Origin of the sequence: Cellulomonas sp. Leaf334 (genome assembly GCF_001424195.1) — a bacterium.
In the GTDB taxonomy this organism is placed as follows: Bacteria; Actinomycetota; Actinomycetes; order Actinomycetales; family Cellulomonadaceae; genus Cellulomonas.
Genome location: NZ_LMOO01000007.1, coordinates 53,606 through 166,147, shown reverse-complemented (window position 1 = coordinate 166,147; position 112,542 = coordinate 53,606). Strand labels below are relative to the sequence as shown.

Sequence of the window (112,542 nt, the reverse complement as noted above, 5' to 3'; positions counted from 1 at the left end):
GGACGTGAGCCGGACCATCACCAACGCGCTGACCCGCGGGTCGCGGACGATCCAGGTCGACGACGTCGAGATCCAGGAGACCGAGGCGCGCACCCAGGCGTGCGTGGCGCTGCTCGTCGACACGTCGTTCTCGATGGCGATGGAGGGGCGCTGGGTGCCCATGAAGCGCACCGCGCTGGCGCTGCACACACTCGTCACGACCCGGTTCCGCGGGGACGACCTGCAGCTCATCGGGTTCGGGCGCGCCGCGCAGGTCATGCAGATCGAGCAGCTCGTCGGGCTCGACGAGAAGTGGGAGAAGGGCACCAACCTGCACCACGCGCTCCTGCTCGCGAACCGCCACTTCCGCAAGCACCCGAACGCCCAGCCCGTGCTCCTGATCGTCACGGACGGCGAGCCGACCTCCCACCTGGAGGCCGACGGCGAGGTGTTCTTCGACTACCCGCCGCACCCGATCACGATCGCGCTCGCGGTGCGTGAGCTCGACGGCTCGACGCGGCTGGGCGCCCGCACGACGTTCTTCCGCCTGGGCGACGACCCCGGTCTCGCGCGCTTCGTCGACGCCATGGCCAAGCGGGCGGGCGGCACCGTCGTCACGCCCGAGACCGACGACCTCGGCGCAGCGGTCATCGGGTCGTACCTGAACGCGCGCCGCAACGACGCGTTCGGTGGGTGGGGTCGCGACGAGGAGTGGTGACGGACCGATATCGTTATCGAACCTTCTGGAGGAGATGATGATGTCGCCTGACCAGCTCACGTTCGACAACCCCGTCGAGCGCCACTCCCACATCAAGCCGCACGCCTCGTGGCAGCCGCTGCCCGGCCTGGACGCGGAGCTCGACCCGAAGGCCGACCACGGCGAGACGACCTACCGCGGCACCGGCCGACTGCCCGGACGCAAGGCGCTCATCACCGGGGGAGACTCGGGGATCGGGGCGGCGGTGGCGATCGCGTTCGCGCGCGAGGGTGCGGACGTGGCGCTGAGCTATCTGCCGGAGGAGCAGGTGGACGCGGAGGCCATCGCGGAGCTGGTGCGCGCGGAGGGTCGGACGGCGGTGCTGCTGCCGGGGGACATCCGGGACCGCGAGTTCTGCCGGGCCCTGGTCGCCGACGCGGTGGAAGGCCTCGGTGGGCTCGACATCCTGGTCAACAACGCGGCGCACCAGGTGTACCACCAGACGTTCGACGAGCTGGACGAGGCCGACCTGGACCGCACCATCCAGACGAACCTGTACGCGATGTTCTGGATCACGCGCGACGCCCTGCCGCACCTAGGCCCGGGGTCGACGATCATCAACAGCACGTCGGTGCAGGGCTACAACCCGTCGCCGATGATCATCAACTACGCGTCGACCAAGTTCGGGATCATCGGGTTCACCAAGGCGCTCGCCGCCGACCTCGCGCCGCGCGGCATCCGCGTGAATGCGGTCGCGCCGGGGCCGGTGTGGACGCCGCTGCAGGTCTCCGACGGGCAGCCCACGGAGAAGCTGAACGGGTTCGGGGAGTCGTCCTGGCTGGGCCGGACGAGCCAGCCGGTCGAGCAGGCGCCGGCCTACGTGTTCCTCGCGTCGCCGGAGTCCAGCTTCGTCGTGGGCGAGGTCATCAACGTCAACGGTGGCGCGAACGTGCCCTGACGCTCAGAAGAACGGCCACGGGAACGCGGGCATGTCGCCGGACGGTCCCGGGAAGACGCCGTCGTGGATCAGCCGCTCGCACCGGGTGGCCAGCGCCGCGACCTCCTCGTCGTCGAGAAGCTCGGAGAGGCGCTGACCGAGGTCGCCGTCGATCCCGGAGAGCACCCGTTCCACGCCCGCGATCTCGGCCACGTCGAGCGGCTCGCCCCGCCAGCCCCACAGGACCGTCCGCAGCTTGTGCTCGACGTGGAAGCTGACACCGTGGTCGACGCCGTAGCGGTGACCCTCGGCCGTGGGGAGGATGTGGCCGCCCTTGCGGTCGGCGTTGTTCACGACGACGTCGAAGACGGCCATGCGCCGCAGCACGGGGGAGTCCTCGTGGATCAGGGTCACCGGCTGGTCGTCCTCGTCGACCCCGCGGAAGACGGCGCGCCAGCCCTCCCGTGGGACGTCCGGGACGACGTCGACCGCATCCTGCGAGGCGTCGGGCTGCTGCCAGACCTGCACCATGCCGGGACCGAGCGGACCGTCGCGCAGGAGCGTGCGCGGGACGACGTCCCACCCGAACGCCTCCGAGACGAGATAGGCAGCCGCCTCCCGGTTGGCCAGCGTGCCGTCCGGGAAGTCCCACAGGGGCCGCTCCCCGGCGACGGGCTTGTAGACGACGCTGACCTCGTCGATCGTCGCGAGAAAGGTCGCGTTCGAGGCGACCGTGATGCGTCCGACGAGCTCGAGCTCACCGCCGACGAGATCGGGTGTCACGGAGCGGGCGTGCGGCACACGTGGCCCTCGTCGTCGACGGGCTCGCCGCAGATCGGGCACAGCGGCCGGCCCGACCGGACGACCTGCTGAGTGCGCTCGACAAACGCCCGCGCAGTGCCGACAGGCATCCGGACCTGGAGCATCTCGGCGGGCTCGTCGTCGCCCTCGGTCAAGGCGAACGCCTCGACGACGACCTGCGCGGTCGACGGGTCCCAGGCGAGGCGCAGCAGTCCCGTGCGGAACTGCTCCTCGACGGGCTGGTCCAGGGGGTCGTTGTCGACGAGCTCGGCGGGTGTGGCGGCGGGGACGCTGAACCGGTTGGTCTCGTCGGCCATCAACGCGTCCAGGATCTCGGCGATCTTCTCGGCGAGCACGGCGGACTGCTGCTTCTCCAGCCCAACGCTGGCGCTCCGGGCACCGTCGCGCACCTGCAGGTAGAAGGACCGTGAGCCCGGGCTTCCGACGGTTCCGACGACGACGCGGTCGGGCCAGTCGAACTGGTGCACAAGAGCCGGCATGTCCTTCACTTTACGAGGGGGCCAGCGCCGCCGCCGACCGCGGCGTCACCGACCGGACCGGCCGCGCGCAGCCACGACAGGTCGCCGGAGTCGGTGTTCGTGGCCACCACCTCGGGGCGGGTGCTGCCGTACCGGACGATCGAGACCGAGCCCGGGTTCACGGTGATGCGCTGGAAGAGGTCGAGGTGCATGCCGAGGGCGTCGGCGAGCACGGACTTGATGATGTCCCCGTGCGTGACCGCCACCCAGACCGCACCGGCGCCGTGCTTCGCTTCCAGCGCTGCGTCGTGCCGACGGATCGCGGCCACGGAGCGCTCCTGCATCGTCGCCATCGACTCGCCCCCCGGAAAGGTGACCTCGGACGGCCGGGCCTGGACGACGGACCACAGCGGCTCCTTGGCGAGATCGCGGAGGGATCGTCCCTGCCAGTCGCCGTAGTCGGCCTCGACGATGCCCGGTTCGAGCTGCGTCCGCAGGGAGTCGTGTCGCTCCGCGACGACCCGCGCCGTCTGACGGCATCGCGCCAGCGGGCTCGAGATCACCGCGACGAGCGGCACGATCGCGAGCCGCTCCGCCGTCCGCACGGCTTGGGCCCGACCGACCTCGTCGAGGTCGACGCCGGCCGCCCGCCCGCTCAGGACCCCCGCGACGTTCGCCGTGCTCCGACCGTGCCGGACGAGGAGGACTGTGGCCATCTCTGGAGCCTAGGCAGCACCAGCGGGACGCGGTGCACCGAACCGGACTCTTGACGCGGATCGGACACCGGGTCATAGGGTGGGGGTACCCGCATTTGGTAGGAGTACTTACTAATCCACGGTCAGACCTCCACAGTGTCGAGGAGAGCCCCATGCGCCGTTCCCGTCGGTTGTCCGTGCTCGTCGCCCTGACCGTCGCGGGGAGCCTCGCGCTCGTCGCCGCCCCGCCTGCGCAGGCGTCGTCGGTACCCAAGCCCGACGGGCCCAAGAAGGTGGTGACGGCGTACTTCGCCGACTGGAACGTCTACGGCCGGGGCTACTTCGTGAAGGACGTCCCGGTGACGAAGCTGAACGTCATCCAGTACGCGTTCGGCGTCCCGGGGTACGACGAGGCCACCGGTGCGGCGAGCTGCGACGTCCTCGACCCGTGGGCCGACTACCAGCAGGTCTACTGGACGGGCGACAACACGGTCGACGGCGTCGCGGACGATCCGAGCAACCCCGACCAGCACCTGTTCGGCAGCTTCAACCAGCTCCGCAAGCTCAAGGCGGCCAACCCGCACCTGAAGGTGCAGATCTCCCTCGGCGGCTGGACGAAGTCGACGTGGTTCTCGACGCTCGCGTCCACGCCGGAGCTGCGGAAGTCGTTCGTCGCGTCGTGCATCGACACGTTCATCAAGGGCAACCTGCCCGCCGGCGGGTGGCCCGAGGGTGCGGGTGGCGAGGGTGCGGCGGCAGGGGTGTTCGACGGCATCGACCTCGACTGGGAGTACCCGACGCAGGTGGCCGGCGGGAACGTGAACCCCGGCCCCGCCGACCGGCGCAACGCGACGCTGCTGGCCGCCGAGTTCCGCAAGCAGCTCGACGCGTACGGCGCCGTCACGGGCGACTACTACCTGCTCACGGCGGCGCTCCCGGCGGCCACGAGCTCGACGAAGTACTTCGAGCTGAAGGAGATCACGAAGTACTTCGACTGGAACAACGTCATGACGTACGACTTCAACGTGCCGAGCGGGCCGAAGGCGTCGCACAACACGCTGTTCACGCCCGACCCGCGGGACCCGAACGCGCGGAACCTGAGCTGGAACACGACCGGCACGGTCGCGTACTACCTGCTCAACGGTGTGCCCGCGAACAAGATCGTCGTCGGCGTGCCGTTCTACGGGCAGCAGTACCTGCGCACCAGCGGGCTCTACTCGGCGTTCGACAACACCGGCACGGACGCGAACGTGCTGACCGTCGACGTGGCGCCCCAGCCGACGTACCACGCGCTGGTCGACGAAGGCGGGTACGTGGACGCCGCCGGTGTGACGGGAGGCAACGGGTACACCGTCCGCTGGAACCCGCTGGCCGGGGAGCCGTACCTGTTCAACCCGGCGGCCTCGCACCCGAACCTGACGACCGGGCCTGCCACCGTCCCGACGCTGATCGCCTTCTCCAGCCCTCGGTCCATCGGCGAGCGCGTGAAGCTCATCAAGGCGCTGCGCCTGCGCGGCGCGATGGCGTGGGAGATCAGCCAGGACTCCGACAGCCACGCACTGATCAGTGCGCTGGCGCCGGTGATGGAGTAGCCGGCTCCGAGGCTGTCCGGGCGTGGTGAACCTGGCTACCGTCAGAGCGTGACGAATCTCCTGGAGAAGCTGGCCGACTCGGTGTCGTCGTGGGGTGCGGCGCTGGCGTACGGCGAGAAGGTGACGCTGGGCGGCCAGGAGCTCGTACCCGTGGCGCTGGTCGGGTTCGGTTTCGGCGCGGGCGAGGGCTCCGGTGAGACACCCGAGGGCGGCGAGACCCCGGCGGGCAAGGGCGAGGGGAGCGGCGGTGGTGGGGGCGGCTACTCGGTGCCGATCGGCGCCTACGTCGGCGGTCCGGACGGGTTGACGTTCCGTCCGAACCTCATCGCCGTGCTCGTGGTCGCCGCACCGTTGGTGTCCGCCACCGGGGTGGCGGTCGCGCAGGTCGTCCGGGCGTTCCGAGCGCGCTGAACGGTGCAGGCGTCCGAGGTCCTGGACCTGCTGCGCGATCACGCGTCGGCCGAGGCGCGGGCGCTGCTGGGTCCGCGGTACGGGATCCACGTCGACGAGGCGCTCGGGGTGTCGATGGCGGACATGAAGCGGGTCGCTCGTGTGCTCGGACACGACCACGCCCTCGCCGCGGACCTGTGGGTGGCCGGCGTCTACGAGGCACGGGTCGTGGCCGGGCTCGTCGACGACCCGATGATGGTGACGGTCGAGCAGATGGACTCCTGGTGCGCGGACTTCGACAGCTGGGCGATCTGCGACACCGTGTGCTTCACGCTCTTCGACCGAGCACCGGGTGCGTGGACCCGGCTCGAGCCGTGGGCCGCCCACGAGGCACTGTTCGTCCGTCGCGCGTCGTTCGCCCTGCTGTGGAGCCTCGCGCTGCACGACCACGCCGCCTCCGACGACGACTTCCGCGCAGCCCTCGACCTCGTCGAGAAGCACGCGGGGGACGAGCGTCCCCTGGTGGGCAAGTCGATCTCGATGGCGCTGCGCGCGGTCGGCAGGCGCAACGCGGACCTGCGGGCGGCCGTGGTGGCGACGGCCGAGCGGCTCGGCGAGTCCGACAGCCTCCCGGCCCGACGGGTGGGCCGGACTGCTCTGCGGGAGCTCGGGTAGGCGTCGGTCAGTGCTGCCCGCGCAGCTTCATCCCGGCGGACCGCCCGTCGGGGTCGACGATCGCGCGGTAGGCCGGGGTCGCGAGCAGGCGCTGCCAGACGGGGATCCGCACGACCGGGTGGGTGCGTAGCCGGCCGGGCGGGCGCGGGCCCGGTCGACCACCGTCGTGCCAGGCGTCGAGTGCGGCGGCGCTCGACCGGATGGCCTCGATCGCGTCGTCGGGGTCGATCAGTCCGGCGTCGTCGTCGCGGTCGAGGTGCTCGCGCCACAGCTCGAGCCGGAGCTCGCGCGCGAAGGCTCGTGCGCCGTCGCCGAGACCTGCGGGATCGCGGGGCTCGCGTCCGTCGAGGCGCTGGTCGAGGATCGCCGCGGTGAGCTCGGAGTCGTGCGTCCAGGACCGCCGGTTGAAGTTGTCGCTGCCCACGGTGGCCCACACGTCGTCGATCACGCAGACCTTGGCGTGCACGTAGACGGGGTGGCCGTCGCGGTTCTCGACGTCAAGGACCAGGACGCGGTCGCCGCCCGCGGCGCGGACGATCTGCAGGGCCTGCGCATGGCCGAGGCGCACGGGCGGCAGGCCCAGCCGGTCGTCCTGGTCCGGGTACCGGGGGACGACCGCGATGAGGTGCAGGCCGGGTTCGCGGCGCAGTGCGGCGGCGAAGACCTGCGCGACGTCGGCCGACCACAGGTACTGGTCCTCGATGTACACGAGCCGGCGGGCGCGCCGCAGCGCCTTCGCGTACCCGCGAGCGGCGCTGCGTTCACCCGTCGGTGCGAACGGGTACGCGGGTCTGCGCTGGGGGTAGGTGCGCAGGAGCTGGACCGAGCAGGTGCCTGCCGGGGGAGGGTCCGGCGCCGGCGGGGGAAGTGTGCTGGGTTGGCGGTCCTCGCGGCGCAGCACGTCGGGCACGGTGTGCCACGGCAGCCGCGACAGGGCGGCGGGATCCTCCCACCGCTCCCGGAACACGTCCTCGACGTCGCGTACGGCCGGGCCGCGGATCTCGACGTGGACGTCGTGCCACGGCGGGCGGGGACCGTACGGACGCGCGAACGGGAGGGCCTGCGGGTCGCCGCGGTGGTCGGCGTCGTCGCGCCGACCGTGCGCCAGGTCGATCCCGCCGAGCAGCGCGACGTCGTCCGCCGGCCGGTCCGGGTGTCGGACGACCACGAACTTCTGGTGGTGGCTGCCGACCACCCGCACGCGCTGGTCGAGCAGCACCTCGCCGCCGACGTCGTTGACCCGCTCGGCCAGGGTGCGGTTCTCCCTGTTCGAGAACCGCAACCGGTCCAGGTGCGACCGCCACATGAGTCCCTTGACCAGGGCGCCGCGGAGCGCGGCGGACGACAACGCCTCCCGGACCGTCGCGCCCCCGTCGGTCAGCTGCTCGTCGGGGTCTCCGCGCCAGTCGCTGAACAGCACCAGGTCGCCCTCGCCCACCTGCGCGAGCGCCTCGGCGAGCACGGCGAAGTACGTGGAGCCGTGCACGAGCGGGCGCACCGCATTGCCCTCGGTCCACGGCCGGATCCGCGTCGCGTCGTTGCCGCGTTGCTCCGCCGTGAGGAACCAGCCGAGCTCGGGCCGCCCACCGGCGATCGCCGGCAGGCGGACCCCCGACCCGGGCGTGCGGCGCACGGGTCCAAACTCGCACAGGGGCTACTTGATCGCCCCCTGGGTCACCCCGGACATCACCCAGCGCTGGGTGAACAGGTACACGATGATCGCGGGCGTCATCGCCATGAGGTACGACGCGAACGCGACGTTGTAGTTGCTGCTGAACTGGGTCTGGAAGATGTTCTGCAGCACCGGGAGGGTCTGCAGCGTGGAGTCGGCGGTGATGAGCGACGGCATCATGAAGTCGTTCCACGACGCGAGGAACGCGAAGATCGCGACGGTCGCGCTCATCGGGGCCATCATCGGGAAGACGATGCGCCGGAAGACGACCCACGTCGTCGCGCCGTCGAGGCGGGCGCTCTCCTCGAGCTCCTCGGGGAGCCCTCGGATGAACGCCGTGAACAGCAGGACGCTGAACGACAGCTGGAACATCACGTGCAGCAGCGCGACGCCGACGGGGTTGGCGAGGCCGACCATCCCGGTGAGCTTGACCTGGGACAGGGCGAGCACGGGGAACGGCAGGAACATCGCGGCGAGCAGGTAGAAGAAGGACCAGCGGAAGAACGTGTGGTCCCAGTTGCGCGCGATCGCGTAGGCCGCGAAGGCCGCGAGGACGACCGTGCCGATGACGGTCACCGCGGTGACGAACACCGAGATCGCGAAGGCGCGGGGGAAGTCGGTGAGCTCCCACGCCTGGACGAACCCGTCGACGCTGACCGGGGACGGCAGGGAGAACACCTGTCCGTCGACGGACTGCTCGGTGGTCTTGAAGGCCATCGTGACCGTCGCGTAGAGCGGCACGATGACGGCGAGCGTGCACAGGACGAGGACGATGGTGGTGCCCCAGCTGGGACGGTCCTCGCCTCCTGCGCCGAGGAAGCGCCGGCGCTGACGGACGGGGACCTGGGCGGGGGTCGTGGTGACCAGGGTCTGGGCAGTCATCAGAACGCGCTCCTTCCGCGGTTGAGGCGAAGCTGGATCACGGCGAGGACCACGGCGATGAGGAAGAAGATCGTCGCGTTGGCCATCTGGTAGGCGTAGTCGCCGCCGGTGAAGCCGGAGAAGATCGTCATGGCGACGCTGCGGGTCGCCGTGCCGGGACCGCCGTTGGTCAGGCCGACGATGATGTCGTAGGCGTTGAGGAAGTTCTTGAAGCCGATGACCAGGTTGATCACGACGTACCCGGCGACGAGCGGCAGGGTGATGGAGACCAGGCGTCGCATCGACGAGGCGCCGTCCATCGACGCCGCCTCGTAGACCTCGGCCGGGATCGACAGGATCCCCGCGATGTAGATGAGCAGCGCGCTGGGGATCGCCTGCCAGGCGGTGACGATGACGATCGTCACCCAGGCCAGGTCGGGGTTGGCCAGCAGGCTCTGCTCGAGCGCCGTGATGCCCACCGCCTGACCGAGCTGCGGCAGTGAGTTGGAGAACAGGAAGTTGAAGACGTACGCGATGACGATGCCCGAGATGACCATGGGCAGCACGAACGCCGCCCGCAGCGCGATCTTTCCTCGGATCTTGGCGGTCAGGCCGACGGCGAGGAGGAACGCGAGGAGGTTCACCAGCAGCACCGTGACGAGCGCGAACCCGATCGTGAACAGGTACGAGCTGCGGATCGCCGGGTCCGAGAACAGCGCCACGTAGTTGGTCAGGCCGATGAACTCGAACTCACCGAAGCCGACCGAGTCGGTGAAGCTGAACGTGATGCCCATGATCGCCGGGAGGGTGATGCAGAGCGTGAAGAGGACGAGCGTGGGCAGCAGGAACAGGTAGAACGTCCGGTTGACCCGGGGGCGACCGGCCTTGACCGGCCTGGGTGTCGCGACGTCGCGACTCCTCGGGCGGGTGGCAGCTGCTGTGGCCATGAGATGTCTCCGTTCGAAGGTCGAGGTCGTCAGGAACGGAAGGCCAGGCGCCGCCAGTCGGCGTCGAGGGTCCGTAGGACCGGCTCCGGGTCCGCGCCGGTGGCGAGGGACTGCGTGTAGTTCTGCAGCGGGATCGACTGCGGGACCAGCTGGGACGCGCCGAGGTAGAAGGCGGCGCGGTCGTAGTACTCCTTCAGCTCCACCAGCGTGTCGTTGGTGACCGGGGCCGCGTCCTTCGTCACGCCGAAGCCCAGCGCCTGCGCGTTGTAGGCGTCGATGATCTCGGGCTGCATGAGGAAGGCCAGGAACTCGCGCGCCGCCTCCTTCTTCGTGGAGCCCTCAGGGATCCACAGCGCGAGGTCGATGTTGACCCGCACCTTGCGGTCCGCTGGGTCGTCCGTCATCGGCAGGGGGAACGCGCCGACGTCGAGGTCCGGGTTCGACTTCGCGATCTCCCCGATCGCCCACGGGCCCTGCAGGTACATGGCCGCCTCGCCGTTCGCGAACGCGACGTTCCCGTCCCCGTAGCCGCGGCTCTCGGCGTTGTCCTGCGAGTACGGGACGAGCTCCTGCATCTGCTGCACCGGCGCGAGGAACTGCTTCTCGAAGGACATCGGCGAGTCGGGACCGACGTCGTCGCCCTGCTTCTTGAGCTGGGTGAAGAACTCCGTGGTGTCGACCGTGCCACCGACCGAGTAGTCGAAGTGGCCCTGCGCGATCGTCCATGGGTCCTTGAACGTGCTGTAGAACGGCGTGACCCCTGCGGCTGCGAGCGTCTCGCACACGGCGAGGAGCTCGTCCCAGGTGGTCGGGACCGTCAGGTCGTGCTCCGCGAAGATCTGCCGGTTGTAGAGCACCGCCGCTGCCATGAGCGAGTACGGGATCACGCTGGTGCGGTCCGGGTAGGTGGCCGTGACGTCGATCAGCGGCTTGAGCTCGTCGAGGATCCGGTCGGCCTCGGGCATGTCGCCGAGGTCGCTGAGCGCTCCCCGCTCGACGTAGCGGGAGACCTCGAAGTTGTAGTTGAGGCAGCCGATGTCGGGCGGGGACTCCCGGACGAACGTCCCGGCCAGGTTGGAGGCGGCGTCGTGACGGACCCGCACGCGGGACTGGGTCTGGTGGAACTGGTCGATGAGCTCGTCGAAGTACCCGATCACCTCCGGCTTCGACTGGTAGAAGACGATCTCCGTCGGGCCCGAGCCCCCGGGACTGCGGGCGCACGACGCGAGAGCGAGGCTCGCGCCCGCGACCCCGATGCCGCGGAGGAAGTCGCGTCGGCCCAGCTGTGCCGACATGAGGGGGGACATCGAGGGGGAACTGGACGTCATGCCTTCGCCTCCGTTGGTCGAAGTCACCGGCGGGTGCCGGTCAGTCGTCGTGCGGGTGGTCCTGCAGCAGCCAGACGGTCGCCTCCGCCGGCACCTCTCGCCCCTCGACGGGAGCGCTGGACACGATCACGGAGCCGGCCGGCATCGGCGCCGGCGAGCTCCCGAAGTTCGTGACGGACGTCCAGCCGCCGGGCCGCCGGAAGGCGACGACCGTCGGGTGTGGCGACGCGAGCCACTCCAGAGACTCCTCGGTCTGCAGGCGGCGCCTCTCGGCGAGAGCCCGTCGGTAGAAGCTCAGGGTCGACTCGTCGTCGGTCTCCTGGTGCTCGACGGCGAAGCGACCGAAGTCGGCTGGGACCGGGAGGTGCGCGAGCTGGTCGCCGAAGCCGAGCGTCGGTCCGTGCGACGTCCACGGCAGGGGGACCCGGCAGCCGTCGCGACCCTTCTGCTCGCCGCCGGACCGGAGGAACGTCGGGTCCTGGAGGACGTCCGCGGGCAGGTCGGCCACCTCGGGCAGGCCCAGCTCCTCGCCCTGGTAGAGGTACGCGGAGCCGGGGAGGGCCAGGGCGAGCAGGGTCGCCGCGCGTGCCCGGCGCAGACCGCGGGCCTCGTCCGGCCGCGGGTCCGCCCCGTCGCCGGTCAGCCACGCGGCCAGGTCGGTCCCGTCCGGCAGCGCGTACCGCGTGGCGTGCCGCACCACGTCGTGGTTGGAGAGCACCCACGTCGACGACGCCCCGGACTCCCGGGCGAGCGCGAGGTTCTTGTCGATGATCCCCGTGAACGCCGCCGCGTCCCACCCGGCCTCGAGGAGGTCGAAGTTGAACGCCTGGCCGAGCCCGTCGGGGGAGGCGTAGCGGGAGCGCCGGTGAGCGGGCACCCACGCCTCCGCGACCGCGGTGCGCGGCGGGTCGTACCGGTTGAACAGCCGGCGCCACTCGCGGTAGATGTCGTGCACCTCGTCGCGGTCCTCGAGCGGGTGGGCCCCACCCCAGATGTCGGCCTCGAGGTCCGCCTGGCTCGCGAGAGGCTCGGTGAGGTCCTTGGCGAGCGCGTGCGCGACGTCGATGCGGAACCCGTCGACACCCCGGTCGGCCCAGAACTTCAGGGTCGTGAGGAACTCCTGGCGCACCTCGTCGTCGGCCCAGTTGAGGTCGGGCTGCTCCGGGGCGAACAGGTGCAGGTACCACTCGCCGTCGCCGACGGGCTCCCACGCCGGGCCGCCGAACGTGGAGGTCCAGTCGCTCGGCGGGAGCTCGCCGTGCTCGCCGCGGCCCGGCCGGAAGATGTAGCGCTCGCGGGCCCGGGAGCCTGGCGGGGAGTCGAGAGCCTCCCGGAACCACACGTGCCGGTTGGACGTGTGGTTCGGGACGATGTCGACGATGAGCCGGATGCCCGCACCGTGGAGAGCGGCGCGGAGCTCGTCGAACTGCTCCAGCGTGCCGATGCGCGGGTCGACGTCGCGGTAGTCGTCGACGTCGTAGCCGCCGTCGGCCAGCGCCGACGGGTAGAACGGGCTCAGCCACACCGCGTCGACGCCCAGCCCGCGCAGGTAGGGCACCTTGCCGGTGATCCCGGGCAGGTCGCCGATGCCGTCGCCGTTCGAGTCGGCGAAGCTGCGCGGGTAGACCTGGTAGACGACCGCCTGCCGCCACCAGGCCGGGTCCTGCGCGGACGTCTTCTCGAGCTCCGACAGAGCGGTCACGCGTTCCTCCGGACGAGTTGATGTAGGGCTTAAATTTAAGTGCTGGCACTAGAGTGACGCTGTCGACGGAGGAGGTCAAGAGGTGGTCCCGGTTCCCGTGTCGTCGCGTCACCTTCGCGACGCCAGTGCGCGGCTCGTCCTCGACCACCTGTGGGACGCCGGCGACGTCAACGGCTCAGCACTGATCGAGGCCACCGGGCTCTCACGCGCGACCGTGCACGGCGTCTGCGACGAGCTCATCGAGCAGGGCTGGGCCACCGAGCTCGAGAGCCTGCGAGCCCCCGACCACCGCAACGGACGCCCGGCCCGCCGCTACGCCTTCGACGCGCGCGCGGGAGTCGTCGTGGGTGTCGACGCAGGTCAGCACCGGATCAGCGCGACCGTCGCGGACCTGCGCGGGGTCACCCTCTCCCGCACGGACCTGCCCGTCTCGCCGAAGGACGGCACCACCTCTCGTCGGCTCGCGCTGATCGAGGAGGGAATCCTCACCGCCCTCGCGGACGCGGACCCCCGGAGCGTGCTGGCCGTGGCCGTCGGTGTGCCCGCCCCCGTGGACCGGGACGGCCGCACCTCGTTCCAGGACAACCCGTTCTGGGAGCTGATGAACCCCGACATCGGCGGGCACCTGCACGACCGCCACGGCTGGACGACCCTGACCGACAACGACGCGAACCTCGCCGCCATGGCCGAGCACTGGCGCGGACACGGCCGCGGAGCGCGCTGCCACGTCACCCTGCTCGCCGGTGAGCGGTTCGGCGCCGGCGTCATCGACGACGGCCGCCTGCTGCGAGGCGCGCACGGCGGCGTGGGCGAGATGCGCTATCTGGACGTCGTCGAAGGTGTGGGCTCAGCCGACGGCATCGCGGCACTCGTGCGTGACGACGCCCTCGCCCAGCTGCGCCGCCTCGACGGGCGCACCGGCTCGTCGCTGCAGGAGCTCGACCCCGCGACGCTGGACGCCGCGAGCGTCTTCGCCGCCGCCCTGGACGAGGACCCGCTCGCCGTCAGTGTCGTCGAGCACGTGGCCGCGCTGCTCACGCGTGTCGTCGCGACGTTCGCGAGCATCTACGACCCCGAGCGCGTCATCATCGCGGGCGCCGTCGCCGAGTCCTGCGAGCCGCTGCTCGAGCTCGTCCGGCACGAGCTCGACCGGTACGTCGACCCCCCGGGCATCGAGGTCCTCGCCTCCCGGTTGGGTCGAGAGATCGTGACTGTCGGGGCCGTGAAGCGCTCCCTCGACCACGTGCGTGAGCACGCGCTGGAGATCGCGCCCGCCGAGCTGCGCTGACCGGTCGCACCCGCCGTCCGCCGGTTTCGCCACAGGTGTATCGACACCTGTCCCCGGGGGTCCTGACGTCATCGGGGTGGACGTGCCGTTCACCAGGGGTCGTGGGGAGCTCGACGATGTTCAAGGCACAGGCGGACAACTACTTCGGCGCTGCGGCGAGCCCGCCGAAGGTCCCACCTGATCCGGTCCCCGTGCCGGACCGGGGTGGGACGCCGCCGACCTTCAGGGGACTCGCGTCGTGGCAGGCCGAGCCCGAGGTGCGCCGGCGCGAGCTGCTCCTCCAGATCGAGGAGCTCAAGGGCGGCATCCCGGCGGAGGTCGTCGCCATGCTCCGCAGGGACCTCGAGGACGTCAGCGGGATGCTGCTCGGACGCGACGACCCGGAGCGCCACTGGACCGCACAGGGACTGCGCGACTGGCTCACGGGCGCCAGGATCGGTGCCGTCTGGCAGACCCTGCACGGCGTGGAACGCGCGCTGGTCATGTTCCGGTCGGGCAAGGACCTCAAGGGCAGCCTCGACGGGATCGTCGCCGACGCGAAGAAGTACCTGCCGACGCACGACCAGTCGGTCACCCAGGTGGCCCTGTGGACACGGGTGGCGCCGAAGGACCTCGACGAGTTCCGCAGCGGGGTGCGGGACCTTCTCGAGCGGACGCACCACGCGTCCGACGAGTTCCACGAGACCGCACGACGCCTGCGCAACGGGATGCTCGGGATCACTCTCCTCACGGTGGCCTCCGTCCTGGCGCTGCTCGCCGTGCAGTGGCGGGTGCCGAGCGTCTGGCTGATCCCGGCGCCGACGGGGTTCACAGGGTCGCCGTGGATGCTGCTCGCGTTCGTGATGGTCGCAGGGTCGCTCGGGGCGTTCATCACGGCGGTGCCGACGACGATCCGGGCCCGGTCGGGCGGGCTCCCGTACCGGCTGCCCATCCAGCAAGGGCTCCTGAAGCTGGCGATCGGTCCGCTGCTCGCGGTCGTCGGGGTGATGTTCGTCGCCGGGGGTCTCGTGGCCGCGACGAAGGCGGAGGGTGTGCCGCAGCTGCTCGCGCTCGCGGTCCTCTTCGGCTCCGCGCAGCAGGCGCTCACGGCCTTCGCCGACAAGAGTGCGGGAGACCTGCTGGCGTCGAAGAACACGGAGTAGTCGCGGTAGCACGTCGATCGGGCGCGCGGTGCCACGGAACGGTCGCGGTACGCGCCGAGACTTCTTGCCGGGGCAGTGCAATGGAATTCCCAACAATTCTCATGGACACGCGGCCCGCCCAGCGGTTTGATATTGGGCATCGTCGAGGGTGGATGCGTCCGCAGTAATGAGGGGCCGACGAGAGTGCATTGTGCTGGGGACGTGCATGTATCGAGTGAGGCGTACAGCACTCCTTCCGTGTGTCACCGTCGAGAGCGGTGGCAGTCGGCGTGACGGCGAGCGTTTCTACTGCAGGGGCGCCATGGACCCGACTGCCACCACCCGACGTCAGCGGTACCGCCAGTTCGGGGGTGGTGAGGGATGGCGCACGACCCGCGCTACCACGCGCTGCTCATCGGAAGTTGGGCGTACGCGGACGACTCGGGTCTGCCGACGCCGCTGAACGGGCCGGAGGCCAACCTCGACGGGCTGATCAAGGCGCTCACCGACGACGACAAGGGATTCTTCGAACCTGACCACGTCGTCGACTGTCGTAACAGCTCCAAATATGAGATCCAAGAAGCGCTGGACGCGCTGAGCCAAAAAGTGACGCGCGACGACTACGTGCTCGTGTACTTCACGGGACACGGGCAACGGCAGCAGTCGAAGCTCTATCTCACGACCGCGGACACCCGGCTCGACAAGCTCGTCACCACCGCCCTGTCGCACTACGAGCTCGACGACAGGATCGTGGAGCTTCCGGCTCGGCACAAGGTGCTCGTTCTCGACTGCTGCTACGCCGCGCCCGCGGGCACCATGGGTAGTGCGCCCGGGACCCTGACGGCCGATCAGGCCAAGGTGATCAACGCCCTGATGACTGGGACCCAGACGGGTGTGGCAAAGCTCTATTCCAGCGGGTTCGACCAGACGGCACCCGCTGCGCCCGACGCCGCCTCGATGAGCCCTTTCACCCAGGCGTTGGTGCATGCTCTGGTCGAGACGGCGGCGTTGCCCGGGGACGACCACGTCACCATCGACGACGTCTATCGAGCGATGAAGAAGGTGGGCTACAAGGGCAGCGAGGACTGGCAGAGGAGCGGCGCAGGGCACGACACCGTTGCCATAGCCCCTCGGCCTACTGCCCCGTTGCAGGAGGTCTCGATCCGGTTCCCGTCGCTCGAGGGGCTGTGCGAGGCGGGCGACGACCCTGAACCCTTGGCGATCGACGTCTCCCGTACGGCGTCGGATCCCGTCCTCCAGAACGTCTCCCAGCTCATCGAACTCGCCGACCGACTGGCCGCCGCTCACGATGAGGACGCCAGCGGCCTGCTCGCGGGGGCTCGGACGTTCGTCGGAGAGCGGCTAGGTCAGAAGATCGGCGACGGGCTTGCGGAGATCGGCGAACCGCCGAGCAACTTCGTCCTCCGGATCCGGCTCGGCGTGGAGCCGGACCTCGACGAGGCCAAGCTCGACCGGGTGGGGGACTACCCGTGGGAGTACCTCCAAGCAGCCAAGGACCATCCGGTGTTCGAGAAGACCATCGCGCTGAACCACCGTGTCGTCGTCGAACGGACAGTTCCGAGCCCGTCGAAGTTCTGGGGGCCGGCCGAGACGATGGACAAGGTGTTGCTCGTCGGCGACTCTCGGGGCTACGACACCGAGTACGCCGACGCCGTCCGAAAAGACCTCGACCGCGTGGGACTGACGGCGGTCAACGGGGTGTGGCACGACATCACAGGGGCACGGCAGTTCCAGGTCGGCTTTCCGTCCGTCGTCGTCCTGAGCCCGCTGCTGCGCTCGACCGTCGTCGAGGGCAAACTCACGCCGGAACTGGAGATCGCTATGGGCGCACTCCCGGGATGGTTCGGGGTCGAGAGGCTCCTCCAGATCCTTCCCCGAGGTGTGGGGCCGGGTCCGGCTCCGGTTCGGGTGATCGTGCTCGAGACGTTCTCGAGGGTCGGTGCCAAGAACCGCGGTGGGATGGTGACCGCGCGGCTGACGACGCAGCTCGCGCGTCGCCTCGCGGAGCGGGGCGTCGGCGACGTCGTCTTCCTGAGTCATCCGCCGCAGTTCCCCGGCTACCCGCGGATCGCACAGGACAGGCGAGACGACTCCGTCCAGACGTTCGTCGGCTACCTGCTGCGGGCGTTGAAGGACGGTCACCCCATCCACCGCGCGATGGAAGGGGCCGTCAGCAGCACGAGCGAGCTGTTCGGCGAGCCTGAGAGGTCGCTAGGAGTGCCCGGCGCGTACGTCATGAGGTATGCCCAGCGCCCGAGCCAGGACGAGCGAGCCCGGTCCCACGGTGACCAAGGGAGAGGTGAGACTTCGGGGAGGGACCATGGCTCGGGAGGTTCCCGAGGCCACCGCACCACACGCGACCACTTTGCCCCGGCGCGGACCAAGCATGACGACGGGAGCCCGTCGTGAGCGTGCAGCTGCGCCCCGTCCGCGAGCTCAGCTACGAGCTGGCGCTGGCGCTGACGGCCGAGCGACCCGACGAAGCTCTCGAGCACTTCCGGATGGCCCTGGACTGGCACGACAGCTCCGAGCCGACCGACGTCGAGGTCTGGTCCGCGATCGGGGACATCCTGCTGCGCGGCGACGACCCGTCTGGCGCGTTTGAGAGCTATGTCGCGGCGACAGCGTCGCAGGTCGGGTCGTCGGCGCCAGCTCAGAAGGCGATGGAGCTGCTCGGACACTATCCGGAGCTCGCAACCCGACACTGGGAGGGCGAGCACCGGATCGCCGTCGCGGTCGAGGTTGTCCCCGAGGTGAGCGCTGCCACGTGCCACCTGCTTGCCCAGGTTCGACGTGGGCGGGGTGATCTGGTCGGCGCCGCCGCGGCCCTCGTGCGGGCATGGGACAGCGATGACGACGCGCGACCGGACGGCATCGCCGCCGAGCTCGTCGAGCTGTGGCTCAACCTGGGGCAGGTCACCGACGCGGCGCGAGTCCTCGAGGTCGCGGACGGGCAGGTGACACCTGCCCTCGTGGCGGAGGTCCGGCTCGCGGAGCGACGGTTCGAAGACGCGGAGACGATCGCTGGACGGCTCGGACCTGAGGGTGGCTACATCTCGGTGCTCGCCGCCATCGGGAGGGGGAAGTCGCCCGAGCCTGACCCAGAGCCTGGCAATCCGGAGGCGGCCTTCGCGGCTGTCGTCGCGCGACTCGTCCGCAAGGAGTACGACCAGGCGTTGGAGGTCCTCGACAGCGCTCGCTGGGGTAGCAGGACCGACCGGGCCGGTGTCGCAGCCCTCCGCGCCCAGATCGTCCTCGAAGGCGCTGGGCACGCAACCAAAGAAGGTGTACCGGCGTTCCAGGCTATCGACGACGCACGAGCTCTGCTGGCGAGCATGGACGGTCAGGGCTTGCTCCGCCATCGGTGGTTGCGTCGGCAAGAGCTTGTACGTGCCGGCGATGAGTGCTTTCAGTACGCCAGGGCGGAGGCGTCCGCAGCGCTCGGCGACGATGTCCAGACTGCTCTGGCACTGGTCGAGGCCTGTACGCGGAGCTCGACGTCCTACACCCAGGACGCCGCCCTGGACGAGCTGCGCGCGACGCTTCTGCTCAGGCTCGCGAGTGATCCGGAGACCGTCGCGGCGGCGTACGAGAGAGCTGCCACCGCCGCCAGCGTCGTGGAGGACGTCGGACGCGCGAAGCGGCACGCGTACGAGGCGATGCGACGAGCCCCCACGGTCGGGCGAGCGGTGATCATGGCAGACCAGACCTGGCGGTACTCCTTCGATGAGGGCGCCCCCCTGGCAGAGCGGACCGCCGCGGTCTCGGCCGCGATCACCCTCTTCACGGGCGCCTTTCCGGGTGGTGATCTGCCGGTGGACGCCGACCCTGATCCTGCGTACTACGGTGGGCTGCTCCACTACCGGCGTGCCGCTCTTGCCCTGGCGGCTGATCCCAGGGCTGCGACCGCCGCGGACTCTTGCCTGGCGGTCCCTCGAGTCCTGGCGGCCGCCCTCGCGAGACCGTCCTCGGCGTGGGAGGCGAGCTGGGCGTCGAGCGTGCTCTCCGCGGTCAACCTCACCGTCGGCTCATGGCTGGCCGCGAGCAAGGCGTTCGAGCTCGCGCAGCAGAAGGATGAAGGCCTTGCCATCGCCGCCGAGGCGGCAATGAGTGCCGCGGCAGACTTCGCGGGGGACAGCGCGTCGTTCGAGCGCGTCGCCGCCGCTTACCTCGACACCGAAGCCGGCAAGGCCAGCCAGTCCTGGGTCACGAGCGTGCGGTACCACCTGGCCCTCCTGGAGGGCCGGATCGAGGACCTCGACGCCTTCGACGGTCTGGAGATGCTGCCCACCGCAGAGAACCCGTTCCTTCAGTACGACGAGGCCGTCGCGGGTGTCCTGAGCGGGCGTGTGGATATCGCGAGCACATGGGCGCTCGTCGAGACGCTCGGCGACTCCGCCACGGAGCGGTCACTGAAAGTGGAGATCCTCCGTCTCACGGAGCGTGTCGATGACGCAGACGCTCTGCTCGACGATGCCGACCGCCTCGACCAGGTGGACGACCTGTCGATCGAGGTGGACCGTGCCTTGAACACCCTCGTGCGGGGTGACGCCGACGCCGAGCAGCGGGTCGTGGCGACCCTCAGGCAGCTGTCGGCTCCCGCGCACGTCCTCGGTGTGCTCAACGTCTCGCTCGCGATGCTGAGACGAACGCTTCCCCGGCTGGGCGCAACGCTGGACCGCCTCGAGCGCGTCGCCCTCGACCGGCTCGAGGAGCTGCGGACGAGCGAGCCATCGGCAGTTGCCGAAGCCGAGCTCCGGCTCCCGGGAAACGCCCCGCAGCGCGATCTGACGCTGCGACTGCTCGAGCTGCTGGAGTCGTTCGAGACTCTTGGACCGGCGGAGCTCCTCGCAGCGGCGTCGGCGCTGGAAACGTTCGAGGCGGAGTGGGACCTCCGCTCGGTCCTCGCGGCGCTGGGCGTGACGCTTCGGGAGCGGGCGGGTGAGGTCCTGCTCGGCCGCGTCACGGAGTCGGCGCGTGCGGGTGCAGCCGCGGACTCCGATCTCCGGCTGGCGAAGGAGATACCGGACTGGCCCGAGAGCCTCGCCGGGCACCTCCAGAGCTCCACGGAGATCCACGAGCTCCGGTCACTGCTCGGGCGCAGTGTTGTGGATCCCGACCTCGCGCGTCGGCTCGATGTCCTGCTCGCCGAGCGGCTCGACCAGGTCATGGGCCTGACGCTCGTCGTCCCGGAGGCTCAGACGTGGCTCAGTCCGACGCCCATCGCCGTCGAGCTCGACGACGCGCTCGTCCCCTTCGTCGACCCCGACCAGGACTCCGGAGGCGACTTCATCGACGTCCGGATCCCCCTCTTCCGCGAGAGGCTCGCCGCAGAGCGGGGTGTCTGGATCAGCGGGATCAGGCTCCGGGGGTCGGGTGGCTCGGGCGCCGGCCTCGTGGTGCGCGTCGACGACGTCGCCGTCTACCGCTGCGAGCTCGACGCGGCCGCTCACGACGTGAAGGCGGACATCTTCACCGCGATCGAGCGTGGGGTTGCTCCGTATCTCGCTCGATTCCTCGGTCCCGACGAGGTCGAGAAGTTGGTCGCCAGGTGGCGGGACCAGGATCCGACGGAGGTTGCGGTCGTCGTGCCCGACGAGACCGCGCTCGTGAGGCTGGCCTGGGTCCTCCAGGATGCGGTCACGGAGGGCGTGGCCATCGCGGACTGGCGCGCGGTCCTCTCCGCGATCACTCGGGCGGGAGGTATCGGCGAACCCGTTGCCGCGCTGGCGACCGCCGTGACGCAGGCAGTGCGGTCCCAGCAGCCGCCGACTGCCGCGACATTCGCGATCCCGCAGCACGTCCTCGCCGGCCTGGAGGGCGAGGGCCGGACGCGGCCAGAGGCGTGGCAGCCGGTGCTCACCTGGATGCGGGACGTCGCTGTCGCCGCAGGTGAACCAGTCGCCTTTGTCGTCGATGACGAGACCCTTCGCGACGATGTCGCAGTCCTGGCCCGCAGCGTGTCCCCGGAGATCGTGACGTACCTGTCGAGCGAGGTGGACCATGGCCGGTGACGTGAAGCTGTGGCTGTCGCCCGTGCTGCGAGAGCTCGTGGCCCCCGTGATGCATGACGCGCCGGAACCCATCCGGCGGTCGGTGGAGGTCGTCGACGAGCCGGGCGACCGGGACGACGACGGGCCCGTCGCGATCGAGTTCGACGGCCGGACTCGGGCTTTCCCCAGGCAGTGGTTCCTCGACGCCCTCGCATACTCGAGCGGTGCGCACCCGCATCTCGACGCCGTGACCGAGGATGCCGAGCATGCTGCGCAGTCAGCCGGACCGGGCGCGACGGTCGCGGCTCTGACCTGGTTGCTCGATGTCGTGACCGGTGACGCCGAGGCCGAGGCGGACGACTCCTCCGCGGGGCACGTGCTCGAGCTTCATGCGACACCCGAGTACCTCGAGCTCCTCAGTACCCGACCCGACTCCGACGTCCGGATCGCCGACAAGCGCCGCTCGCTGTTCGATCTCCTCGGCGTCGTGCTCCCGCCGTTCGGCCTCGTCCCAGACACAAGCCTGACGTCGGCCGGCTACCGGTTTGTCTACGGCTCCGCCAGGACGGTTCCGCGGCTCGGGCTCGTCGCCGATCAGGTGTCGACGTACTGGTGGCACGGGACTTCTGCCGAGCAAGGCTCCGCCGACGATCTCCGCAGCGCGCAGGTCCCGTTCGTGATGCGGAATCGGATACCCGGCGTGGCGCTGCCCACTGCTTTCGCCGCACAGGTCGAGTCGACGGGTTGGTTGACCTGGGACCCGGTCGAGCACCTGCTCCTCGACCTCGGGGTCGTCGTCGACGACTGGGCATGGCGCCTTCAGTCCCAGGACGCGACCGTTCGGCTCCTCGACGAGCTCGCCTCGCAGTACCCGGTCGTCGGCACGAGGGCGAAGCGCCTGGGCGCCGACGTCGTTCACGGGGTGTTCGTCTCGATGCTGCGCGATCACGTTCCCATCCGGAACGTGGCACGCATCGCGCAGCTGGCCCTGCGATACGACGACGTGCGGACCGCGGCGCCCGACCGTGCGACCTACGTCCGATGGGGCATGGCGGAGGAGATCGGCGCGGGTGTTGCCCGGCACTCCGACACTGTGCGAGCCCTGCTCGTGGACCCGGTCCTCGAGGCTGCGCTCGACGCCCGGTTCGCTACGGCGCTGACGAAGGAGCTCGCCGACCTCCCTGCGCACGTCGAGCCGCCGGTTCTGATCACCAGCGACGACCGCCGTGCGGCTGTCGCGGAGTTCCTCCGGGCGCGGATCCCGTCGGTGACGGTCGTCAGTCTCCGGGACCTTCCCGCGCACCTCAACGTGCAGCCGGTCGCTCGGGTCTCGTAGAGGAGGACACGATGGTCTGGACTGACGACCTCACGTTCGGCACGTGCCGCTGCGGGGCGCGGCTCGAGACGCGGCGGATCCAGGTCGAGCAAGCGGGCGTGACAGACGCGGCGCAGGGTGCGTGCCCGGTCTGCGGCGTCCGTGTCTATCGACCGATGCAGCTGCTGCTGCTCGAGCGCGGCCTTCGGGACGAGGACTTCACACCGGGCGAGCTGGGGGACGCATGAGCGAACAGGTCTATTCCCACCTGCTCTACGACGTGGCCCGCACCGCGCGGCCCTATCTGCCGCAGGTCGTCGGGGATGCCGCCGACAGTTACGACGCCGCGATCGTCGGGCTGCTGGCTCGCGCGTCACAGGGCGAGGACGTCGTCGACGAGATGCTCGCCCTGATGGCCTCGGAGCCGCGCCTCCGGGACTGGGCAGCCAAGGTCGCAGGTGACGACGACCGCCGTCCGCCTGAGCTGCAGTCGACGATGGGAGGCGACCCGGTTCTCTCGCAGGGGGTCGGGCGGCCCGTCGCGGCCGGAAAGTTCGTGTGTCCGATCGATGGTGCGTTCGCGAAGTGGCGACGCACCGTGGCAGAGCGCGTTCCACCTTGCCCGGACCATGGAGTCCGGCTCGTACCGGAGTGAGGATCGGCTGCGATGCTCGACAAGTTCTTGGTGGCGCTGGGCGAGAAGACCGCGGAGCGGTGGATGGCTGTCTCGGTACCGGCGCTGGTGTTCTGGCTCGCTGGAGCGGCCGCCTGGCTCTGGCGTTACGGCCTCGGGGCGATCGACCCGGTGGTGGCGTGGCTCGGCGCGCAGACCGCCGTCGTTCAGGTTGGGTCTCTCGTCGTGGCCTTGTTGGTGGTTTCGGCGTCCGGTGTTGCGGTCGGCGCTCTCTCCGGGCCGCTCCTGCGGCTGCTCCAGGGTGACTCCTGGCCGGCGTGGCTGAAGTCCTGGGGTGCGGCGCGTCACGGGGAACGGTGCGCGGTTCTCATCGAGGAGTGGGATGCACTGTCCGACCCGGTGCTCGGCGGGACCGCAACCCCCCAGCAGGAGGTGCGGTTCGCGGAACTGGACCGGAAGCTGCGCCGCTATCCCGACAGCAGTGCGTTTCTCCCGACGCGCGTCGGAAACATACTTCGAGCTGCGGAGCATCGCGCCCAGCCGCGGTACGGGCTGGACACCAGCACGGTCTGGTCGCACCTGTGGCTGTTGCTACCCGAGCCGATCCAGAAGGGACTCGCGAGGGTTCGCACAGCGCTCGACGATGCCGTGGCGATGGCGATCTGGGGGGTTCTCTTCGTGGCGTTCACGCCGCTCGCATGGTGGGCCGCCGCGGTCGGGCTGAGCTGCGTGGTACTTGCGGTCACCTGGCTCGTCCCTCTGCGAGCGGAGGCCTTCGCCGACCTCGTGGAGGCCGCGTTCGACTTGTATCGCGCGGAGCTCTACACCCAGCTGCGCTGGCCGCTCCCGACGGACCCCGACGACGAACGCGTGCAAGGAGCACGACTGACCGAGTATGTGCTGCGTGGACTGACGGGGTCGGAGCCGACATTCACGAGCGGGACGACGGACGTGACGAACTAGGGCGGTCTCGCACATGAGATCGGCGTCCCCGCCGCACCGTGCCAGGCCGCGCTGAATGGTGAGTCCGTGCAGAAGCGCGAACCCTCTCGGGCCACAGACCGACCTCGTGCTGTAGTCGCTGTCATCGCGGCTCGCGCAGGCCGCTCGCCCGGCGGACCGGTCTCTCGACAGCGGCGCGGACGGCGTCCTGGGTGCCGATGACGCGGACGTGCTCGCGGGCGCGGGTGACCGCGGTGTAGAGGAGCTCGCGGGTGAGCAGCGGGGACGTGGCCGGTGGCAGCAGGAGCGTGACGCGGTCGAACTGGCTGCCCTGGCCGCGGTGGACCGTCATCGCGTGGACGGGCTGCACGGCGGGCAGCCGGTGGGGGCGGACGAGACGCGGGTCGTCGGGCTCGCCGAAGGCCACCACGACGCCGCCGAGTCCGTCCGAGATCACGACGCCGGTGTCACCGTTGTAGAGGCCGCTGGCGCGGTCGTTCTCCGTGACCAGCAGTGGTCGGCCGACGGGCCACGCGCCCGTGCCGGAGCCGATCCACGTCTCGGCGGTCGCGGCCCAGTGGGCCAGGCCGAACGGGCCCTCGCGGTGGGCGACCAGGAGCCGGTGCGCGCCCAGGGCGCGCAGCGCGGCGGGGGCGTCGCCCGCACGCGCCGTCTCGACGAGGGCGGCGCCGCTGGCCTCGACGTCCGCGCGCAGTCCGGCCAGGTCCTGCGGCGACAACCTGTCGGCCGCCGGCTCCACCAGCGCGCGGTGCTCGTCGCCGGAACGCAGCAGCGCGAGGGTGGTGTCGGCGTCGCCCTGCCGGATCGCCTCGGCGAGCGCGGCGAGGGCCGGGCCGTAGCGGTGCGCGCGGGTCAGGCGGACGACGCCGCGGGGGAGCGACGCGACGAGGTCGCCGAGCACCGCACCGGCCTCGACGCTGGCGAGCTGGTCCGGGTCGCCGACGAGCACCAGGCGGGCGGTCGGCCGGAGGGCCTCGACCAGTCGCGCCATGAGGGACAGCGACACCATCGAGGACTCGTCGACGATGACCACGTCGTGCGGGAGCCGGCGCAGGCGGTCGTGGCGGAATCGGGTGGTGGTGCCGGGACGCCAGCCGAGCAGGCGGTGGAGGGTCGTGGCCTGCACCGGGCCGACGCCGTCGAGCGTGGCGACCTCCGTGTTGACCGACTCCTGCAGGCGCGCGGCGGCCTTGCCCGTCGGCGCGGCGAGCGCGACCCGCAGCCCGGGTCCGGCGGCGGCCTGCAGGGTGGCGACCAGCCGGGCGACCGTCGTCGTCTTGCCGGTGCCGGGACCGCCCGTGAGGACGGTGAGGTACGACGTCGCGGCGGTCCGGAGCGCCTCGCGCTGGGCGTCGTCCGTGGCCGACGGGTACAGGCGGTCGATCGCCGACGACAGGGCGACCGGGTCGGCGGGGGCCGGTCGGGCGAGGCGCTCGTGCATCGCCGACCGGACCGTCTGCTCGTCGCGCCAGTAGCGGTCGAGGTAGACGCGGCCGTCGACCCACCGCAGCGGGCGGTCCGCCGGGCCGTCCGGGCCGTCGGCGACGAGCGGGCTGCGGCGGACGGCCGCGTGCCACTCGGTGGGTCCCTCCGCGACGTCGTCGAGGACCACGCACACCGACCCGCTGCGCAGCGCCTGAACCGCGAGCGCCGCGGCGAGCAGGACGCGCTCGTCGTCCTCGCCGCCGATCGCGCCGAGGCGTCGGGCGACGTGCACGTCGGCGGAGGTCAGGTCCGCCCGGTCCGCGAGCAGACCGGTGACGCGCCACGGGATGCTCGCGGCGTACGGGTCCTCGATGGTCGTCATGAGCCCGCCAGCAGGTCGGAGAGGGCGATGACGAGCGCAGCGGGCGGGCGCCACGAGACGACGCCGAACGGCACGCCGTCGACCGTCGGGGTGGTCGGGCCGGCCATCCCGCGCAGGAACAGGTACAGACCGCCGCCGAGGTGCTCGTCCGGGCTGTAGGACGGAAGACGCCAGCGCAGGTAGCGGTGCAGCGCCGCGGAGTACAGGAGGAGCTGCAGCGGGTAGTGGGCGTCCATCATCGCGGCGACCGTCGACGCCGGGCGGTAGTGCCAGAGCGTCAGGGGATCGTCGAACGGGCCGAGGCGGTTCGTCTTGTAGTCGACGACGAGGTAACGGTGGCTGCCCGGGACGTCCGCCGGCACGCGCAGGACGGCGTCGATCGAGCCGGTGAGGTAGCCGCGCAGGCGAACGGTGGAGAGGGTGTCGAGGCGATCGGCGTAGGGGGCGAAGGGGTCCTCGGCGGGCAGGTGCGTGCGCAGCAGGCCGGCGAGGTCGCGGACCGTCTTCGCACCTCGGTGGGGGCCGGTGTCGCCGCCGGCGAGCGGGAGCTCGAAGTCCAGCTCCGCGAGGCGGTCCCGCGGGCTGATCGCGGCGAGCGACAGGTTGCCGGCCAGGGGGCCGAGCGGGGTGTGGAGCGACGGGAGCAGCGCCGACGCGGTCGTCGCCGGGTCGGGGGTGAGCTCGGCGCAGCGGGCGGTCAGCTCGGCGGCCAGGTCCGGGGCGCTCGTGTCGACGAGCTCCAGGACGCGGTGGACGAACGTGCCGAACGCGGTGCCGGACGGCTGGTCGGCCATCGGGGAGGGGACGTCGCGGCCGAGGTCGCCGTCGTCGACGTCCGTCGCGACCGGGTCGGTCGCGCCGTCGGGCTCGTCCTGGACACCCGGGAGCTCCGGCTCGCTGCCGACACGCCCACCGTCGTGCGCGGCCGCCGTCAGCGCGGAGTAGGAGGTCCGTCGCCACGTCACGTCCGGCCGTCGGTCGAGGGTCGCCGCCCGCAGGTCCGTCGCCGGTGGTGCGGGTGGTGCCCAGTGGCCGACGGTGGACGCCGAGGTGACGATCTCGACCTCCAGGGCGTCGTTCGCGAGCGTCCGCAGTGCCGTGGTCGTCGCCGCGTCGGTGACCGACTTCACCAGCTCGGCCGGATTCCCGTCGGCGTCCCGAGCGCTGAGCAGGAGCCTCGTCAGGGCGCCGCGGACGGAGTTCGCCGACGGCGCCCACCAGGCGACGACCTGGCTGGTGGCGCGCGTCAGGGCGACGTACGCCAGGCGCAGACCTTCGCCGTCGTCGGCGGCGGCACCGGCGGCGCGCGCCTCGTCGTACCCCGGGCTGCCCTTGCCGCCGACGTGCAGCAGCCGGACGTCGTCCCGGTCGTACCCGATGGTCGCGGGGCTGGGCGGCGAGTACTTGTCCCAGAGGAACGGCACGAGCACGACGGGGAACTGCAGGCCCTTGCTCGCGTGCACGGTGATGACCTGCACGGCCGCGGTGTCGGTCTCCAGCCGCCGGCTGCGCTCCTCGGCGTAGTCCTGCCCGGCCTCGTCGACACGCGCACGCAGCCACTCCAGCAGAGCGGCGGCGCCGAGCCCGTCGTCCGTCGCGGCCGCGTGCAGCGCCTCGCCGACGTGCCGGACGTCGGTCAGGCGACGTTCGCCGTCCGGCAGGCGCACCAGCCGTTCGCGCAGGCCGTGCGCGGCGGTGGCTTCGAGCAGGGACGCGACGCCGTGGTCGTCGAGCACGCGCGACCAGGTGCGCAGCAGGTCGGCGAGCTGGTCGCGGCGCTCGTCGGACGCCTCCGCGAGCTCGTTCGTGCTCCAGCCGACGAACGGCGTGAGGGCCGCGGCCGACACGAACCCGCCGACGCCCGGCCGGGCGAGCGCCGAGAGCAGGACCAGCCAGTCGCGGGCGGACGGCGTCGCGAACACGCTGGACAGCATCGAGATCACGGCCGGCACACCGGCGGACGCCAGGGCACGCTGCACCGCGACGGCGTCCCGGTTGACGCGCGTGAGCACCGCGATGTCGCCCGGCTCGACCGACCGCCAGCCCCCGTCGTCGTCGGCAAGCTGCTCGTCCGCGAGGGTGCGCAGGACCTGCGCGGCGACGTCGGCGTACACGAGCTCGCGGACCTTGCCGACGGGCGGGTTCGCCGCACCGTCGGCCGCACCGAGCGCCGTACGCGTGATCTGCCGGATGCGCACCGCCGGTCCGCCGCGCAGGCGTCGGCCCGTGCGTGCGGGTTCGATCGGGTGGACGACGATGCGGGGGTCGCCGAGCGCGGTGCCGGCCAGGATCGGGGCGAGCCCGTCGAGGACGGCCGGGTCGGCGCGCCAGTTGCGGTGCAGCGTCTGCGTGGTCGCGACCGCGCGGGCACGCAGGTACGTCGCGACGTCGGCGCCGCGGAACCGGTAGACGGCCTGCTTCGGGTCCCCGATGAGCACCAGGGTGCGGTGCCCGTGGAACGCGGTCCGCAGGATGTCCCACTGGACCGGGTCGGTGTCCTGGAACTCGTCGACCATCACGATGCGGTACCGGGAGCGCACGCGTTCCGCGGCGGCGGCCCCCGTCTCCGGGTCGGTCAGCGCGTCCCGCAGCAGCACCAGCAGGTCGTCGTAGTCGAGCACCCGCAGCGCGCGCTTGCGGCGCAGCAGCTCGCGGCGGGCAGCCGTGGCGAGACCGTACGAGTCGCGCGCCCTCCCCGACGCGTCGGCGGGTTCCAGCGTCGCGGCGGCGTCGCTGACCGCCTCGTGCGCGATGGTGCGGGCGTCCTGGACGGACAGGGTCGGGGAGCCCGTGAACGCGTACTTGCGCAGGTAGAGGTCGTCGACCACCTCCGCCTCCAACGACGCGATGTCCGGGACCAGCCGCGCATCGGGCTCGACGTCACCGAGCGTGCCCAACGACGTGAGCATCTGCTGGCAGAAGCCATGCGTGGTGGTGATCGTCGCGGCGTCGAACTCCGCGAGCGCGACCGCGAGGCGCTGCGCCCGGACCGTGCGATCCGTGCGGGCCAACAGGGTGATGACCGGGTCCGACGAGGCCGTGCCGTCCCGGAGCGCGCGCTCGACCTCGACCAGGCGCTCGCGGACCCGTTCGCGCAGCTCGGACGTGGCCAGCCGGCCGAACGTCACGAGCATCAGCTCGGGCAGGCGGGCGACGCCCTCCGCGACGTACCGGGCGGTCAGCGACGCGATCGTCGTCGTCTTGCCCGTGCCGGCGCTCGCCTCGAGCACGACCGTGCCCTGCGGTAGCGGGCCGCAGACGTCGAACGGCTCGGTCATCCGACCTCCTCGTGCTCGACGAGGTCCGACCACAGGGCCATCGCCAGGGCGCCGAAGCGCGTGGACTCGGAGCCGGTGGCCCGCTCCAGCAGGAGACGGTCGAACGTGACCGGGTCGCCGAACGCGAGCAGGTGGTAGTCGTCCACGGCCTCGAACCCACCACGCCCCGCGGCCGCGTCGTCGGCGGTCCCGAGCTCGGTGCGTGCACTGGTCAGCGCGTCGGCCTCGTCGCCACCGCCGGTGCGGGGGTGCGCGTACGCCAGGCTCGTCGCCAGCGGCAGGGGCAGCGGACCGCACATCGCCTCGTCGTGGAGGGCGACCAGCCGCTGCAGGACCGCTCGGGGGTCGTCCGGCGCGGTGAGGCGCGCGACGCGCGACGAGCGGACCTGTCCCCGACCGATCGTCACGGCCTCGACGGTGCGCTCCGGGAAGGCGGAGGCGAGGGCGAGCAGCTGGACCCAGGCGCGCAGGCGGTGCTTCGCGCCGAGCCGGGAGAACACCGTGCGGACCAGGACGCCGCCGCGCACCCCGTTGACGGTGCCGGTGAGCACGCGACCGTCGTCCAGCGGGATGGTGACGTCGATGCTGGTCGCGGGCTCGGCGAGGTACCGCGCCGACGCGGCCAGCAGCGGCTCGACCTGCGCGCGGATCTGCTGGAGCGTGGCGCCGCCGAGGGTGGCCGGGGGCATGTGCCCGCGGCGGCGCTCCGCTGCGGCGGCGTCGTCGAGGGGGATGCCGTCCAGCGCGGCCTGGAGCAGCCGGTCGCCGACCGCCCAGCGGTCGAGGCCGTCCAGCGCGAGGGGGAGCCGGTCGTCGAGCTGCGGCTCGTCGCCGGGCAGCGTCGCGCCGAGCCGCTTGCGGAAGAACTCGCGGACGGGGTGCTCCAGGGTGGACGCCAGGTCCTCGAGGTCGAGGTGGTCGGCGTCGGGTGGTGCCAGCGGTTCCGGAGCCCCGGGCGGCTCGTCGCGGCGTCTCGTGAGCGCCGCGGCGAGGTCGAGCACGTCGAAGCTGAACGGCTCGCTGCGGCCGAGCAGCCCCGGGCCGAAGTTGCGCTCGTCGACCGTCTGGAGCGGGTGGTGGACGACACGGTCCCGTGCCGTTGCTCCCTGCGGCCAGGTCACGGTGTTGTCGAGGGCGTCGAGCAGCTCCCCGACCGGGACCGCGGGCGGTCGCGTCGCACCGGTACGCTCGTCGGCCCCCGAGTACACGACCACGAGGTGCTGCTGCGCGCTCGTCACCGCGTCGAGGAACAGCTGACGGTCCTCCTGGCGGGCGTCGCGCTCACCGACGAGCGGGTCGCGCGCCAGGATGTCGTCCCCGTCGCGGCCGGACCCACGCGGGAACGCGCCGTCGTCCATCCCCAGCAGCGCGACCACCCGGTGCGGTACGGCACGCATCGGCGCGAGCGAGCACACGGTGAGCGCGCCGGTGCGGAAGTTCGCCCGCGTCGGCCGGCCCGCCAGGTGCGGTTCGAGCAGCGCGACGACGTCCGCGAGGCGCAGCACCGTGCTCGACGCGGTCCGCACGGCGTCGATCGCCCGGGCCGCCTCGGCCTGCTGCCAGCGGTCGGCGGGTGCGACGTCCGTGAGCAGGTGGACGGCGCGGTCCAGCGCCGTGAACCAGTCGGCTGCCGGTCGCGCACCGTCGAGCTCGCCGAGCGTCACGGTGAGCCGGTCGACGAACTCCGCGAGGCGCCCGACCAGGTCCACGTCGCTCGACCCGACGTCGTCGACGGGCAGGACCGTGCCGACGAAACGCTGGTCCTCCTCGGCCATCGCCACCCCGAGCAGGAGCCGGTCCAGCGCGGTCGCCCACGTGCCCTGCGGCAGGGCGCCCATCTGGTAGCGCTCGCGTCGCGACACGTCCTCGCCCCACCGGACCCCCGACTCCAGCGCCCATGCCCGCACCCGGTCGAGCTCCTCGTCGTCGAAGCCGAACCGTCGCCGGACGGGCGCCTGCCCGGCGAGGTCGACGACGGCCGACGCCCCGACGCGCGACTCGGCGAGCTCCAGCAGGGTCGCGACGACGGCGAGCACCGGGTTGGCGCTCCGCGGCGCACGGTCGGCGATCCGGACCCGCAGCGTGCGGCCGGGATGCTCCGGAGCTCCCTCGTCGATGCCCGCGGCGGGGCCGAACACGGCCTCGACGAGCGGGGCGAACGCCTCGACGTCCGGGCACATGACGATGATGTCGCGCGGTTCCAGGGTGTCGTCGTCCGCGAGCAGGCCGACGACCACCTCCCGGAGCACCTCGACCTGGCGGGAGCGGCCGTGGCAGGCGTGGACCTGGACGGAACGGTCTGCCGCGGCTGCCTGGTAAGTCGGTCCGTCGGTGCGATCGTCCGCGATGCGGGTCTGGAGAGCGCCGAGTGCGGTGTCCGGACGCGGTGGTGTGGGGAGGGCCTCGGTGTCGGGGTCGAGGTGCAGGACCCGTGCCGCGAGCTCGGTCGCGTCGTTCGCCATCGACGCGAGCAGCGGGTGCGTCGCGGGTGCGGGCGCAGTTGACCTGCGCGTGGAACCGCTGGACGTCAACCGGCTCCACAGCGCGAGCGACGGCTGCGGCAGCCACAGGTGGACCTCGCGGTGCCCCGCCAGGGCGTCGAGCACGCGCAGGTGGCCGTCGGGGAGCGCCGTGGCGCCGAAGACCGAGAGCCGAGCGGGCAGGTCGATGCTCGACGGGTCCGCCCGCAGCCGCGCCACCGCGTCGTCGAGCCGCTCCGCCGGGGACGCCTCGTCGACCGCCTCCCGGACCGCACGCCACAGCCGCGGCTGCCACGCCAGGTCGTGGGGGAGCGGCGCACCGAGCCCGTCCTCGTCACGACCCTCCGCCCAGGCGCGCACCATCTGCGGGCGCTGGACGTCGTAGGTGCCGAACAGGCGGGCCACCCGCTGCGCCAGCCGGAACCGGCGGCCGCGGCGCACCTCGTCCTGGTCGTCGCCGAGGAAGCGGCTCACGGTGCGGAGCCAGTCCGCGCCGTGCTGGGCGTCGACGGCCGCGAGGACGTGCCACGCGAGCCGCTCGGGGCTCCATGGATCCTCGTCGGCGGACGTCGCCGAGGCCTCGCTCACCAGCCGCTGGGGCGACGGGAACAGCACGTTCGCGCAGATGCCGTCCGCGTCCGCACCGGTGCCCAGCCGGTGCGAGAGCCGCTGGGCGACCCAGCGCTCGACGCCGCGCGTCGGGACGGCGACGACGTCCGGCGTGAACGGGTCGGAAGGGGTCGTCGCCAGGACGTCCGCCAGCGCGGCGACCAGGACGTCGGTGCGCTCCGCGACGTGGACGCGCAGACCGGAGGCTGTCCTCGTCGACGCGTCAGGGCTCACGCTGGGCACTGTAGTCACGGGGCGCTGGTCGTCGTCCCGGGCATGCACAGGGCCGGCTCAGCGTTCACGCGCCGAAGCGACGAAGGCTCGCGGCGAGAGCGGTCCACGGGCTGTCCGACGATCCCCGGCCGAGGGTTAGCGCCGTTCTCACTCATGCGCGAGATCGATCGAGGACTCCGGCGCTCGCTCGACCTCTGACCTGAGGTTCCGACGGCAAGCTGCCGGTTCGAGGCGCGCGTCTCCGTTCTGATGCACCCGTGGGTCAGACCGGCGGGTTTGTGCGCCGCTCTTCGACCACGACGTCTCGGTCGCGCACGGTGCGGTCGGCGGTGGGGACGTTCGTCGTCTGCTCGCTGACCACGTCAGGGTCGATGCGGTCCGCGGTGCTGAGGCGGTCGTCCAGGTCGGACCGTGCGCTGCTGGCCTCGGTGCTGCGTGCCTGAGCTTCGGCCTGGAGCGCCGCAGCATCGGCTGCTCGGGCGTCGGCCTCGGCCTGGGCCAGGCGTGCCTGCGCGTCCAGGCGGGCGGCCTCGGCCTCGCGGCGCTGGACCTCGACCTGGTCGGCGGCGGCCTTCTCGCGGATCTCCTGCGCGCGTGCGCGTTCGGCGTCTGCACGGCGTGAGCCGCTGCGCCGGCTCATGGCGACGGCGGCGACGATCACCAGGACGACCACGACGACGGCGACGATGATCCAGACGGTCTGCGTGTCCATGACACTCCTCCTCGGGACTCGACCCCCGCGTTCGATTGGACTGCTGTCCGGGAAGGGTCGCAACCGGGGAGTGCCGGCCGAGGTAGGCCGGAATGGCTCCGCGTGCAGGTCAGAGGCGTGCAGACCAGTCGACGCGGCAGTGGCGCAGGATCTCGTCAACCACCCGCTCGACGGGTGCGGTCGCGTCGATGGTGACGGCGTCCGTCGGGACGGTGTCCTTGGTCGCGTGCCAGCGCACGATGCGCGAACGCTCGGTCGGCACGCCGCCGCCCCACTCGGAGTCCGGCCGGGCGTCGAGGCGCCGGTGCAGCGTGTCGAGGTCGACCTCCAGGACGAAGACGCCGTCGAACAGGTCGATGAACGTCGGGAAGTTCCGGGAGCCGCCGCAGAAGAAGGTGGCCGGTTCCTGCTGGTCGGCGACCAGCGCGCGGACCTGGGAGACGTTCCAGAGGTGGTTCTCGTGGCTGCCGTCGGTCGTCGGTTCCCCGGTCATCGGATCGCCCTGGTAGGCCAGTTGCCGGTCGCCGTGGACGACGTGGTGGCCGCGGCGGTGCAGCTCTTCGGCGACGGTCGTCTTGCCGGTGCCGGACAGGCCTTCGATCAGGTAGTTCTTCCGACCCATCTGCGGGACGTCCCCTCGTCAGTCACGTGTGTGACTGCGGGTCTAGCACGTCCCGGGTCCGACCTGAACCTGAAAATCCTGGGCGGACCGCTCGGGGTCCAGCCGCTCCGCCGTCCGACGGAGGACGGCGGCGACGTGCGGGCGAACGGCGGTGGTGCGGCGCGGACGTCGCAACGCCTGGTCCGGGAGCGTCGGCGCACCCGGCATCGCCGAGTGCTGCAGGTTCCAGGTGGCCCTCGCTCCGATGAACGCCAGTCCCTCGATCATCGTGACCTCCGCTACCAGTGAAACGGGTTATACAGGTAGCGTACGTCTGCGCTACCATCAAAACAAGGTATGGAGGAAGCGGAGGGCATCGTGCAGGAGCAACCCGAGCTCGTCGGTGGCGCGCTCTGCCTCGACGTCGCGAACTCCGTCGACGGTCGCGTGCTCGAGACCCCGCTGGACTACCTGACGACGTACGTCGACCTCGTCGACTGGGCGACGCGCGCCGGTGCGCTGTCGCACGCGGAGGCCGAGGCGCTGCGGGTCCGGGCGGACGCCGATCCCACCGCGGCGAGGGACGAGCTGGCCCGCGCCCGAGCGCTCCGGGAGTCCGTGTTCGCCCTGTTCCACGGGCACGCCACGGAGGGCTCGGCGGATGCCGAGCACCTCGCCCGCGTCCAGGAGGCGTACACCGAAGCCCTCCGGCACGGCAGGCTCGAGCCGGCCGCAGGGACCATGCGCTGGACGTGGGAACCCGACCTCGCGCTCCCGCGCTGGCTGGTCGCGCAGTCGGCGGTCGAGCTGGCGACGAGCGGCTCGCTCGGACGCGTCAAGGCGTGCGCGTCGCAGGACGGTTGCCAGTACCTCTTCGTCGACACCTCGAAGAACGGCAGCCGACGGTGGTGCAGCATGACGGACTGCGGCAACCAGGCGAAGTCGAAGCGGCTCACCGCGCGCCGCCGCGCGGATCGCACCCGGTGACGAGTCAGTCGCGGAAGAGGAGGAGCGCCTCGCCCTGACCTCCGCCGCCGCAGAGCGCGACCGCGGCACGGCCGTGCCCGAGGCGTGCGAGCTCCATCGCGGCGTGACCAGCGAGCCGCGCCCCTGATGCCCCGATCGGGTGCCCGAGGGCGATGGCACCGCCGTGGATGTTCGTCCGGTCGAGCGGGTAGTCGAGGTCGGCGAGCGACTGGACGACGACGGACCCGAAGGCCTCGTTGATCTCCAGGAGGTCGACGGTCGACAGGTCCCACCCGGCGCGGGCGAGCGCCGCCGTGATGGCCGCGGACGGTTGGGAGTGCAGGGAGTTGTCCGGGCCCGCCACCTGCCCGGACGCGCCGACGGCGGCGAGCCAGGTCCAGCCGTGGGCCTCGGCGACCTCGCGGGCGGCGACGACGACGGCGGCCGCTCCGTCGGTGAGCGGGGACGCGTTGCCCGCGGTGATCGTGCCGTCGGCGGAGAACGCCGGGCGCAGCGCCGCCAGGGACTCCAGCGACGTGTCGGGTCGGAGGCCCTCGTCGGTCTCGACCAGCACCGACGCGCCGCGTCGCTGCGGCACCTCCACCGGCGCGATCTCGGCGGCGAACACCCCGGACGACGCAGCCTCCGACGCGCGGCGGTGGCTCTCCACGGCCACGAGGTCCTGAGCGTCCCGCGCGATCGAGAGGGCCTTGTTTCCGCGCTCGGTCGACGAGCCCATGGACTCGCGGTCGAACGCGTCGGTCAGCCCGTCGAACGCCAACGAGTCGACGGCCTGGATGTCCCCGTAGGTCCAGCCGCGCCGCGAGTCGGGGAGCAGGTGCGGGGCCTGGCTCATGGACTCCTGACCGCCCGCGACCACGACGGAGGCCTCGCCGAGCCGGATCGTGCGGGCGGCGTCGATGATCGCGGTCAGCCCGCTGAGGCAGACCTTGTTGAGCGTCATCGCGGGCACGGTCCACGGGATCCCCGCGGCGACCGCTGCCTGGCGGGCGGGGTTCTGGCCCGCACCGGCCTGGACGACTTGGCCCATGAGGACCTGGTCGACGGACGACGGGTCGACCCCCGCTCGGGCCAGCGCGCCACGGATCGCGACGGCGCCCAAGGACGCGGCCGACAGCGACGACAGCCCGCCGTTGAGACGCGCCATCGGTGTCCGTGCGAACGACAGGATGACAACCTCGCGCCCGGCACTCATGAGACCACCACCTTCTCGTCCACCAGCAGAGGTACCAGGGGAGTGGCCGCCACCACCTCGTCGACGGTGACCCCGGGCGCGCACTCCCGCAGCACGAGCCCGTCCGACGTCACGTCCAGCACCGCCAGGTCCGTGATGATGCGGTCGACCACGCCGACCCCGGTCAACGGCAGCGTGCACGCGGGGAGGATCTTCGCGGACCCGTCGCGCGCGACGTGCTCCATCAGCACGACGATCCGCCGCGCCCCGTGGACGAGGTCCATCGCGCCGCCCATGCCCTTGACCATCTTCCCGGGGATCATCCAGTTGGCGATGTCGCCCGACGACGAGACCTGCATCGCCCCGAGGATCGCGACGTCGACCTTGCCGCCGCGGATCATGGAGAAGCTGACCGCGGAGTCGAAGTAGGACGCACCGGGAGCGATCGTGATCGTCTCCTTGCCGGCGTTGATGAGATCGGGATCCACGGCCGAGTCCGACGGGTACGGACCCACGCCGAGCACGCCGTTCTCCGACTGCAGGACCACCTCGACGCCGGGCGGGACGAACCCGGGCACGAGCGTCGGCAGCCCGATCCCGAGGTTCACGTACGACCCGTCGGTCAGCTCCAGGGCGGCGCGCGCCGCCATTCGCTCGCGCGTGAGGCTCATGAGACCGTCCTCCGTTCGATGCGCTTGTCGGCGGCTTCGGCGGGTGAAAGTGCGACGACGCGGTCCACGACGATCCCCGGCAGGTGGATTCCGTCGGGGTCCAGCGAGCCCACCGGGACGAGCTCCTCGACCTCCGCGATCGTCACCGCACCGGCCGCCGCGCACAGGGGGTTGAAGTTCCGTGCCGATGCGTGGAACACGAGGTTCCCGTGCCGGTCGCCGCGCGCCGCACGGACCAGCGCGTAGTCGGCGGTGATGGCTTCCTCCCGGACGAACTCGTGCGCCTCGCCCCGCACGGTGAACGTCTCGACGGGCTTCGGGGGCGACGAGACCAGGACCGAACCGTCGGCCGAGTAGCGCCACGGCAGCCCGCCGGAGGCCACCAGGGTCCCTACCCCTGTCCGCGTGTAGAAGGCGGCGATCCCGCTCCCACCTGCACGGAGACGCTCGGCGAGGGTCCCCTGCGGGGTCAGCTCCACCTCGAGCTCCCCGGCCAGGTACTGCCGCGCGAACTCCTTGTTCTCGCCCACGTACGACGCGACGATGCGCCGGATGCGACCCGCCTGCAGGAGCAGCCCGAGCCCCCAGTCGTCCACGCCGCAGTTGTTGCTCACAACCTCCAGGTCCTGGACGCCGGAGTCGAGCAGAGCGTGGATCAGCACGCTCGGGATACCGCACAAGCCGAACCCACCGACCGCGAGGGTCGCCCCGTCGGGGATGTCGGCTACCGCCTCGACGGCGGACTGGACGACCTTGTCCATTACTGCCTCCTGTCGACGACGACATTGTGTGCAGCCGTGTCGGCACTCGCGCTAGTCCAACATGTGGACCTACTCTGACAGGACATCAGGCAATGGGGCCTAGCTTCACGAGAGCGACGGTTCCGCCACCACAACGGAGCGAAACATGTTGCGTGCAGATGTGTCACCCGGCCGTGCCCTGCCCACCCATCAGCAGGCGGAAGCGCTGCAGCTGGTGACCCCCGACGGCGTCCGTCGCGACGATCCTGTGTACGACCCGGTGATCGCCGACGTCGACGACGAGAAGCTTCTCGCCCTGTACGAGGACATGGTCGTCGTGCGCCGCTTCGACACCGAGGCCGTCGCGCTCCAGCGGCAGGGACAGCTCGGGCTGTGGCCGCCGCTGCTGGGTCAGGAGGCCGCGCAGATCGGCTCCGCCCGCGCGCTGCGCAGCGACGACTTCGTGTTCAGCAGCTACCGCGAGAACGGTGTCGCGTACTGCCGCGGCGCTCAACCGGCCGACCTCATGCGGGTGTGGCGGGGGACCGCCCTGGCGGGCTGGGACCCGCGGGCGATCGGCATGGCGACCCCGCAGGTGATGATCGGGTCGCAGACGCTGCACGCCACCGGGTACGCGCTCGGCTGCGTCAAGGACGGCGTCGACTCCGTGGCGGTCGCGTACTTCGGCGACGGTGCCACGAGCAAGGGCGACGTGCACGAGGCGATGGTCTTCGCGGCGACGTTCGCCGCGCCGGTGATCTTCTTCTGCCAGAACAACCAGTGGGCGATCTCCGAGCCGGTCGGCCTGCAGGCGCAGCGGCCGATCGCGGACCGCGCGGCCGGCTACGGCATCCCCGGCATCCGGGTCGACGGCAACGACGTCCTCGCGGTCCTGGCCGCGATGCGGGTGGCCCTAGACCGGGCTCGGGGAGGCGAGGGCCCGACGTTCATCGAGGCCGTGACCTACCGGATGGGCCCGCACACGACGTCCGACGACCCCACCCGCTACGTCGACCCGTCGGACAAGGTCGAGTGGGCGGCGAAGGACCCGATCGCCCGGATCGAGCGCCTGCTGACCGCCCGGGGCGCGCTGACCGACGAGCGTGCAGCGGCGATCAAGGCGAAGGCCGACACGTTCGCCACGCAGATGCGAGAGGGCTGCTACGGCCTGCCCACCCCCGAGCCGCTGAGCGTCTTCGAGGACGTGTTCGTCGAGCCGACACCCGAGCTCGAACGGCAGCGCAGCCAGTACGCGGCCTACCTCGCGATGTTCGACGAGGAGGCGTGATGGCCACGATCCGTACGACCCAGACCCTGGCCGCCGCGCTGAACAGCGGCTTGCGGCATGCGCTCGACGACGACCCCACCGTGGTGCTGCTCGGCGAGGACATCGGCACGCTCGGCGGGGTGTTCCGGGTGACCGACGGGCTCCAGCGCGACTTCGGCCCCGACCGGGTCATGGACACCCCGTTGGCCGAGGCCGGGATCATGGGTGTCGCCGTCGGCCTCGCCTACCGCGGCTACCGGCCCGTCGTGGAGATCCAGTTCGACGGGTTCGTGTACCCGGCGGTCGACCAGCTCGTCACGCAGGTCGCGCGGATCCACTACCGGACCGGCGGCGCCGTCCGCATGCCGATCACCGTGCGGATCCCGTACGGCGGCGGCATCGGGGCGGTCGAGCACCACTCCGAGTCGCCCGAGGCCTACTTCGCACACACGCCCGGCCTGCGCGTGGTCACGTGCGCGAGCCCGCAGGACGCCCACACGATGATCCGGCAGGCCATCGCGTGCGACGACCCCGTCGTGTTCTTCGAGCCGAAGCGGCGCTACTGGGTCAAGGGCGAGGTCGACGAGTCGATGCACGACGTGCCGCTGCTCGACCGCGCTCGCGTGGTCGTCGAGGGCACCGACGTCACCCTCGCCACGTACGGACCGCTCGTCATCACGGCGCGCGACGCCGCGCTCGCCGCGCAGGACGAGGGGCTCTCGGTCGAGGTCGTCGACCTGCGGTCCCTGTCACCCGTCGACCTCGACACGCTCGAGGTGTCCGTCCGCAAGACCGGCCGGCTCGTCGTCTCGCACGAGGCGCAGGGCAGCGGCGGTCTCGGCGCGGAGATCGTCGCGAGCATCACCGACCGCTGCTTCGACGTCCTCAAGGCGGCACCCGCGCGCGTGACCGGCTTCGACACCCCGTACCCGGCAGCGAAGGTCGAGGAGCACTTCCTGCCGAACCTCGACCGGATGCTCGACGCCGTCGACCGCGTGATGGGCAGACAGCACTCCCTGACCGGATGGAGGGCGTCATGACGACGATCAAGACCGTGACGCTGCCGGACCTCGGCGAGGGGCTGACCGAGTCCGACCTCGTGGAATGGGTCGTGGCGGTGGGCGACACCGTCGAGCTCAACCAGGTCGTCGCGGAGGTCGAGACCGCGAAGGCCCTGGTCCAGCTGCCGTCGCCGTACGCCGGTGTGGTCGCCGAGCTGCTCGTCGAGCCGGGCGTGACGGTGCCCGTCGGGACGGCGCTCCTGACGATCTCGGTGGAGGAACCGGTGACGGCCGCTGCCGAGCCGGAGCCGGCTCCGGCGACGGACGACACGCCTGTGTCGACGGAACCGGCCGCACCCGAGCGGACCTCCGTGCTCGTCGGGTACGGGCCGCTGGTCGAGGGGTCGTCGCGACCGCGGCGCAGGTCTAAGTCGGCGGACTGGGCCGCGGCGCACGCCGTCGCCGACGACGTCGGGCTCGCCCTGGCGGGTGGTCGGATCGGGCCGAGGGTGCTTCCGCCGGTCCGCAAGCTCGCGCACGACCTGGGCGTCGACCTGAACAAGATGGTCGGCTCCGGCAAGGACGGGATGATCACGCGCGACGACGTCCTGCGGGCGGTGTCGGGGGTCGAGGTCTCGCCGGCGGCACGCCGTCCCGACGCGCTGTCCGCCGCGCACCGGCCAGGGCTCGCGCGGCCGCTCAAGGAAGCGCCGACCCCGCCGGAGGCAGCGACACGGGAGGTGCGGACCCCCGTCGCGGGCGTCCGCAAGCAGACCGCCGCCGCGATGGTGGCCAGCGCGTTCACGGCTCCGCACGCGTCGACGTCGCTGACGGTCGACGTCACGCCGACGCTGGAGCTGGTGGAGGCGTTCCGGGCCGACCGCGCCCTGGAGGGTCACCGCATCTCGATCCTCACGCTCGTCGCCAAGGCGGTGACGATCGCCGTCGGTCGCAACCCGTCGCTCAACGCGCACTGGGACGAGGCCGTGGGGGAGATCGTCCAGTACGGGTACGTGAACCTGGGCATCGCCGCGGCGACACCGCGCGGGCTGCTGGTGCCGAACATCAAGGACGCCGACCGGCTGCGCCTGCCTGAGCTGGCCGACGCGATCGGTCACCTCACCCGGGAGGCGCGGGCGGGCACGACGACACCCGCGGACCTGGGGGGCGGCACGATCACGATCACGAACATCGGGGTCTTCGGCGTCGACACCGGCACACCGATCCTGGTGCCCGGGCAGGCGGCGATCGTGGCGACCGGAGCGATCCGGCGGCAGCCCTGGGAGTTCCGGGACCAGGTCGCGCTGCGCAGCGTCATGACCCTGAGCGTGTCGTTCGACCACCGCCTGGTCGACGGGGCCGAGGCCGCTCGGTTCCTCGCGGACGTCGGACGGATCCTGGCGCACCCGGGCACCGTGCTCGCCCTGGTCTAGCGGCTGTCGCGGCCTCTGATCGATCGTGATCGAACGCGTAGTGATTCGTTTCACCGTGTCGACGAACCCTTGACCGAGTCTCGGGCAGGTGTGACCGTAGCCGACGTCCTGACATGTCCGTGACATGCAGGAAGGCAGCCTCACCAGACCCCGGACACGTGCAACGTCGCACAGACAGGTCGACACCATGAGCCGCTCCAGCGCGCCCGCACGGCGCACCCTCCGTCGCCGCGTGGTCAGCGCACTGAGCGTCCTGACGCTGCTGCCGTTCGTCGCCCTGGCCGCCCCGGCGCCCGCGTCCGCCGCCACGTCACAGTTCCGCGGCATGAACTGGGCGGTGACCGGTGACAACTTCAGCACCGGACCCCTCGTCATCGACGGGCTGAGCAGCTCCGACAGCTACGCGACGGTGCAGGCCACGGCGAACGCGGTGTTCGACGACATGCAGTCGACGCTCGGCATCAACACCGTGCGCCTGCCGATCAACACCCACACCGTCGGGACCGCGTGGTGGAGCAGCTACCGCGGGGTGATCGACGCGGCGACCGCCCGGGGCTGGAAGGTCATCCTCGCGTACTGGGAGGACGGCGCCGCGTCCGGCGGTCGGGTCACGAACCTGACGGCCTTCCACGCGATGTGGTCGACCGTGGTCTCCCAGTACGGCTCGAACGGCCAGGTCTACCTCGAGCCGATGAACGAGCCGCACGGCTACTCGTCGGCCGAGTGGCGCAACGTCGCGGCCGACTGGCTCSCCCGCCACTCCTCCGTGCCCGCGGGCCGGGTGCTCATCGGCGGGACCGGGTACAGCCAGGACCTGCGGGACCTCTGCACCGACAGCCGGTTCGCCTCCACGCTGCTCTCGTTCCACCACTACGCGTTCTTCTACGGCTCGAACACCTACGACGGCTGGCGCAGCCACATGACGACCCGCCTCGGCAGCTGTGCGTCGCGCGCCGTCGTGACGGAGTTCGGCGCCCCGATGGACGGCGGGCTCAACTACGGGGACGCCGGCAGCACCGACAACTTCGTCCGCCACATCCGCGCCGTCACCCAGGTCATGCGGGACAACAGCCTGGGCGGCACGTACTGGCCGGCTCTCGGCGGCAAGCCCGGGACCATCGGCTACGACTGGTACTCGATGTACGCCAAGTCCGGGAGCGGCGCCAACGCCGACCTGACCGTCCGCAGCGCCTCCGGTGCGAACCGCCTGCGCTGGGCGTGGGGCGACTCGGTCGACCCGGACGCAGGCAACGGGGCCGGCGGCTCGGCCGTGCGGATCGTCAACAGGGCCTCGGCCAAGTGCGTCGACGTGGTGAGCGGCTCGACCGCGAACGGCGCCGAGATCATCCAGTACACGTGCGGCGGCGCGGCCAACCAGCTGTGGCGGCTCACGGACCGCGGCAACGGGTACGTGAACGTGGTCGCGTCGCACTCGGGCAAGTGCCTGGACGTGAGCAACGCGTCCGTCGCCGACGGTGCGGCCGTCATCCAGTACACGTGCGGGAGCGGCACCAACCAGCAGTGGCAGGTCCGCTCGGTCGGCAGCTCCTACCAGCTCGTCGCGCGGCACTCGGGCAAGTGCCTCGACCTGCCCGGCTTCTCGACGGCGAACGGCACGCGTCTCAAGCAGTACACGTGCAACAGCGGCACCAACCAGCTGTGGTCGTCATGAGGGCCACCCGGGCGCTCGCCGCTCTGCTCGCCGCCGTGCTGTCCGTGGCGCTGGTCGCCACGGCCGCGGTCGCGGCGACGTTCACGATCACCAACGGCACGCAGTTCCGTGACACCGGTGGTGCTCCGGTGCACGCCCACGGCGGTGGCGTCCTCAAGGTCGGGTCGTACTACTACTGGTTCGGGGAGAACCGGAACGCCGACAACAGCTTCCGGTACGTGTCCGTGTACCGCTCGACCGACCTGGCCACGTGGGAGTTCCGCAACCACGTCCTCACGGAGGCGTCCGCGTCCGAGCTGGACTCCGCCAACATCGAGCGGCCGAAGGTCATCTACAACGAGTCGACCGGCCGCTTCGTCATGTGGATGCACAAGGAGCAGGCGGGGAACTACTCGGAGGCCCGTGTCGCGGTCGCGTCCTCCGCCACCGTCGACGGGAGCTACACGTACCACGGCAGCTTCCGGCCGCTCGGCCACATGTCGCGCGACCTCACCCTGTTCAACGACAACGGCACCGCGTACCTGATCTCCGCGGCCCGGGAGAACTACGACCTGCACATCTACCGGCTGACGCCGGACTACCTGGGGATCAGCAGCCTCGTCGGCAACCCGTGGCCGGGCCAGCACCGCGAGGCGCCCGCGGTGTTCAAGCGCGGCAGCGTGTACTTCCTGCTCACGTCCGGCGCCACCGGGTGGAGCCCCAACCAGGCGAAGTACGCCACGGCCACGAGTCTCGCCGGCCCGTGGTCGGGCTTCAGCAACGTCGGGGACGGCACGACCTTCGGGTCGCAGCCGACCTACGTCCTGCCCGTCCAGGGGACCAGCACCACCAGCTACCTGTACCTCGGTGACCGGTGGGCGGGTGCGTGGGGTGGCGCCGTCCAGGACTCGCAGTACGTCTGGCTCCCGATCGGGTTCCCGTCGAGCACCTCCATGTCGCTCGCCTTCACCCCGCAGATCACCGTCGACACGGCCACCGGCGTCGTCGCGGGCGTCGCGAGCACGCACTACCGGTTGACCAACCGCAACAGCGGGAAGGTGGCGGACGTCGCCAGCAGCTCCGGGGCGGACAGCGCGAACGTCCTGCAGTGGCGGTGGACCGGCGGCCTCAACCAGCAGTGGCGCTTCGAGGACGCCGGCGGCGGCTACTACCGGATCGTCAACCGCAACAGCGCGAAGTGCCTCGACGTCGTCGGCGGCTCGACGGCGGACCGCGCCGACGTCGTGCAGTACACCTGCAACGGGGGAGCCAACCAGCAGTGGCTGTGGCAGTCCGAGAGCGGCGGCTACTCCTCCCTGCGGGCGCGGCACAGCGGCAAGTGCCTCGAGGTCCTCTCCCGCTCGACGGCGGACGGCGGCGACATCGTGCAGTTCACGTGCAACGGCGGCACCAACCAGCACTGGACCCGCACGACGACCTGACCTAGACAGGGTCGGCCACGAGCGCCGCTGCGGACGTGGCGCGTCGTCGGCGCACCGGGTAGGGGACGGGGTGGGCGACGACCCATGCCGCGCCCACGCAGACGAGCTCCTTGTAGCGGGCCATCAGCCGACCGCCGGGGGCGAAGGACCGGGCGCGGTCGTCGGGCGTCACGAACTGGATGAGGGCGTCGCGCCGGCCCAGGCTGATGCACTGGTGCACGTAGGTCAGTGGTGTGCGCGGGAGCCGGCCGCCGGTGAGCCGGGCGACGATCGAGTCGGCGGCCTGCCACGACATCGGGACGCCCGACGCGCACGACATCCGCATCGGCGTGCCCACCGTGGTGTGCGCGAACGCCGCGTCCCCGACGGCGTAGACGTCGGGGTGGGACACCGAGCGCATGGTCTCGTCCACCACGATCTGCCCGCGGTCGGTGACCTCGAGCGTCGACGCGGCCGCGATCGGGTGGACGGCGAAGCCCGCGGCCCAGACGGTCACGTCGGCCGGGAGGATGATGCCGTCGCCGGTCGTCACCGATCCGGCGTCGACGCGCGTCACGGCGGAGTGCTCGTGGACGGTGACGCCGAGGCGGTCGAACGTGCCGCGCAGGTGACGCCGGCCGGACGGCGAGAGCCAGTCGCCGAACGTCCCGTGGACCGCGATGGCCACGTCGAGGTGCTCGAACGACTCGGCGATCTCGCTGGCGGCCTCGATGCCGGTCAGGCCGCCGCCGACGACCACGACGCGTCCGCCCGGCGCGAGCGCGCGCAACCGGGTGCGCAGCCGCAGCGCACCGGGTCGGCTGGCGACCTCCTGCGCATGCTCGAAGACGCCCGGCACGCCGTGGTCGTCGCGCGCGCTGCCCAGGGCGTAGACGAGCGTGTCGTAGCCGAGGTCCGACGCGTCGTCGAGCGTGACCACCTTGTGGTCGACGTCGACCGACGTGACGCGGGCGACCCGCAGGGTCACTCCCGAGCCTGCCAGGAGGTCACGCAGCGGGCGGTCGCGGAGGTGCTGGCCGGTCGCGAGCTGGTGCATCCGTACGCGTTCGACGAAGTCCGGCTCGGCGTTGACCAGGGTGATCTCGACGTCGTCGCCGTGCAGGCGGCGGGCCAGCCGGCCGGCGGCGGTGGTCCCGGCGTAGCCGGCTCCGAGGATGACGATGCGGTGCACCATATCGCTCAGCTCCTTGGTGGGGGATGGGTGCCCCCTGAACTGAGTGGGGACCCGATCCCTGACACGTCCGGGGTGTGACGTGGCTCACCAGCCGGTGATCAGCGGCTCTCCGTGGTCCGTCGTCGCCCACAGCCGCGTCGCGCGCTCGAGCTTGTCGGGGTTGGCCTGGCTCAGGACCGCGGCGATCCCGTCGTCCGTCAGCTCCAGCGTCATGATGCCGACCACCCGGTCGCCGACCGCGACCACCACGGCCGGGCTGCCGTTGGCGGTCCACGCGTAGACGTCCGGACGGCCGCCGATGATCCTGCGCTTGGCGTCGCTGGGCCGCAGCAGTCCCCGCAGCTGCTTGGCGACGGACTGAGCGCCCACGATCACGTCGAGCCGTGCCGGGACCGTGCCGCCGCCGTCGCCCGCGCCCATCGCGTCGGCGGTCAGCAACCGCACGAGCAGGTCGGTCTGCCCGCTGGTGGCGGCGGCCAGGAACTCCTCGACGACCTTGCGGGCGTCCGCGCGGTCGACCTCGGTCCGCACGCCCGGCGTGCCGAGGTGCTCCTTGGCGCGGTGGAAGACCTGCTGGCTGCTGGACTCGGTGATGTCGAGCAGGTCCGCGATCTCCGCGTGCGGGTAGGAGAACGCCTCGCGCAGCACGTAGACGGCGCGCTCGGTCGGGGTGAGGCGCTCCATGAGCACGAGCACCGCGCTCGACACCGACTCGCGCTGCTCGACCGTGTCCGCCGGGCCCAGCATCGGGTCACCGGCGAGCAGGGGCTCCGGGAGCCACTGCCCGACGTAGACCTCGCGACGGGCACGCGCGGACCGGAGCTGCGTCAGGCAGAGGTTGGTCAGCACCCGCGTCAGCCACGCGGCCGGCACGCGGACCTGCTCGCGGTCGGCTGCCTGCCACCGCAGGAACGTCTCCTGGACGAGGTCCTCCGCCTCCGCGGCGGACCCGAGCAGGCGGTAGGCGATGGCCCCGAGCCGGGGCCGGAGGCCTTCGAACACGTCGACCTCGTCCGGCGGGATCTCGTCGTCCACACTCCGCACGCTCACGCGCCGACCCTACGACGGTCGCCGGGGCACGTCGTCCGGGACCAAGCCATGAGCGCTGCGGCTGCCTCCCACGGCGACACTCATGGCTTGGTCGCCGTCCGGCCCAGCGCGGCCAGGGCCATCTCCTCCAGGAGGGTGCGCGTGCGGGCGGGGGTCACCGCGCGGGCGCTGTGCGGGGTCGAGTTGAGCAGGCCGAACGTCGCCTGCGCGCGCAGGCGGAGCTCGGCGCGGTCCGCGGTCGGGCTGAGGCGGGCGAGCACGTCGACCCACAGGTCGACGTAGCGACGCTGCAGGTCGCGGACCGACTCGCGGGCCTGCGGGGTCAGGGCGGCGAGGTCGCGGTCCTGCACGCGGATGACGTCGGGGTCGCGCAGGGCGAAGTCGACGTGGAAGCGCACGAGCCCGACGAGGGCCGACGCGTCGTCGTCGGACGACGACACGACGGTCCTCCCGCCCGCGAGCAGCCCCTCGCTCACCCCGACGAGCAGCGCCGCCAGCACCGCCTGCTTGCTCGGGAAGTGGCGGTACACCGCCGGCCCGCTGACGCCGACGGACGAGCCGAGGTCCTCGATCGAGACACCGTCGAAGCCGCGACCGGCGAACAGCCGGGCGGCCTCCGAGAGCAGGGCGTCGCGGCGCGCGGCCTTGGCGCGCACACGCGCCGTCGGGGGAGCGTCGAGCTGGTTGGACATCGGTTCCTGCTCTCGGGCGAGTGGTGTGCCGCGGGCGGCCTGTCGTGGACAAGCGCCCGATCGCAGACTAGCCTCATTTCAGTTAGCGATCGCTAACTCAGTTCGTCTCTCCCACCACCCCCGCGGAGACAGCGTCGATGGAGATGCTCAGCACGGCAGCCGACCCTGCCGGAACCTCGTTCGCAGCGAGCGACGCGTCCCAGCGCGCCCTCGTCGCAGAACTGAGAGACCGGCTCCGGACCGCGGCGCAGGGCGGACCGCAGCGCTCGCGGGACCGGCACGTGGCCCGCGGCAAGCTGCTCCCGCGCGAGCGGATCGACGTGCTCCTCGACGACGGCAGCCCGTTCCTGGAGGTCGCGCCGCTGGCCGCCGACGGTCTCTACGACGGTGAGGCCCCCGGCGCCGGGGTCATCGCGGGGATCGGGCTGGTGCACGGCCGGCACGTCATGGTCCTGTCCAACGACGCGACCGTGAAGGGCGGCACCTATTACCCGCTGACGGTCAAGAAGCACCTGCGGGCGCAGGAGATCGCGCTCGAGAACCGGCTGCCCTGCATCTACCTCGTCGACTCCGGCGGCGCGTTCCTGCCCAAGCAGGACGAGGTGTTCCCGGACCGCGACCACTTCGGCCGGATCTTCTTCAACCAGGCGCGGATGTCCGCCGAGGGGATCCCGCAGGTCGCCTGCGTGATGGGGTCGTGCACCGCGGGCGGTGCGTACGTCCCGGCGATGAGCGACGAGACCGTGATCGTGCGGGGGCAGGGCACGATCTTCCTGGCCGGGCCGCCCCTGGTGAAGGCGGCGACCGGTGAGGTGGTCACGGCGGAGGACCTCGGCGGCGGCGAGCTGCACGCGCGGACCTCGGGGGTCACGGACCACCTCGCGGAGAACGACGCGCACGCTCTGCAGATCGTGCGGGACATCGTCGCGACGCTGCCCGTCCCCACCGACCGGGCCTGGACCGTCGAGCCGAGCCGGCCCCCGAAGGTCGACGAGGGCCAGCTCTACGGCGTCGTGCCGACCGACCTGCAGACCGCGTACGACGTGCACGAGGTCATCGCGCGACTGGTCGACGGCAGCGAGCTGCACGAGTTCAAGCGCGAGTACGGCACGACGCTGGTGACCGGGTTCGCGCGCCTGCACGGGCATCCCGTGGGGATCGTCGCCAACAACGGCGTGCTGTTCAGCGAGTCCGCGCTCAAGGGTGCGCACTTCATCGAGCTGTGCGACCAGCGCGGCATCCCGCTGGTGTTCCTGCAGAACGTCAACGGGTTCATGGTCGGCAAGGACTACGAGGCCGGGGGGATCGCGAAGCACGGCGCCAAGATGGTGACGGCCGTCGCGACGACGCGCGTGCCCAAGCTGACGGTCGTGATCGGCGGCTCGTTCGGGGCCGGCAACTACTCCATGTGCGGGCGGGCGTACTCCCCGCGGTTCCTGTGGATGTGGCCCGCGAGCCGGATCTCCGTCATGGGCGGCCCGCAGGCGTCGTCCGTGCTGGCCACGATCCGCCGCGAGCAGCTGGGCGACGAGTGGTCCGCCGAGGACGAGGAGGCGTTCAAGGCGCCGCTGCGCGAGCAGTACGAGACGCAGGGCAGCCCGTACTACTCGACGGCGCGGCTGTGGGACGACGGGATCATCGACCCGGCCGACACCCGACGCGTCCTCGGGATGGCCCTCGACGTGTGCGCAGGAGTCCCTCTGAGCGAGCCCCGCTTCGGGCTCTTCCGGATGTGAGCGCCATGTTCTCCACCGTGCTCGTCGCCAACCGCGGCGAGATCGCCTGCCGGGTCATCGCGACCCTCCAGAGGCTCGGGATCCGGGCCGTCGCCGTCTACACGGACTCGGACCGCGACGCCCTGCACGTCGAGCGCGCCGACCGTGCGGTCAGGATCGACAGCTACCTGTCCATCGACTCCGTCGTGGCCGCAGCACAGGGCGCCGACGCGATCCACCCCGGCTACGGGTTCCTCTCCGAGAACGCGGACCTCGCGCGGGCGTGCGAGGCGGCGGGCATCGTGTTCGTCGGCCCCGGCGTCAAGGCGCTGGAGGTCATGGGGGACAAGATCCGCGCCAAGGAGCACGTCAGCGCCGCGGGCGTGCCGGTGATCCCGGGCTCGTCGACGGTCGACGCCGCGGCCGCCGAGCGCGTCGGGTACCCGCTGCTGGTCAAGCCGTCGGCGGGCGGGGGCGGCAAGGGCATGACCGTCGTCGAGCGGGCCGAGGACCTGGCCGACGCCCTCGTGGGCGCCCGCCGGGTCGCCGCGGCGGCGTTCGGCGACGACACGCTCCTGCTCGAGCGGCTGGTCAGGCGCCCGCGGCACATCGAGGTGCAGCTGCTGGCCGACGAGCACGGTGCCGTGATCCACCTCGGCGAGCGGGAGTGCTCGTTGCAGCGTCGGCACCAGAAGGTGGTCGAGGAGGCGCCGTCGCCGCTGCTCGACGAGCCGACGCGCGCCCGTATCGGCGAGGCCGCGTGCGAGGTGGCCCGCACCGTCGGGTACGTGGGCGCGGGGACCGTCGAGTTCCTCGTGTCCGACGAGGCGCCGACGGAGTTCTTCTTCATGGAGATGAACACGCGGCTGCAGGTGGAGCACCCCGTCACCGAGGCGGTCACCGGGCTGGACCTGGTCGAGTGGCAGCTGCGGGTGGCCGCGGGGGAGTCGCTGACGCTCACGCAGGCCGACGTGGTCCTGACCGGTCACGCCGTCGAGGCACGCGTCTACGCGGAGGACCCCCTCCGGGACTTCCTGCCGTCGGCCGGAACCGTGCACGTGCTCGACGAACCGACCGGCGACGGCATCCGCGTCGACAGCGCGCTGCGGGAGGGCCTGGAGATCGGGTCCGCGTACGACCCGATGCTGGCCAAGGTGATCGCGTGGGGACCCGACCGGGCCACGGCGATCGCGCGGCTGGACGCGGCCCTCTCCCGCACGACGATCCTCGGGGTCCGGACGAACGTGTCCTACCTGCGGCAGATCCTCGCGGACCCCGACGTGCGTGCGGGGCGGCTCGACACGGGGTTGCTCGCGCGGCGGCACGACGGCCGGGCCACAGGGGCCGACGCGATCCACGTCGTCGCGGCAGCGCTGTCCCGGCACCACGTCACCGAGGGCGCGTGGGCGTCCGACGGCTGGCGGCTCGGGGCACCCCGGCCGACCCGCTACGAGGTCGGCGACGTCGAGGTGTCCGTCCTCGGCGACACCGTGGCGATCGGCGACGCCGACCCGGTCCCGGCCCGACTCGTGCGACGCGGGCCGGACGCCGCCGACCTGGAGCTCGACGGCGTCGTCCACCCGCTGCGCCTGGTGACGAACGGGTCGGTCACCTGGGTCGGCGACCAGGGCTCGGCGTCCGAGCTCCGGTTCCGCACCCGCGTCGAACGGCTCGCCGACGACCTGGCGGCCCTCACCCACGGCACGCGCCCCGTCGACCCGCAGGTGCGTTCCCCCATGCCCGGCACGGTCGTCTCGGTGGAGGTGGGGACCGGCGACAGCGTCGTCGCCGGCCAGATCCTCCTCACCATCGAGGCGATGAAGATGGAGCACCGGGTCGTCGCGCCCAGCGACGGCATCGTCACCCTCACGGTCCGACCGACCGACCAGGTGGCACTCGACCACGTGGTGGCCACCATCACCGGCCACCCCGACGAAGGGACCCCGGCATGACCTACGACCTCACCCCCGAGCAGCAGAAGCTCCGCGACGAGGTGCGCGACTTCGCCGACACCGTCGTGGCCCCGGCCGCCTACGAGTACGACACGAAGCGTGAGCTCCCGTACGAGATCCTCGCCCAGATGGGGGAGATGGGGCTGTTCGGTCTGCCGTTCCCCGTCGAGTACGGCGGGCAGGGCCGGGACTACGTCGACCTGTGCCTGGCCGTCGAGCAGCTGGCGCGCGTCGACCAGTCGATCGCCGTGACGCTGGAGGCCGGGGTCGGGCTCGGGGCGATGCCGGTGTGGCGCAGCGGGACGGAGGCGCAGAAGCGGGCGTGGATCCCGATGCTCGCGCGGGGCGAGGCGCTCGCGGGGTTCGGGCTGACGGAGGCCGACGCGGGCTCCGACGCGGCGGGCACGAAGACGATCGCGGTGCTCGACGGCGGCGAGTGGGTCATCAACGGGACCAAGCAGTTCATCACCAACTCCGGGTCGAAGATCACGAGGCTGGTGACGATCACCGCGGTGACAGGGGAGAGCGTGCGCGCCGACGGGTCGGTGAAGAAGGAGCTCACCGCGATCCTGGTGCCCAGCGGCACCCCCGGGTTCACGGTGCTGCCCGCCTACGACAAGGTCGGCTGGCACACCTCCGACACCCACCCGCTGCTGTTCGAGGACGTGCGCGTGCCGGAGGAGAACCTGCTCGGGGAGCGGGGGCGCGGGTTCGCCCAGTTCATCCAGACGCTCGACGAGGGCCGCGTCGCGTTCGCCGCGCTCTGCACGGGCGCCGCCCAGGGCTGCCTGGAGGAGGCGATGCGGTACGCCAGGAGCCGCAACGTGTTCGGTCACCCCATCGGCGAGAACCAGAGCATCGCGTTCACCATCGCCCGCATGGAAGCCCGCGTGCACTCCGCCCGCCTGGCGTGGCTGGACGCCGCCCACCGGCTCGTCGCCGGCCAGCCGTTCAAGCTGGAGGCGAGCCTGGCGAAGCTCATCGGCAGCGAGGCGGCCATGGACAACGCGCGCGACGCGACGCAGATCTTCGGCGGGTACGGCGTGATGAACGAGAACCCCGTCGCGCGGCACTACCGCGACTCGAAGATCCTGGAGATCGGCGAAGGGACCACGCAGGTGCAGCTCATGGTGATCGCGCGCGAGCTCGGCTTCACCGGCGCGCCGCGATGACGAGAGACATCGAGCAGCGCGGGCTGTACTACGAGGAGCTCGAGCTCGACGTCCGGTACGTGCACCGGCCCGGACGGACGATGACCGAGGCGGACAACGTCCTGTTCTCGACGCTGACCATGAACCCGCAGGCCCTGCACCTGGACGCGGCGTGGTCGGCCGAGCAGCCGTTCGGGCAGCGGCTGGTCAACTCGCTGATGACGCTGTCCGTGCTGGTGGGGAGCTCGGTCCCACAGCTCACGCAGGGCACGATCGTCGCGAACCTCGGGTTCACCGACGTCCGGTTCCCGCACCCGCTGTTCCACGGGGACACGCTGTACTCGTCGACCGTCGTGACGGACAAGCGGCTCTCGTCGTCGCGGCCCGGCCAGGGGGTCGTCACGCTCGAGCACACCGGTCGCAACCAGGACGACGTCGTCGTGGTCGTCGCCATGCGCACGGTCCTGTTCTGGTGCCGCCCGTGAGAGGCCCGGCGCTGCTCTTCTGCCCGGCTGACCGCCCCGAGCGGTACGCCAAGGCTGCCGCGCGGTCGGACACCGTGATCCTCGACCTGGAGGACGCCGTCAACCCGTCGGACAAGGCGGTGGCTCGCGCCCACCTCGCCGCGAGCACCCTGGACCCGGAGCGGACGGTCGTCCGGGTCAACCCCGTCGGCACCGACGACCTCGAGCAGGACCTCGTCGCGCTCCGGGCGACGCCGTACCGCACGGTCATGCTCGCCAAGACGGCGTCGGCCGCCGACGTGCACGTGCTGGCCAGGTACGACGTCGTCGCCCTCATCGAGACCGCCGCGGGCGTGGTGCACGCGGCGGACATCGCCGCGCAGCCCAACGTCGTCGGGCTGATGTGGGGTGCCGAGGACCTGGTCGCGTCGCTCGGCGGGACGTCCAGCCGGCGAGCCGACGGGTCGTACCGAGACGTCGCCGTCCACGCGCGGTCCGTCGTCCTGGTGGCCACGGGCGCCTACGGGAAGGCCGCGATCGACGCGGTGCACCTGGACATCGGCGACGTCGACGGGCTCGCCGCCGAGGCGTCCGACGCGGCGGCGAGCGGGTTCACCGCGACCGCGTGCATCCACCCGTCGCAGGTCGACGTGATCCGCGCGGCGTACCGGCCGACCGACGCGGAGGTCGAGTGGGCGCGCGGGGTGCTCGCCGCGGCGGTCGGGCAGCACGGGGCGTTCCGGTGGGAGGGGAGGCTCGTCGACGGACCGGTGCTCAAGCACGCGGACGCGGTGCTGCGGCGGACACCCTGACGTCGTCAGGTGTCGGCCGATCGGCCTGCACGGACCACTGCTCGATGCGCGTCCCTCGGCGCCCTCGTGCGGTCGCAAGAATTACGTAATCTCGATATCATCGAGATATGACCGATGACGACGACCGCCTCGCTGCGCTCGAGCAGCGCGTCGCGGACCTCGAGAGGGCACGCCAGCGACCCGTGTCGGCGCACGTGCCCGACCCGGACGTCTTCTGGGCGCTCGACGGGCTGCAGGAGCGGGTGGGCGAGCCGGGGGCCGTGCTGCTCACCGGAGCGGTGACGCTGCCCGACCGTCGCGTGGCACGGTGGCAGTCGGCGGCCGGCACGGACGAGCTGCTCGACGAGGACTGGTCCGACCACGCCGACGTGTTCGCCGCGCTCGGCCATCCCGTGCGGCTGCGGCTGCTCGGCAGGGTGCTGTCCGGTGTCGGCACCGCCAACGACCTGATGGACACCGAGGGTGTGGGGACGAGCGGGCAGGTGTACCACCACCTGCGCCAGCTGGTCGCGGCGGGCTGGCTCCGCGCGGTCGGCGGCGGGCGGTATGAGGTGCCGGTCGCCCGCGTGGTCCCCCTGCTCGTCCTCGTGATGGGAGCACGACGATGAAACGCACGATCGACGCTGCAGACCTGGTGGGTGCGGCTGTTCGTCCTGGCGGTGGTCGCCAACCTCGCCCTCGACATCCCGAGGCCGTGGGACCTGGCTCTCATGGTGGTGCCCGTGCTGCTGTTCCTCGTGCGCCCACCGCGCTCGGAGCACGCACCCGTCGACCTTGCGCCACCGGTGCGCGGTCGCTGGGTGGCGCTGAACAGCCCCGGGACGTCGGTGCCGAGCCACGGCGTCAACGCGTACGGACAGGCGTACGCGGTCGACCTGCTGCAGCCGTCCCCGTCCGCGCCGACGAGGACCGGCTGGTCCCCCCGGACGCGCCGTCCGGAGTCCTACCCGTCGTTCGGTGCACCCGTGCACGCGATGGCGGCGGGGACGGTCGTCGAGGCTGCCGACCGGCAGCGGGACCACCGCGGCCGGGACACCTGGCCCGCGCTCGTCTGGATGATGACGGCGGAGGCCCTCGTGCGGGAGGTCGTCGGCGCCCCGCTCATCCTCGGCAACCACGTGGTCGTCGAGCACGGTGACGGCACGTTCGCCGCATACGCACACCTGCGCCGCGGCTCGGTGACGGTGTCCGTCGGTGACCGGGTGGTCGCCGGGCAGCCGATCGCCGCCGTGGGGAACACCGGGAACACCTCCGAGCCGCACCTGCACGTGCAGGTGATGGACCGTCGTCGGCTGACCGCGGCCGCGGGCATCCCCATGCGCTGGCCGGAGCTCGTCGTCGACCCGGACGTGCTCGACGAGCGCTGGGCCACCGGATCACCGAAACCGACCGCGCTCGCGGACTTCCCGGCGAACGGCCAGGTGTTCGACGCCGCCTGAGAGGGGGGACAGCCCATGCTTCCGTCGTTCGCTGCGTGGCGCTTCGTCGACGCCGTCGACGGGTTCGAGGTGGTGTACCTGGAGCCGGGTCGGCTGCGCGGGCACACGTCCGCGGTCGAGGACGGCCGGGCGTACGCGGTGACGTACGAGATCACGCTCGACGACGGGTGGGTCGTCCGGGAGGCGAGCGTCACGTCGGACACCGTGGTGGGGCTCCGCTCCGTGCACCTGCTCTCGGACGGTCGGGGTACCTGGACGGTCGACGGTGCACCCGCACCCCACCTGGACGGGCTCGTCGACGTCGACCTCGAGGCGTCGGCCTGCACCAACACGCTGCCCGTCCATCGGCTGACGATGCCCGTGGGCGAGGTCGTCGCAGCGTCCGCGGTGTACGTCCAGGCGTCCGACCTGGCGGTCCGTCGGCTGGACCAGACGTACCGACGACTGGACGACCACCGCTTCGCGTACACGTCGGAGGGCGGGTTCGAGGCGGTGCTCGACTACGACGACACCGGCCTGGTCGTGGACTACCCGGGGATCGCGGTACGGTTCGCCTAGCCTGCGTCGACCGGGAGCAGCACTCGACGCCGGCCGCCTGCGCGGCGCCACCGCGGCGGCCTCCAGGTCGTCGTCTGCCGCCCGCCGCGGCCGTAGGTACCGCCCCGGGATGCGCGTTCACCCGAACGGTCGAACGATGGACGGCACGGTCCAGAACCGGGCCGACGCCGAGAGGGACGACGAAGTCCGAGGGACGGCACACGATGCTCAACTCACGACGCACTTGGGTAGGAGCCGGCAGCGCAGCCGTGCTCGCAGCAGGGCTCACCACCACCGGGATCGCCGGTGGCGGTGACCGCGACGAACGGGACCACGGCCGCGGCGGTGACCGGGCCGTCGCGAAGAACGTGATCTTCATGGTCGGCGACGGCCTGAGCCTCGCAGCGCGGGACGCCACGCGGCTGGCGACCGTCGGCAAGGACGGGCAGCTGCAGATGGACTCGCTGCGGTACGCCGGGTGGACGCACACCGACTCGCTGGACCCGGAGGAGGCCGTCACCGACTCGGCCGCCGGCGCCACGGCGTTCGCGGCAGGCGTCCTGACCTACAACGGCGCGGTGTCGGTGGACGTGGACGGCAACCCGGTCAAGACGCTCCTGGAGCACGCGAAGGACCTGCGCAAGGCGACCGGGCTGGTCACCACGGCGCAGGTCACGGACGCCACTCCCGCCGCGTTCGGGTCCCACGTCCCCGACCGCGGCGACCAGAGCGAGATCGCCCGGCAGTTCATCGAGGTGACCAAGCCCGACGTGATCCTGGGCGGCGGAGAGGACTGGTGGTTCCCCGAGGGGAACCCCGGGGCGTACCCCGACGACCCGGCGGACCCCCGGCCGGAAGTCAGCCGGAGCCGGTTCGGGAACCTCGTCGAGAAGGCCGAGGCCGGGGGCTACGACTACGTCAGCACCCCCGGCGAGCTCGCTGCGACGCGGTCCGACAAGGTCCTCGGCCTGTTCGCCAACGAGGAGATGTTCGAGCAGTTCCCGGAGGGGCAGGGCGACGAGTACGCCCCGGTGGTGCCGCTGACGACCATGACCGCGAAGGCGCTCGACATCCTCTCGCGCGACCGGCAGGGGTTCTTCCTGCTCGTCGAGGAGGAGGCCATCGACGAGTTCGCGCACGCCAACAACGCTGCTCGCACCCTCCAGGCCGGGCAGGCCCTCGACGCGACCGTGGCGCTGGTCCGCGAGTACGTCGCGAAGCACAAGGACACCCTGGTGGTCGTCGTCGGCGACCACGAGACGGGCGGGCTGGCGATCGAGAACGTCGACCCGGACGACGAGTCCGGCGACACCGCGAGCACGGATCCCGGGGTCACCCAGAGCCTCGAGGACGGCCCGTTCCCGATCGCGGACAGCGACCTGGAGTTCACGGTCGACTGGACGACCGGTGGCCACACCGGTGCGGCCACCCCGCTGACCGCGGAGGGCCCGCAGGCGGAGCGGCTCGCTCGCGCGCAGGACAACACCGACGTGTTCACGGTGGTGCTGGACGCGATGCGCGGACGGCGCTGACGCACGACGAGGGCGGCCGCACGGCCGCCCTCGTCATCCGCTCAGGACCGGAGGAACTCCAGCAGGTCCGCGTTGATCGTCGCGGCCTCCGTCGTCGGCATCCCGTGCGGGAACCCGGCGTACGTCTTCAGGGTGCCGTTCTGGAGGAGCTCGGCGGACAGGGGGCCGGAGTCGGCGTAGGGGACCACCTGGTCGTCGTCACCGTGCATGACGAGCACGGGGACGGTGATCTTCGTCAGGTCCTCCGTGAAGTCGGTCTGGGAGAACGCGACGATGCCGTCGTAGTGCGCCTTCGCGCCGCCCATCATCCCCTGGCGCCACCAGTTCTCGATGATCGCCTCCGACGGCTCGCGGCCCGGGCGGTTGAACCCGTAGAACTGGGTCGCGGCCAGGTCACGGTAGAAGCTCGACCGGTTGGTGGCCACCTGCTCCTGCAGCCCGTCGAAGACCTCCTTCGGCAGGCCGCCCGGGTTCGCCTCCGTCTGCACCATGATCGGCGGGACCGCGCTGATCAGCACCGCCTTGGCGACCCGGCTCTCGCCGTGCCGCGCGATGTAGTGCACGACCTCGCCACCCCCGGTGGAGTGCCCGATGTGGACGGCGTCGTGCAGGTCCAGGTGCGCGGTGAGCGCCGCCAGGTCGTCGGCGTAGTGGTCCATGTCGTGGCCGTCGCTCGTCTGGGTGGAGCGGCCGTGTCCGCGGCGGTCGTGCGCGATGACCCGGTACCCGTGCTGGAGGAAGAACAGCAGCTGTGTGTCCCAGTCGTCGGCCGACAACGGCCAGCCGTGGCTGAAGACGAGCGGCTGGCCCGAGCCCCAGTCCTTGTAGAAGATCTCCGTGCCGTCCGTCGTGGTGATGGTGCCCATGAACGTCCTCCCGTGGCTCGGTCTCGCAGACCCTCCCGAGCGTAGGTGCGGCTCACAGGCCCCGCAGGGTCAGCCGGCGGCGGCGACCCGCTGCCGGGCGAGCTCGACGAGCCGGCCGACGTTCAGGGTCCACCCGACGCCGAACACGCGCGGGCTGATCAGGTGTGCACCCTCCGGGTCCCACATGCGCTCCTTGACCCGCGCGAGGGTCGGGACGCGGAAGTCGTACGGCACGAAGCCGAGGACGCCGTTCCACGTCCGTTCCTCGGGCGGCGTCCGTAGCTCCTTGACGACGGCCGCGACCGCCACCGCCAACGTGATCAGCCGGATCAGCTTCTGGAGGTCCATCCCTGTCGCGCGCTCGTCCTGCGATGCCATCTCGACTCCTTGGTCGGCGGGTGATCGCCCCATCGTCCACCCGCTGGGCCCCCGCGCTCAGCCTGCGGCGTCGAGGATCTCGCGCAGCCGCGCGGCGAACGCCTCCGGCTGGCCCTCCTGGCCGAACTCGCCACCCAGGAAGCCGCCGTGGTTGCTGGGGAACACGGTCAGCTCCTGACCGAGCGCGTCGGCCAGTGCCGCCGACGTGCGCCACGTCAGCGTGTCGTGGCTCTCGATGCCGCCCGCGACGACCACGCGCGCCGAGCCGGCGGTCAGCGCGGCGACGTCGGGCCGGTAGGCCGTGACCGCGTTGGACGCACCCGACAGCAGAGGGTCGACGCGGGACCCGTCGTCGTCGGCCGGCAGGCCGAACGTGGACGCAGTGGGGAGCTCGCGGCCGAAGTCGGACGTGAACTCGCCCTGCACGGACGTCAGGGCGATGAACGCCGCCATGCCCGCACCCCAGCCGCGATCGCGGTACACCTCCTGGACGCGCCGCTCCGCGGCGAACGCCTGCTCGGCGTCGGGCAGGACGGCGAGCACGGGCGGTTCGTGCGCGACGAACGTGCCGACGTCGTCGGGGTACGTCGCCACCAGGTGCAGCCCGGTCACGGCGCCGCCGCTGCTGCCGAACAGGTCGACGGTCCCGCCGAGCTCCCCGATGAGCGCGTGCAGGTCCTCGGCCTGCTGCTGAGGCGTGTTCGTGACGTCGCCGTCGCTGCGCGTGCTGCGTCCGAGCCCGCGGGGGTCGTACGTCACGATCGTCCGGTCCGGGAGCCAGGAGGCGAGGGTGCCGAAGCCCGACGCGTCCATCGGCTGGCCGACGAGCAGCAGCGGGAGCCGTCCGTCGGCCGCCGGGAGCGCACCTCGGACGTCGTAGGCGAGGGTCGCTCCGGGCACGTCCAGGGTCTGCGTGGTCTTCGGCACGGTGTGCTCCTGTCGGGCGGTGGATCCGGTCAGTATCTCGTCGCCGACAGGCTCTCGCAGGTCAGGGCAGCAGCACGCGCACCGCCTGCGTGGTCCCGCCGCTGCTCAGCGACCAGGTCCCGTCGTCCGTCGGCAGCAGCGTCCAGGTGCCGCACCCGGCGCCGTCGCGCGTGCGGACCAGGGTCAGGTCGGAGCCCAGGCACGCGACCTGCCCGCGCTTGACGTCGGCCTCGACGTTGCGGACGGTGTAGCCGGCGGTCCCGGGCACGGACTCGACCTGCCACGTCTGGCACGCCCGTGTGTCGCGGGGCTCGAAGGCGACCCTGCCGGCGCCGGGACCGTGCTGCGCACTGCACCGCGTCACCCCCAACGTCCGGTTCGCGTCCGTCGGGCTCGCCAGCAGCACCTCGCCGACCGGTTCGATGCGGAACTGCTGGTCGGTGCCGCCCGTCGGCGTGCTGATCGCCACGTCGGCGCCCGCCACCGGTCCGCCCTGGACCGTCCAGACGCGGTTGCCCGGCAGCACGCTGGCGATCGTCGTCCAGCCGTCGCCTGCCGCCGCGAAGCTCCACCGCTGGCAGTCGTTGTTCGGCAGGAACCCGAGCCACCCCCACTGCGCGACGGTGCCGCCGTCGACGTTCTGGCACGCGCCCACCTCGGCGACGTTGTTGCTGAACCGGTTGAGGAGCCGGGTCCCGGTGCCGCGGTCCGAGAGCTGCCACTGCTGGCAGGCGTTCTCGAGGTCGTGCCAGAGGGCGACGTTGGCGCCCTCGTACCCGCAGCCGGCGTTCTCGACGACCGCTGTGCCGTCGCGCGGCACCAGCTGCACGAACGGGTCGCCGTGGCCGATCGAGCGGCTGGGGTTGATCGGGTCGCTGATGACGGGCCAGCCGTCCTTGCCCCAGGTCAGCGTGCGGACGTTGAGGCGGGGCGCTCCGCCGTCGGTCGCGTCGTAGTAGTGGTTGACGAAGTACCCGGTACGGCCGTTCTTGTCCATGAGCAGGTCGCCGCCGCCGGCGCCGACGAACTCGTTGTAGCCGCGCAGGATCTCCGTGCCGCCCTTGCCGCCGAGCAGCGGGACTCCGTCGGCGTCGACGTAGGGACCGGTCAGTGCGGCCGAGCGGCCGACGATCGTGCGGTAGTCGCTCTCGACGCTGCGGCAGCAGTAGTCCCAGGACACGAACAGGTAGTAGTACCCGTCGTGCCACGCGATCGTCGGGTTCTCCTCGGCGTTCGGCGCGAACTGGCGCTGGGCGATCTGGACGGGCTGCGCACCGTCGGCGGGCTTGCCGGTGGCGACGTCGATCGGGATCACGTGGATCCCCGAGAAGAACGAGCCCCACGAGAGCCAGGTCGCACCGTCGTGGTCCACGACGATGTTCGGGTCGATCGCGTTGAACGTGTCGACGCCCGGCTGCGAGCGGACCACCAGGCCGCGGTCCTCCCACTGTGCGTTCGCGAGGGTCGGCGACGTCAGCAGCCCGATCACCGAGTTGTTGGTGCCGAACTGCGACACCGCGTAGTAGAGACGCCACTCCGTGCCGGACCAGCTCAGGTCGGGCGCCCAGGCGTCGCGCGGGGCGTTCTCCGGAGTGACCCCCAGCGACTCCAGGACCCAGGCGGGGAGCTCGGTGATCGCCGGGCCCAGCTCCTCCCAGTGCACCAGGTCGCGCGAGCGCTTGAGCGGCAGGTACGTGTCGTCGAAGGCGGCGTCACCGGTGATGGCGACGTAGTACCAGCCCTTCTCCTTGACCATCGTGGGGTCGTGCGCGATGGGGTCGACGGGCCGGGCGGCGGGCGGCCGGGGGTGCCCGCCGGCCGACGCGGGGCTCGCCGGGCCGATCAGGCCGAGCAGGCTCGCGATCACGATCAGGACCAGGGCCAAGGGAGTGCGCTTCATCGGGATTCCTCGTCTTCCACGTCCTTGTGGGGGTTCACCGGTGGACATACTGGCAGATTTCTACAACGTTGCACAGGGCTTCTCTACAACGTTGCACATCTGCCCGGCGGTGTGATCACCGTCTCGGAAGAGACGCCGGGGTGGACCGGTTGCGAACGGAGGCTGGAGACACCGGCCGCCGCCACACCCCCCGGGGAGCCCCGTGTCCGAGACCACCACGCAGCGCCGTCGCCGGCTGCACCTCCCGTCCTTCTCCGTCCAGGTCCTGCTCGGCCTCGGCCTGGGCGTCCTGCTCGGCTGGGTCGCGCTGCAGATGGGTCCCACCGCCGGGGAGCCGAACTGGCTGACCACCACGCTCGACACCATCGGCACGTCGTTCGTCACGCTGCTCAAGGCGATCGTGCCGCCGCTGGTCTTTCTCGCGATCGTCGCGTCGATCGCCAACCTTCAGCAGGTCACCAACGCCGCGCGGCTCGCCTGGCAGACGCTGCTGTGGTTCGCGATCACCGCGGCGATCTCCGTCGCCATCGGCATCGGCCTCGGCCTGGTCTTCCAGCCGGGGAACAGCTCGACCCTGAGGCCCGAGGCCGGGTCCGAGGTGGGCACCAGCGGCAGCTGGCTCGACTTCCTCAACGGTCTGATCCCGAGCAACTTCCTCGGCCTCGGCGCCAGCACGCAGGTCGCCGACGACGGGACCCTTACCACCGGCATCTCGTTCAACGTGCTGCAGATCGTGGTCCTCGCGATCGTCGTCGGCATCGCCGCGCTGCGCAGCGGGAAGGCCGCCGAGCCGTTTCTCGGCTTCACGCGGTCAGCGCTCGCCGTCGTGCAGAAGATCCTGTGGTGGGTCATCCGCCTCGCGCCGCTGGGCACCCTCGGCCTCATCGGCCGCGCCGTCGCGACCTACGGCTGGGACCTCCTGGCACCCCTCGGGTCGTTCGCCGTGGCGATCTATGTCGGCCTGGCGCTCGTCCTGCTCGTCGTCTATCCGGTCATCCTGCGCAGCAACGGGCTCGGCATCCTCAGCTTCTTCCGCGGCGCATGGCCCGCGATCGAGCTCGCGTTCGTCTCTCGGTCCTCGATCGGCACGTTGCCCGTGACGCAGCGCGTCGTCGAGCGCAACCTGGGCGTGCCGCGCTCGTACGCGTCGTTCGCGGTGCCGCTGGCGGCGACCACGAAGATGGACGGCTGCGCCTCGATCTACCCGGCGATCTCCGCGATCTTCGTCGCGCAGCTGTTCGGCATCGACCTGTCGATCACCGACTACCTGCTCATCGCGTTCGTGTCCGTGGTCGGATCCGCCGCGACCGCCGGCCTCACCGGGGCCGTGGTCATGCTGACCCTCACCCTGTCGACCCTCGGTCTGCCCCTGGCGGGCGTCGGCCTGCTGCTGGCCATCGACCCGATTCTCGACATGGGCCGCACGGCCGTGAACGTCGCCGGGCAGGCACTCGTGCCGACCGTCGTCGCGAAGCGCGAGGGGATCCTCGACGTGGAGCGGTACGCGTCGGCGTCCGCGGAGGACCTGTTCTCCGACGACGACCGTGCCGACGGCTCCACGGACAACCCCGCCGACGACGCGTACGACGACATCGCCCCCGAGGCCTTGCCCGACCACCGAGCGCCAGCGTCCGTGTCCTGAGGCACGCGGGGCCGCGGCCCCACGCGTCCGGCAGTGGCCGCGGCCGGTGCTGCCTCACGCGTCCGGAAGCAGCGGCACCGCGATCCCCTCGCCGCGCCGCAGCAGGCTCGCGCGCACCACCGCCTGCGTACCGAACCGCACTGCGACCGCGTCGACCGCCTCGTCGAGCCCGCCGTGGTCGGGGTGGTCGAGGGGAAGGGCCAGCTGCACGAACCGGTCCGACGACAGCCCCGTCAGGGCGACGCCCACGAGCGTGATGCCGCGCTCACGGATCAGCGGCGCGGCGGCCTCCAGCAGGCCCAGGGCCGCGGCGGCGATGTCCTCGGACGAGTCCGTGGCAGCCGCGAGCGACCGCGACCGGGTGGCCTTGGTGTAGTCCTCGAACCGCAGCCGGAGCACGACCGTCCGCGCGATCCGGTCCGCCGTGCGCATCCGTCGGCACACCCGGTCGACCAGCCCGAGCAGTGCGGCCCGGACGAACGCCTGGTCGTGCGGTCCGTGCCCGATCGCGCGCTGCGCACCGATGGACCCGCGCGACCGGCCGACCACGACCTGCGCGGGGGTGTGCCCGTGCACGACCGCGTACAGGTGCCGCCCGCCGGCCGGTCCGAGCGCCGCGACGAGCACCGACTGGGGGAGCAGGGCGACGTCCCCGGCGGTCCGCAGGCCGTACGCGTGCAGCTTCGTGGCCGTCACCTCACCGACGCCCCAGAGCATCTCCACCGGCAGCGGGTGGAGGAACGTGTCCTCGTCGGCCGGCAGCACGAGCAGCAGACCGTCCGGCTTGGCCACCCGCGACGCGACCTTGGCCAGGAACGGCGTGCGCGCCACCCCGACCGTGATGGGCAGGCCGACGACGTCCCGGACCTGCGCGCGCAGCCGCGCCGCGATGTCGACCGGCGGGACGTCGATCTTGTGCAGGCCGCCGACGTCGAGGAACGCCTCGTCGATGGACACGCCCTGCACCAGCGGCGTGGTCTGGTGGAACAGCTCGAACACGGCCTTGCTGGCCTCGACGTAGGCGTCGAACCGCGGCCGCACGATGATCAGGCCCGGGCACAGCGCGCGTGCCTGCCGTCCACCCATCGGCGTCGTCACGCCGCGGCGCTTCGCCTCGTACGAGGCCGCCAGGATCACCCCGCCGCCACCCACGGCGACCGGCCGGTTGCGCAGGCGGGGGTCGTCGCGCTGCTCGACGGACGCGTAGAAGGCGTCGAGGTCGGCATGCAGGATGGTGGAGCGCACGAACACATGTTCGAACCTACGTCTGACATCCGGCCGACACTAGGGTCGCGTCATGCACCGGATCATGCTCCGCGAGGTCATCATCGACGCACCCGCGGCGGACATCGACACCGTCACCGCGTTCTGGGCAGGGGCGCTCGACGCGACCCCGCACCCGATCCCGGGCGAGCCCTTCGTGGCGCTGCGAGGCGCCGCGGCGCTGCCGCACGTGGCCACCCAGAGCATCGGCGGTGACGACGGGCCGCGCGTCCACCTCGACCTCGAGACCGACGACCTCGACGCCGAGATCGCACGGCTGGAAGGGCTCGGTGCCACCGTCCGCACGCGCTACGCCGACTACGCGGTGATGGTCGACCCCGTCGGGCTGCTCTTCTGCCTGCTGCCGCCGGTGTCGGAGGAGTTCGCGACGCGGTCGAGGCCCGTCGGGTAGCTCCTCAGTCGTAGAACGGCGGGAGGAGGTCGGCGGAGTCGTCGTCGGTCTCGATCAGGACGGTGCGGTCGGCCGTGGTCTGCCGGCTCGCGTCCGGCAGTCGCCACCAGGGTGCGTTCACACGAACGATCCTGTCGGGGGCGACCGGCGGCGACCAGGGACGTTCGACCTGGTCAGCGGTGCCGCCGGAACGGCCCTCCCCTCCACGTCGGGGCGCTCCGGCAGACGCTCACTCCCAGACGTACGCCGGCCGCAGCTCCGCGATGCTCCCCGGCCCGGCGAACTGCGCCGCGACCTCCTCCGCACGCTCACGCGTGGCGCAGTCGACCAGGAAGAACCCGGCCAGGTGCTCCTGCGTCTCCGCGTACGGGCCCTCGCTGGCCAGGGAGTCGCCGCTTCGCCAGCGGTACACGGTGGCCGACGCGGGGTCGGCGAGGGCCTCCGCCGTGACGAGCTCGCCGCTCGCGGACAGCTCCCCGAGCAGCCCGTCGAACCGGCGGTCCGCCTCGTCGTGCTCGGCGACGTCCAGGGCGCGGCCCTCGTCGGTGAACCGGGACGTCGGGTGCGCCCACGGCTTGGGGTCGGAGTGGATGAGGATCAGGTACTTCACGGTGGGCCTCCTGGGTCGGGTGCAGTCGGGGCATGACGTGGGGGCTCCGCGTTTCTCGACACGTCCTCGTCGAGCCCGTCGTGCAGGTCGGCGCACTCGACCTCGACGACGTCGTGCACGACCAGGTAGCCGCGCGCACCGCGGTCTCCCGAGAGCGTGTCGGACAGCCGGGCCCAGTGGTCCGCGCCGATGAGCACCGGATGACCCGGGCGCCCGTCGTAGACCGCCTGCCGGAGCGTGCGCCGGTCCCACGCCGTCGTCAGGCGCTCGACGACGCTCACCGGGGTGCCGGGCAGGTCCACGAGCGTGACCACGACCGCGTCGCCGCCCGCGTGCGCGAGGCCCGTGCGCAGCGACTCGCCCAGCCCGTCCACCCACCGCGGCGCGACCACCGCCGTGACCCGGGCGTCGTCGGGGACCAGCTCTCGCGCCTCGTCGGCCGCCGCGCCCAGGACCACCACGACGCGGGCGCAGCCGCCGTCGAGCAGCAACCGCACCGCGTCGGCGAGCCACGGCACCACCAGCGCCTTCGAGCCGCCGTGCCGCGTGCCCGCCCCGGCCGCGAGCACGATGCCGCTGAGGCTTGCGTCGGTGGGAGGCACGTCCCGTACGGTGCCAGTGCGCGCGTGCGGAGCGCTACCGGGAGGCGGCCTTGATGATCGACGACGGACCCGAGACACGGACGCTCCTGGCGACCGCCCTGCACGTCACGCGCTGGGTCGACGAGGTCGCGTCCGGCTGCCCCTACCCCTCGCTCGACGCGCTCGTCGGGGTCGCGGACCTCGCCGCCCGGCGGCTGACCCCGGCGGAGGTCGACGAGGCCCTCGCCGCCCACCCCCGGATCGGCGAGAAGGCGAGCGGGCTGAGCAGCGCCGAGCAGGCCGCGTCCGCCACCGACGACCCCGCGCTGGTCGAGGCCATGGCCGTCGGCAACGAGACGTACGAGCGGCGGTTCGGTCGCATCTTCCTCATCCGCGCCGCCGGCCGCAGCCGCATGGAGATCCTCACCGAGCTGCACCGCCGGCTCGGCCTCTCCGACGCCGAGGAGGCCGCCGTGGTCGCCGACGAGCTCCGTCAGATCGCGCTCCTGCGCCTGCCGACCCTGTTCGCCTCATGAGCCAGCTGACGACGCACGTCCTCGACACCACCCTCGGCCGGCCCGCCGCCGGGATGCCCGTGACCCTGGCGGTCCTCGTCTCCGGGACGTGGACCGAGCTCGCCGCCGGGGTGACCGACGACGACGGGCGCGCGCGGTCGCTCGGTCCGGACGCGGTGCCGCCCGGCCGGTACCGGTTCGTGTTCGACACGGCGGCGTACTTCGCGGCGACCGGGCAGGTGGGGTTCCACCCCGAGGTCGCCGTCGTGTTCGACGTGGCCGACGACGCGCACCACCACGTGCCGTTGCTGCTCAGCCCGTTCGCGTACTCGACGTACCGCGGGAGCTGACCGCTCAGTACTCGTCGCGGGTCGGCCGGGCCAGCCACGCGTCCATCGGTGTCGACGCCGTCGGGACCCGGTGCCCGAGCACGGGCATCGGCCAGGTCGCGGGATCGGACTCGAACAGGTCGTAGAAGACGCTGTCGTCGAAGCCCGCGCGAGCGGCGTCGGTGCGGTCGGCCGCGAAGACGACCCGATCGACCCGCGCCCACAGGCACGCGGCCAGGCACAGGGGGCAGGGCTCGCAGGACGTGTAGACGGTCGCGCCCGCCAGCGAGAAGGTCCCGATCGCCTGGCACGCCGCGCGGATGGCCAGGACCTCCGCGTGCGCGGTCGGGTCGTTGTCGCGCGTGACCCGGTTCTGGCCCGCGCCGATCACGACCCCGGCGCGCACCACGACGGCGCCGAAGGGACCGCCACCGTCGGCGACGTTGGCCGTGGCGAGCGCGATGGCCTGCGACAGCCAGCTCTCGTCGTCGGGGGTCACGGCGCACCCACCGATCGCGTCCAGGCGTCGCCCGCGGGTGGTGCGCCGTCCCGGACGACCACCGCCTCGATCAGCCCGTAGGGCCGGTCGGCCGCGAAGAAGACCTCACCCGGGTTCTCGAGCCCGAACGGGCTCAGGTCCGCGAGGAAGTGGTGCTTGTTCGGTGCGGCGAACCGGATCTCGACCACCTCGGCGACGGCGTCGAGGACGGCCTCGCCCATCTGCCACAACGTCTGCTGCAGCGCCAGGGAGTGCTGGGTGGCGAACGTCGTGAGCAGGACCTCGCGGACCCGGGCGTACGTCCCGTCGAAGTCGACGTCGGTCCCCGCGTACCGCCACTGGGCCACCAGCGACGTCGCGAGCACCCGGTCCGACGTCTCCGGGAGCGTCGTGTACCCGTCGGTGAGGAAGCCCCGGAACTGCGAGCCCGTGGACTTCAGCACGGTCAGGTCCTTCAGGCCCGCGATCACCGTCGTCCCGTCGGCGTCGGCGGTCACCGAGGCCGTCCGGACCTCCTGCCCGCTGCGCACCCACGTGTGGTCGTGCTCGACACCGTCGACGACGACGCGGACCCACGCGTACTCCTCGACGTCGACCCGCGCGCCGGCGACGGGGACCACGTCGTCGACGAAGTGCCGCGCCAGCAGGGTGGCGAACGCGTCCGGCGACGACACGCCGTGCTCCTTCGCGTACGCGAACGCCGTGTTCCTCTGCGTGTCCGTGGGCAGCACCGCCGACTGGTCGCCGTCCAGGTACGCGGCCGCGAAGTCCCCGCGCAGGGCCGTCGAGACGTTGAGGTCGCGGATCTCGTGGCGTGGCGTGTCGCGCACGATCCGGACCACACGCGTCTCGGCCTTGCCGTACTGGTGGGCGTGCAGACGAGCCGTCATGGCCGCAGTGTGCCCGGCTGATGTGACATGCGCGTTTCCTCCTGGACGATGGGCCGACGCTACTCGGGGCGCCCCGCCCGCGGTCTAGGCTCGTCGCACCCTGTGCCCCGTCGCGTCCGGGAGGTGCGCCGTGCTCGAGATCGCCGGACGCCTGCTGGCCACGCTGACCGCCGGCCACCGGGTCGCCGCCGCCACCGTCTTGTCGATGACCGGCAGCGCCCCCACCGTCGTCGGCACGTCGATGGCCGTCGACGACACCGGCGCCGCGCTCGGCAGCGTGGCCGGGGGATGCGTCGAGGGCGCGCTGTACGACCTGTGCGCCGCGGTGCTCGACGGTGCGCCGCCGGGCGTGCAGGAGTACGGCGTGACCGACGAGGACGCGTTCGCCGTCGGCCTGACCTGCGGCGGCGTCCTGCGGGTGCACGCCCGCGAGCTCGGCCCGGCCGACGTCCCCGTGCTGGCGGCGGCGGCCCGCGGGGACGAGGTCGTGCTCGTGACGGCGCTCGACGGCCCGCTGCCGGACGACGTGCCCGTGCCGATGCGGTCCGGCATCGTTCGCGTCCAGGGCCCCGACGGGGGGATCGAGGTGTTCGTCGAGGTCGCGTCGGCGCCACCCCGGATGGTCGTCTACGGCGCGCTGGAGTTCTCGTCGGCGCTGGCCGTCGTCGCTCGAGCGGCGGGCTTCCGCGTCACGGTGTGCGACGCCCGGGCCGTGCTCGCCACACCGCGCCGTCATCCCGGAGCCGACGAGGTGGTCGTCGACTGGCCCGTCCGGCACCTCGCGCAGCAGCGGCTGGGCCCGCGCGACGTGGTGTGCGTGATGGCGCACGACGACCGGTTCGACGCCGACCTGGTGCTCGCCGCGCTGCGGTCCGGGGCGGGGTTCGTGGGAGCGATGGGGTCGCGCCGGACGCAGACCCGGCGCGTCGCGGAGCTCGTCGCGCGGGGCATCACCGACGACGAGCTGGCCCGCCTGCACGCCCCGATCGGCCTCGACCTGGGCGCGTCGACCCCGGGCGAGACCGCCGTCTCGGTCCTCGCCGAGGTCCTGGCCTCCCGCACGGGCGCCACAGGCCTCCCGCTGACGGACCTGGCCGGCCCGATCCACCGCCCAGCCCCGACACCGCACCCCTGACACCCACTCGCCCCGACGCTCCTCCTCCCACCTGCGGACGTCCGCAGACCCGGTCGTCAGGACGCGCGAACCTGCGGACGTCCCGCTCACGGCCCGTTGACGTCCCGGGCGGGGGCCGGGGTCAGGCCTGCAACAGGCGCCAGAGGCGGTCGGCGGACATCGGGAGCTCGTGCGGGCGGATGCCGACGGCGTCGCGGATCGCGTTGGCGAGGGCGGGGGCGACCGGGTTGTACGGGGCCTCGCTCATCGACTTGGCGCCGAGGGGTCCGAGGTCGTCGGCGGTGTCCGCGAAGAGGACCTCGGTGCGGGGCAGGTCGACCATCTGCGGCACGTGGTAGCTGCGGAACGACGCGGTGGTCACGCGGCCCTCGTCGTCGAGGCGCATCTCCTCGTAGAGCGCGGTGCCGATGGCCTGACCGGTGCCACCCTCGACCTGGCCGCGCAGCTGCTCGGGGTGCAGGACGGTGCCGGCGTCGACGGCCTGCACGGACCGCAGGACGGTGACCTCGCCGGTCGCGGGGTCGACGGCGACGCGGAACCCGTGCACGTTGAACGCGACGGAACGCGGGGAGCCGTCGTGGGTGCCCTGGCCGGCCAGACCCGGCGCGGCACGCGCGATCTCCGTCAGGGGGACGCCGCTCGCGGACTCGGGGGTGAGGTCCTGGGAGTCCCAGGTGCGGGGCTCGTCGCTCGGGTGGTCGCGCAGGGCGGCGGCCGCCGAGAGGATCTTGGTGCGCAGCTGGAGGGCGGCGCGGTGCAGGGCGAGGCCGGCGACGACGACGCCGGCGGACCCGAACGCGCCGGTGTCGTACCCGGTCACGTCGGTGTCGGACTGCCGGATCACGATGCGGTCGACGGTGGTGCCGAGCGCCTGGGCCACCAGCTGGCCGTGCACGGTCGTGGTGCCGTTGCCGAACTCGGTGGTGCCGACACTGATCTCGTACCGGCCGTCGTCGAGCAGGCGGACCGATGCCTCGGCGTAGTGCCCGCGCGGGGCGATGGTGGCGATCATGGCGACGGCCGTCCCGGCACCGACGTGCGTGCCGGGCGGCGCCGGCAGGTCCGCCGAGCGGTCGGCCAGGGCCGCCTCCACGAGGTCCAGGCACTGGTCCATGCCGTAGGAGTGCATGTCGAGGTCGCCCACCTCGTCGGGGTCGGCGACGAGCAGCCGGTCGCCGGGCACGACGACGTTGCGGCGGCGCACGTCGAACGCGGAGATCCCGACGGACTGCGCGAGGTCGTCCATCGCCGACTCGACGGCGAAGATGACCTGCCCGAGCCCGTACCCGCGGAACGCCCCGGACGGCAGCGTGTGGGTGTAGACGGCCTCGGCGTCGACCCGCTTGTTGGCGCACCGGTACACCGCCACCGACTCGCTGACGCCGTGGAACATGACGCCGGGTCCGTGGTTGCCGTACGCGCCGGTGTCGGTGAGCACGTCGATGCGCATCGCGGTCAGCACGCCGTCGGCGTCGGCGCCCAGCTCGACCTCGACGCGGACGGGGTGCCGGCTGGGCACGATCGTGAACTCGTCGGCCCTCGTCATCTCGTACTGCACCGCCCGGCCGGTGCGCAGGACGGCCAGCGCGACGACGTCCTCGGTGAGCAGCTCCTGCTTGCCGCCGAACCCGCCACCGACGCGACCGGTGAGCACCCGGACCTTGGCCGGGTCGAGCGCGAAGATGTGCGCGATCTCGTCGCGGACCAGGTACGGGACCTGGGTGCTGGTGCGCAGGACGAGGCGGCCGTCCTCGTCGAGCCAGCCGCGGGTCGCGTGGGTCTCCAGGGCCGCGTGCGACACGCGCCTCGTGCGGTACGTGCCGCGGACGCGGTGGGCCGACGCGGCGAGGGCGTCGGAGACGGACCCCATCTCCGCGTGCAGCTGCGCGACGACGTTGCGGCTCGGTTCGGAGATGCGCGCCTCCGGACCCTTGTCGCCGTGCACGAGGGGAGCGCCCGACGCGCGAGCCTGCTCCGGGTCGAGGACGGCGGGCAGCACCTCGTACTCGACCTCGATCAGGCGCAGGGCCCGCGTCGCCTCGCGCAACGACTCGGCGACGACCACGGCGACGCGCTGCCCGTGGAACCGCAGGACCGGGTCGAGCACGCGGGTGTCGTCGGGGTCGTCGAGGCGACTCTCGTGGCGGGCGGTCGAGAACAGGGTGGTGGGGGAGTCCTCGTGCGTGAGGACGGCCAGGACGCCGGGGGCGGCGAGGGCGGCGGTCGTGTCGATCGCGACGATGCGGGCGTGGGCATGGGGGCTGCCCAGCACCGCCAGGTGCGCGAGGTCGGTGGTGGCGACGTCGAGCGTGAACGGCTCGCGCCCGGTGACGATCCGGCAGGCTGCAGGGGAGCGGACGGACCGGCCTGCGTCCTGGCCGGGCACGGGGTCGACCGTGTTGCGGCGACCGGCGACGGCGTCGCAGATCGACCGGTAGCCGGTGCACCGGCAGAGGTTGCCCTTGAGCAGGCGGGCGGTCTCCTCGTCGTCGGTCGTGAGCCCGAGCCCCGCCACCGTGGTGACCAGCCCCGCGGTGCAGAACCCGCACTGGAACGCGGCCGCGTCGATGAACGACTGGCCCACGCGCGGGTCGAGCCCGGCGACCGTGGTGACGGCTCGCCCGGACGCCCGGTACGCGGGGACCAGGCAGGAGTGCGTCGGCCGACCGTCGAGCAGGACCGTGCACGCCCCGCAGTCGCCGGAGTCGCAGCCCTTCTTCACCTCGACGTGCCCGTGCTCCCGCAGCAGCGTCCGCAGCACCTGCCCGGGAGCCGGGTCGGCGTCGACGGGCGCGCCGTTCACCTCGAACCTCATGCGAGCTCCTCCCGCACCTGCTCGGCGAGCCGCAGCGTCATCGCCCGGCGCCAGTCGGGGGATCCGTGGGGGTCGTCGTACCAGTCCTCGACCGCGTCGACGGCGGCAGCGAGCTCGTCGGGGGTCGGCAGGGTCGGGAACGCGAGGCGGTGGGGGTGGGTGACCCCGGCGGTGAGGGTGACGACGAGCCCGCCGGCGTCGTCGCGACGGCCCACCACGATCGCTCCGGACCTCCCGTGCCGGGTCAGTGCGATGCGGCGGAACGCGACGGGCTGGGCGAGCACCTCGGCGGACAGCTCCACGGACCGGAGCACCTCGCCCGGGCCCACCGAGGTGGTGCGCACGCCCGTGACCAGCGACGCGACCGGCTCCCGGCGCTCACCGCCGTCCGGCGTCCACACCAGGGCTGTCGCGTCGAGGGCGACCGCGAGGGTCGTGAGTGCCCCGGCGGGCAGTGCCACGCAGATGTTCCCGCCGACGGTCGCCCAGTCCCAGATCTTCTCCGAGGCCACCAGCGACCGCGCGCACTGCTGCACGAGGTGCTGGGACCGCCAGCCGGGGACCGGGGGCAGGTCCGCCAGCGACCGGATCGTGCAGGTCGCGGCGAGCGTCAGACCGTCGGCCGTCTGCTCGACCGAGGGCCAGCCCAGGGTCGTGAGGTCGACCAGCTCCTCCAGGCCCGGCTGCGGCTCGGAGAACAGCCACGTGCCCCCCGCGAGCGGCGCGCTGCGGGGGCCGAGCGCGAGCTCGGTCCGGTCGTGTGCCGCGCGGATGCGGTCCAGCGAGGTGAGGTCCATGGTCTGCCCGAGTGAACCGTACCCACGTGTCCGGCGTGTGACGACGGGCCGATCGTCCTAGCGTCGGACCATGACGACCCGGCACCTGCGCCAACCGACCCTCGACTGCGCCGAGCCGCGCGAGCTCGCCGAGTTCTACCGGCAGCTGCTCGGCTGGGTCTACGCGGACGGTCACGAGGAGACCGACCCCGCAGGCGACGACTTCCTCCTCCTGGTCGACCCGGACCGTCCTGTGCGGCTCGCGTTCCAGCGCTCGGACGCGACGGTCGCGCCCTGGCGCGTGGGTGCCCGGGTGCACCTGGACCTCGACGTCGACGACCTCGACGTCGGGCACGAGGACGCTGTCCGGCTCGGCGCGCGACCGCTCACGGGGACGCCCGAGGAGGAGGGGCACGCCGACGACCCGTTCCGGGTCTACGCGGACCCGTCGGGACACCCGTTCTGCCTGTGCCTGGCCGGTCAGTGAGGTGAGACGGGCTCGAACCCGACGAGCTCCTCGTGCCCGGCGTCGATCATCAGGCAGGTGCTCTCGGGCACCTCGTGCCAGGCGCCCTTGAGGTCGCCGAGGGGCTCCGAGACGACGATCCGCGTCGAGTCGGCGAGGTCGTGCAGCACCGGGTTCTCCGGGTACTGCTGCTTGAGCACCGCGACGTCCGCGTTGTGGAACAGGGACCGGCTCTGCCCCTCGGTGGAGTACCGGAACGCCCACACCCGCTGCCCGTCGGTGGTGCACACGGTCATCTGCACGGGGAACGCGATCCCGTGGGCGCGGCCGACCTCCTCGACCAGACCGACCGCGCGGGCCACGGCGGCGGGCGGGTCGTCCTGGAGGCCGAACGTCAGGGCGAGGTAGAACAGCACCTCCGAGTCGGTCGACCCCTCGATGAACGGGAACAGGTCGGGGTCGACGGCGAGCACCAGGTCCCGCTTCATCGAGGTGAACCCGGCGAGCAGCCCGTTGTGCATCCAGAGCCAGCGGCCGTGCCGGAAGGGGTGGCAGTTCGTCTGCTGCACGGCGGAGCCGGACGTCGCGCGGATGTGCGCGAGGACCATGCCGGACCGGACGTGCCCAGCCAGCTCGCGCAGGTTCCGGTCGCTCCAGGCCGGCTCGATGCTGCGGAACACACCGGGCGTCGGGGAGGCCTCGGTGTACCAGCCGACGCCGACGCCGTCGCCGTTGGTGGCCTCCGCCCCGAGCCGGCTGTGCAGGCTCTGCACGACGAGCGAGTTCGTCGGCTTGTAGAGCAGGTCGTCGATGAGGACGGGCGATCCGGTGTACGCGAGCCAACGACACACGACGGCCTCCCTCGCCCGGCCGCCGCGGCGTCGGGGTTTCCCGTGGCTCGCAGCGGCGCGACCTGGTCACCGTCTCGCGCGCGTCACGGGATGGCAAGCCACGGCGCGTCGGGAGTGCGCTCGTCGTACTCGCCGCCCGGGCCGCAGCCGCCCACGTAGCCCTCCCGCATCCGCGGGTAGACCTCGGTCCAGTACCGCAGTGCCAGGGCGCGGGCCTCCGCGGGGGAGGCACCCAGGGCCTCGGCCATCGCCACGTCTCGCTGGACGGCGGCGCACTCGGCGTGCGCCTCGTTCATGATGCCGACCATGTGCATCGTCTCGTGGGTGACCACGTGCACGGCGATGACCTGGTCCAGGCTCGGGTCCGCCTTGCTCGACCCCAGCCAGGCGCGCAGGTTCGCGCAGGTCCCGAACTTGATCAGGGTCGCGCGCTCCGGGATGCCGTCGGCCCCCCACGCGACGAAGCCGAGCTCGGGACCGAGGTCGACGAACGCCTGCCCGAGGCTCTGGCAGTTCACCTGCACCGGGCCGCCCGCGATCTCGCTCGCCGCGCCCTCGAGCTGGTGCTCGACCCACGCCTCGACCGCCAGCGGGATCGCGAAGCACAGTGCCAGCCCGAGCGAGAGGCCGACGCTGATCTTGGGGAACGGGCTGATGCGGCCCATCCAGTCGACGCGCCGGCCCATCCATCGCACGACGAGAACGCCCGTGAGCGCGAGGGACCCGATCAGGCCGAGGGCGAGGAGCACACCTCAGTCATCGGTCGTCGGCGCCCCGACCATGACGTGCGCCGGGTCGAGAACCTCGAGGATGCGCCCCATGATGCGATCGAGGGCGGCGACGTCCGCCGCGGTCAGGGGGTCGATGACGGTCTCCCGGACGATGCCCACGTGCCCGGGCGCCGCGGCGACCACGGTCGTCCAGCCGGCGTCGGTGAGGACGGCGTTGGTCGCCCGGCGGTCCTCCGCGCACGCCTCCCGGCGCACCAGCCCACGCTTCTCCAACCGGGAGACGACGTGGGAGAGGCGTGCGAGGGTGGCGTTGGTGTGTGCCGCGAGAGCGGTCATCCGCAGGGTCCGGTCCGGCGCCTCGGAGAGCATCGCGAGCGTGAAGTACTCGAAGTGGCTCAGGCCGGAGTCGCGCTGGAGCTGGGTCTCGAGGGTGCCGGGGAGCAGCTCGACGACCGCGATGAGCTTCTTCCAGGCGCTCAGCTGCTCAGCGCTCAGCCATCTCGTGTCCGTCACGACATCGACCGTACCAAATACTTGACGCCACAACTATAAGGCGTACAGTACTTGTAGCAACAACCAATCGAGGAGGACGCTATGAGCACGGTGACGGTCGTCGGAGCAGGCAACATGGGTGCGGCCATCGCGTGGCGGGTGATCGCGGGCGGGAACGACGCGCAGGTGCTGACCCGTACGCCGCTGAAGGTCGCCATCCCCGGTGCGAAGCACGGCACGGTGGGGGACCCGATCACGGGGGACATCGTCGTCCTCGCGCTCCCGTACGGCGCCGTCGCCGAGGTGCTCGCCCAGTACGAGGGTCAGCTCGACGGCAAGGTCGTCGTGGACATCACGAACCCGGTCGACTTCGCGACGTTCGACTCCCTCGTCGTCCCGACGGGCAGCTCCGCCGCCGCGGTCATCGCGGAGGCCGTGCCCGGAGCCACGGTCCTCAAGGCCTTCAACACCACGTTCGCCGCGACGCTCACCAGCGGCGAGGTCGGCAACGAGCGGACCACCGTCCTCATCGCGGGCGACGACGCCGACGCGAAGGCTGAGCTGGCCGCCGTGATCAGCGCCGGCGGGTTGCGCGCCGTCGACGCCGGATCGCTCAAGCGTGCGCACGAGCTCGAGTCGTTCGGGTTCCTGCAGCTCACGCTCGCCGCCGCCGAGCAGACGTCGTGGACCGGCGGGTTCGGACTGACGGCATGACCGAGATCCTCGACGCCCGCACCGACGTCGGCGCCGTCACCCTCAAGGTCGGTGACCTCGACGCGATTACCGACTACTACGCGCGCGGCATAGGCCTGAGCGTCCTCGGCCAGGAGGGCGACCGCGTCACCCTCGGCCGGCAGGGCGTCCCGTCCGTCGTGCTCGAGCACACGCCCCTGCTCAAGCACGCGCCGTCGTCGGCGGCCGGGCTCTTCCACACCGCGATCCTGTTCGGGGAGCAGAGCGACCTCGCGTCGTCCGTCTTCTCCGTCGCCCGGCACTTCCCGTCGTCGTTCACCGGCAGCTCCGACCACCTCGTGTCGAAGGCGCTGTACTTCGACGACCCCGAGGGCAACGGCGTCGAGCTCTACTGGGACCGGCCGCGCGAGCAGTGGGGGTGGGAGAACGGTCGCGTCGCGATGGCCACCGAGTACCTCGACCCGAACGGCTTCCTGCGGGAGAACCTCGTCGACCCCGACGCCCTCTCCGGGGCGGCCGCCGTCGGCCACGTCCACCTCAAGGTCGGCGACATCGCCACCGCCCACCAGTTCTACGTCGACATCGTCGGGTTCGAGATCACCGCCGAGTACGGCACGCAGGCGCTGTTCGTCTCCGCCGGCGGCTACCACCACCACCTCGCGATGAACACCTGGCAGAGCCGCGGAGCGCAGGGCCGGTGGCCCGCGCTCGGCCTCGGCGAGGTCACCATCGAGCTGCCCACCGACGACGAGCGCGGGGCCCTCGGCGCCCGGCTCGCAAGCCGCGGGGTCGCTGTCCGTGACGACGGGCGCGTGCTGACGTTCGAGGACCCGTGGAACAACGAGATCAAGGTCGTCGTCGGGTCCTGACCCGATCGGTGGCGGCCGGCACGTCGACTCGGGTCGGTCCTGGCGGCCCGACCAGCGGCAGTCGTCAGGCCCGCGTCTGCGTTTGCGCAGGTCCTCCGATGTCGGGTCCGCGCGTCGGCCGATAGCGTGCCGCGCATGCCTGACGTCCGCCGTGGCCGCGCCGACGACCTCTCCACCGTCATCGCCTTGGGCGGCCCCTCCGAGGAGGTCCCCGGGTGGCTCGACGCCGGGGCGCTCCGGGTCGCCGAGCTGGACGGCCGGGTCGTCGGGTTCGCCGTCGTCGAGCCCACGTTCTTCGGGCACGAGTTCGTGGTGCTCGTACGCGTCGCCGACGACGCCCGCCGCCGAGGTGCAGCGCGCGCGCTCCTGCAGGCCATCGACGACGACCGCGCCACCGAGAAGGTGTTCACGTCCACCAACCTGTCCAACGCGCCCATGCAGGAGGTCCTGCGGCAGCTCGGCTGGGAGTCGTCGGGAATCGTCTACGGACTCGACGAGGGCGACCCGGAGCTCTTCTACCGCGCACCACCCGGAGGGTGAGGCCCGTCCGCCCGTGCCTACCCCGACGCGGCCGGGTCTGAGCTGAGCGCTATGGCTCGTCGTCGTCACTCTCGGGCGCGTTGACCACATCACCACGTCGGCCGCGGACGACGTAGCGCATGGGTCGGCGACTGGTGGCGGGAGCGACCGAGCCTCCGGCGGCGTCTCGCCGTCGGGTCCAGCCGGGTGGTTTCTCGAGGCGGTGGATGTGCAGGTCGAGGCGGTGGGTCTGGGTGTGGTGGTAGCGGCACAGCAGGGCGGCGTTCGGGACGGAGGTGGGGCCGGTGTCGCGGTCCCACCAGCGCACGTGGTGGACCTCGCAGCGTGAGGCGTGCTGCTCGCACCCGTTCCACACGCACTGCCCGTCGCGGGCGACCACCGCGCGGCGTTGCGCCGCGGTGAACAGGCGTCTGGTGCGTCCGACGTCCAGGGGTAGCCCTTCGGCGGTCATGACGATCCGGGTGATCTCCGCCTCGCACAGCGCCCGGGCAAGCTCCGACATCGCCACCGGTGTCCCGTCCTCCAACGTCGCCGGGACCACGGGCGCCCAGGGCAGCTCGATCGGCGCACACACCCGACGCGCCGGATCGCCGGGTGTCACCTGGCCGCCCTGCTCGAGCCCGTCAACCAGCAGATCCTGATCCGCGGCCGTATCCGCACTGTCCAGGGCGCGTTGGTGGGCGATCAGCTCGGCCACGGTCTCGGCCGGCACGAGCAACGACAGGTGCGGCCGACTGCCCGCCCCCGTCGCCGCAGCCCCCGTACCCGCGCCCGCGATCGCGGGCGAGTCGTCGGGAGTCGTGCTGGAGGAACGGTGGGCAGGGCTGCCCGTGCAGGCCTTTTCCGCCAGCATGGTCAACGCGTCGGCGGACGCCTGCCCTGGGGAGCGTGTCTCGTCGGGGATCTGCCCCATCGCATCCAACGCGATCCGTAGGCTCTCACCGGCGACCCGGTCCAGGCGACCCTGGAGGAACACCCCGTGCGGCTGGGTCGACATCGAGAAGAACCGCTCCCGGTGCTGCTCGTCGTGCGCGCTCTGCAACCCGGCCGGATCCTTGGCCGCCACGAACCGCGCCAACGACCGCGCGAAGTCCGGCGCCGACTGCGACCGCGCCATCGCCACCACCGTGGCCTGCACGTCCGGGGTCCGCAGCACCGCCGCCACCTCCGGCGTCGACGTCGCCGCCACCCGCGCCAACGCATCCAGGTGCCCCAGCGGCACCGACCCGTCGCGCACCCCCGCGGCCACGGTCCCCATGGAGACCAGCGCGTCGGCCTGCCGCACCACCCGGGCCGCCTCACCCCACCCCGAGCGCGACACCCGGGCCTGCGCCGCCTCGAACGACCGGTCCCCGGGGCGCTGGGTGTCCCCAGCGGCCCGGTCCGCGACCAGTAGGTGCGCCCGCGCCTCAGCCAACGCAGCCTCGCTGATGCGCACCGCGACCAGCGCCGAGGCTCGCTCACCAGCGGCCCACGAACCGCTGCCCCGAGCGGCCACAGCGAGAAGAGCAGCAGCATCTCGCACCCGCACCGCCACGTCGGCGGCCCCGACCACAGCATGCTCGGCGGCACCCGCACACACGGACGACACCGCGTCTCGCGCACCGACCTCCGTATCGAACATGTGTACGAGTCTAGGTGCTGACGCAGATCAGATCAAGGCTCTGACCTGCGCAAACATATCCACAGGTACCTCACCGAGCCGCCCACAGCCCGCACGCGCGTCACCCCGGGATCGCGTCCGCCAGCTCCTCACGCGACCGGATCCCGAGCTTCAGGTACACGTTCCGCCGGTGGTACTCGATCGTCTTCGGGCTGAGGAACAGGGCCGCGCCGGTCTCCCGGGTGGTCCGCCCGCTCGCGAGCATCCGGGCGACCTGCAGCTCCTGCGGCGTCAGGTGGTCGAGCCCGGTGGCGCTGCGGCGCTGGGCGGTCTCTCCGGTCGCGCGCAGCTCGGTGGCGGCCTGGTCGGCCCACGGGACGGCGCCGAGGCGCTCGAACGCGGCGAGGGCGGTGCGCAGGTGCGGGCGGGAGTCGACGCGGCGCTTGAGGCGGCGAAGGCGTGAGCCGTAGGCCAGCTCGGTGCGGGCTGCCTCGAAGTCGTCGGGCGTGTGCTGGTGGTAGGCGAGGGCGACGGAGAAGCACACGTCCACGTCGGCGTCGGGGCAGGTCAGGCCCGCGGCTCGGGCGGCCCGGGCGAGCGACCAGGGCTGGCCCTTGGTCTCGGCGCGCTCGGTGAGGGTGCGCGCGAGGGCGCTCGCCTCGTCGGCCATCCCGAGGTGCACCATGGCCTCGACCATCTCCGCGGCGGGGGACAGGTCGACGTCGACGAGGCCGAGGTCGGTCAGGACGGCGTCGAGCTCGCGGTACCGGCCGAGGGCGGCCTCGGTGCGGCCGAGCCCGAGCTCGAGCTCGGCGAGGGCCGTCATCGCCCAGGTCCGGAAGAACCCGAGGTGGTGCTCGACGGCGAGCGCCAGGGCCTCCTCGGCGTGGGACCGGCACTCGTCGGCGTCGCCGCGGCGGGCCTCCAACCAGGACAGCCCGGCGAGGCACGCGGTGACGTCGGTGGCCTGCCCGGCCTCCTGGGCGAGCTGGATCGCCTCGGTGTACCCGGCGACGGCGTCGTCCCACCGGTCGGTGGTCGCCTGGTCGCGGGCGACGTAGAAGAGCAGGATCGGGAGCCCGCCGATGTCGCTCCGACGTCGCGAGTGCGCGACGACCGTCGGGATGTTGTCCCGGCCGACCGCGCTCTCGCGCAGGTACAGCGGCGCGACGACGAGCCAGGGGGCCAGCTGGGGGTCGTCGAGGAACGTGTCGACGTCTGCCGACGCCGACCGGAGGAGCTCGGGCCCGCCCGCACCGGCGAGGATGTCCGCCACGGAGATCGCCATCGCCCCGACCCACCGGGCCGACGGGGTCTGCGGGTCGAGCCCGCTGATGAGTCGCGCCGCGGTCTCGGCCGTCCCGACGTCCCCGGCGAACTGGCTGGCCAGGATGGCTTCGGCGAGCAGCATCACGGCGGTGTCGTGGTCGTCGTCGGCGGCGCGTGTCCCCGCGGCGAGGTAGATGTCGCGTGCCCTCTCGACCGCCCCGGTCCGCGCGGCGACGGCGCCGTCGAGGGCGGCGGCGCGCGTGCGGAGCGCCGGCGGCTCGGGGAGGGCGGACGCGCGGTCGAGCAGGTCGCGGGCGGCGTCGGGGAGGCCTGCGCGCCAGGCGCTCTCGGCCGCCGAGACGAGTCGCTGCGCGCGGTCGGCAGGGTCGGGGGTCAGTCGCGCCGCGCGTTCGTACCCTGCCGAGGCCACGGCCCACGCACCGCGCGCTCGCGCTCGCCCGGCGGCGTCGTCGAGCACCTGCGCGACGGACGCGTCCGGGGCGGCCGTCGCCTCGCCGAGATGCCACGCGCGCCGGTCGACGTCGGCGGCGGGTACCGCCTGGGCCAGGGCGGCGTGCACCGCACGACGGTCCGTGGGAGGTGCCTCGGCGTAGATGCCGGACCGGACGAGGTCGTGGCGGAACGCGATCCGGGTGGCGTCGACGGTGAGCAGCCCGCGGCGCGCTGCCTCGTCGAGGTCGCCGACGGTCACCCCCAGCAGCGCGCAGGCGCTCGCGACGGTCGCGAGGTCGCCACCGCCCGCGGCCGCGACGAGGAGCGCCGTCCGGGTGTCCGCCGGGAGTGCGTCGGCACGACGCGCGAAGGTCCGGGCCAACGACGCCGGGACCGGGACCGGTGCGCCGGGCGGCAGGGCGTCGAACCCTTCGTCGGTGAGCTCGAGCAGGGCGAGCGGGTTGCCGCCGGCCGACGCGAGCAGCCGGGACCGCGCCTCGCTGGAGAGCCGGTGACCGAGCCCGGCCGCCAGCGACGCGGCGTCGGCAGCCTCCAGCCCGCCCACCACGAGCTCGGGGAGCCCGGCCGAGCGCACCACCGACGGTTCGTCGCGGGCGGCGAGCAGGACGACGACCGGGTCGGCGGTGAGGCGTCGGGCCGCGAAGCACAGCGCCTGCGCGGACGGCGGGTCGAGCAGGTGGGCGTCGTCGACGACCACGGCGAGCGGTCGGTCCTCGGCGACGCGGCTGAGCAGGCTCAGGACGGCGGCGCCGACCGCGAACCGTTCGCCGCCGGACCCGGGCAGCAGCGCGAGCGCCGAGCCCAGGGCCTCCGCCTGCGGTGCGGGGATGGCGTCGAGCTGGTCCAGCACGGGGCGCAGGAGCTGGAGCAGCCCGCCGAACGGCACCTCCCGCTCGGCGTCGACCCCGGCCGCGCGCAGCACCCGCATCCCCGCGTCGGTCACCGCGGTCGCGGCGTCCTCCAGGAGCGCGCTCTTGCCGATCCCTGCCTCGCCGGACAGCAGGAGCGTGCCGCTCTCGCCGACGCGCGCGGAGGCCACCAGCCTGCTGATGACCTGCCGTTCACGCTCGCGTCCGACCAGCACGGATCGAGTCTAGGGAGCACACCAGGGGGGTCCCCTGATGCGATCCCCGGGTGGTCGCGGCCAGGGTCGGAAGCGACATATCCGACACCTCTTCGAGGAGCATCACGATCATGACCGAGACCCTTCCGCAGCGGACCATCGACCCCGACAAGCTCATGTCCTTCGTGTTCCGCGCCGTCGACGAGGTCGGCGCCACCCTGAACACCGCGCTGGTCGTGATGGGCGACAAGCTGGGCTACTACACGGTGATGGCCGACGGCCGACCCGTGACCCCGGCCGAGCTGGCCGAGCGGACGAGCACGAGCGAGCACTACGCCCGCGAGTGGCTGAACAACCAGGCCGCGGGCGCGATCGTCGAGTACGACGCCGAGACGCGCCGGTACACGCTCCCCGCCGAGCACGCCGTCGCGCTCGCGGACCCGACGAGCCCGGCGTACCTGGCCGGCTTCTTCCAGATCGCGCTCGGCACGGTGCGGGACACCCCGGAGATCCTCGAGGCCGCCCGCGACGGCGACGGTGTGGGCTGGCACGCGCACAACACCGACGTGCACCACGGCTGTGAGCGCTTCTTCCGCACCATGTACAACGGGCACCTGCTGAACGAGTGGATCCCCGCGCTCGACGGCGTCGCGGCGAAGCTCGAGGCGGGCGGTCGGGTCGCCGACGTCGGCTGCGGGCACGGCGCGTCGACGATCCTGCTGGCCAAGGCGTTCCCGAACGCCACGTTCGTCGGTTCGGACTACCACGAGGCGTCCATCGAGGTCGCCCGCGGGCGTGCGGCAGCGGCCGGGGTCTCCGACCGGGTGACGTTCGAGGTCACGCCCGCGACCGGGTTCACCGGTACGGGCTACGACCTGATCGCGATGTTCGACTGCCTGCACGACATGGGCGACCCGGTGGGTGCGGCCCGGCACGTGCGCGAGGCGATCGCCCCGGACGGCACGTGGATGGTGGTCGAGCCGATGGCGGGCGACCGCGTCGAGGACAACCTGAACCCGGTCGGCCGGGCGTTCTACGGCTTCTCCACGCTGCTGTGCACCCCCGCGTCGCTCAGCCAGGACGTCGGTCTGGCGCTGGGCACGCAGGCGGGTCCGGCGAAGATCCGCGACGTCTCGACGGCGGCCGGGTTCACGTCCTTCCGGACCGCGGCGTCGACCCCGTTCAACAACGTGTTCGAGGTGCGCCCGTGACGCGGAGCCCCCGCGAGGACGACACTGCTCGGGTGGGCACGAGCCCGAGCCGGGCAGCGGACCCGGACGTCGTCGGCGTCGCCGAGCGCGACGGGGTCCCGCTCGCCTACGAGGTGTTCCACCAGGACCACGGCACGACCGTGGTCCTGGTGCCCACCTGGTCGATCGTCCCCTCGCGGTTCTGGAAGGCGCAGGTCGGCTTCCTGGCCCGGCACTACCGGGTGGTCACGTTCGACGGGCGGGGCAGCGGCCGCTCGGGCCGCCCGGAGGGAGCTGAGGCCTACACCGACCGGGAGTACGCCGACGACATCCTGGCCGTCATGGACGCGACGGGCACGCAGAAGGCCGTGCTGGTCACCGAGTCCTGCGGGGCGTCCTGGGCGGTGCACGTCGCCGCGGGGGACCCGGACAGGGTCCTGGGGATCATGGCGATCGCCCCGTCGTGCGGCCTGGACGTGGCCACCCCGGGCCGCGACCACGTGCCGTGGGACGAGCCGCTCGACGAGACGGAGGGCTGGGCGAAGTACAACAAGCACTACTGGCTGGGCGGCGGCTACGACGACTTCACGGAGTTCTTCTTCCGCAAGATGTTCTCCGAGCCGCACTCCACCAAGCAGATCGAGGACTGCGTCGGCTGGGCGCACGAGATCTCGCCACAGACGCTGTCGGACACCACGGCGGGGCGCCTCGGCTGCGACGGTGCGGTGTGCGCGCCGGTCGCGCCGCTGGCCCGGCAGGTGACGTGCCCCGTCGTCGTGGTGCACGGCACCGAGGACCGCATCCGCCCCGCCGCGTTCGGCGAGCGGCTGGCCGAGCTCACGGGCGGCGAGCTGGTGCTGCTGGAGCACGCCGGGCACGGTCCGTCGGCGCGGGACCCGGTGAAGGTCAACCACCTGATCGCGGAGTTCGTCGACCGGTTCGCCGAGAGAAGGCCCCGCACCACGTGGGTGCGGGCGATGCGACGACCGCCGAAGGCGCTGTACCTCTCGTCGCCCATCGGGCTCGGGCACGCGCAGCGTGACGTGGCGATCGCAGCCGAGCTGCGGGCGCGACGCCCCGAGCTGCAGATCGACTGGCTCGCGCAGAACCCGGTGACCCGGGTGCTCGCGCAGCACGGCGAGCAGGTGCATCCCGCATCGGCGTGGCTGCGCAACGAGTCCGGCCACATCGAGCACGAGGCGGGCGAGCACGACCTGCACGCGTTCCAGGCGATCCGCCGGATGGACGAGATCCTCGTGCACAACTTCATGGTCTTCGACGAGGTGGTGGCCGACGGCGGGTACGACCTGGTGATCGGCGACGAGGCGTGGGACGTCGACTACTTCCTGCACGAGAACCCGGAGCTCAAGCGGTTCTCGTTCGCGTGGATGACGGACTTCGTCGGCTGGCTGCCGATGGCCGACGGCGGTCCGCGCGAGGCGGCGCTGACCGCGGACTACAACGCCGAGATGATCGAGCAGCGCGCCCGGTTCCGGCGCGTGCGGGACCGGTCGGTGTTCGTCGGGGACCCGGACGACGTGGTCGAGGACGACTTCGGCCCGGGGCTCCCGAGCATCCGGGCGTGGACGGAGGAGAACTTCGACTTCGCCGGGTACGTCACGGGGTTCGACCCGGCGCAGCTGGAGGGCACCGAGCGCTTGCGTGCGGAGCTCGGGATCGGCCCGGGGGAGAAGCTCTGCCTGGTGACCGTCGGCGGGTCGGGCGTCGGGACCTCGCTGCTGCGGCGGGTCATGGACGTCGTGCCGCTGGTCCGCGAGCTCGCACCGGAGATCCGGTTCGCGTTCGTCACCGGCCCGCGGATCGACCCGGGGTCGCTGCCCGCGTGGGAGGGGTCGACGGTGCTCGGGTACGTGCCGGACCTGTTCCGGCACCTGGCCGCATGTGACGTCGCGGTGGTCCAGGGCGGGCTGACCACGACCATGGAGCTGACGGCCCTGAACAAGCCGTTCGTGTACGTGCCGCTGCGTCACCACTTCGAGCAGAACCTGCACGTGCGCAAGCGGCTCGACCGGTACGAGGCGGGCCGGCACCTGGCCTACGAGGACGCGGTCGACCCGGACGGGCTCGCGGAGGCCATCGTGAAGGAGGCCAGCCGCGACGTGCGGTACCGCCCGGTGGCCACGGACGGTGCGGCGCGGGCGGCGGCGATGCTGGCGGACCTCGTCTAGACGTCCACCAGCGCGAGCTCGACATGGACGGTGTCGCCCACGTCGAGCCCCTCGGCCCTGCGGACGGCCTTCTTCACGGGCAGCACGTACGTGTCGGTCGACGGGAAGATCGACGTCCGCCAGACGGTCGCGCCGACGGTCACCTCGACGCGCACCGACCCGAAGCCGCGTGCGGAGTCGCCGACGAGGTCCAGCACCTCGTCGGCGACGTGCGTCGGCAGGCTGACGAACGTCCACGCGTCGGTCTTGCGGGCGTCCCACAGCCACAGCGGCGCCTCGAACTCGTAGGTCACGGCACCGATCATCTCCCGTCGCGCGCACCGGGGCGGCTCGACGTAGCCTCTCGAAGACCGAGGAGGGCTGCATGGATGTCGCAGGACTGCTGATCGAGTCGTTCGGGCGGGTGGACGGGGTGCTGACGCGCGCGGTCGACGGGTTGACCGTCGACGAGCTGACGTTCCGGCCCGACCCGGAGGCCAACTCCATCGCGTGGCTCGCGTGGCACGCAGCGCGCGGCGAGGACGCGCAGATCGCCGACGTGGCGGGTACCGAGCAGGTGTGGACCAGCCAGGGCTGGGCGGACCGTCTCGACCTGCCGTTCGACGACGCGGCGACGGGGTACGGCCACAGCGCGCAGGACGTCGGTCGCGTGCGGGCGTCGTCGGACCTGCTGCTCGCCTACGCCCGGGCGGTCGCGGACCGCACGCAGGACTACCTCGCCGGCCTGACCGAGAGCGACCTCGACCGGGTTGTCGACGAGGGCTGGGACCCACCGGTGACGCTCGGCGTCCGGCTCGTCAGCATCGTCGGCGACAGCCTCCAGCACGCCGGCCAGGCGGCCTACGTGCGCGGCCTGCTGGAGCGTTCTACCTGAGCGTGAGGGCCGCCTCGGGCCGGTGCACGCCCCGCGGCCGGTAGCCGAGCGCGTCCGCCTGGTCGAGCAGGTCGGCGGCGTACCAGAGCGTCGCCAGCCACATCTCGGTGCCCTGCAGGGTGGGGGTGCTGCCGGCTCGCGTGTCGAACGCGAACCCGTCGCCCGGGACCCACCGGCGGACGATCCGCTCCGCGTGCGTGCGTGCGACCTGCTGGATCTCGGGCCAGCGGTGTCGCCGGTCGTGCCGGGTCAGCCACCACAGGGGGTGCAGCACGTCGAGGGCGTCGCACGCGGTCTCGTGGCCGGGGCCGAACGTGCGCGGGTCGGCGGCGTGGCGCAGGACGGCGTCGATGGTCGCCTCGGTGCCGGGCAGGTCGACGCCGAGCTGGGCGAACGTGCCGCGGACCGTCCGGTAGAAGCCGTTCACGGGGAGCCGCAGGCCGTCGGCGTCCCGGGCGACGCCCCACATCCCGGTGCCCGGGTCCCGGTGCACGAGCAACCAGCCCAGCAGGGCGTCGACGACGCCGTCCGGCACCGGCCGACCGGCGCGCAGCTCCCAGGTCAGCGCGGTGCCCAGCGCGTCGGCGCGGTGGCCGGCGGACCAGGCGTCGTGCGGGAAGTCGAGGTCCTCCAGCGCGCGGACCACCCCCGCGGGGTCGAGGGCGGCGACGGGTGCCAGCGGGGCCTGCCACGTGGAGCCGAGCAGGTCCAGCGCGTAGCCGACGCAGAGCAGGTGGTAGACGTCGGTGTCGTCCCCGAGCCCCGGCAGCGGGACGTCCGGGACGCCACCGGGCCGGCCGAGCTCGTGCACCAGCCCGTCGTCCGCCTGCCAGCCGTGCAGCCGGGCCACGTGCTCGTCGCGGGTCAGGGGTGCGGGTGGTGCGCCGAGCAGCAGGTCCGCGACCTCGACGGCGTCGCAGTGCGCGCGGACCGTGGGCGCACCGCCGGGGGAGTCGGTCCACGCCGCACCGTCCCAGTGCCGTGCGAGCAGGTCCGGGGCGTCGGCGCGGGCCTGGTCGGCGAAGGCGCGCAGGGTGTCGGGTGTCGTCGCGACGGACCGGCGGTCACGGACCACGCGGGCGGGGTTGCCGACGACCACGGCCCACTCCGGGACGTCCCGGGTCACGACGGAACCGGCGCCGACGACGGCGTGCGAGCCGATGCGGACGCCGTCGAGCACGACGACGTGCGAGCCGATCCAGACGTCGTCGCCGACGGTGATCCCGAGGGACGACATGGGCTGCCGGAAGATCGGCTCGGTGAGGTCCGCCGTGCCGTGGTCGAACCCGAGCAGGCTGGTCTGCCCCCCGATCCGCACGGCGTCGCCGAGCCGGACGGTCCCGCGCACGACGGTGCTGACGTTCACGGTGCAGTCGGCCCCGACGACCAGGTCCCCCGAGAGGTGGGCGTGCGCGGCCACGGTCGACCTGTCGCCCAGCGTGAGGGTGTCAGGGTGGACCGCGGCGAGCCGGGACACCACGCAGTCCTGCCCGACGGTGTAGCCGCGGGCGCGCAGCTCGTCCTGGTAGGCGGCCTGGTCGGCGCGCGTCTCGGGGGTGGCCAGCCGGTCGAACGACCAGGGCGCGTAGTCCTCGCGGAGCGCGATCTCGGGCTCGTCCATGCACCGTCTCCCTCGTCGGAACCCCTGAATCCTTTCATGATCCGGGCCACGTAGGCTTCCCGACCATGCAGTGTGCCTACTTCGACGCGGGGGTCTGCCGCTCCTGCACCTGGATGGGCCGCCCGCACGGCGAGCAGGTCGCCGACAAGGAACGGCACTGCGCCACGCTGCTGGGCGAGCGCGACGACCTGGTGTGGCTGCCCCCGGTCACCGGTCGCGAGTCGGGGTACCGGAACAAGGCGAAGATGGTGGTCGGCGGGACCGTCGAGAATCCCACCCTCGGGATCCTCGACGCGGGCGGCGCGGGGGTGGACCTACAGGGCTGCGGGCTGTACCCCGAGTCGCTCGCGGACTGCTTCGGTGTGCTCGCCGCGTTCGTCACCCGCGCGACCCTCACGCCGTACGACGTGCCGGCGCGCACCGGCGAGCTGAAGAACCTGCTGGTCACGCAGTCCCCGGACGGCGAGCTCCTGCTCCGGTTCGTGCTGCGCTCGCAGGAGCCCGTCGCCCGGATCCGCAAGCACCTGCCGTGGCTGCTGGCCGCCCTGCCGCAGCTGCGGGTGGTGTCGGTCAACCTGCTGCCGGACCACAAGGCGGTGCTCGAGGGGGACCGCGAGATCCTGCTGACGGCCACCGAGACGCTGCGGATGCGCGTCAACGGGATCGACCTGCACCTGCGCCCGCAGAGCTTCTTCCAGACGAACACCGAGGTCGCCGCCGCGCTGTACCGGCACGCGACGACCTGGGTGGAGGAGCTGGCACCGAGCAGCGTGTGGGACCTGTACTGCGGCGTCGGCGGGTTCGCGCTGCACGTGGCGGCACCCGGTCGCGAGGTCGTGGGCATCGAGACGAGCGTCGAGGCGATCGCGAGCGCGACCCTGAGCGCCGCCGACCTCGGCCTGACCGGCGTGCGGTTCGCCGCCGGCGACGCCACCGAGTTCGCGCTGAGCGCGCCGGCGCCCGACCTGGTGATCGTGAACCCGCCGCGGCGGGGGATCGGGGACGTGCTGAGCCGCTGGCTGGAGGCTTCCGACGTGCGGCACGTCGTCTACTCCAGCTGCAACGCCGCCTCGCTCGCCCGCGACCTGGCGGCCATGCCGTCGCTGCGCCCCCGCCGCGCGCAGGTGCTGGACATGTTCCCGCAGACGACGCACTACGAGGTGCTGACCCTGCTGGAGCGCGTCTAGCCGGCCAGCAGCGCGAGGACCTCGTCGGTCGTCCCGGTCTCGCCGAGCCGGGGGAAGATCCGGGTCACGCTGTTCTCGTGCGCCTCCGCGCTCGAGTCGGTCATGCCATCGACCGCGAGCGTGACGTGGAACCCGTGCTCGGCGGCCGCGCGCGCGGTCGACTCCACACCCGCCGTCGTCGCGATGCCGACGACCACCACCTGCGTCACCCCCAGCCCGTGCAGCAGCTCCGCGAGCCCGGTCTGGTGGAAGGCGCCCCAGGTCCGCTTGGTGATCACGTGGTCGCCCGGCTGCGGGGTGAGCTCGGCGACGAGGTCGGCGGCACCCTCCGGGGGAGGACCACCGGCGGAGCGGTGCGGGGACTCGGTGCGACCGGGCGCGCTGCCGAGCGCCTGGACCAGCACGACGGGCAGGTCGCGCTCCCGGAAGGCGCCCGCGAGGGTCGCGGCACGACGGACCACGTCGGTCGTCGGGTGCGCCGACGGCAGCGCGACGACCGCGTTCTGCAGGTCGACGACGAGCAGGGCGGTGACAGGGTCGAGCATCGTGAGGGTCACGTGGGGGGCCTTTCGAGGGTGAGCCGGTCGAGCAGGGTGAGGGCGTCGCGGACGGTCGCGCGCTCGTCGTCGGTGAAGCGGTCCTGGAACGCGCGGGCGAGCCACTCCTCGCGGACCTGGCGGACGCCTTCCGCTCGCTCGCGGCCGGCGGGGGTCAACCGGACCACCAGGCGCCTGCCGTCGTGCGGGTCGGGCGTCCGATGCACGAGCCCCTGCCCGGCGAGCGCGGCGAGGATCGTCGCCACCGACTGAGGGCGCACGCCCTCGGCGGTGGCCAGGTCGCTGCCGGAGGCCGGACCGTCCTTCTCCAGGCGCGTCAGCACGCTCATCTGCGAGGGGGTCAGGGCGCTGGTGTCATACACCTCGCGCAGCCGCCGCACGAGGCGCCCGAGCAGCACGCGCAGGTCCCTGGCGGCACGCGCCGCGTCCGGCGAGATCTCGTCCACAACTAGACAGTATCAACTGTTCAGTTCCAACTTACTATTGGACAACCGTCCATGTGACGATAGGAAGAGCCATGAGCACTCCGCCCGTCCTCGTCATCGGCGCCGGCCCTGGCGGCCTCGCGGTCGCCGCCTCGCTGAAGACGCGGGGCGTGCCCGTCATCGTGCTGGAGAGGTCCGACGACGTCGGCGCCTCCTGGAGGCGGCACTACGAGCGGCTCCACCTGCACACCACCCGACGCTGGTCGGGGCTGCCGGGCTTCCCGATCCCGCAGCACTTCGGCCGGTGGGTCGCCCGCGCGGACGTCGTCAACTACCTCGAGATGTACGCGGTGCACCACCGGATCGACGTCCGGACCGGCGTCCACGTGAAGCGCGTCGCGCGTGCGGGGTACGGCCGCTGGGTGGTCGAGACCGAGTCGGGCGAGTCCTTCGCCGGGTCGACCGTCGTGGTCGCGACGGGGTACAACCACACGCCCGTGCCCCCGCAGTGGCCCGGCGTCGAGGCGTACCCGGGCGAGCTCGTGCACGCGTCGGCGTACCGGAACGCCGAGCCGTACCACGGCAAGGACGTGCTCGTCGTCGGTGCGGGCAACACCGGCTCGGAGATCGCCGTCGACCTCACCGAGGGCGGCGCGTCGCGTGTACGGCTCGCGATCCGTACGGCTCCGCACATCGTGCGACGCTCGAACCTCGGCTGGCCCGCGCAGGGCACCGGGATCCTCGTCCGGCACCTGCCCGTCCCGGTGGTGGACCGCATCGCGGCCGTCGTCGCCCGCGTCGAGGTGCCCGACCTGTCGGCGTACGGCCTCCCGCGGCCGACCACCGGCCTCTACTCGCGGGTGAAGCAGGGGTCGGTGCCGCTCCAGGACGTCGGCCTGATCGCCGCCGTGCAGGCGGGGGACGTCGAGCCCGTCGCGGCGGTGGAGTCGTTCGACGACGACGGCGCCGTGGTGCTCGCCGACGGCTCGCGGATCACCCCGGACGTGGTCCTCGCGGCCACCGGGTACCGACGCGGGCTGGAGCCGCTGGTGGGTGACCTGGACGTGCTCGACGAGCGCGGGCTGCCGCGCGTCCACGGACCGCGGACGTCACGGTCGGCCCCCGGTCTCTACTTCACCGGGTACACCAACCCGATCAGCGGCATGTTCCGGGAGCTGCGGATCGACGCCGAACGGATCGCGGCCGCGATCAGCCGCGCCTGACGCGGCTCTCGCGCCAGGCCTTCCAGGCACCCGTCGACCAGAGCGCCCACACCACGAGGAGCGGCTGGAACACCAGCCGGACCGCCCGCGCCCGGTCGGAGTCCAGCCCGAACGCGTCCGTGCGGGTGACCAGCTGGGAGATGTTGCCGGGGAAGATCGCGACGAAGAACGCGGCGACCACCCAGCCGACCGCGACCCGTTGCTTCGGCAGCGCGACGAGCGCGCCACCGAGCGCGAGCTCGACCAGGCCCGACCCGACGACGACGGAGTCGGTGTCGACCGGCACCCACGGCGGCACCTGCGCCGCGAACTCCTCGCGCGCGAACGTCAGGTGGCTGGTGCCGGCGAAGAGCAGCATCGCTCCGAGCGTGATCCGACCGATGGTCCGTGCGGGAGAGGTCATGCGGTCAGCGTCTCCCACCCGGGGCGTCACCGCACGACGCGGAACGTGAGGTGCGTGGCCTCGGCGGTCGCGACGAGCCCGGTCCGGACCAGCTCGGTGTGCTGGTCCCCGGCGATGTCGAGCAGGCGTGCGCCGCCGTGCAGGAGCACGGGCACCAGGTTGAGGGTGACCTCGTCGACCACGCCCGCGCCGATGGCCTGCCGCACGGTCTCGGCGCCGCCCATGACCAGCACGTCCCGGTCGCCGGCGGCCGCCACGGCCTGCGCGACGGCGCTCGCGACGCCGTCCGTGACGAAGGTGAACGCGGCGCTCGTCATCGGCCGCGGCTCGTGCTCCCGGTGCGTCACGACGAACGTCGGTACCGGGAACGGGGTGTCGCCCCACAGGTCGACGCCGATGTCGTAGGTCCGGCGGCCGACGACGACCGCCCCGGTCCGCGCGAACAGGTCCGCGGAGACCGTGGCGTCCGCCGGGTCCGCCGTGGCCCCGGCGGCGGGGAAGAGCCAGCGGTGCAGCCGTTCACCCCCGACCCCCATCGGGTCCTGCTCCGAGACGTCCGGACCGGAGCTGTACCCGTCGAGCGAGACGGAGATGCTCACACGCACGATTCCCATACCGCGACGGTAGAGGTGGCCACCGACACGGGTTGACGGGTCGCTGCCCGCGGCGTACGTTGAAGATGTTCCTTAATTAAGGAGTTGCTGAAATGCCAGCTCGGGACGCGTTGAGCGTGGTCTTCGCCGCGCTCGCCGACCCCACGAGGCGCGCGATCCTCACGCACCTCCAGCAGGGCCCCTCGACCGCCGGGGACGTGGCAGCACCGTTCGCCATGAGCCGGTCGGCGATCTCGCAGCACCTCAAGGTGCTCGAGGACGCCGGTCTGATCGAGCGGACCGTGTCCGCGCAGTGGCGCACCTGCGTCCTGCGGACCGAGCCGCTCGACGAGGTCGCGACGTGGGTGGACAGCCACCGACGCCTGTGGGACGAGCGGTTCGACCTGCTGGACGAGCGGTTGCGGCAGCTCCACGAGCGAGAAGGAGAGGCACCATGACCGAGACCGACCAGAAGACCTTCACCATCACGCGCATCTTCGACGCACCCCGCGCGGCCCTCTGGCACGCGTGGACCGACCCCGACGAGGCCGCGGCCTGGTGGCACCCGCGCGGTGTCGTGACGCCACGGGACTCGGTCGAGCTCGACGTCCGTCCGGGCGGCACCTACAAGTACACGATGATCGCCCCGGACGGCAGCACCTACCCGACGTTCGGCGTCTACCGCGAGGTCGTCGAGCCCGAGCGGCTCAGCTTCACGTGGGCCGACCCGGGCGACACGTCGGCTGACGCGCCCCTGATCACCGTGACGCTCGAGGACCTCGGCGAGCAGACCCGGATGACGTTCCGTCTGGACGGCTACGGCGGGCAGCCCGGTGACGACGGCGTCTACGACGGCTGGGACCAGGCCTTCGACGTCCTCGTCGAGCACCTCGGCTGACGACCGTCAGCGCGACGCCGCTCGACGACGCAGGGCGACGACGACCACCAGCGGCCACACCGCCTGAGCACCGGCCACGGCCCGCTCGGACAGGCCGATGAGGTCGCCGTCGCCCTGCAGCTCGATCACGAACCACCCGAGCAGACCCGTGAGCACCACCGACGCGCCGACGGTGGCGGCCGGCTGCAGGATGCCGGTCGCCCCGCGGCGCGCCGCCAGCGCCGGCCAGAGCGCGAGCGCGCCGAACCCGATCCCGGCGGCGATGCCGTGGGCCTGCGGGGCGGCGTCGGACGGGAAGAGCGCGACGGCGAGCGTCGCCGCTCCGCCGATCGCGTGCAGCACCCGCGCCCGGCGGGGGACCGGTCGCAGCCCGGCCGCGGTCACCAGGTGCGCCACGCCCGTGATCGCCAGGCCCGCCGTCATGATCCACGGGTCGGTCGCGGTCGACGTCGCCAGCGCGCTGATCGTCTCCTGCACGGGGTCGAACGACGGCTGGCGGGCGGCCGCGAGCGTCCAGCCGCCGATCATGGCGACGGGAGCGGCGATCGCGGACGCGAGCGCCCAGCGGGGGACTGTCATGGAGGGCTGCCTTCTCGTCGGAGGTGTCGGAGACGGGGGTTCGTGACCGACCACCCCGACGGATGGGTGCTGGCATCCCCTACCCTGCGGCCACGCACGACCAGGCGCGACACGGTCACGGCGCTCGTCGTCGCCGTCCTCGTCGTCGTTCCGAAACTCGTCGTCCACAGGCCCGTGAAACGTCCCCACGGAGCGGGCCCCGCGAGGTATAACCAACGCGCCGCCTTTCGTCGCCGACCCGAGGACACAGACGCATGCTGATCTTCTGGGTGATCGCCGGGATCGCCCTGCTGCTCCTGGTCCTCACCGTCACCGTCGGTGACTTCCTCGACGGGGTCGTCGACGCGATCGACTTCACGGGCGGGTACCTGTCGTCGACGGTCGTGCTCGCGTTCCTGGCCACCTTCGGCATCGTCGGCGGCCTGCTGCTGACGACGACCGACGTGAGCGTGCTGGTCGCCTCCCTCGGTGGTGTCGTGGCGGGTGCCGTGGTCGGCGCCGGTGCCGGTGCCGCCACGCGCGCCCTGACCGACGGCCCGACGGCCCACCAGATCACCAGCAGCGACTACGTGGGCCAGGCCGCCACGGTCACCACGTCGATCCCGTCCGACGGCCTCGGCCAGATCTCCCTCGTCGTCGCCGGTCAGAGCACCGCGCTCGCGGCCCGCGCCGACGGTCCCGTGCCCACGGGCGCCGGCGTGACGGTCGTCGCGAACCTCGGTCCCGGCGTCGTCAAGGTCGCCACCGCCTCCCCGTCCGTCCCTCTCTAGGAGCTCTCCGTGCCTGAATCCTGGCTGCCCGTCGCGGGTGTCGCCGGTCTCGTCCTCGTCGTCCTGATCGTCGGCGTCGCGATCGCCAAGCGCTACCGCGTCGCCCTGCCCAACGAGGCGTTCATCGTCACCGGCCGCAAGGGCAAGACGTCGAACGACCTGTCCGGGCAGAAGGTGGTGACCGGTGGCGGCGTGTTCGTCCTGCCGTTCGTCCAGCAGCTGTCGGTGCTGGACATGTCGTCGCGCCGGATCACGGTCGAGGTCAACGGGGCGCCGTCGTCGCAGGGCATCGCGCTCACGGTCTCCGGGGTCGCGATCGTCAAGGTGCACAACGAGGACGTCTCCATCCGCGCGGCCGCCCAGCGCTTCGGCAGCCAGCAGGAGGAGATCGACAGCTTCACGACGAACCAGCTCTCGGGTGCGCTGCGCGCCATCGTCGGCAACCTGACCGTGGAGCAGGTCATCCGGGACCGCGAGTCGTTCTCCCAGCAGGTGCTCGAGTCCGTCACCGGGTCGCTCAGCGCGCAAGGGCTGAGCCTCGACGCGTTCACCATCCAGGAGGTCGGCGACCACGGCGGCGGCACGTACATCCTCGACATGGGCCGCGCGTCGGCCGCCGCGATCCGTCGCGAGGCCGAGATCGCCGAGGCGGAGGCGCGCCGGCTGTCCGAGGAGAAGCGGATCCACGCCGAGACGGAGGTCGCCAACTACCAGCGGGCGCTCGACCTGCGGCAGGCGGAGATCCTCGCCGAGACGGACCGGGCGAAGGCTCTGTCGGCGTCGGCCGGGCCGCTCGAGGCAGCCGCCCGCCAGCAGGAGATCCTCCAGCAGGAGGAGCTGGTCGCCGAGCGGCAGGCAGCCCTGACGGAGCGTCAGCTGGACACCACCGTGCGCCGCCCGGCCGATGCCGAGCGCTACCGCCTGGAGCAGCAGGCCGAGGCGCAGCGGGTCACCGCCGTCAAGGCCGCCGAGGCGTCCAAGGCCGAGAACGAGCTCCGCGGTGCCGGTGAGCTCGCGCTGCGGTCCGCGCAGGCCCGCGCCACCGAGCTCGAGGGTGCGGCCGAGGCCGCGGCGGTCCTCGCCCGGGGCAAGGCCGAGGCCGAGGCGCTGCAGCAGCGCGCCGAGGCGTACAAGGAGTTCAACCAGGCGGCCGTGTTCGACCGTCTGCTGGAGACCCTCCCGGAGATCGCGAAGCAGCTCGCGGCACCCATGGCGAACATCGACACCCTCACGGTCGTCTCGACCGACGGCGCCTCCGCGCTGCCGAAGGCCGTGGCGGGGAACTTCCTGCAGCTCCAGGAGCTGATCAAGTCGACGACCGGGCTGGACCTGACGCAGATCGTGCACCAGCTGACGGACTCCTCCACGGTCGTGGTTCCGACAGGCGCTCCCGCCACCAACGGGACGACGCCCTCCGCCGTCTGACGCTTACGCTCGACCCATGACCGTGCTCACCCGCAACAACGTCGTGCTCTCGGGCGTCCCGGATGCGCCGGCCATCGTGTTCGCGCACGGGTTCGGGTGCGACCAGAGCATGTGGCGGTTCGTCGCGCCCGCGTTCGAGGGGACCCACCGGGTGGTCCTGTTCGACCACGTCGGGGCGGGCGGCTCGGACCTGAGCGCGTACGACCCGCAGCGGTACGGGTCCCTGGCCGGGTACGCGGACGACGTGGTGCAGATCCTGGCCGCGCTCGACCTGGGCCCGGTGGTGTTCGTGGGCCACTCGGTGAGCGCGATGATCGGGGTCCTCGCGGCGGTGCGCCGACCGGAGCTGTTCGACCGGCTCGTGCTCGTCGGACCCAGCCCGCGGTACGTGGACGACGTCGACTACCGGGGTGGGTTCGACGCGGCGGAGATCGACGAGCTGCTCGCGACGATGGACGACAACTACCTGGGCTGGTCCGCGTTCATCGCGCCGGTGATCATGGGCAACGCGGGCCGGCCCGAGCTGGGCGAGGAGCTGACCAACTCGTTCTGCCGCACCGACCCGGCGATCGCCCGGCGGTTCGCCCGGACGACGTTCCTGGCGGACAACCGCGCGGACCTCGCGGACGTCACGACTCCTGCCCTGGTGCTCCAGTGCCGGGAGGACGTCATCGCGCCCCCGGAGGTCGGCCGGTACGTGCACGAGCACCTCGCCGGCAGCGAGCTGGTGCTCCTGGACGCGGTCGGGCACTGCCCGAACCTCAGCGCCCCCGACCAGGTGGTCGAGGCCATCACGGCATACCTGGCCCGTGTCCCCTCGAACTGACGACGCCTGGGACCGCGCCCCGGTCGCGCTCCTGCGGCTGGACGGCGACGGCACGATCCTCGACGCCAACCGCGTACTTCTCGACTGGGTCGGTCGGCCCGCGCAGGGCCTGCGCCTGAGCGACCTGCTGTCCGTGGGCGGTCGCATCTACTGGGAGACGCACCTCGCCCCGCTGCTGCACATGCAGGGGCGCGTCGACGAGGTCGCCGTCGAGCTGCGCGGCCCGGACGGCCGGCTGCCGGTGCTGATGTCGGCGGTCGTGCACACCGGCGCCGACGGCGGCCGTCGCGTCGACGTGGCGCTGTCCCGGGCCACGGAGCGCTCCCGGTACGAGCGTGAGCTGCTCGCGGCGCGGACGGCCGCGGACCGGTCCGCGGACCAGCTGCGCGCGCTGCAGGCGACGACGGCGGCCCTGTCGCAGGGCGTGGGCACCGAGGGGGTCGCGCGCGCGCTCGTCGACGTCGCGGTGACCCACCTCGGCGCGGCGACGGCGTCCGTGTGGCTGGCGGCCGACGACGGCACGCTGGTGCGTCGGGCCTCGTCCGGTGCGCGCGCTGCTGAGGGCACCGGGGTGCCGGACGAGCCGTGGACCGGGGCGCCCCACCCGAGGGACGACCGAGACGACGGCTGGGCGGAGACCGCCGAGACCGTCCAGGTGCATGCCGGTGGCGTCGTCGTCGTGGCGCTCGGCACGCCCGACGCCCCGCGCGGCACGCTCGTCCTGTCCCCGCGCGGGGACCCGTTCGACGTCGGCGTCCTCACGGCCGTCGGGCAGCAGGCGGGACTGGCGCTGGAGCGCGCGGAGAGGTTCGACCAGAAGGCCTCCGTCGCCCATGAGCTCCAGCACGCCCTGCTGACCACGCACCTGCCGGTCGACGACCGGTTCAGCGTGACCACGGAGTACCGCCCGGGCGTGCAGGCCCTGGAGGTCGGCGGTGACTGGTACGACGCGTTCCTGGTCGACGACGACGTGCTCGCGGTCGCGGTCGGCGACGTCGTCGGCCGGGGTCTGCATGCCGCGACCGCCATGGGGCAGCTCCGCAGCGCCGTGCGCGCGGTGGCCGGACCCGGCGTGGGTCCTGCCGAGCTGCTCACGCGGCTGGACCGGTTCGTCGTCCAGGCGGACGTCGGCTTCATGGCGACGCTCGCCTACGCCGAGATCGACCTGACGACCGGGGTCGTCCGGTACGCGTGCGCGGGGCACCTGCCTCCGCTGCGTCTCACGGCGGGTGGCGCGCACGAGTTCCTCTGGGACGGCCGGTCGACCCCGCTGGGCGTCGGGACCGGTCGCGCGGAGGCGTCGGCGGCCCTCGACCCGGGCGACCTGCTCGTCCTGTACACCGACGGCCTGGTGGAGCGCCGCGACCGCTCGCTGCGGGAGGGTCTCGAGGCGCTCGCGAGTGCCGGCGCGGCACTGCTCGAGAGCTCGGTCGCCGTCCTGGTGACGGGTCTGCTCGAGCGCGCTCCGGCCGACCTCGACGACGTGTGCGTCCTCGTCGCGACCTGGTCGCCGACCCGGCCATGAGCGCCCCAGGGCTCATGGCCGGTCCCGGGGTCAGAACACGCGGTTGGCGATCTCGGCAGGAGCCAGCAGCAGCTCGGTGATCTCGTCGTCGAGCTGGACCAGCGTGAGGGACGCGCCGGCCATGTCGAGCGACGTGCAGTACTCGCCGACGTAGCTGCGGCCGACGGTGATGCCCTGGGCGGCGAGCTTCTCGTGCGCCAACCCGTACAGCAGGTAGAGCTCGCTGATCGGGGTGCCGCCGAGTCCGTTGATCATGAGCGCGACCGAGTCGCCGGAGGAGTACGGCAGGTCGGGGACGACGGCGCCGAGCAGCTCGTCGACGATCTCGTCGGCGCTGACCAGCTTCGCGCGGCGGCGCCCGGGCTCGCCGTGGATGCCGACCCCGACCTCCATCTCGTCGTCGGCCAGCTCGAACAGGGGCGAGCCCTTGGCGGGCGGGGTGCAGGGGGTCAGGGCGATGCCCATGGTCCGGGTGACGGAGTTGACCTTCTCGCCGATCCGGACCAGCTCCTCCAGCGACGCCCCGGCCTCGGCGGCCGCGCCGACGGCCTTCATGACGAAGAAGTTCCCCGCGACACCCCGCCTGCCCACGGTCCACGTCGAGTCCTTGACCGCGACGTCGTCGTTGATGAACAGCGTCCGCACGTTCAGCCCTTCGGCCTCCGCCAGCTCGGCCGCCATCTCGAACGCCATCTTGTCGCCCGTGTAGTTGTTGACCAGCAGCAGGACGCCTTTGTCCGAGGCCAGCAGCTTCGCGCTCTCCAGCACGTACTCCATCGGCGGTGCCGCGAACACGTCGCCGGGACACGCGCCGTCGAGCATGCCCTTGCCGACGACCATGACGTGCGCCGGCTCATGGCCGGAGCCCGAGCCCTGGAGGATCGAGACCTTGTCGTGGCTCGGGGCGTCGGCCCGCATGATCAGGTTGTACTCGGGGACGTACCGCAGGGTGTCGGGGTTGGCCAGGGCGATGCCCTTGAGCATCTCGGGGACGAAGTTCAACGGGTCGTTGACGAACTTCTTCATCAGTCATTCCTCCACATCGTCGTGATCGGTCGACCTGTCGCCGCGTCGCCCCCCGGAGCGCGGACGTGTGTGTGCGTCACCAGGCGTCGGCGACGCGCTCCGCCAGCACGGCGACCGCGACGGCACCGGGGTCCAGCGACCCGATGCTGCGCTCACCGGTGTACGACGCGCGCCCGCGTCGCGCCTGCATCGGGCGGGTCGCCTCGGCGGCGTCCCGCGCGCTCGCGGCTGCGGCCTTTGCGATGTCGGCGGGTGCCGCCCCGGCCGCGAGCTCGCGCTCGATGGTGTCGGTCATGGGCGCGAGCGCGTCGAGCAGCGTCTTCTCGCCGAGGTCCGCGCCGCCGCGCGCCTTGATGCCCTCGATCGCGGCACGCAGCATCGCGACGACATCGGCACCGGCGATGTCCTGCTTGCCCTTGACCTGACCGGCCGCGCGCAGGAACGCGGTGCCCCAGATCGGCCCGGACGTCCCGCCGATCCGGCCCGTCATGACGACCGCGACCTTCTGCAGGAACGTGCCCGTGTCGGACCGGTCGAACGCGTCCCACTGGGCGAGCACGTTCTCGAACCCGCGCGCCAGCGAGAACCCGAAGTCGCCGTCGCCGACGACGGAGTCGAGGTCCCCGAAGTACTTCTCGTTCTCGATGCAGCCTTCGGTGATGGTGCGGACGACGGACTCGACGCGGCTATCGGACACTGTGGCTCCCGGTGCGGAGGTGGTCGAGGTGCGACAGGGCGACCTGCCCGTCGATGTCGAGGCCGAGCGGGTTGTCCAGCACGGTCGCGGGGTCGTCCGGCAGGTCCCCGAGCGAGCTCACGACGAGCGACGCCCCGGTGAAGTCCTCGTCGGCGGTGTAGCTGCTCACGGTGACGACGGTCCGCAGCCCGGCGCCGAGGGCGGCGCGCAGGCCGTTGGCGCTGTCCTCGACGACGACGACGTCCTCGGGGTGGACGCCGAGCTCCCGGAGCGCGAGCAGGTAGATGTCCGGTGCGGGCTTCTTGGCGGGCACGACGTCCCCGGCGAACACCGTGAACTGCGTGGCGAGCTCGTCGCCCACGGCGTGCTCGAGCACGGCGCGGACGGACGCCTCTGCCGACGTCGACGCCACGGCGAGCCCCCAGCCCGCCGCGGACGCCTCGGCCACGATCCGCGCGATCCCCGGCCGGCCGGGCAGGACACCGTCGGCCACCATCGTCGTGTAGTGCGCCGTCTTGGCCTTGTGCCAGCGGGCGATGAGGTCCTTCTGCTCGTCCGGGTCGGTGGGCAGGTGCGCCGTCTCGACGAACACCGGCGTGAACACGGTCGCGAGGCGTTCCTTGCCACCACCGATGGCGAGCAGGTTCCCGTACTCCTCGTCGCTCCAGTGGATCGGCAGACCGGCCTCGGCGAAGGTCTGGTTGAACGCGGGCAGGTGCCCGTCGCGCTCGGTGTCGGCGAGGACGCCGTCGCAGTCGAAGATCAGTGTGGGGGTCATCGACCAGCCTTCCCTGCGGAGCCGAACTCCTCGAGGTGCACCGCGATCGCAGCCTGCACCGCGGCGGAGATGTCCCGGAACATCGACGGCGGGTCCCACCTGTCACGCGCACGTGCCTCGGCCAGGTGGGTCTCGGCCGAGCGCATGTACGCGACCTTCACGCCCGTCGAGATGTTGATCTTGGAGACGCCGGCCGCGATGAACGTCGCGAAGTCGCCGGCCGAGAGTCCGGTCCCGCCGTGCAGGACGATCGAACGGTCGGTGAGTGCGGCCAGCTCGCGGACGCGTTCCGGGAGCAGGACCGGCTGCGCCTTGTACTCGCCGTGGGCGGTGCCCAGCTGCGGGGCGATCAGGTCGACGCCGGTCCGGTCGGCGACCGCGGCCAGGGTCGCGACGTCGTAGGAGTGCAGGCTGACGTCCGACCCGACGCCGTCCTCGACGCCGATGATGTTCTCGATCTCCGACTCGACGTCGACCCCCGCCGCGTGCGCCTCCGCGACCACCTCGGCGGTCTCACGCTCGGCCGACTCCAGGTCCCGGTCCGACGCGTCGAACAGGACCGAGGACCACCCGGCGCGGACCACGTCGGAGATGACGGCCCGGTCGGGGCAGTGGTCGAGGTGCAGCGCGACGGGGACGGGGACGTCGGTGGCGGCGTGCCGGAACATCGTCGTGATCAGGTCCGTGCCGATGGAGCGGACGGTCTTGACGGAGATCTGGATGATCATCGGGGAGTGCGCGGCGACCGCGGCGGCGATGACCGCCCGCAGGCTCAGGTCGTCGAGGATGTTCACCGCCGGCACCGCGTAGCCGTGCTCGCGAGCGGTGCGCGTCATCGCCAGCGTCGACGAGATCATGTGCTCCACCCTCCCGGCGAGCGGTCGTGCGCGACCAGGACCGCATCGTCCTGACCCTTCGGCAGTCTAGACAGGTCTACTCATGCACGACCAGGAGCGCAAGATCCGTGAAACCCTGGGGCCATGACGAACGTCCTGCAACGAGAGTCGGCGGTGCCGCTCTACGCGCAGCTCGAGCAGATCCTGTACACCCGGATCACCAGCGGCGAGTGGAGCCCGGGGCAGCGCATCCCGTCCGAGAACGAGCTCAACAAGATCTACGGGCTCAGCCGCATGACCGTGCGGGGCGTGCTGACCAAGCTCGTCGGCGACGGCCTCCTGGTCCGCGTCCCGGGGAAGGGGACCTACGTCGCCACGCCCAAGATCAACGCGGTGTCGCCCGCGTACCGGGGAGTGCGCGAGCAGCTCGAGGGCCTCGGCTACGAGACGTCGACGCGGCTCGTCTCCGTCGGGCGGGAGACGCCCTCCTCCGGGGTCCGGGAGCGGCTCGCGCTGGGCGAGGGCGACGAGACGTACGTGATCGTCCGCGTCCGCTCGGTCCAGGGCCAGCCGATCAGCCTGCACCGCTCGTACGTACCGGCCCGCCTGGCGCCCGGGCTCGACGAGCACGACGTCGTCGCCAACCAGCTCTGCGTCGTCCTCGAGGAGAACTACGGCCTGCCGATGAAGCGCGTCCACGAGGAGCTCGAGGCTGTCGCCGTCAGCAGCGAGGACGCCAAGCACCTGGGCATGCGCCGCGGCGAACCGGCGCTCCAGCTGCAGGACGTGATCTCCGACGCGCTGTCCCGCCCGTTCGAGTACTCGTCGATCGTCTTCCGCGGCGACCGCATGCGCCTCCGCTTCGACTACGACCGGTAGGTAGCACAAGTGCTACAGTCGCCCGCATGAGCCACTCCGTCGGTGTCCGCGAGCTGCGTCAGCACGCCAGCGAGGTCCTGCGCAGGGTCGAGGACGGCGAGCGGCTGACGGTGACGGTCAGTGGACGCGACGTCGCGATGCTCGTCCCCGCGACGCGACGGGCCTGGCGCCGGTTCGACGAGGTGGCCGACATCTGGGCGAGCCCTGCCGACCCGACCTTCGCGGACATCCGGGACCTGCTCGACCAGGAGATCACGGACCCGTTCGCGTGAGAGCCCTGCTCGACACGAGCGTGCTCGTCGGCGGCGTCGCCGACTTCGGTGACGCCGAGCTGGCCGTGAGCGCGATCAGCCTGGCCGAGCTCCACTTCGGTGTCCTCGTCGCTCCGGACGCGGGCGCACGGGCGGTCCGGCTGCAGCGTCTGGCATCGGTCGAGCGCCGGTTCGACCCTCTTCCGGTGGACGCGATGGTCGCTGCTGCGTACGGACAGCTCGCGTCGGCCGTGGTCGCACACGGGCGGCAGCCGCGCCGTCGCGCCTTCGACCTCATGATCGCCGCGACCGCGCTGGCGCACGACGCCACGCTGCTCACCTACAACCTCGACGACTTCGCCGGGCTGGAGTCGCTGCTCCAGGTCCGCGCCCCCCAGCAGCAGTAGCGGTCAGCCCTCCAGCAGCCCGCCGCCGACCCAGGCGCGGATCGCGGCGACGTCGCCGGTGCTCATCTGCATCCGCGCACCCCGGCACAGCCCGACGACGTTGTCGGCCCACGCCGTCGCGAGGTCGCGCGACGTGACCGACGACGTGAGACGCAGCCCCGCGAAGATGATGCCGCCGATGACGAAGTTGACGGTCGAGAGGCCGATCTTGGCGCCCGCCTTCTGGCACGCGTCGCGCACACGTCGTGAGGTCTTCGCACGGTCGAACGGCTGAGCCGCGAGGTCGGCGGCGAGCGCCGTGAGCAGGACGCGGTAGGTCGACTGGCTCAGACCGGGGGTGTCGGTCACCGCGACCACCTGGTTCTGCAGCGCGCTGGGAGCCATGTCCGTGACGGCGCCCGGCAGGTCGGCCTCGCCGAACCGAGTCGGGTCCCACACGTAGCCCGGCGGACGGGACGAGACGCCGACCTCGGGGACGGTCTTCGCCAACCAGGGCAGGAACCCTCCCGCCCCCGCCCACCGGGACTCCGGCAGGGACGGCTCGGTCTTCTGCGCCAGCTGCGCGATGGTGCCCAGCGGCACCGGACGGTCGGCGGTCTGCACGCGCTGGAGCACGGCCTTGCGTGCCGCGGTGCTGGCCGGCGGCTCGGCCGCCTTCTTCGACTTCGCGGGCGGCGAGGTGACGACGGCAGGTTCCGCGGCGGCGGCCGGGACCTCGATCACCGGGCTCTCCACCGGCAGGGTGGACGCGGTGTGCGTCACCAGGTCTGCCAGCTCGTCGGCGGTGATGACCGAGTCGGCGACGGCACGGTAGGCGCTCGCGGCCGGGCTGGCGGTCATGATCGTGACCCGACGGTCGGCGGCGCGGCAGCGCAGGGCCAGGGGAGTGAAGTCGGCGTCGGCGGAGACGATGACGAACTCCTCGTAGTGCGTCGGCGCGGCGAGCGCGTCGACGGCGTCGAGGACGAGGTTGATGTCGGCGCTGCTCTTGCCCTGCTGGGTCAGCGACGGGCAGTCGACGACCTGGAACCCGGCGCGTGTGAAGTTGGGGCGGAACTGCGAGAACCGCGACGGGTTGAGGTAGCACGCGCGGATGAGGAACCGGCGCGAGAAGTCGCCCTCGGAGTCGGTGCCGGACTCCAGCTCGCTGAGCCAGTGGGCCGGGTTCGTGGCGAACGCCTCGGCCGCGACGGGGTCGAGGCGCTGCAGGCCGATGTAGACGTTGTCGAAGTCGACGAACAGGGCGGTCCGGAAACGCCGAGCGGCGTCGGCTCGGTCGGCAGAGGTCACGCTCGGGGAAGTCACCTGGTCATCCTCCCTGCTTCGGCGGGCCCGTGCGTACGCGGTCCTGTGTGCGCTGTGACGCACGCCACAGAGTATTTATGGTCAATCGGACCACATCGGCGGTGGCCGGAGAGCATTATGGTCACTAGACCACAACGACGGCTCTCCTCACCGACCACTACGAGCTCACCATGCTCCGCGCGGCGCTGGCCGACGGCACCGCGCACCACCAGGCGGTCTTCGAGACGTTCGCGCGTCGGCTCCCCGACGGGCGCCGCTACGGCGTCGTCGCCGGTCTCGGCCGGGTGGTCGACGCGATCGAGAGCTTCCGCTTCACCGACGCGCACGTCTCCTGGCTCCTCGAGCAGGGGATCGCCGACGAGGCCACCGCCGACTACCTGCGGACCTACCGCTTCACCGGGCAGGTCGACGCGTACCGCGAGGGCGAGATCTACTTCCCGAACAGCCCCGTCCTGACCGTCTCCGGCACCTTCGCCGAGTGCGTGATCCTGGAGACGGTCGTCCTGTCGATCCTCAACCACGACACCGCGATCGCGTCGGCAGCCGCCCGCATGGTCAGCGCCGCCGGCGGCCGCACGCTGGTCGAGATGGGATCCCGCCGGACCGCCGAGCGCGCCGCCGTCGCTGCCGCCCGCGCCGCGTACATCGCCGGGTTCGACGCCACCTCCAACCTGGAGGCCGGCTTCACCTACGGCGTCCCCACCCGCGGCACCGCGGCTCACGCGTTCACCCTCGCCCACGCCGACGAGCCCGCCGCGTTCGCGTCGCAGGTCGCGACCCTCGGCGCCGGCACCACGCTCCTGGTCGACACGTACGACACCGCTCAGGGCCTGCGCCACGCCGTCGCCGCGGCCGGCGCGGACCTCGGGGGTGTCCGGCTCGACTCGGGAGACCTCGCCGAGGGCGCCCGCGCCGCCCGCGCCCTGCTCGACGAGCTCGGCGCCACGACCACGAAGATCGCCGTCACGTCCGACCTGGACGAGCACCTGATCGCCGCGCTCGCGGACGCCCCCATCGACGTCTACGGGGCGGGCACCAGGCTCGTGGGCGGCTCGGGTCACCCGACGGCCGGCATGGTCTACAAGCTCGTCGCGATCAGCGACCGGCCGGGCCGTGACGCCGCGATGCGGCCGGTCGCGAAGAAGGCCGCCGGCAAGGGAAGCGTCGGCGGGCGCAAGGTCGCCTACCGCAGTCTCGACCACGCCGGGTACGCCACCAGGGAGACCGTGGTCGTCCGGCACCTGCCCGGGGCGCCCGAGGCCGGCCTGGGCCGCGCGCTCCAGGTCACCGTCATCTGCGACGGCCGGGTCGTGCACCGCCCCACGCTCACCGAGATCCGCGGCCACCACCGCGGCGCCAAGGCCGAGCTCCTCCCGCTGGACCTCGCCCTCGAGGCCGGCACCCCGCGTCTGGTCGCGGACCCCACCGCGATCGGCAACCTGATCGGAGCACCAGCGTGAAGAGCGCACTGATCGTCGTCGACGTCCAGAACGACTTCTGCGAGGGCGGCACCCTCGCCGTCGCCGGGGGTGCGGACGTCGCCGCCCGCATCACCGACTACCTCGAACGGCGCGGTGACACCTACGACGTCATCGTGGCGACCCGCGACTGGCACGCCGCCCTGCCGGACACCAACGACGGGCACTTCGCGGCCGACGGGAACCCGGACTACGTGACCACCTGGCCCGTGCACTGCGTCGCCGGGACGGAGGGCGCCGAGTACCACCGGGACCTCGTCCTGCCGGAGCGGACCGTGCACGTCGTCAAGGGCGAGTCGCGCCAGGACTACTCGGGGTTCCAGGGGCGGGTCGTGGACGCGCCCGCCGGCCAGGAGCGACTGACCGACCTGCTGCTGGCCCGCACCATCGCCCACGTCGACGTCGTCGGGATCGCCACCGACTTCTGCGTCGCAGCGACCGCGATCGACGCACGCCGCAAGGCTGCGACGATCGTGTCGGTGCTGACCGACCTGACCGCCGCCGTCGGCACCACGACGACGATCCGGGCGCTCACCGAGCTGACGCAGCGCAAGATCCGCCTGGAGGTGTCGCGGTGAGCACCCCCGAGACCGAGGAGCAGCCCATGAGCGCGACCGCCCCCGAGGGGTACGACGCGACCGCGTACCCGCCGTTCGCCGTCACGGTCGACCTCGCCATCTTCACCGTGCGGGACGGAGCGCTGAAGGTGCTCCTCATCGAGCGCGCCGACGACCCCTACGCCGGCGCCTGGGCCCTGCCCGGCGGGTTCGTCGAGATCGACGAGGACATCCCCGACGCCGCGTGGCGCGAGCTCCACGAGGAGACCGGCATCGACCGGTTCGCCGGCCACCTCGAGCAGCTGGGCACCTACGGCACGCCGGGACGAGACCCCCGCATGCGCGTGGTATCCGTCGCGCACGTCGCGTTCGCCCCTGACCTGCCCGATCCCGAGGCAGGGTCCGACGCCCGCACGGCCCGCTGGTTCGACGTCGACGACCTGGACCTGCCTGGCCTGCAGGGCAGCCACGCCGACGCCGACGTGGCCCTCGCGTTCGACCACGCGATCATCCTCGCCGACGCGGTCGACCGGGTCGCCGCGAAGGTCGAGTACACGCCGCTGGCCACGTCGTTCGTGCCGGAGCAGTTCACGCTCGGCGAGCTCCAGCACGTCTACGAGGCCGTGTGGGGCACCCGCCTGGACCGGTCGAACTTCCGTCGCTGGGTCAAGGACTCCACCGGCTTCGTGCACCCGGCCGCCGGCACCGACCGTCGGCGCACCGCCGGCACGGGCCGCCCCGCCGCGCTGTACACGGCCGACGCGGACGGCCCGACGACCCTGACCCCGCCGTTCATGCGCCCCGCGGACGCCCGCGCCCGGCGCCCCACCCAGGAGACCTCGTGACCCGTCTGCGCGTGATGCTCACGCAGCTGCCCGTCCGCGTCGGCGACCTCGCCGGCAACACCGCTGCCATCGCCGCGTCGGCCGGGCGGGCGAGCGCCGCGGGCGTGGACGTCCTGCTCGCCCCCGAGATGGCGGTGACGGGCTACCCCTGCGAGGACCTGCTCGCGGAGCCCGACTTCGTCGCCGCTGCGCAGGCCGCCGTCACGACCCTGGCCACGGGTGTCACGTCCACCGTCGTGATCGTCGGCTCACCCTGGCGCGCCGACGACCTCCCCGGCGCCGGTGGCGCCCGGGCCGAGGCGTGGGCAGCGGACGCCGCACCGCGGTCCCTGCGCAACGCCGCGCTCGTCCTGCACGACGGGCACGTCGTCGCCGCGCACGCGAAGAGCCTGCTGCCGACGTACAGCGTCTTCGACGACACCCGGCACTTCGGTGCCGGGGTCCGGGACCAGGCGCTCTACCGGGTCGAGACGGTCGACGGTCCGGTCGTCCTCGCGGTCCTCGTCTGCGAGGACGCGTGGGACACCACCATGGTCGCCGAGGTCGCGGCAGCCGGCGCGCAGGTCGTGCTGGTGACGAACGGCAGCCCGTACCACGTCGGCAAGCCCGCCCTGCGCCTCGCCCAGCTGCGGACCGCCGCGGCCGCCGCCGGCATCCCGGTGGCCTATGTCAACGCGGTGGGTGGTCAGGACGAGCTCGTCTTCGACGGTGGCTCGCTCGTGGTCGACGCCGACGGCACCGTCCTGGCCCGGGGTGCGGCGTTCGCGGCCGACGAGCTCGTCGTCGACGTCCCCGTGGGACCAGCGCGACCCGTGCTGCGCACCGTCGTCGACCTCGGCGTCGGCGCACCCCGCCGGCCCGTCGTCGACGTCCCCCGCGTGGCGGACGAGCTCGACGTGGACGCCGAGGTCTACACCGCGCTGGTCACCGGGTTCGGTGACTACTGCCGCCGCTCGGGCGTGCCCCGCGTCGTGCTCGGTCTGTCCGGCGGCATCGACTCCGCCCTCGCTGCCACCATCGCGGTCGACGCCCTCGGGGCGGAGAACGTCTGGGGCATCGGGATGCCTGGTCCGTACTCGTCGGCCGGGTCGGTCGGCGACGCGCGCGAGCTGGCCGACAACCTGGGCATCCGGTTCGACGTCGTGCCGATCACGGACGCGTACGAGGAGCGGCACGCGGTCCTGGACGGTCTCGTCGACGAGGTCGCCGTTGCGCGCGGCCGGGTCCCGGACCCCGTCGCGTGGGAGAACCTGCAGGCGCGGCTGCGGGGCGCGACGCTGATGACCGTCTCGAACGCCGTGGGCGCCCTCGTCGTCACGACGGGCAACCGCTCCGAGAGCGCCGTCGGGTACTTCACGCTCTACGGCGACAGCTGCGGGGCCATCAACCCGCTCGGCGACCTGCTCAAGACGACCATCACCCTCGCCGACGGGACGGTCCTGCCCGGCGTGTACGGGCTGTCGCAGTGGCGCAACGACCAGGCGCTCGTCGCGGGTCGGGTCCCCCCGATCCCCGCCTCCACGCTGACCAAGCCGGCCTCGGCCGAGCTGGCGCCGGACCAGCAGGACAGCGACTCGCTGCCGCCGTACGAGGTCCTCGACCCGCTGCTGGCCGCGTTCCTGGAGGAGCACGCCTCCGCACAGGACCTGGCCGCGGGCCTCGTCGCGGACGGCTGGGCGTGGGACGTCGCGGTCGCGACGGTCAACCGGGTGCTGGGGCTGGTCGACCGCAGCGAGTTCAAGCGCCGGCAGGTCGCGATGCGGGTCAAGGTGTCCCGCCTCTCGTTCGGGCGGGACCGGCGGATGCCCGTGGCCAACCACTGGTCGCACGCCGACGCGGTGGTGCGGGACGCCGTCGCGGCGTGAGGGCACACTGGGCCGATGCACCTCCTGACCGGCGCCGGTCTGCCCGGGGCGACCGCGTACACCGAGCACCTCCGTGTCCCGGCGCTGAGCGTCGGCACCTACGTGCTGGCCGTCGGTGACGTCGACGGCCAGCAGCCGCACACCGAGGACGAGATCTACGTGGTCCTGTCCGGCCGGGCGCGGCTGTGGACCCCGGACCTGACCGTCGACGTCGGACCGGGCGCGGTCGCGTTCGTGCCGGCGCTCGAGCCCCACCGGTTCGTCGACATCACCGAGAACCTGCACGTGCTCGTCGTGTTCGGGCCGGCCGAGCACAGCAACGGCGACCCGTCGTGATCCGCCGGAGGCTCGTCGTGCGCGGCACCGTGCAGGGCGTCGGCTACCGGTGGTCCCTGACCCGGGAGGCGCGCCGGCTCGGGGTGCAGGGGTGGGTGCGCAACCGACCCGACGGGACCGTCGAGGCTGTGGCGGAGGGGACCGAGGACGCCCTCACGGCGCTCGTCGCCTGGTGCCGGACCGGTCCCGGGGGAGCGCAGGTGACCGGTGTCGACGTCATCGACGAGGCGCCGCAGGGGTTGTCCGGGTTCGACATCGAGCCGTAGCGGTCAGCGGACCCACACGCGCAACGGGCCGACCGCGGCGAAGCCGACCGCGACCGCCGGATCGAGGTCGGGTCCCGCCTCGTAGCCGACGAGCGGGTGCGCGCCCAGCTCGCGGCGGGCGACCGCCGCGAGGTCGGACCAGACCCGCAGAGGCGCCTCGCGCACCGCGTGGACGTTCGACACCCCGACGACGGTCGCGTCGCTCGTGCCGGACAGGTTGAGGGCGGCGACGGCGAGCGGCCCGTCCTCGTCGGCGGCCAGCAACAGGCGGACGGCGGGGTCGTCGACCACGTCAGACGTGATCGCGGCGGAGCCGTGCGCGGCGAGCCAGAGGGGGAGGAGTGCCCGGTCGACCGTCCGCCAGGGCAGCTCCGGCGTGGTCGGCGGACCCGAGGCCCGTGTCAGCCACTGCGCCTCGAACAGCACCGTCCAGCCGTGCGGGGCGAGGTCGAGGTCGGCGAACGAGTCCTTCACCGACGCACCCGGCGCGTCGTCGACAGACCCGAGCACGTCGGCGACCGGGACGCCCGGGCGGAGCGTGGCGGCGTCCGGGTAGCCGTCGGGTGACCGGCGGGGTGTCGACCACAGGCCGGCACCCGTCGTGGTCGGCAGTCCGTGGGCACGGCAGACGACGTCGCACCAGGCGGCGTTGTTCGCGGCGGCGAGGACGGCGGCATCGGGCACGCCTCCGACTGTGCCCGACGGCCCGTCGGCGGACCAGCCCGGGACGCCCTCGACGCCACCGCGACGCGCCGCCATGATCGGCCCATGAGCTGGATCGACGACGCCACCGAGGACGACGACCCGACAGGCGAGGTGAGGACGGCCTTCGACGAGGACCGGGCGTCGCTCGGCCACGTCGCCAACTACACGCGCGTGTTCGCCCACCGACCCGCCGTCCTGCGCGCCTGGCAGGGGCTGAACCGCGCGGTCAAGGGCATGGACCCGCGGCGCTACGAGGTCGCGACGACCGCGGCGGCGCTGCAGCTGCGGTCGAGCTACTGTGCGCTGGCGCACGGGCGCGTGCTCGCGGAGACGCACATGACCACGGACGCCGTGCGGGCGCTCGCGAACGGTGAGCGCTCGCCCGAGCTGACCGACGTCGACCATGCGGTCGCCCGGCTCGCGGCCAAGGTCGCAGCGGGCGCCGCCGACATGCAGCCGGCCGATCTCGACGAGCTACGCGCCCTCGGGTTCACCGACGACGAGGTGCTCGACGTGGTGCTCGCCGCGGCCGCCCGGTGCTTCTTCAGCACGGTCCTGGAGGCGGTGGGTGCCGAGCCGGATGCCGCGTACCGCGCGCTGGACGCCCCGATGCGAGACGCCCTGACGGTCGGACGCCCGATCGCCTCGGGCTGACGGACCCGGCCGGGTCGCGACCGTCGCCGGCACGGACGGCGGCGGTCATCTTCGATGAGAATTCACCCATACGGGTGGAAATCCACACATTCCTCCTCGCGACCGGGCATGTTAACGCTCACACGGATGTGACCGCTCGGGCACGCCGCACCACGCTCGACGGCGAGCGTCACAGGGGGAGACATGGCACTCGGGAGACGCGTCTGGGGAGCGGTTGCCGCGGGGGCGCTCAGCCTCGGCCTGGCCGGTTGCGCTGGGGACAGCGGTGACGAGGTGGGCGTCGAGCCCGTCGACGACGGCGTCAGGACGGTCGGGTTCGTCGCAGTCGGTCCTGAGGGCGGCTGGCGCAACGCGAACGAGCAGGCGATCAAGGACTTCTTCACCGGGGGCTTCGGCTTCGACCTCAGGTACGCACCTGCGGCGAGCCCGAGCGACCAGCAGTCGCAGCTGGACGCGTTCGCCACGTTCGTCGACGACGCGGTGGACGTCATCCTGCTCACCCCGACCGAGGCGTCGGGCTGGGAGGAGTCGCTCCAGCGCGCCAAGGCGGCAGAGATCCCGGTCATCCTGGTCGATCGCGGCGTCGACGCGGGCGAGGACCTCTACGTCGCTCGCATCGCGCCCGACAACTACCGGGTCGCGTACGCCGTGGGCGCGTGGGCCGTCGAGACCTTCCCCGAGGGCGCGAACTACTTCGTGCTGGAAGGGGTCCCCGGCCTGTCGGTCGTCACCGAACGCAACGAGGGCTTCGAGGCCATCGTCAACGCCGTCGGGAACTTCACCAAGATCGGTGCCCAGTCGGCCAGCTGGAAGACGGAGGACGCCAAGACCGTCGTCGACGCAGTCCTCGCGGCCAACGACAACGACATCCAGCTCATCTTCGCCCAGAACGACGAGATGGGGCTCGGCGCGGCCCAGGCTGTGGCAGCCGCGGGTCTGGTCCCCGGCGTCGACGTCAAGATCGCCACGATCGACGGCACCACCGGTGCGCTCGGGGCCCTGGCCGCCGGTGACCTGAGCTTCGTCGCCCAGTACAACCCGTTCTTCGGTGACGTCGTGTTCGATGTCGTGACGAAGACGCTCGACGGCACCACCGTCCAGTCCAACATCAGCGTCGAGAGCAGCACGTTCGACTCCCCCGAGGCAGCCCAGGCCGCGCTCGATGCCGGTCTGGGCTTCTGAGACCGCCTGTCGAGACCGACGACCGACGCGCGGTCGGGTGCGTGGTCGGGTCGGTCAGCGAACGTCCCGTCGCGCGGGTCCGACGTACTGGCTGAGCGGTCGGATCAGCGAGTTGGCGCTGAGCTGCTCCATCACGTGCGCCGTCCAGCCGGTGATGCGGCTGGCGACGAACAGCGGCGTGAAGGTCGGGGTGTCGAAGCCCATCAGGTGGTACGCCGGGCCGGTGGGGTAGTCGAGGTTCGGCAGGATGTTCTTGCGCTCGGTCATCGCCGACTCCAGCGCGTCGTAGAGGTCGAGCATGTCCTGCCGGTCGTAGTGCTCGACCAGGCTCACCAGCGACTCGCGCATCGTCGGCACCCGGGAGTCGCCGTGCTTGTAGACGCGGTGGCCGAAGCCCATGATCTTGCGCTTGCTCGCCAGCGCGTCGTCGAGCCAGGCCTCCGCGCGGTCCGCGGTGCCGATCTCGGCGAACGTCGCCATGACCGCCTCGTTGGCGCCCCCGTGCAAGGGGCCCTTGAGCGCCCCGACCGCACCGGTGACCGCGGAGTGCAGGTCCGACAGGGTGGACGCGATGACGCGTGCCGTGAACGTGGAGGCGTTGAACGAGTGCTCGGCGTACAGCACCATCGACACCTCGAAGGCCTTCACGACGACCGGGTCGGGCACGTCGCCGAACGTGACGTGCAGGAAGTTCTCCGAGAAGCCCAGGTCGTCGCGCGGCGCGACCGGGTCCTGCCCGCGGCGGCGGCGCTGGTCGAGCGCCACGACCCCGGGCAGCTGTGCGAGCAGCCGCACCGACTTGGCCAGGTTCGCCTCGCGCGACGAGTCCTCCGCGGTCGGGTCGTGCGCACCGAGCACGCTCACCGCCGTCCGCACGACGTCCATCGGGTGGCATGTCGTCGGCAG

The 112,542-nt window shown here is 72.3% G+C and carries 108 protein-coding genes and 1 pseudogene (2 of these 109 only partly in view); 59 read left to right on the top strand and 50 right to left on the bottom strand.

Annotated features, from left to right (window positions below; translation table 11 throughout):
• Positions 1 to 697, top strand: partial view of a VWA domain-containing protein gene (locus ASF78_RS17205; protein ID WP_056592294.1) — the 3' end only. 1,286 nt of this gene lie to the left of the window's left edge; 697 of the gene's 1,983 nt are visible here — the last part of the coding sequence; its start codon lies beyond the left edge, outside the window; its stop codon occupies positions 695 to 697.
• Between the two features lie 40 nt (positions 698 to 737).
• Positions 738 to 1,634, top strand: a complete 897-nt coding sequence (locus tag ASF78_RS17200; protein ID WP_056592802.1) for an SDR family oxidoreductase — start codon at positions 738 to 740, stop codon at positions 1,632 to 1,634.
• 3 nt (positions 1,635 to 1,637) lie between these two features.
• On the opposite strand, the gene ASF78_RS17195 is transcribed toward ASF78_RS17200, so the two are convergent.
• From ASF78_RS17195 to ASF78_RS17185, 3 genes are read right to left on the bottom strand one after another with little or no spacing between them, the layout of a single operon-like run.
• Positions 1,638 to 2,396: an SCO1664 family protein gene (locus tag ASF78_RS17195; protein WP_156374206.1), complete on the bottom strand. Its 759-nt coding sequence runs from the start codon at positions 2,394 to 2,396 to the stop codon at positions 1,638 to 1,640.
• Positions 2,393 to 2,914 carry a DUF3090 domain-containing protein gene (locus tag ASF78_RS17190; protein ID WP_056592276.1) on the bottom strand — a complete coding sequence of 174 codons (522 nt, stop codon included), beginning with the start codon at positions 2,912 to 2,914 and terminating at the stop codon, positions 2,393 to 2,395. The genes ASF78_RS17195 and ASF78_RS17190 overlap by 4 nt, the downstream gene beginning before the upstream one ends.
• 5 nt (positions 2,915 to 2,919) lie before the next feature.
• The gene (locus tag ASF78_RS17185; RefSeq protein WP_056592273.1) at positions 2,920 to 3,609 is read right to left on the bottom strand and encodes an MSMEG_4193 family putative phosphomutase; all 690 of its coding nucleotides are present in this window, start codon (positions 3,607 to 3,609) and stop codon (positions 2,920 to 2,922) included.
• A gap of 152 nt (positions 3,610 to 3,761) precedes the next feature.
• Here ASF78_RS17185 and ASF78_RS17180 point away from each other — a divergent pair, with 152 nt between their 5' ends.
• Genes ASF78_RS17180 through ASF78_RS17170 form a run of 3 tightly spaced genes read left to right on the top strand, consistent with a single transcriptional unit; the run spans position 3,762 to position 6,245 of the window.
• Positions 3,762 to 5,180 (top strand): glycoside hydrolase family 18 protein, encoded by a 1,419-nt coding sequence (locus ASF78_RS17180; protein ID WP_082495157.1) that lies wholly within the window; start codon positions 3,762 to 3,764, stop codon positions 5,178 to 5,180.
• A gap of 48 nt (positions 5,181 to 5,228) precedes the next feature.
• Positions 5,229 to 5,591 (top strand): hypothetical protein, encoded by a 363-nt coding sequence (locus tag ASF78_RS17175; RefSeq protein WP_056592268.1) that lies wholly within the window; start codon positions 5,229 to 5,231, stop codon positions 5,589 to 5,591.
• A 3-nt stretch (positions 5,592 to 5,594) separates the two neighbouring features.
• On the top strand, positions 5,595 to 6,245 hold the full coding sequence (locus tag ASF78_RS17170) for a DNA alkylation repair protein (protein ID WP_056592265.1): 651 nt from the start codon (positions 5,595 to 5,597) through the stop codon (positions 6,243 to 6,245).
• Positions 6,246 to 6,252: 7 nt separating this feature from the next.
• Here ASF78_RS17170 and ASF78_RS17165 read toward each other — a convergent pair whose 3' ends face one another.
• The 5 genes from ASF78_RS17165 to ASF78_RS17145 are packed head-to-tail and all read right to left on the bottom strand — an operon-like array spanning position 6,253 to position 12,755.
• Positions 6,253 to 7,878: a phospholipase D-like domain-containing protein gene (locus ASF78_RS17165; protein ID WP_235518664.1), complete on the bottom strand. Its 1,626-nt coding sequence runs from the start codon at positions 7,876 to 7,878 to the stop codon at positions 6,253 to 6,255.
• A 21-nt stretch (positions 7,879 to 7,899) separates the two neighbouring features.
• A complete protein-coding gene (locus ASF78_RS17160; protein WP_056592262.1) occupies positions 7,900 to 8,799 on the bottom strand; it encodes a carbohydrate ABC transporter permease in 900 nt (299 codons plus the stop codon).
• Entirely contained in the window at positions 8,799 to 9,725 is a 927-nt protein-coding gene (locus ASF78_RS17155) for a carbohydrate ABC transporter permease (protein WP_056592260.1), read from the bottom strand. Before ASF78_RS17155 ends, ASF78_RS17160 begins: the two co-directional genes overlap by 1 nt.
• A 29-nt stretch (positions 9,726 to 9,754) precedes the next feature.
• Positions 9,755 to 11,053 carry an ABC transporter substrate-binding protein gene (locus ASF78_RS17150; protein ID WP_056592256.1) on the bottom strand — a complete coding sequence of 433 codons (1,299 nt, stop codon included), beginning with the start codon at positions 11,051 to 11,053 and terminating at the stop codon, positions 9,755 to 9,757.
• Between the two features lie 40 nt (positions 11,054 to 11,093).
• Positions 11,094 to 12,755, bottom strand: coding sequence for a glycoside hydrolase family 13 protein (locus ASF78_RS17145; RefSeq protein ID WP_056592254.1), 1,662 nt, complete (start codon positions 12,753 to 12,755; stop codon positions 11,094 to 11,096).
• A 97-nt stretch (positions 12,756 to 12,852) separates the two neighbouring features.
• Here ASF78_RS17145 and ASF78_RS17140 point away from each other — a divergent pair, with 97 nt between their 5' ends.
• From ASF78_RS17140 to ASF78_RS17105, 8 genes are all read left to right on the top strand, one after another.
• Entirely contained in the window at positions 12,853 to 14,043 is a 1,191-nt protein-coding gene (locus ASF78_RS17140; protein ID WP_162243372.1) for an ROK family transcriptional regulator, read from the top strand.
• A gap of 116 nt (positions 14,044 to 14,159) precedes the next feature.
• Positions 14,160 to 15,185: a hypothetical protein gene (locus ASF78_RS17135; RefSeq protein ID WP_156374205.1), complete on the top strand. Its 1,026-nt coding sequence runs from the start codon at positions 14,160 to 14,162 to the stop codon at positions 15,183 to 15,185.
• 360 nt (positions 15,186 to 15,545) lie between these two features.
• Positions 15,546 to 17,594, top strand: a complete 2,049-nt coding sequence (locus tag ASF78_RS17130) for a caspase family protein (RefSeq protein ID WP_056592248.1) — start codon at positions 15,546 to 15,548, stop codon at positions 17,592 to 17,594.
• Complete coding sequence (locus ASF78_RS17125; RefSeq protein ID WP_056592245.1) at positions 17,591 to 21,199, top strand: FHIPEP family type III secretion protein; 3,609 nt, start codon at positions 17,591 to 17,593, stop codon at positions 21,197 to 21,199. The genes ASF78_RS17130 and ASF78_RS17125 overlap by 4 nt, the downstream gene beginning before the upstream one ends.
• Entirely contained in the window at positions 21,189 to 22,514 is a 1,326-nt protein-coding gene (locus ASF78_RS17120) for an FHIPEP family type III secretion protein (RefSeq protein ID WP_056592241.1), read from the top strand. Before ASF78_RS17125 ends, ASF78_RS17120 begins: the two co-directional genes overlap by 11 nt.
• Positions 22,515 to 22,525: 11 nt before the next feature.
• Positions 22,526 to 22,741, top strand: coding sequence for a hypothetical protein (locus ASF78_RS17115; RefSeq protein ID WP_056592238.1), 216 nt, complete (start codon positions 22,526 to 22,528; stop codon positions 22,739 to 22,741).
• Positions 22,738 to 23,148, top strand: coding sequence for a hypothetical protein (locus tag ASF78_RS17110; protein WP_056592235.1), 411 nt, complete (start codon positions 22,738 to 22,740; stop codon positions 23,146 to 23,148). Before ASF78_RS17115 ends, ASF78_RS17110 begins: the two co-directional genes overlap by 4 nt.
• A gap of 12 nt (positions 23,149 to 23,160) precedes the next feature.
• Positions 23,161 to 24,090, top strand: a complete 930-nt coding sequence (locus tag ASF78_RS17105) for a hypothetical protein (protein ID WP_056592234.1) — start codon at positions 23,161 to 23,163, stop codon at positions 24,088 to 24,090.
• Between the two features lie 121 nt (positions 24,091 to 24,211).
• Here the strand turns inward: ASF78_RS17105 and recD are convergent, their stop codons facing one another.
• From recD to ASF78_RS17075, 6 genes are all read right to left on the bottom strand, one after another.
• Entirely contained in the window at positions 24,212 to 25,897 is a 1,686-nt protein-coding gene (gene recD / locus ASF78_RS17100; protein WP_056592231.1) for an exodeoxyribonuclease V subunit alpha, read from the bottom strand.
• Positions 25,894 to 29,175: a UvrD-helicase domain-containing protein gene (locus ASF78_RS17095; RefSeq protein WP_056592228.1), complete on the bottom strand. Its 3,282-nt coding sequence runs from the start codon at positions 29,173 to 29,175 to the stop codon at positions 25,894 to 25,896. Before ASF78_RS17095 ends, recD begins: the two co-directional genes overlap by 4 nt.
• Entirely contained in the window at positions 29,172 to 32,498 is a 3,327-nt protein-coding gene (gene recC, locus ASF78_RS17090; RefSeq protein ID WP_056592225.1) for an exodeoxyribonuclease V subunit gamma, read from the bottom strand. The genes ASF78_RS17095 and recC overlap by 4 nt, the downstream gene beginning before the upstream one ends.
• A gap of 262 nt (positions 32,499 to 32,760) precedes the next feature.
• A complete protein-coding gene (locus tag ASF78_RS17085) occupies positions 32,761 to 33,210 on the bottom strand; it encodes a hypothetical protein (protein ID WP_056592223.1) in 450 nt (149 codons plus the stop codon).
• 109 nt (positions 33,211 to 33,319) lie between these two features.
• Entirely contained in the window at positions 33,320 to 33,832 is a 513-nt protein-coding gene (locus ASF78_RS17080) for an AAA family ATPase (protein ID WP_056592220.1), read from the bottom strand.
• A 42-nt stretch (positions 33,833 to 33,874) separates the two neighbouring features.
• Positions 33,875 to 34,099, bottom strand: a complete 225-nt coding sequence (locus ASF78_RS17075; protein ID WP_056592217.1) for a hypothetical protein — start codon at positions 34,097 to 34,099, stop codon at positions 33,875 to 33,877.
• Between the two features lie 90 nt (positions 34,100 to 34,189).
• Between ASF78_RS17075 and ASF78_RS17070 the strand changes: the two genes are divergently transcribed.
• Positions 34,190 to 34,798, top strand: a complete 609-nt coding sequence (locus ASF78_RS17070) for an ABATE domain-containing protein (RefSeq protein WP_162243371.1) — start codon at positions 34,190 to 34,192, stop codon at positions 34,796 to 34,798.
• 4 nt (positions 34,799 to 34,802) lie between these two features.
• Here the strand turns inward: ASF78_RS17070 and ASF78_RS17065 are convergent, their stop codons facing one another.
• The 3 genes from ASF78_RS17065 to ASF78_RS17055 are packed head-to-tail and all read right to left on the bottom strand — an operon-like array spanning position 34,803 to position 37,404.
• On the bottom strand, positions 34,803 to 35,993 hold the full coding sequence (locus tag ASF78_RS17065; protein ID WP_056592212.1) for an acetyl-CoA C-acyltransferase: 1,191 nt from the start codon (positions 35,991 to 35,993) through the stop codon (positions 34,803 to 34,805).
• Positions 35,990 to 36,643, bottom strand: a complete 654-nt coding sequence (locus tag ASF78_RS17060; RefSeq protein ID WP_056592208.1) for a CoA transferase subunit B — start codon at positions 36,641 to 36,643, stop codon at positions 35,990 to 35,992. The genes ASF78_RS17065 and ASF78_RS17060 overlap by 4 nt, the downstream gene beginning before the upstream one ends.
• Positions 36,640 to 37,404 (bottom strand): CoA transferase subunit A, encoded by a 765-nt coding sequence (locus ASF78_RS17055; RefSeq protein ID WP_056592206.1) that lies wholly within the window; start codon positions 37,402 to 37,404, stop codon positions 36,640 to 36,642. Before ASF78_RS17055 ends, ASF78_RS17060 begins: the two co-directional genes overlap by 4 nt.
• 145 nt (positions 37,405 to 37,549) lie before the next feature.
• On the opposite strand from ASF78_RS17055, the gene pdhA reads away from it, so the two are divergent.
• From pdhA to ASF78_RS17030, 5 genes are all read left to right on the top strand, one after another.
• On the top strand, positions 37,550 to 38,671 hold the full coding sequence (gene pdhA, locus ASF78_RS17050; RefSeq protein WP_056592203.1) for a pyruvate dehydrogenase (acetyl-transferring) E1 component subunit alpha: 1,122 nt from the start codon (positions 37,550 to 37,552) through the stop codon (positions 38,669 to 38,671).
• On the top strand, positions 38,671 to 39,690 hold the full coding sequence (locus tag ASF78_RS17045) for an alpha-ketoacid dehydrogenase subunit beta (protein ID WP_056592200.1): 1,020 nt from the start codon (positions 38,671 to 38,673) through the stop codon (positions 39,688 to 39,690). Before pdhA ends, ASF78_RS17045 begins: the two co-directional genes overlap by 1 nt.
• On the top strand, positions 39,687 to 41,084 hold the full coding sequence (locus ASF78_RS17040; protein ID WP_056592796.1) for a dihydrolipoamide acetyltransferase family protein: 1,398 nt from the start codon (positions 39,687 to 39,689) through the stop codon (positions 41,082 to 41,084). Before ASF78_RS17045 ends, ASF78_RS17040 begins: the two co-directional genes overlap by 4 nt.
• A 187-nt stretch (positions 41,085 to 41,271) precedes the next feature.
• A complete protein-coding gene (locus ASF78_RS17035; RefSeq protein ID WP_056592197.1) occupies positions 41,272 to 42,756 on the top strand; it encodes an RICIN domain-containing protein in 1,485 nt (494 codons plus the stop codon).
• Positions 42,753 to 44,177, top strand: coding sequence for an RICIN domain-containing protein (locus ASF78_RS17030; protein ID WP_056592793.1), 1,425 nt, complete (start codon positions 42,753 to 42,755; stop codon positions 44,175 to 44,177). The genes ASF78_RS17035 and ASF78_RS17030 overlap by 4 nt, the downstream gene beginning before the upstream one ends.
• A 1-nt stretch (position 44,178) precedes the next feature.
• Here the strand turns inward: ASF78_RS17030 and ASF78_RS17025 are convergent, their stop codons facing one another.
• The 3 genes from ASF78_RS17025 to ASF78_RS17015 form a co-directional block, all read right to left on the bottom strand.
• A complete protein-coding gene (locus ASF78_RS17025) occupies positions 44,179 to 45,351 on the bottom strand; it encodes an NAD(P)/FAD-dependent oxidoreductase (RefSeq protein WP_056592194.1) in 1,173 nt (390 codons plus the stop codon).
• Between the two features lie 84 nt (positions 45,352 to 45,435).
• Complete coding sequence (gene sigJ / locus ASF78_RS17020; RefSeq protein ID WP_235518663.1) at positions 45,436 to 46,401, bottom strand: RNA polymerase sigma factor SigJ; 966 nt, start codon at positions 46,399 to 46,401, stop codon at positions 45,436 to 45,438.
• Positions 46,402 to 46,481: 80 nt separating this feature from the next.
• Complete coding sequence (locus ASF78_RS17015; protein ID WP_056592191.1) at positions 46,482 to 47,093, bottom strand: TetR/AcrR family transcriptional regulator; 612 nt, start codon at positions 47,091 to 47,093, stop codon at positions 46,482 to 46,484.
• Positions 47,094 to 47,236: 143 nt separating this feature from the next.
• Between ASF78_RS17015 and ASF78_RS17010 the strand changes: the two genes are divergently transcribed.
• From ASF78_RS17010 to ASF78_RS16970, 9 genes are all read left to right on the top strand, one after another.
• Positions 47,237 to 48,829, top strand: a complete 1,593-nt coding sequence (locus tag ASF78_RS17010) for a carboxyl transferase domain-containing protein (protein ID WP_369816344.1) — start codon at positions 47,237 to 47,239, stop codon at positions 48,827 to 48,829.
• Between the two features lie 5 nt (positions 48,830 to 48,834).
• Positions 48,835 to 50,760 carry a biotin carboxylase N-terminal domain-containing protein gene (locus ASF78_RS17005; protein WP_056592186.1) on the top strand — a complete coding sequence of 642 codons (1,926 nt, stop codon included), beginning with the start codon at positions 48,835 to 48,837 and terminating at the stop codon, positions 50,758 to 50,760.
• A complete protein-coding gene (locus ASF78_RS17000) occupies positions 50,757 to 51,932 on the top strand; it encodes an acyl-CoA dehydrogenase family protein (protein WP_056592183.1) in 1,176 nt (391 codons plus the stop codon). The genes ASF78_RS17005 and ASF78_RS17000 overlap by 4 nt, the downstream gene beginning before the upstream one ends.
• Positions 51,929 to 52,396, top strand: a complete 468-nt coding sequence (locus ASF78_RS16995) for a MaoC family dehydratase (protein ID WP_056592181.1) — start codon at positions 51,929 to 51,931, stop codon at positions 52,394 to 52,396. Before ASF78_RS17000 ends, ASF78_RS16995 begins: the two co-directional genes overlap by 4 nt.
• Positions 52,384 to 53,187: a CoA ester lyase gene (locus ASF78_RS16990; RefSeq protein WP_156374204.1), complete on the top strand. Its 804-nt coding sequence runs from the start codon at positions 52,384 to 52,386 to the stop codon at positions 53,185 to 53,187. Before ASF78_RS16995 ends, ASF78_RS16990 begins: the two co-directional genes overlap by 13 nt.
• Positions 53,188 to 53,294: 107 nt before the next feature.
• Entirely contained in the window at positions 53,295 to 53,795 is a 501-nt protein-coding gene (locus tag ASF78_RS16985; protein WP_056592176.1) for a helix-turn-helix transcriptional regulator, read from the top strand.
• Positions 53,796 to 53,825: 30 nt separating this feature from the next.
• Complete coding sequence (locus ASF78_RS16980; RefSeq protein ID WP_056592173.1) at positions 53,826 to 54,626, top strand: M23 family metallopeptidase; 801 nt, start codon at positions 53,826 to 53,828, stop codon at positions 54,624 to 54,626.
• Between the two features lie 15 nt (positions 54,627 to 54,641).
• On the top strand, positions 54,642 to 55,184 hold the full coding sequence (locus ASF78_RS16975) for a putative glycolipid-binding domain-containing protein (protein WP_056592170.1): 543 nt from the start codon (positions 54,642 to 54,644) through the stop codon (positions 55,182 to 55,184).
• A gap of 248 nt (positions 55,185 to 55,432) precedes the next feature.
• A complete protein-coding gene (locus tag ASF78_RS16970; RefSeq protein ID WP_200940640.1) occupies positions 55,433 to 56,695 on the top strand; it encodes an alkaline phosphatase in 1,263 nt (420 codons plus the stop codon).
• A 41-nt stretch (positions 56,696 to 56,736) separates the two neighbouring features.
• On the opposite strand, the gene ASF78_RS16965 is transcribed toward ASF78_RS16970, so the two are convergent.
• The 4 genes from ASF78_RS16965 to ASF78_RS16950 form a co-directional block, all read right to left on the bottom strand.
• On the bottom strand, positions 56,737 to 57,561 hold the full coding sequence (locus ASF78_RS16965) for an alpha/beta fold hydrolase (protein WP_056592164.1): 825 nt from the start codon (positions 57,559 to 57,561) through the stop codon (positions 56,737 to 56,739).
• Positions 57,562 to 57,630: 69 nt separating this feature from the next.
• Positions 57,631 to 57,939, bottom strand: coding sequence for a DUF5808 domain-containing protein (locus tag ASF78_RS16960; protein WP_056592161.1), 309 nt, complete (start codon positions 57,937 to 57,939; stop codon positions 57,631 to 57,633).
• A gap of 57 nt (positions 57,940 to 57,996) precedes the next feature.
• Positions 57,997 to 58,866 carry an alpha/beta fold hydrolase gene (locus tag ASF78_RS16955; RefSeq protein ID WP_056592158.1) on the bottom strand — a complete coding sequence of 290 codons (870 nt, stop codon included), beginning with the start codon at positions 58,864 to 58,866 and terminating at the stop codon, positions 57,997 to 57,999.
• A 61-nt stretch (positions 58,867 to 58,927) separates the two neighbouring features.
• Positions 58,928 to 60,766, bottom strand: a complete 1,839-nt coding sequence (locus ASF78_RS16950) for a family 43 glycosylhydrolase (RefSeq protein WP_162243370.1) — start codon at positions 60,764 to 60,766, stop codon at positions 58,928 to 58,930.
• A 202-nt stretch (positions 60,767 to 60,968) separates the two neighbouring features.
• Between ASF78_RS16950 and ASF78_RS16945 the strand changes: the two genes are divergently transcribed.
• The gene (locus ASF78_RS16945; RefSeq protein ID WP_056592153.1) at positions 60,969 to 62,408 is read left to right on the top strand and encodes a dicarboxylate/amino acid:cation symporter; all 1,440 of its coding nucleotides are present in this window, start codon (positions 60,969 to 60,971) and stop codon (positions 62,406 to 62,408) included.
• Between the two features lie 54 nt (positions 62,409 to 62,462).
• Here ASF78_RS16945 and dinB read toward each other — a convergent pair whose 3' ends face one another.
• Positions 62,463 to 63,653, bottom strand: a complete 1,191-nt coding sequence (dinB, locus tag ASF78_RS16940) for a DNA polymerase IV (protein ID WP_369816343.1) — start codon at positions 63,651 to 63,653, stop codon at positions 62,463 to 62,465.
• Between the two features lie 52 nt (positions 63,654 to 63,705).
• Between dinB and ASF78_RS16935 the strand changes: the two genes are divergently transcribed.
• The gene (locus tag ASF78_RS16935; RefSeq protein ID WP_056592147.1) at positions 63,706 to 64,083 is read left to right on the top strand and encodes a VOC family protein; all 378 of its coding nucleotides are present in this window, start codon (positions 63,706 to 63,708) and stop codon (positions 64,081 to 64,083) included.
• Between the two features lie 229 nt (positions 64,084 to 64,312).
• Here the strand turns inward: ASF78_RS16935 and ASF78_RS16930 are convergent, their stop codons facing one another.
• Positions 64,313 to 64,693 (bottom strand): YciI family protein, encoded by a 381-nt coding sequence (locus ASF78_RS16930; RefSeq protein ID WP_056592144.1) that lies wholly within the window; start codon positions 64,691 to 64,693, stop codon positions 64,313 to 64,315.
• A complete protein-coding gene (locus tag ASF78_RS16925; RefSeq protein WP_056592141.1) occupies positions 64,690 to 65,295 on the bottom strand; it encodes an NTP transferase domain-containing protein in 606 nt (201 codons plus the stop codon). The genes ASF78_RS16930 and ASF78_RS16925 overlap by 4 nt, the downstream gene beginning before the upstream one ends.
• A gap of 53 nt (positions 65,296 to 65,348) precedes the next feature.
• Between ASF78_RS16925 and ASF78_RS16920 the strand changes: the two genes are divergently transcribed.
• Both ASF78_RS16920 and uraH read left to right on the top strand, forming a co-directional pair.
• Positions 65,349 to 65,810, top strand: coding sequence for a 2-oxo-4-hydroxy-4-carboxy-5-ureidoimidazoline decarboxylase (locus ASF78_RS16920; RefSeq protein WP_056592138.1), 462 nt, complete (start codon positions 65,349 to 65,351; stop codon positions 65,808 to 65,810).
• Complete coding sequence (gene uraH / locus ASF78_RS16915) at positions 65,807 to 66,139, top strand: hydroxyisourate hydrolase (RefSeq protein ID WP_056592135.1); 333 nt, start codon at positions 65,807 to 65,809, stop codon at positions 66,137 to 66,139. The genes ASF78_RS16920 and uraH overlap by 4 nt, the downstream gene beginning before the upstream one ends.
• Positions 66,140 to 66,143: 4 nt before the next feature.
• Here the strand turns inward: uraH and ASF78_RS16910 are convergent, their stop codons facing one another.
• Both ASF78_RS16910 and pucL read right to left on the bottom strand, forming a co-directional pair.
• Positions 66,144 to 66,617: a nucleoside deaminase gene (locus ASF78_RS16910; RefSeq protein WP_056592132.1), complete on the bottom strand. Its 474-nt coding sequence runs from the start codon at positions 66,615 to 66,617 to the stop codon at positions 66,144 to 66,146.
• Complete coding sequence (gene pucL / locus ASF78_RS16905) at positions 66,614 to 67,507, bottom strand: factor-independent urate hydroxylase (RefSeq protein WP_056592130.1); 894 nt, start codon at positions 67,505 to 67,507, stop codon at positions 66,614 to 66,616. Before pucL ends, ASF78_RS16910 begins: the two co-directional genes overlap by 4 nt.
• 130 nt (positions 67,508 to 67,637) lie before the next feature.
• On the opposite strand from pucL, the gene ASF78_RS16900 reads away from it, so the two are divergent.
• Positions 67,638 to 68,642: an XdhC family protein gene (locus ASF78_RS16900; protein WP_056592127.1), complete on the top strand. Its 1,005-nt coding sequence runs from the start codon at positions 67,638 to 67,640 to the stop codon at positions 68,640 to 68,642.
• A 121-nt stretch (positions 68,643 to 68,763) separates the two neighbouring features.
• On the opposite strand, the gene ASF78_RS16895 is transcribed toward ASF78_RS16900, so the two are convergent.
• Entirely contained in the window at positions 68,764 to 71,457 is a 2,694-nt protein-coding gene (locus ASF78_RS16895) for a molybdopterin cofactor-binding domain-containing protein (RefSeq protein ID WP_056592124.1), read from the bottom strand.
• Positions 71,454 to 72,254 (bottom strand): xanthine dehydrogenase family protein subunit M, encoded by an 801-nt coding sequence (locus ASF78_RS16890; RefSeq protein ID WP_056592122.1) that lies wholly within the window; start codon positions 72,252 to 72,254, stop codon positions 71,454 to 71,456. The genes ASF78_RS16895 and ASF78_RS16890 overlap by 4 nt, the downstream gene beginning before the upstream one ends.
• Positions 72,255 to 72,324: 70 nt before the next feature.
• Here ASF78_RS16890 and ASF78_RS16885 point away from each other — a divergent pair, with 70 nt between their 5' ends.
• Positions 72,325 to 72,720 carry a VOC family protein gene (locus tag ASF78_RS16885; RefSeq protein ID WP_056592120.1) on the top strand — a complete coding sequence of 132 codons (396 nt, stop codon included), beginning with the start codon at positions 72,325 to 72,327 and terminating at the stop codon, positions 72,718 to 72,720.
• On the opposite strand, the gene ASF78_RS16880 is transcribed toward ASF78_RS16885, so the two are convergent.
• The 3 genes from ASF78_RS16880 to ASF78_RS16870 all read right to left on the bottom strand — a co-directional run bounded on the left by ASF78_RS16880 (position 72,714) and on the right by ASF78_RS16870 (position 74,794).
• On the bottom strand, positions 72,714 to 73,550 hold the full coding sequence (locus tag ASF78_RS16880) for a class II glutamine amidotransferase (RefSeq protein WP_056592117.1): 837 nt from the start codon (positions 73,548 to 73,550) through the stop codon (positions 72,714 to 72,716). The genes ASF78_RS16885 and ASF78_RS16880 overlap by 7 nt on opposite strands.
• An 83-nt stretch (positions 73,551 to 73,633) precedes the next feature.
• Positions 73,634 to 74,299 carry a hypothetical protein gene (locus ASF78_RS16875; RefSeq protein ID WP_056592112.1) on the bottom strand — a complete coding sequence of 222 codons (666 nt, stop codon included), beginning with the start codon at positions 74,297 to 74,299 and terminating at the stop codon, positions 73,634 to 73,636.
• A 3-nt stretch (positions 74,300 to 74,302) separates the two neighbouring features.
• The gene (locus ASF78_RS16870) at positions 74,303 to 74,794 is read right to left on the bottom strand and encodes a MarR family winged helix-turn-helix transcriptional regulator (protein WP_056592109.1); all 492 of its coding nucleotides are present in this window, start codon (positions 74,792 to 74,794) and stop codon (positions 74,303 to 74,305) included.
• A gap of 81 nt (positions 74,795 to 74,875) precedes the next feature.
• On the opposite strand from ASF78_RS16870, the gene ASF78_RS16865 reads away from it, so the two are divergent.
• The 3 genes from ASF78_RS16865 to ASF78_RS16855 all read left to right on the top strand — a co-directional run bounded on the left by ASF78_RS16865 (position 74,876) and on the right by ASF78_RS16855 (position 76,875).
• Positions 74,876 to 75,487 (top strand): NADPH-dependent F420 reductase, encoded by a 612-nt coding sequence (locus ASF78_RS16865; RefSeq protein ID WP_056592106.1) that lies wholly within the window; start codon positions 74,876 to 74,878, stop codon positions 75,485 to 75,487.
• The gene (locus ASF78_RS16860) at positions 75,484 to 76,335 is read left to right on the top strand and encodes a VOC family protein (RefSeq protein ID WP_056592104.1); all 852 of its coding nucleotides are present in this window, start codon (positions 75,484 to 75,486) and stop codon (positions 76,333 to 76,335) included. The genes ASF78_RS16865 and ASF78_RS16860 overlap by 4 nt, the downstream gene beginning before the upstream one ends.
• A 135-nt stretch (positions 76,336 to 76,470) precedes the next feature.
• On the top strand, positions 76,471 to 76,875 hold the full coding sequence (locus ASF78_RS16855) for a GNAT family N-acetyltransferase (protein WP_056592101.1): 405 nt from the start codon (positions 76,471 to 76,473) through the stop codon (positions 76,873 to 76,875).
• A 49-nt stretch (positions 76,876 to 76,924) separates the two neighbouring features.
• On the opposite strand, the gene ASF78_RS16850 is transcribed toward ASF78_RS16855, so the two are convergent.
• Together ASF78_RS16850 and ASF78_RS16845 are read right to left on the bottom strand one after the other, a co-directional pair.
• Positions 76,925 to 78,499, bottom strand: a complete 1,575-nt coding sequence (locus ASF78_RS16850) for an HNH endonuclease signature motif containing protein (protein ID WP_056592098.1) — start codon at positions 78,497 to 78,499, stop codon at positions 76,925 to 76,927.
• Positions 78,500 to 78,599: 100 nt separating this feature from the next.
• A complete protein-coding gene (locus ASF78_RS16845; RefSeq protein ID WP_056592095.1) occupies positions 78,600 to 81,305 on the bottom strand; it encodes a helix-turn-helix transcriptional regulator in 2,706 nt (901 codons plus the stop codon).
• 110 nt (positions 81,306 to 81,415) lie between these two features.
• Here ASF78_RS16845 and ASF78_RS16840 point away from each other — a divergent pair, with 110 nt between their 5' ends.
• Positions 81,416 to 82,495, top strand: coding sequence for a trans-aconitate 2-methyltransferase (locus ASF78_RS16840; RefSeq protein ID WP_056592092.1), 1,080 nt, complete (start codon positions 81,416 to 81,418; stop codon positions 82,493 to 82,495).
• On the top strand, positions 82,492 to 84,663 hold the full coding sequence (locus tag ASF78_RS16835) for an alpha/beta hydrolase (protein WP_082495153.1): 2,172 nt from the start codon (positions 82,492 to 82,494) through the stop codon (positions 84,661 to 84,663). Before ASF78_RS16840 ends, ASF78_RS16835 begins: the two co-directional genes overlap by 4 nt.
• Here ASF78_RS16835 and ASF78_RS16830 read toward each other — a convergent pair.
• A complete protein-coding gene (locus ASF78_RS16830) occupies positions 84,660 to 84,968 on the bottom strand; it encodes a DUF1905 domain-containing protein (protein ID WP_056592084.1) in 309 nt (102 codons plus the stop codon). The two genes, ASF78_RS16835 and ASF78_RS16830, sit on opposite strands and share 4 nt — an antisense overlap.
• 59 nt (positions 84,969 to 85,027) lie before the next feature.
• On the opposite strand from ASF78_RS16830, the gene ASF78_RS16825 reads away from it, so the two are divergent.
• On the top strand, positions 85,028 to 85,537 hold the full coding sequence (locus ASF78_RS16825) for a DUF664 domain-containing protein (RefSeq protein WP_056592081.1): 510 nt from the start codon (positions 85,028 to 85,030) through the stop codon (positions 85,535 to 85,537).
• On the opposite strand, the gene ASF78_RS23330 is transcribed toward ASF78_RS16825, so the two are convergent.
• On the bottom strand, positions 85,530 to 87,158 hold the full coding sequence (locus tag ASF78_RS23330; protein ID WP_056592078.1) for a DapH/DapD/GlmU-related protein: 1,629 nt from the start codon (positions 87,156 to 87,158) through the stop codon (positions 85,530 to 85,532). The genes ASF78_RS16825 and ASF78_RS23330 overlap by 8 nt on opposite strands.
• A 65-nt stretch (positions 87,159 to 87,223) precedes the next feature.
• On the opposite strand from ASF78_RS23330, the gene rlmC reads away from it, so the two are divergent.
• Entirely contained in the window at positions 87,224 to 88,345 is a 1,122-nt protein-coding gene (gene rlmC / locus ASF78_RS16815) for a 23S rRNA (uracil(747)-C(5))-methyltransferase RlmC (RefSeq protein WP_056592075.1), read from the top strand.
• Here rlmC and ASF78_RS16810 read toward each other — a convergent pair.
• Positions 88,342 to 88,902, bottom strand: a complete 561-nt coding sequence (locus tag ASF78_RS16810) for an isochorismatase family protein (RefSeq protein WP_056592072.1) — start codon at positions 88,900 to 88,902, stop codon at positions 88,342 to 88,344. The two genes, rlmC and ASF78_RS16810, sit on opposite strands and share 4 nt — an antisense overlap.
• Positions 88,899 to 89,348, bottom strand: a complete 450-nt coding sequence (locus tag ASF78_RS16805) for a MarR family winged helix-turn-helix transcriptional regulator (RefSeq protein WP_056592069.1) — start codon at positions 89,346 to 89,348, stop codon at positions 88,899 to 88,901. Before ASF78_RS16805 ends, ASF78_RS16810 begins: the two co-directional genes overlap by 4 nt.
• Before the next feature lie 71 nt (positions 89,349 to 89,419).
• Here ASF78_RS16805 and ASF78_RS16800 point away from each other — a divergent pair, with 71 nt between their 5' ends.
• On the top strand, positions 89,420 to 90,550 hold the full coding sequence (locus ASF78_RS16800) for an NAD(P)/FAD-dependent oxidoreductase (RefSeq protein ID WP_056592066.1): 1,131 nt from the start codon (positions 89,420 to 89,422) through the stop codon (positions 90,548 to 90,550).
• Here ASF78_RS16800 and ASF78_RS16795 read toward each other — a convergent pair.
• The gene (locus ASF78_RS16795; RefSeq protein WP_056592063.1) at positions 90,537 to 90,953 is read right to left on the bottom strand and encodes a hypothetical protein; all 417 of its coding nucleotides are present in this window, start codon (positions 90,951 to 90,953) and stop codon (positions 90,537 to 90,539) included. The two genes, ASF78_RS16800 and ASF78_RS16795, sit on opposite strands and share 14 nt — an antisense overlap.
• Before the next feature lie 26 nt (positions 90,954 to 90,979).
• Positions 90,980 to 91,567, bottom strand: coding sequence for a dihydrofolate reductase family protein (locus tag ASF78_RS16790; protein WP_056592061.1), 588 nt, complete (start codon positions 91,565 to 91,567; stop codon positions 90,980 to 90,982).
• Positions 91,568 to 91,659: 92 nt separating this feature from the next.
• On the opposite strand from ASF78_RS16790, the gene ASF78_RS16785 reads away from it, so the two are divergent.
• Positions 91,660 to 92,004, top strand: coding sequence for a helix-turn-helix transcriptional regulator (locus ASF78_RS16785; protein WP_056592058.1), 345 nt, complete (start codon positions 91,660 to 91,662; stop codon positions 92,002 to 92,004).
• On the top strand, positions 92,001 to 92,444 hold the full coding sequence (locus ASF78_RS16780; protein WP_056592055.1) for an SRPBCC domain-containing protein: 444 nt from the start codon (positions 92,001 to 92,003) through the stop codon (positions 92,442 to 92,444). The genes ASF78_RS16785 and ASF78_RS16780 overlap by 4 nt, the downstream gene beginning before the upstream one ends.
• Positions 92,445 to 92,450: 6 nt before the next feature.
• Here the strand turns inward: ASF78_RS16780 and ASF78_RS16775 are convergent, their stop codons facing one another.
• Positions 92,451 to 93,023 (bottom strand): DUF998 domain-containing protein, encoded by a 573-nt coding sequence (locus ASF78_RS16775; RefSeq protein ID WP_082495152.1) that lies wholly within the window; start codon positions 93,021 to 93,023, stop codon positions 92,451 to 92,453.
• 254 nt (positions 93,024 to 93,277) lie between these two features.
• On the opposite strand from ASF78_RS16775, the gene ASF78_RS16770 reads away from it, so the two are divergent.
• From ASF78_RS16770 to ASF78_RS16755, 4 genes are read left to right on the top strand one after another with little or no spacing between them, the layout of a single operon-like run.
• On the top strand, positions 93,278 to 93,793 hold the full coding sequence (locus tag ASF78_RS16770) for a hypothetical protein (protein WP_056592053.1): 516 nt from the start codon (positions 93,278 to 93,280) through the stop codon (positions 93,791 to 93,793).
• A gap of 9 nt (positions 93,794 to 93,802) precedes the next feature.
• Positions 93,803 to 95,218 carry a flotillin family protein gene (locus ASF78_RS16765; RefSeq protein WP_082495151.1) on the top strand — a complete coding sequence of 472 codons (1,416 nt, stop codon included), beginning with the start codon at positions 93,803 to 93,805 and terminating at the stop codon, positions 95,216 to 95,218.
• Positions 95,219 to 95,234: 16 nt separating this feature from the next.
• Entirely contained in the window at positions 95,235 to 96,044 is an 810-nt protein-coding gene (locus ASF78_RS16760) for an alpha/beta fold hydrolase (protein ID WP_056592050.1), read from the top strand.
• Positions 96,028 to 97,569, top strand: a complete 1,542-nt coding sequence (locus ASF78_RS16755; protein ID WP_056592047.1) for a SpoIIE family protein phosphatase — start codon at positions 96,028 to 96,030, stop codon at positions 97,567 to 97,569. The genes ASF78_RS16760 and ASF78_RS16755 overlap by 17 nt, the downstream gene beginning before the upstream one ends.
• 30 nt (positions 97,570 to 97,599) lie before the next feature.
• On the opposite strand, the gene dhaK is transcribed toward ASF78_RS16755, so the two are convergent.
• The 4 genes from dhaK to ASF78_RS16735 all read right to left on the bottom strand — a co-directional run bounded on the left by dhaK (position 97,600) and on the right by ASF78_RS16735 (position 100,927).
• A complete protein-coding gene (dhaK, locus tag ASF78_RS16750) occupies positions 97,600 to 98,595 on the bottom strand; it encodes a dihydroxyacetone kinase subunit DhaK (RefSeq protein WP_056592043.1) in 996 nt (331 codons plus the stop codon).
• 76 nt (positions 98,596 to 98,671) lie between these two features.
• Positions 98,672 to 99,292: a dihydroxyacetone kinase subunit DhaL gene (gene dhaL / locus ASF78_RS16745; protein ID WP_056592041.1), complete on the bottom strand. Its 621-nt coding sequence runs from the start codon at positions 99,290 to 99,292 to the stop codon at positions 98,672 to 98,674.
• Positions 99,282 to 100,070, bottom strand: a complete 789-nt coding sequence (locus ASF78_RS16740; protein ID WP_056592038.1) for an HAD-IA family hydrolase — start codon at positions 100,068 to 100,070, stop codon at positions 99,282 to 99,284. The genes dhaL and ASF78_RS16740 overlap by 11 nt, the downstream gene beginning before the upstream one ends.
• Entirely contained in the window at positions 100,067 to 100,927 is an 861-nt protein-coding gene (locus ASF78_RS16735) for a class II fructose-bisphosphate aldolase (protein ID WP_056592035.1), read from the bottom strand. Before ASF78_RS16735 ends, ASF78_RS16740 begins: the two co-directional genes overlap by 4 nt.
• Positions 100,928 to 101,050: 123 nt before the next feature.
• On the opposite strand from ASF78_RS16735, the gene ASF78_RS16730 reads away from it, so the two are divergent.
• The 3 genes from ASF78_RS16730 to ASF78_RS16720 are packed head-to-tail and all read left to right on the top strand — an operon-like array spanning position 101,051 to position 102,443.
• Entirely contained in the window at positions 101,051 to 101,785 is a 735-nt protein-coding gene (locus ASF78_RS16730; RefSeq protein ID WP_056592032.1) for a GntR family transcriptional regulator, read from the top strand.
• Between the two features lie 26 nt (positions 101,786 to 101,811).
• Entirely contained in the window at positions 101,812 to 102,057 is a 246-nt protein-coding gene (locus tag ASF78_RS16725) for a type II toxin-antitoxin system Phd/YefM family antitoxin (RefSeq protein WP_056592030.1), read from the top strand.
• Entirely contained in the window at positions 102,054 to 102,443 is a 390-nt protein-coding gene (locus ASF78_RS16720; RefSeq protein WP_056592027.1) for a type II toxin-antitoxin system VapC family toxin, read from the top strand. The genes ASF78_RS16725 and ASF78_RS16720 overlap by 4 nt, the downstream gene beginning before the upstream one ends.
• A 3-nt stretch (positions 102,444 to 102,446) precedes the next feature.
• Here ASF78_RS16720 and ASF78_RS16715 read toward each other — a convergent pair whose 3' ends face one another.
• Positions 102,447 to 103,748: an NYN domain-containing protein gene (locus ASF78_RS16715; protein ID WP_156374202.1), complete on the bottom strand. Its 1,302-nt coding sequence runs from the start codon at positions 103,746 to 103,748 to the stop codon at positions 102,447 to 102,449.
• A gap of 143 nt (positions 103,749 to 103,891) precedes the next feature.
• On the opposite strand from ASF78_RS16715, the pseudogene ASF78_RS16710 reads away from it, so the two are divergent.
• The 6 genes and pseudogenes from ASF78_RS16710 to ASF78_RS16685 all read left to right on the top strand — a co-directional run.
• Positions 103,892 to 105,208 (top strand): annotated as a pseudogene (locus tag ASF78_RS16710) (nicotinate phosphoribosyltransferase); the annotation flags it as partial.
• Positions 105,205 to 105,804 carry an isochorismatase family protein gene (locus ASF78_RS16705; RefSeq protein ID WP_056592018.1) on the top strand — a complete coding sequence of 200 codons (600 nt, stop codon included), beginning with the start codon at positions 105,205 to 105,207 and terminating at the stop codon, positions 105,802 to 105,804. The pseudogene ASF78_RS16710 and the gene ASF78_RS16705, both read left to right, overlap by 4 nt.
• Positions 105,801 to 106,628 carry an NUDIX domain-containing protein gene (locus tag ASF78_RS16700; RefSeq protein ID WP_235518662.1) on the top strand — a complete coding sequence of 276 codons (828 nt, stop codon included), beginning with the start codon at positions 105,801 to 105,803 and terminating at the stop codon, positions 106,626 to 106,628. Before ASF78_RS16705 ends, ASF78_RS16700 begins: the two co-directional genes overlap by 4 nt.
• Positions 106,625 to 108,493, top strand: coding sequence for an NAD+ synthase (locus ASF78_RS16695; protein WP_056592015.1), 1,869 nt, complete (start codon positions 106,625 to 106,627; stop codon positions 108,491 to 108,493). The genes ASF78_RS16700 and ASF78_RS16695 overlap by 4 nt, the downstream gene beginning before the upstream one ends.
• A gap of 15 nt (positions 108,494 to 108,508) precedes the next feature.
• Positions 108,509 to 108,829 carry a cupin domain-containing protein gene (locus tag ASF78_RS16690; RefSeq protein WP_056592011.1) on the top strand — a complete coding sequence of 107 codons (321 nt, stop codon included), beginning with the start codon at positions 108,509 to 108,511 and terminating at the stop codon, positions 108,827 to 108,829.
• The gene (locus ASF78_RS16685; RefSeq protein WP_056592008.1) at positions 108,826 to 109,095 is read left to right on the top strand and encodes an acylphosphatase; all 270 of its coding nucleotides are present in this window, start codon (positions 108,826 to 108,828) and stop codon (positions 109,093 to 109,095) included. The genes ASF78_RS16690 and ASF78_RS16685 overlap by 4 nt, the downstream gene beginning before the upstream one ends.
• A gap of 3 nt (positions 109,096 to 109,098) precedes the next feature.
• On the opposite strand, the gene ASF78_RS16680 is transcribed toward ASF78_RS16685, so the two are convergent.
• Positions 109,099 to 109,854, bottom strand: a complete 756-nt coding sequence (locus ASF78_RS16680; protein ID WP_056592004.1) for a hypothetical protein — start codon at positions 109,852 to 109,854, stop codon at positions 109,099 to 109,101.
• Between the two features lie 9 nt (positions 109,855 to 109,863).
• Between ASF78_RS16680 and ASF78_RS16675 the strand changes: the two genes are divergently transcribed.
• Together ASF78_RS16675 and ASF78_RS16670 are read left to right on the top strand one after the other, a co-directional pair.
• A complete protein-coding gene (locus ASF78_RS16675; RefSeq protein ID WP_056592001.1) occupies positions 109,864 to 110,454 on the top strand; it encodes a carboxymuconolactone decarboxylase family protein in 591 nt (196 codons plus the stop codon).
• Between the two features lie 183 nt (positions 110,455 to 110,637).
• Positions 110,638 to 111,636, top strand: a complete 999-nt coding sequence (locus tag ASF78_RS16670; RefSeq protein ID WP_056591998.1) for a substrate-binding domain-containing protein — start codon at positions 110,638 to 110,640, stop codon at positions 111,634 to 111,636.
• A gap of 54 nt (positions 111,637 to 111,690) precedes the next feature.
• On the opposite strand, the gene ASF78_RS16665 is transcribed toward ASF78_RS16670, so the two are convergent.
• Positions 111,691 to 112,542, bottom strand: partial view of a bifunctional 2-methylcitrate synthase/citrate synthase gene (locus tag ASF78_RS16665; protein ID WP_056591994.1) — the 3' portion only. Its footprint extends 267 nt past the window's final position; only the last 852 of its 1,119 coding nucleotides appear in the window; its start codon lies off the right edge, out of view; the stop codon is at positions 111,691 to 111,693.

Excerpts from the sequence above, each read along its gene's own strand:
- ASF78_RS16985 (WP_056592176.1), top strand. The coding sequence starts at position 53,295 with ATGACCGATGACGACGACCGCCTCGCTGCGCTCGAGCAGCGCGTCGCG.
- ASF78_RS17160 (WP_056592262.1), bottom strand. The coding sequence starts at position 8,799 with ATGACTGCCCAGACCCTGGTCACCACGACCCCCGCCCAGGTCCCCGTC.
- ASF78_RS16730 (WP_056592032.1), top strand. The coding sequence starts at position 101,051 with ATGACGAACGTCCTGCAACGAGAGTCGGCGGTGCCGCTCTACGCGCAG.
- ASF78_RS17105 (WP_056592234.1), top strand. The coding sequence starts at position 23,161 with ATGCTCGACAAGTTCTTGGTGGCGCTGGGCGAGAAGACCGCGGAGCGG.
- ASF78_RS16950 (WP_162243370.1), bottom strand. The coding sequence starts at position 60,766 with ATGAAGCGCACTCCCTTGGCCCTGGTCCTGATCGTGATCGCGAGCCTG.
- ASF78_RS16840 (WP_056592092.1), top strand. The coding sequence starts at position 81,416 with ATGACCGAGACCCTTCCGCAGCGGACCATCGACCCCGACAAGCTCATG.
- ASF78_RS16960 (WP_056592161.1), bottom strand. The coding sequence starts at position 57,939 with ATGGCATCGCAGGACGAGCGCGCGACAGGGATGGACCTCCAGAAGCTG.
- ASF78_RS23330 (WP_056592078.1), bottom strand. The coding sequence starts at position 87,158 with ATGGACGAGCCCGAGATCGCGCTCCGCGAGGACTACGCGCCCTGGTCG.
- ASF78_RS16895 (WP_056592124.1), bottom strand. The coding sequence starts at position 71,457 with ATGAGGTTCGAGGTGAACGGCGCGCCCGTCGACGCCGACCCGGCTCCC.
- ASF78_RS16885 (WP_056592120.1), top strand. The coding sequence starts at position 72,325 with ATGACGACCCGGCACCTGCGCCAACCGACCCTCGACTGCGCCGAGCCG.
- ASF78_RS16855 (WP_056592101.1), top strand. The coding sequence starts at position 76,471 with ATGCCTGACGTCCGCCGTGGCCGCGCCGACGACCTCTCCACCGTCATC.
- ASF78_RS17130 (WP_056592248.1), top strand. The coding sequence starts at position 15,546 with ATGGCGCACGACCCGCGCTACCACGCGCTGCTCATCGGAAGTTGGGCG.
- ASF78_RS16690 (WP_056592011.1), top strand. The coding sequence starts at position 108,509 with ATGCACCTCCTGACCGGCGCCGGTCTGCCCGGGGCGACCGCGTACACC.
- dhaK (WP_056592043.1), bottom strand. The coding sequence starts at position 98,595 with ATGAAGAAGTTCGTCAACGACCCGTTGAACTTCGTCCCCGAGATGCTC.
- ASF78_RS17150 (WP_056592256.1), bottom strand. The coding sequence starts at position 11,053 with ATGACGTCCAGTTCCCCCTCGATGTCCCCCCTCATGTCGGCACAGCTG.
- ASF78_RS17115 (WP_056592238.1), top strand. The coding sequence starts at position 22,526 with ATGGTCTGGACTGACGACCTCACGTTCGGCACGTGCCGCTGCGGGGCG.
- ASF78_RS17015 (WP_056592191.1), bottom strand. The coding sequence starts at position 47,093 with ATGTCCAACCAGCTCGACGCTCCCCCGACGGCGCGTGTGCGCGCCAAG.
- ASF78_RS17065 (WP_056592212.1), bottom strand. The coding sequence starts at position 35,993 with ATGAGTGCCGGGCGCGAGGTTGTCATCCTGTCGTTCGCACGGACACCG.
- uraH (WP_056592135.1), top strand. The coding sequence starts at position 65,807 with ATGAGCCAGCTGACGACGCACGTCCTCGACACCACCCTCGGCCGGCCC.
- ASF78_RS16800 (WP_056592066.1), top strand. The coding sequence starts at position 89,420 with ATGAGCACTCCGCCCGTCCTCGTCATCGGCGCCGGCCCTGGCGGCCTC.
- ASF78_RS17155 (WP_056592260.1), bottom strand. The coding sequence starts at position 9,725 with ATGGCCACAGCAGCTGCCACCCGCCCGAGGAGTCGCGACGTCGCGACA.
- ASF78_RS17120 (WP_056592241.1), top strand. The coding sequence starts at position 21,189 with ATGGCCGGTGACGTGAAGCTGTGGCTGTCGCCCGTGCTGCGAGAGCTC.
- ASF78_RS16965 (WP_056592164.1), bottom strand. The coding sequence starts at position 57,561 with ATGGGCACCATCACCACGACGGACGGCACGGAGATCTTCTACAAGGAC.
- ASF78_RS16850 (WP_056592098.1), bottom strand. The coding sequence starts at position 78,499 with ATGTTCGATACGGAGGTCGGTGCGCGAGACGCGGTGTCGTCCGTGTGT.
- ASF78_RS16935 (WP_056592147.1), top strand. The coding sequence starts at position 63,706 with ATGCACCGGATCATGCTCCGCGAGGTCATCATCGACGCACCCGCGGCG.
- ASF78_RS16860 (WP_056592104.1), top strand. The coding sequence starts at position 75,484 with ATGACCGAGATCCTCGACGCCCGCACCGACGTCGGCGCCGTCACCCTC.
- ASF78_RS16760 (WP_056592050.1), top strand. The coding sequence starts at position 95,235 with ATGACCGTGCTCACCCGCAACAACGTCGTGCTCTCGGGCGTCCCGGAT.
- ASF78_RS16995 (WP_056592181.1), top strand. The coding sequence starts at position 51,929 with ATGACGAGAGACATCGAGCAGCGCGGGCTGTACTACGAGGAGCTCGAG.
- ASF78_RS17010 (WP_369816344.1), top strand. The coding sequence starts at position 47,237 with ATGCTCAGCACGGCAGCCGACCCTGCCGGAACCTCGTTCGCAGCGAGC.
- ASF78_RS16670 (WP_056591998.1), top strand. The coding sequence starts at position 110,638 with ATGGCACTCGGGAGACGCGTCTGGGGAGCGGTTGCCGCGGGGGCGCTC.
- ASF78_RS16680 (WP_056592004.1), bottom strand. The coding sequence starts at position 109,854 with ATGGCGGCGCGTCGCGGTGGCGTCGAGGGCGTCCCGGGCTGGTCCGCC.
- ASF78_RS17060 (WP_056592208.1), bottom strand. The coding sequence starts at position 36,643 with ATGAGCCTCACGCGCGAGCGAATGGCGGCGCGCGCCGCCCTGGAGCTG.
- ASF78_RS17080 (WP_056592220.1), bottom strand. The coding sequence starts at position 33,832 with ATGGGTCGGAAGAACTACCTGATCGAAGGCCTGTCCGGCACCGGCAAG.
- recD (WP_056592231.1), bottom strand. The coding sequence starts at position 25,897 with ATGACGACCATCGAGGACCCGTACGCCGCGAGCATCCCGTGGCGCGTC.
- rlmC (WP_056592075.1), top strand. The coding sequence starts at position 87,224 with ATGCAGTGTGCCTACTTCGACGCGGGGGTCTGCCGCTCCTGCACCTGG.
- ASF78_RS17040 (WP_056592796.1), top strand. The coding sequence starts at position 39,687 with ATGACGACGATCAAGACCGTGACGCTGCCGGACCTCGGCGAGGGGCTG.
- ASF78_RS17030 (WP_056592793.1), top strand. The coding sequence starts at position 42,753 with ATGAGGGCCACCCGGGCGCTCGCCGCTCTGCTCGCCGCCGTGCTGTCC.
- ASF78_RS17135 (WP_156374205.1), top strand. The coding sequence starts at position 14,160 with ATGTTCAAGGCACAGGCGGACAACTACTTCGGCGCTGCGGCGAGCCCG.
- ASF78_RS16780 (WP_056592055.1), top strand. The coding sequence starts at position 92,001 with ATGACCGAGACCGACCAGAAGACCTTCACCATCACGCGCATCTTCGAC.
- ASF78_RS16735 (WP_056592035.1), bottom strand. The coding sequence starts at position 100,927 with ATGATCTCGTCGACGCTGGCGATGACGCGCACCGCTCGCGAGCACGGC.
- ASF78_RS16740 (WP_056592038.1), bottom strand. The coding sequence starts at position 100,070 with ATGACCCCCACACTGATCTTCGACTGCGACGGCGTCCTCGCCGACACC.
- ASF78_RS16865 (WP_056592106.1), top strand. The coding sequence starts at position 74,876 with ATGAGCACGGTGACGGTCGTCGGAGCAGGCAACATGGGTGCGGCCATC.
- ASF78_RS16725 (WP_056592030.1), top strand. The coding sequence starts at position 101,812 with ATGAGCCACTCCGTCGGTGTCCGCGAGCTGCGTCAGCACGCCAGCGAG.
- ASF78_RS16920 (WP_056592138.1), top strand. The coding sequence starts at position 65,349 with ATGATCGACGACGGACCCGAGACACGGACGCTCCTGGCGACCGCCCTG.
- ASF78_RS17025 (WP_056592194.1), bottom strand. The coding sequence starts at position 45,351 with ATGGTGCACCGCATCGTCATCCTCGGAGCCGGCTACGCCGGGACCACC.
- ASF78_RS17095 (WP_056592228.1), bottom strand. The coding sequence starts at position 29,175 with ATGACCGAGCCGTTCGACGTCTGCGGCCCGCTACCGCAGGGCACGGTC.
- ASF78_RS17005 (WP_056592186.1), top strand. The coding sequence starts at position 48,835 with ATGTTCTCCACCGTGCTCGTCGCCAACCGCGGCGAGATCGCCTGCCGG.
- ASF78_RS17055 (WP_056592206.1), bottom strand. The coding sequence starts at position 37,404 with ATGGACAAGGTCGTCCAGTCCGCCGTCGAGGCGGTAGCCGACATCCCC.
- ASF78_RS17185 (WP_056592273.1), bottom strand. The coding sequence starts at position 3,609 with ATGGCCACAGTCCTCCTCGTCCGGCACGGTCGGAGCACGGCGAACGTC.
- ASF78_RS17000 (WP_056592183.1), top strand. The coding sequence starts at position 50,757 with ATGACCTACGACCTCACCCCCGAGCAGCAGAAGCTCCGCGACGAGGTG.
- ASF78_RS16795 (WP_056592063.1), bottom strand. The coding sequence starts at position 90,953 with ATGACCTCTCCCGCACGGACCATCGGTCGGATCACGCTCGGAGCGATG.
- ASF78_RS16890 (WP_056592122.1), bottom strand. The coding sequence starts at position 72,254 with ATGGACCTCACCTCGCTGGACCGCATCCGCGCGGCACACGACCGGACC.
- ASF78_RS16770 (WP_056592053.1), top strand. The coding sequence starts at position 93,278 with ATGCTGATCTTCTGGGTGATCGCCGGGATCGCCCTGCTGCTCCTGGTC.
- ASF78_RS17190 (WP_056592276.1), bottom strand. The coding sequence starts at position 2,914 with ATGCCGGCTCTTGTGCACCAGTTCGACTGGCCCGACCGCGTCGTCGTC.
- ASF78_RS16825 (WP_056592081.1), top strand. The coding sequence starts at position 85,028 with ATGGATGTCGCAGGACTGCTGATCGAGTCGTTCGGGCGGGTGGACGGG.
- ASF78_RS16975 (WP_056592170.1), top strand. The coding sequence starts at position 54,642 with ATGCTTCCGTCGTTCGCTGCGTGGCGCTTCGTCGACGCCGTCGACGGG.
- ASF78_RS16790 (WP_056592061.1), bottom strand. The coding sequence starts at position 91,567 with ATGGGAATCGTGCGTGTGAGCATCTCCGTCTCGCTCGACGGGTACAGC.
- ASF78_RS16775 (WP_082495152.1), bottom strand. The coding sequence starts at position 93,023 with ATGACAGTCCCCCGCTGGGCGCTCGCGTCCGCGATCGCCGCTCCCGTC.
- ASF78_RS16785 (WP_056592058.1), top strand. The coding sequence starts at position 91,660 with ATGCCAGCTCGGGACGCGTTGAGCGTGGTCTTCGCCGCGCTCGCCGAC.
- ASF78_RS17085 (WP_056592223.1), bottom strand. The coding sequence starts at position 33,210 with ATGGACACGCAGACCGTCTGGATCATCGTCGCCGTCGTCGTGGTCGTC.
- ASF78_RS17200 (WP_056592802.1), top strand. The coding sequence starts at position 738 with ATGTCGCCTGACCAGCTCACGTTCGACAACCCCGTCGAGCGCCACTCC.
- pdhA (WP_056592203.1), top strand. The coding sequence starts at position 37,550 with ATGTTGCGTGCAGATGTGTCACCCGGCCGTGCCCTGCCCACCCATCAG.
- ASF78_RS17045 (WP_056592200.1), top strand. The coding sequence starts at position 38,671 with ATGGCCACGATCCGTACGACCCAGACCCTGGCCGCCGCGCTGAACAGC.
- ASF78_RS17180 (WP_082495157.1), top strand. The coding sequence starts at position 3,762 with ATGCGCCGTTCCCGTCGGTTGTCCGTGCTCGTCGCCCTGACCGTCGCG.
- ASF78_RS16830 (WP_056592084.1), bottom strand. The coding sequence starts at position 84,968 with ATGATCGGTGCCGTGACCTACGAGTTCGAGGCGCCGCTGTGGCTGTGG.
- ASF78_RS16675 (WP_056592001.1), top strand. The coding sequence starts at position 109,864 with ATGAGCTGGATCGACGACGCCACCGAGGACGACGACCCGACAGGCGAG.
- ASF78_RS17075 (WP_056592217.1), bottom strand. The coding sequence starts at position 34,099 with ATGATCGAGGGACTGGCGTTCATCGGAGCGAGGGCCACCTGGAACCTG.
- pucL (WP_056592130.1), bottom strand. The coding sequence starts at position 67,507 with ATGACGGCTCGTCTGCACGCCCACCAGTACGGCAAGGCCGAGACGCGT.
- ASF78_RS17110 (WP_056592235.1), top strand. The coding sequence starts at position 22,738 with ATGAGCGAACAGGTCTATTCCCACCTGCTCTACGACGTGGCCCGCACC.